Here is a 111,130-nt window from a genome sequence, read left to right on the forward strand (position 1 = left end):
TGTTACATTTCTCACAACTTAAAGTGAGATTTGTAATCGAATTACTACCTCCTTTGGCTCTAGGGTGAATGTGTTCTATCTGTAGGGGCACGTCTTTAGCACCACAATAAGCGCATTGTCTGCCCCACTTTTCGAGCAAGAATTCCCTCGTTTCATAACCCGCTAAAGTACCTTGTTGATACAATGCACCTTGTATTTCAGGGGTACGCATTAACTGCATATCAAATCTTACTAATTCTTGACTAATAGCTTCAATCGGTGCAAGTTTACGTAACTTTTCAACCCAGGTTTTTATATTCTCAACCCGACTTTGTAAACTCGGTGCTAACCGTCCTTCTGGGCGGGTTCTGTTTAAAAAACGTGGCGCTCTGTAACGAGTTTTTCTTGCTCGTCTCCCCCGTCTTAATTGTCTCCTAGATGTTAAAGCGTCTCTAATAGCAAAGCCGCGATGCTTTAATTCTGCTGCAAATACAACATATCCAGTTGAATCGTCAACTAATGCTATTCCTGTGAATTTTGCACCTGGGTCGATTTTTAATCGCAGTGGTTGAACTGTTGAATGTGGTTTGGTTTCTTTTAAGATAACTGTGAACGGAAAGCGGCGATAAATTGCTGCTTTTTTGTTCCTTAATAACTGTCTAGCTTGTGCAGAATGGATTGGGGTCAATGGTCTTTTTTCGGTGTCTAAAACAAATACTTTGGACATATTGTCCCTCCTTATGGCTTGCGCCACGCTCCGCGAACGGGTAATGTTAGCCTGGACAATGATTTAAAGGCTTTTTACGCTAACAACACTGACTCAAACCCAATGATTCTGTTTAATTGTTAACCTTAGAGCTACAAACTGGCTGCGTATTTGTAGGTAAGATGACCTAAAAATCGTAGTAATTTAACACTTAGTCGGGTAAACTCTGGGCTTTAAAAGCCCCCACCATATTGCTCTTAGCAATTGGTGGTGGGTAGTTTACGGTGTCTCCCAATTTTTTGGCAGTTCCCAAAGCCTATTACCACCCAATTATTCACATTTATCGGTTTAGATAGATTAAAGGAATCTAAAAATCTGATGATTTTCATTAAACAACTGCTATGATGCAGTGCAATAGTGGGCATATTGTAAGTTTTACCAGTGAAGACAACAAATCGTCGCCTGGATAACCATGCCGTACACCCAAACTAGATTACTCAATAACACAAAAGCTACTCAATCAAATTGAGTAGATTCGCCAAACATGCAAATGCCTATGGCTAGATTGTTAAAAATCTTTAAGCACATAGGCAATTATAGCATTGCTGCTTTACTAATCCATCATTATGCAGTTGTTTTAGTGGGCAACTTCTGTAAAAACACCAATTTTACGGAATTTTTCGTAACGTAGTTGTCGGCGTTCTGGAGCAGTTAGATGGTTAAGTTCGTCCAAATTTTCTAGCAGCACTTGCTTGAGGGTGGTAGCAGCTTTTAAAGGATCGGAATGAGCGCCACCAGTGGGTTCAGGCAGTATTTGGTCGATAATTCCTAACTTTTTTAGGTCGTGGGAAATAATTTTCAGCGCAACGGCGGCTTGAGGAGCTTTACCAGCATCTTTCCACAAAATGGCGGCGCAGGCTTCGGGAGTGGCGACGGTATAAACAGAGTGTTCAAACATAAGTAGGCGATCGCCTACACCAATACCGAGTGCGCCACCAGAACCACCTTCACCAATAACTGTGCAGATGATTGGCACATCTAAGCAGAACATTTCCCGCAAGTTGTAAGCGATCGCTTCTCCTTGACCTTGGTGTTCTGCTTCCACTCCAGACCAGGCTCCTGGTGTGTCGATAAAAGTTAGTATGGGCATACTAAACTTGTTAGCGTGTTCCATCAACCGCATGGCTTTGCGGTAGCCGCCAGGATAAGGCATTCCAAAGTTACGGGCAATATTGTCTTTGGTATCACGACCTTTCTGATGACCCAACATCACCACAGGTTGCCCACTTAGACGACCGACACCACCAACTAAAGCCGGATCGTCACCACCACAGCGATCGCCATGCAATTCCATCCATTCATCACTAATAGCCTGAATGTAATCGAGAGTGCTAGGACGACGCGGATGACGAGCGACTTGTAATCGCTGGGAAGGCGATAGACTAGTAAAAATTTCCTCACGTAGTTGCATGGCGCGTGCTTCTAGTTGACGAATTTGACCAGAAACATCGACACCATTTTCTTCTGCAAGTTGCCGAATTTGATCGATTCGGGTTGCAAGTTCTGCTAGGGGCTTTTCAAAATCTAACAGTAGCGGTTTACGCTCGGTAGTTGCCATCGTAGGGTTTATAAGTTACGAGTTATCTATTTTTTTGTCACTAGTCATTTGTCCTTTGTCATTTGCAAATAACGAATGACCAATGACTAATGACCAATGACTAAACCAACAGTGGTCTAAATCCATGTTTTACTGACACCCGGCCAATCTGCTCCATTTTATCTACGGTAATCTGATTCCGTCCCCACGAAAAGTTCGTGTATAACTTCTCAAATTCCAGCAGCATTGATTCGGCAAAACAGGCAAACAACTGACGGGCTGGCACGTCCATATTGACTATTTTCATAATTTTCCAGTCAATATCCAGGGAATGCTCTACAATTCCACCATTTAACACGTGTACGCCAGGATATTGAATTTTTGTCGCTAAGTTTTTAGGATAGCCACCATCAATCAACAAACAGGGTTGTTTCAAAGTGGTGGGGTCAATTTCCACGCCTCTGGGCATACTAGCAACCCAAACTACAACATCGGCTTCGGGTAGTGCTTCTGTCAAACCCATGATTTTCCCCCGCCCCAGTTCGCCTTGCAACTCTTTGAGACGTTCTTGATCGCGGGCGATTAGCAGGAGTTCTTTGACATCTGTTCTCGCATCTAGCCAGCGTGTAACGGCACTACCAATATCTCCAGTTGCTCCACATATCGCAACAGTCGCGTTTGATAGATTAATTCCTAGTTGTTTGGATGCTTCTTCCACCTGCTTACAAATAATGTAGGCAGTATGCGTGTTTCCTGTGGTGAAGCGTTCAAACTCTAGTTTGATATTGCGGACTTGGCTAAACTGCTCTAACTTAAAGTTTTCAAAAATAATCGAGGAAAATCCGCCTAAAGCTGTGATGTTAATGCCGTGCTTCTGTGCATGGGCCATAGCGTTGAGGATTTTTCGCGTTGCGGCTTTGATGCGGCGACTAGCTAGCATTTCCGGCAAAAAGCAAGATTCTACATACCGTCCTTCAATTTGTTGCCCAGTGACACTGGTGACAATAATGCTATCGACAATTTGCGGCGGGGCGCTGCACCAAAAGTCTAGCCCTTGATCGGCATATTCTGGGTATCCCAATTCTTGGGCTACCGATTGAGCGTGTTCTAAACTAGTCAGATGTCCAATTAGACCAAACATGTAGTGATTATTAGGCTTATGCTGTCTTGAGCGCGGGGAATATGTGGAATATTAAGTGATTCAGTAGTCCTGAGTCCTAAGTCCTGAGTTCTGAAGTTCTGATAAATTTGAACTACTCAGCACTCAGCACTCATTACTCAGCACTCTCTTAAGCGCCTATGAGTCCGTAGGCTGACAAGCGCATGATATCGCGAGTCGTGAAACCAATGTTACTCAGTGCTTCACCATACTGAATCATGAAGTCTTCTACCAAAGCATCTTTTTCCATTGCCATTGTGTGGGCATCACCTTCTACTTGGTTGAGCATTTTCCAGACGATGGGTAGGTTCTGGCGATTTGCAAGTTCAAGTTCAGCTTTGGATTCTGTAAAGTGTTCTTTTAACCAAACTTCTCCAAAATTGAGGTGACTGTATTCTTCTTTAACTACTCCTTCAGTAATTTTACGGGCAAAATCGTCGGCGACGGGGATGTAAATGTTGTATGCTGCGATCGCAAAACATTCAATAATTAAAGATTGAATCAACAGACAAGTAACGACTTTTCCCTCTGCGGCGGCTGTTTGAAAATTTTGGTGTAGTCCAGAGAAAAACTCCTTGGCAAATTGCAAATCTGGGGTTACTTGCAAATTCCGTCCACAAGCTTCAAATCCTTTCTTATGGCGGCTTTCCATCTTGGATAGGCGAATCAATTCATCATGAGATTCTGGCAGCAGTTGGGCTAGTGTGATGTAATTTTCATGGGCTTCTTGTTCCCCTTCAATCACGATCGCATTAATCCGGCTATAAGCATCTTTGTATGTTTCGCTCTTGAAATCTAATTCTTTAAATTGGTCTGTAAGCTGCTGCATGGTTATGTTTACTCCTGTAAAGGAAGAATTATTTGACACCAGGATTTAATTTACCCTATGAACTGAGGGTAACAATCACTGTGGTTTAATTTAACTTAACAAAGTAACTATGTTTATAGATTAACTGTTGCTGGGGACGATGCTGTAGTACTAGCGAAACAAATGCTTTACAGATAAATTTATGTCCAAACCAAACGCGAATCTGAAATCTGGCGATTTTTTGAGCTTAATAATCTTACTGATAGGGGCATTTATCGTTCTACTACCGCTATTTGTGGTTTTTCTCACCTCCTTTGCACCAACAGCCGCCAGCCCAGAAAATTTGTCCAAAAATAACTGGTCTTTAGCTAATTACCGCGTTGCATGGCAACAGGGAAAATTTTTGCTGGCGTTTGCTAATTCTACCTTGGTAGCGATCGCTGTGACGGCGTTTCAGATTGTCACTTCTGCTTTGGCTGGTTACGCCTTAGCACGGCTGAAGTTTCGGGGCCGGCAAGCACTGCTATTAGTTGTTTTAGCCACTTTGGTGATTCCCTTTCAGTTATTGGTGATTCCCATCTTTTTGGTTTTGAAGTGGGGACACCTGATAAATACATACTGGGCGCTCATTTTACCCACTGCTGTCAACGGCTTTGGAATTTTCTTATTACGTCAGTATTTCCAGACAATTCCGGTGGAGTTAGAGGAAGCCGCAGCCATAGATGGGGCAAACAGATTACAAATATTGTGGCGGGTAATGTTACCTTTAGCCCGTCCGGCCTTAGTGACGCTGTTTTTGTTCACCTTCATCGGCGAATGGAATGATTTGTTTAAGCCTCTGGTATTTACAACCCGTCCCGAATTAAGAACAGTGCAACTGGCGTTGGCTGAGTTTCAAGAACAATTTACAAATAATTGGCCCTTGATGATGGCGGCGGTAACAATAGCGACAGTTCCAGTGATGGTATTATTTTTCATCGGTCAGCGTCAATTTATTCAAGGTATTGCTGCAACGGGAATTAAGAATTAGCAAAGGAAGCTACCTGAATTTTAGATTTTAGTGAAGCGCGAGATAAGTAAATAGGACTAGCCCTTTCAAGGTGGGTAAAATTTTTGGACAATAATTCCTCTTTTCTCTGTGTTCTCTGCGCGGCAGTCGCTCATGGGGGAAACCACGCCAGATGCTCCACTATAGCGCTTCGCGCATCCTGCGGCGGGGGAGACCCCAAGACCGCACTGGCTCCCTAAGACCGCGCTGCCTTGCCTCTGTGGTTCAATAAATTACTTTTAGACCGCAGAGACACGGAGAACGCAGAGAGGAAAACAGAGATTTTATGAGTCACCTCGAAAGGGCTAGTCCTAGTAAATTCAGCAGTAAGATATTAATTTTTATAACACTATGCGTAATTGTTCTGAGCCAACCTGAAGCAGAATTATACACATTCTGTAGGAAATGGAAGCAATCATGAACCCTGAAACATTACAGCAGTTACAAGCCGAGATTGAACAAAAACTGCTTGAAAGTGTTAATAACGCTGATTTATACAGTGTGCTTGAGAAGTACGGTGTATTGGATGATAGAGCTTTAATCGTTCAGTGGCAGTGTAATCTTGACCCAAATAAAATCAAATCTGGTGATGCAGTTAATAAACAGCAAGTAAATGAATTATTGCCAGCAACCCCAAAACAAGAAATTGTACTAATGCAAAAATCATGGTGTATTCCTTGCCCTTCAACTGGCAGTCCTCTAGGCTGTAACTGCTAAATAATTTAGTTCTTGGACTGTAAAAAGTTTATTCTAGTGAGTATAAAAATACTGAACTTTGCATTTACTAGTTAGGTTACAGAGATACTTTCAAGTATCACCATAAGTTAGTAGGCAAGAATAAATAAAATTATCTTACGCAATGTAAGATTAACTAAATTGGCTCGTAGTAAGGGCTGAATGCCTGACTACAAACATTTAATTATTCACGCCCACTTAACTTACCTAATTAGCAAAGAGCAGTATTTTAATATACTCTTATTTTTTGGGTGCAAGTTTGTCATGTCTCGATACCGAAGCAGTTGGTACTGGGAGTTAGGGATAGTGAGTACATTAGCAATTGCTGGAGTACTCACTTTCAAAGAAAGTTTTGTCTTAGCCCAAATACAAAAAGATGGCACACTTGAATCTGAAAGTTCAATCATTACACCAAAGCTAATTGATGGTCAGCTTATAGACCAGATTGATGGTGGGGCAGTTCGTGGTACAAACTTGTTCCACAGCTTTGAACAGTTTTCTATCTCTGCGGGAAAGACAGCCTACTTTAACAATGCAATAGATATTCAGAACATTATCAGTCGGGTGACAGGTAATTCGATTTCTAAGATAGATGGCATTCTGAAAGCTAACGGCACGGCGAACCTGTTTCTGATTAATCCTAACGGCATTATTTTTGGGTCTAATGCTTCTTTAAATATCGGCGGTTCATTTGTGGCAAGTACGGCGAGTAGCTTGAACTTTGCTGATGGTATAAAGTTTAGTGCTACATCTCCTCAAACTACACCCCTACTGACATTAAGTGTTCCCATTGGCTTACAATTTGGAGCAACTGCGGCTCCCATCCACAATCAATCTCAAGCAAGTCCAGATGACGCAGTTAATATTTTAGGACAAGGCGTTGGTCTACAGGTGCAGCGAAGCAAAACCTTAGCACTTATAGGCGGTGATATCACGCTAGAGGGCGGAAATATAACGGCAAGGGGAGGAAGGGTTGAGTTAGGAAGCGTTGCTGGCAATAGTCTGGTCAGTTTAAGCCCAACGAACGAAGGCTGGGTTTTGGGATATGAAGGTGTTCAAAATTTCCAGAACATCGAACTAATCCAGTTAAATAAAATTCCATCTATTGTAGATACTCATGGAAACGGTAGCGGCAATATCCACCTGCAAGGGGGACTTGTGCGGGTAGCTGGCAGTTTACTAATTCTAGTTAATCCCTTGAGACTGCAATCAGGAGGGAATTTGACAGTGAACGCCTCAGATTCTGTAGTAATTGAACAAGATTCACAACTGTTTACTCAGAGTTTCTCTAACGCCAACTCTGGAAACATAAATGTCAATACTAAGAAGTTGGTGGTCAAAAGTGGAGCGCAATTGCAGGGGCAATTGACCATAAACGCTTCAGATTCCGTGGAACTAATTGGCGGTACTACCATACCTGTCTTGCGAGATGGTAGTGATTTAATATCAAGTGGATTATTCAGTGCAACTTATGGCAATCAAAACGCTGGCAACATCACAATTAATACTGGAAAGTTGCGTATCGAAGGAGGGGCAAGAATATCAACAAGCTCTGAGGGCATATATAGGTTTATTCCTAACCAACTTACACCAGCTATAGGAAATGCAGGAAAATTGACAGTGAACGCTTCGGAGTCGGTAGAACTAATTGGAACCTCACCAAATGGTTCTAAGCTCAGTAGCTTGTTTTCTGGGACGCAAGGGCCTGGAGATGGCGGAAACTTGACCCTAACTACAGGGCAATTGATTATCAAGGATGGGGCTGCAATAACTGTGAGCAGCCAAGCTCGAAAAAATGTAATCTATATCGGAGATCCAAATAATCTAGGAAAAGCAGGCGATTTAAATATAACCGCTCGCTCCATACTTCTCGACAACAAAGGAAAACTCATATCTAATAGTGAGTCAGGTAAAGGCGGGAATATTACGCTACAGGTGCAGAACTTATTATTGATGCGCCGCGAAAGTCAAATAACCACTAATGCAGGTACAACAGGGTTGGGTGGAGATGGCGGTAATATCATCATCAATGCACCTAATGGTTTCATCGTTGCTACTCCCTTGGGAAATAACGATATCACTGCCAATGCCTTCTCTGACTCTGGTGGTAAAATCACAATCACCGCTAAGAACATCTTTGGATTTGTGCCGCGCACTCGTGCAGATGTGGAGAAACTTGACCCAGAAGAAATAAACCCGAATCAGCTGCGAACAAGTGACATCACAGCGTTTTCTCAGCAAAACCCTTCATTAAATGGCACGGTACGAATCAACTCACCAGATGTTGACCCCAGTCAAGGATTAGTGGAATTGCCTGTAAATTTGGTTGATGCTTCCCAGCAAATTGTTGCTGGTTGTAATTCTGGTGTAAAAATAGCCAGAAGTTCATTTATTGCTACTGGGCGTGGTGGACTACTAGCCGATCCTACGCAGCCATTGATAGCCGATGATGCGGTGTTGGCAGATTGGATTACACTCTCTCCAGAGAGTCAGAATCGTGCTGAGGGTATCCAGAACAGAGTGGTTGTTCACAAGCAGAGAAACACAGAAGAAAAATCACAAAAAGTTAATTCTGTCAATGAACCTACTCAAATTGTGGAAGCTCAAGGATGGGTAGTGGATGCCGATGGAAACGTGGTTTTGGTTGCTCAAGTACCCACTGCGTCGCCTCATAATTCTTCACTCATCGCTACATCTTGCGCTGGTAATTAGAATTTGAGATTCTTGTAAATTTTGTTGGTGCGACGCCGTATGCCCGTCGTAGACATCGCTTTTTCGCAATGACCTTCATATAAGCGATCACCCTTTCTACTAAAATTGGCTGTGGGTGCGTTGGCGTAAGTATCCCTACGGTGAAGAAGGCCAAGCTATGCGTAGCGTCTTGCAGAAAAGTATCGCTTGTTTACTCAATACTCTTGAGCGATCAACGGTCAGTAGCCAGATTCATGAATACTTTAAGGAAATACAACAGAAATATATGAAGTTTTGTTACATAATGCGTAATTATTACTAGTCAAGTTGAAGTTATAATTATGGGAGTTCACAAGAGCTTTAGAAACCTAATGCTTTAGTGCCACTCTAGACTCTGTATTGTTGATTCCTTTGTTGCCAAACTGTACTAGTCGAAGCCAGATTAAATTTAGTACATCACAACACAAGTTTACACATTTATCAGTCTACAAAGAGGGTAAAAATTATGAATTCTCAAAAAATAGAGCAGTTAACAAACGATATTCAAAATGACTTTAGTGAAATACCAAAAAACTCTGAGGTGGATGCTGCACTTGTTGTAAGCGAAAATGAGGGTGTATTAGAAAACAATTTGACAGACTTGCACAGCAGTACCGACTCAAATGAAATTGAATTTAATGATGCTGTAGGTGATAATCAATCTCAAAAATCTTCACGAATAATTCCTGGTCAACATACTAAGCAAAAGGGTTGCTACTTGAACGATCGCGGCAAGATGATATGCCCTTGAAAATACTATCATTTTTTCGTTGTGGCAAAACATTAGTTTTGCCATTTATACAACGTCTTACAAGTACATAAGGCAACACCCCTCCCCAATCCCAATCGTCCCTATGAGTTCGGCTATCCATTAACCAGTCCTTTCTAAACAGTTGCTAGAGTATTCACTCACGTTTTTTATAATCCTGATTCATTCGTCGTTAATTTTCAATAAAAACCTACTTTTAGCGAGAAAATTAAGAGCTAAATTGTCAAGGATGCCTCACACCTCAGAGTTTAAGATGCCTACAAAACAAGCGTTTAAAGATTGTAAAGTAAAGATATGCCTAATGGATATGTGAGTTCGAGAAAGGTGCGCGATAGCACGGGTGAGGTATTTCTGCACCTCACTAAGTTGAAATCTGCTATATGTATGTATTATTTTGCAGAGGCAAAACTAATTGACACTCTCCTGAATCCAATTCGGAAGATTCTTGGTTAAACAAGTTCACTTGAATTTAAGCTACATAAATAACCTAATTATCCTAATTAGCAATGAGCAGTAATTCATTAAACTATCGTTTTTTTTGTGCGAATTCTGTAATAAATCAAAGTCGAAATCATTGGTGCCGGAAGTTAGGATTAGTAAGTGCCTTAGGAATTAGTGGAGCGCTCACCTTATCTGGGAACTCTGCTTTAGCCCAGATTATCAGAGATGACACCCTGGGATCTGAAAGTTCAGTTGTTACACACAAGATAATCAATGATCAGTCTACTGACCAAATTGATGGGGGAACAATTCGTGGCACAAATCTTTTCCACAGCTTTGAACAGTTTTCTGTACTTACTGGAAGCAAAGTTTATTTTAACAATGATGCAGCAAATATTCAAAATATTATAAGTCGAGTAACAGGTAAGTCTATTTCTAATATTGATGGCATTCTTGAAACTAACGGCACAGCCAACCTGTTTCTGATTAATCCCAATGGGATTGTTTTTGGTCCTAATGCATCTTTAAACATCGGGGGTTCATTTGTAGCCAGCACGGGGAGTAGTTTGAATTTTGCTGATGGTACAAAGTTTAGTGCTACAGATCCCAAAGCCGTAGCCCTGTTAACAGTAAGTGTTCCCATTGGTTTACAATTCGGAGCAATTGCGGCTCCCATCCGCAATCAATCCCAAGCGAATCCAGATGGCGTACCTGATCCTGTTGGTCTTCAAGTGCGGCCAGGTAAAACCCTGGCACTTGTAGGTGGTGATATAACACTGGAGGGCGGAAATTTAACAGCGCCAGGAGGACGGATTGAGCTAGGAAGTGTCACTGCCAATAGTTTGGTTAATTTGACCCCAACAAACCAAAGTTGGATTTTGGGATACGAAAATGTCCAGAATTTTCAGAACATTCAACTAATCCAGCGGCAAACTATTAACGGTACTGGAATTCCATCTCAGGTAGATGCCACTGGAGATGGTGGCGGTAATATCCAAGTGCAGGGTAATAAAGTGGAACTCATTGGCAATCTTGTGGGAATCACAACTCGGGCTACGGCTACGGGAAATGGTGGAGACTTAACAATTAACACAAGGAAATTAATTGTTCGGGATGGTGCACAAGTATACACTTCTTCTATAACCAAGGGTAACGGGGGAAATTTGACTGTGAACGCCTCTGAGTCTATAGAGCTAATAGGTGGTTTTTTTAGCCCAGATATTGGGAATCAACCTAGTTCATTGTTTAGTTCAACAGGCTTTGCTGGAAAGGCGGGTGACATAACTATCAACACGAGAAGGTTGTATATCCAAGATGGTGCCAATATATCAACACAGACTCTAGCAAACTCACAATTGATAGCAGCTACAGGGGCGGGAGGAAATTTGACTGTGAATGCCTCTGAGTCTATAGAGCTAGTTGGAACCTCAGTAAACGGTTATCCCAGTGGCTTATTTGCTGCAACTAATGGTTCTGGAGATGCCGGAAAAATGACAATTACCTCAGGGAAATTAATTATTCGGGATGGGGCTGAATTAAATGTAAGTAGTCAATTTGAACCGAATTATATTTACCCAGGAGATACATATTTACTAGGTAAAGCAGGCGATCTAAATGTAACTGCTCACTCCATCCTGCTGGATAACCAAGGAAAACTCATATCTAATAGTAAGTCAGGTCGGGGTGGTGATATTTCGCTACAGGTGCGGGACTTATTACTGATGCGCCGCAATAGCCAAATATCCACAAATGCAGGAGCTAATGGAGATGGCGGTAGAATCACTATCAATGCACCTAATGGCTTCCTTGTCGCTGCTCCCTTTGGAAATAGCGATATCACCGCCAACGCCAACTTCGGCTCTGGCGGTAAAATCACAATCACCGCTAAGAACATCTTCGGTTTTGTGCCCCGTACCCGTGCAGACCTAGAGAGGCTGTTAAACACTAAAGACCCAGACCAACTAAAGCCAAGTAAGCTTCTAACCAGCGATATCACAGCGTTTTCTCAGCAAAACCCTTCATTAAATGGCACTGTACAAATCAACTCACCAGATGCTGACCCCAGTAAAGGATTAGTGGAACTGCCTGTAAATCTGGTTGATGCTTCCCAGCAAATTGCTGCTGGTTGTAATTCTGGTGCAAAAATAGGAAGGAGTTCATTTATTGCTACTGGACGTGGAGGACTAGTAGCCGATCCCACGCAGCCATTGATAGCTGATGATGCAGTGCTGGCAGATTGGATCACACTAGAGCCAGAGAGTAAAAATCGTGCTGCTGGTATTCATAAAAGAGCAGTTCTTCAGGCGCAGCGAAACACAGAAGAAAAATCACAGAAAGTTAATTCTGTCAATGAACCTACTCAAATTGTAGAAGCCCAAGGATGGGTAATGGATGCCGATGGTAATGTGGTTTTGGTTGCTCAAGTACCCACTGCGTCGCCTCATAACTCGTCACTCACGGCCACATTTTGCGCTGCTCGTTAGACTTTGAGATATGGCGAGATTCTCTTTACGAATCAGCTCTTAGAAAAAATTAAGTTTTGTTTTGTAAGTAGAGTAGCCTCATATCAGGGCATGAATTTAGAATTCGAGTGGGATAACCAAAAAGCTAGTACCGCAGGGCGTAATTCGTAATTCGTAATTCGTAATTCGTAATTCGTAATTGCTGTACCGTAAGGGTTTCATTGATTTGGAATGGGTGGTTTATTTACGCCGCGCTGTACTAGTTTGAATCTCAACAAGCACCGCATCAGCTTTGAAGGGGCTAAGACAGTCTTCAACGACTCTTTAGCTTACATATTCAACGATGAATGGCACTCTGTTGATGAACGACGGGAAATCATCATCGGACGCTATCAAGACAATCGCTTGTTATTGGTCTGTTTTATAGAAAGAGCAAACGTTATCCGTATCATTAGCGCCCGTCTAGCAACCAAGAAAGAACGAAGAGATTATGAAGAATTCACAGGCTTCTGAATTCCACAACAACGCAGACGATGATTTGCTTCCAGAGTATAACTTTGACTATCGCAAAGCCTTGCCCAACCGTTTCGCCAGTCAGCAAGAAAAAGCTCCTTTGACAGTTATCCTAGATGCTGATGTCGCTGAGATATTCAAAACATCAGAAGCTGTTAACAACGCTCTCTGTGCCTTACTCTCAGCGATTCCAAAGACTGAAAGATAAACTGCGATCGCTTAAGCTCTGGCGAATATAATAGAGCCTCCGGCACGCTGACGCGTTAAGCGAAGCCTCTCGTAGAGAAGGCTTTACGCGGCTATACAAACAAAGTCCGTCTCCGCGGACTAAGACAAAAGTGAGTGTTTGAAACCTACGGAGGTGGGTTTTGTCTGTGTAGACAAGCCAGTGCGTTGGGCGGCTCTGCCGACTTGAAGCAACTGGCGTGCGGTTTCTAACCGCCCTTTTAACTCCTAACTCCCCACTCCCTAACTCGTCTCCTGAATTTGCAGACGTACAGTGTGTTCAGTTGCACCACTAAGTTGCAATTCCATGATTTCACCACCAAGAGGTTCCAAGCAAGTGAGGAGCGATCGCAAGTTGGGTGTACTTGCGCCAGTATCTACATATAATCTATCTGCCAAATTGCCGATTCGTTTCCACGTCATGTAGAGTTTAGCGATCGTTTGTTCAATCTGCGATGCTTGATTTACCAAATCAGCAGCTATGCTCAAACAGCCGACTCTTTGCGCTTCTTCTAAGGCTGTTTCAATATCAATATTTTCTTGCGTCAGCGCCTGGACTTGAGCCGCGCCTTTGAGATATTTTGCCAAGTTACGCGCTTCAGTAGTTACCTGTTTCAGGGTATCTACATCAGGATTGGCAGCAATTTCTTTCTGGATAAACTTTTGGTGCGATTCTGGCAGTTTTTCCATTTCCTTCACCAGAGGGGCAATGTAGCGCGGCGGAAGGGTGTTATCTGCGGCTTTTTCCTTGACTGCTGTGGGTAATAAATCTGAGGACATGGCTGTCCATTCATCGCTGAGTTGACGCACTTCCCGCCTGGTGATGCGATCGCCTTTTTGGGCAGCTTCACTCACCATCTGTTGCACTTCTGGCGATGCTTTGGAGGTTTCAACAAATGCCCGTTTACTGAAGTTATTCACAGAACCGGGGTCGAGTTTACCGTCTTCAATCAGAGTATCGGCACTATTCGCCAGTTGAATCCAGGCGTAAGCTTGACTTTTGCTGATTTCCCGCTCTTTTAACCATCGCAAAAAGCCAGTACCACGCCCATCACCACCGACTTTTTCTCTGTCGCGGATAGCCCGTAAAATTCGCCCCCGCCAGATTTCAGTTTGCAAATCAAAGCGATCGCATACCTGCCAAGCTATTTCTAGCTGCTGTTGAAAATCTGACTCTAGAATCTGTTCATCTTCTGGATCGGGCAGTTCAAAGCTGATATCGGCTGGCTGTAGTAGAGCAGCAGCAAGGTCGTTGATGGAGTCGGTGTCTTGCACGATTGATGACTAACTAGTGGATGCGATCGGCTTATTATGCCACAATCTGTGGACTATCACTTAAGGAGGAGTACGGGATTTTGAATTACTACACATATAGTAGGAAGGGGTAAACCACCTCAGCAAGGTCTTTAATTGATCAGAGAGAATAAAAACAAAACGATGAACCAGGTAGACTACCTCCGCATTAGTTTAATCGATCGCTGTAATTTTCGTTGTCAGTACTGTATGCCAGAGGGAGTAGAACTGGACTATATTCTCAAGCAACAGCTGTTAACTGATGAGGAGTTGCTCACCTTAATTAAAGAGGTCTTTATTCCAGTAGGCTTTAATCGGTTTCGTTTGACTGGGGGTGAACCCTTATTGCGTCCACGTGTGGTGGATTTGGTAAGTGCGATCGCATCTTTTCCCCAAACTCAAGACCTCTCAATGACCACCAACGGGTTTTTGCTGGCTCCGATGGCACAAAATCTCTACAATGCAGGTCTGCGACGAATTAATATTAGTCTAGATTCTCTTAATCCCGACACTTTTGATCAAATTATTGGTAATCAGGGGCGTTCTCGTTGGCAACAAGTTTGGCATGGCATTCAAGCTGCCCATCACGTCGGATTTGACCCCCTGAAGCTGAATGTAGTGGTGATTCCTGGCGTTAATGACCACGAAATTCTCGATTTAGCTGCCCTGACAATTGATAAACAGTGGCACGTTCGATTTATTGAATTTATGCCTATTGGTAATTTGCATTTGTTTGGCGATCGCGGTTGGGTATCTTCAGCCGAGTTACGACAACAAATCCGCGATCGCTGGGGCTTGACAGAATCGCAAGTTTGTGGTGCTGGCCCTGCTGATGTCTTTCAAATTCCTGGTGCGAAGGGGACACTAGGATTTATTAGTCAGATGTCAGAATGTTTTTGCGATCGTTGTAATCGGATGCGCCTGAGTGCTGATGGCTGGCTGCGTCCCTGTTTATTAAATGAAACTGGTCAAATAGATTTAAAAACTGCTTTGCGTTCTGGGACTAATACCACTCAATTACAAGAGCAGGTTAAACATTTACTCGGCATCAAGCCAGAAATTAACTTTAAAGGGCGTGATTCTGGTATTGTCGGTACATATACTCGCACAATGTCACAAATTGGTGGTTAGTCATTTGTCCTTCGTCCTTTGTCATTTGTCCTTCGTCATTTGCTTAAACTAGTAGATTGTGCGTAAGTCCTAAACTAATGACCAATGACCAATGACTAATGACTAATGACTAACGCTCTTTTATGACTCTCGTGGGATAAAAATCATCCACCCTTATTTTTAAGGACTTTGATGAACTTAGGCGTAGGTTGGGTTGAGGAACGAAACCCAACACCAACAATCTCTGATTTTGTTGGGGTTTCACTAAAGTTCAAACGCCACTTGCTTCAAGCCGGGAAACCCGGACAACGCAGTGGCTCCCCAACCTACGAATATTTTATTTTTTCGGAGTAATAAAAGAGCGCTAAGGACAAATGACTATTACGCTTGTCGTGAGTAGTATTCCACCACAAGTAGTTCATTAACTTGTAGTGCCACCCATTCGCGCTCAATAACGCTGTTGACTCTACCAACCAACTTATTTTTGTCAAACTCCAAATGACTGGGGAGGTTGGCCAAACCGGGATATTGCAAGTTAGCTTCCACCAACTTCCGTGATTGTGCCCGATCTCTGACTGCAATTACTTCACCAGGACGGCATTGATAGCTGGCAATATTCACCACACGGCCGTTAACAGTTACGTGACCGTGATTTACCAGTTGACGAGCGGCTGGGATAGTCGGGGCTATACCCAAGCGGAAAACGGTATTATCCAAGCGCATTTCTAGCAATTGCAGCAGCACTTGTCCGGTAGAACCAGTAACACGTCTGGCTTTCCGTACATAGCGGAGCAATTGTTTTTCAGTCAAACCGTAGTTGAAGCGGAGCTTTTGCTTTTCTTCTAGACGGATGGCATACTCAGAGCGTTTCTTACGGTTCTGACCATGCTGACCAGGCGGGTAAGCGCGTCTAGCGCTTTTACGAGTTAATCCTGGTAGGTCGCCTAAGCGACGGACAATTCTGAGGCGGGGCCCTCTATATCGGGACATGAGTTTCCTTAATCTAATCCTGTTTAAACTTTACCCAGACATTCAATTTTGACATTCCCCTAATAAAAAATCAGGGGATTCTTGGTTTTTCGAGGCTGCTTGCCTTGGTATGACGTATCCTACCAAAGTAGAGGCATCAACTCTTGCGCCAGTTGCTTTGAGTCGGTAGAGCCGACACACTAGCTTCCAAGCCTGAATTCCGACCTGTCACGCCGTACTCCTGCCAATAAGTTTTTTGTGTTTATTTAGTTTCGTAGACTACTCAATCATCAGATTGGTTTACGCAGTATTCTGACTCTGAAATACTTTTTACGTTGCCTACTTATCTTTCAAACAGTTATATTAACACAATTTCCGGCATAATTAATTATGTCTATACTTTGCTGACGCTGAAATTATTGAATTACAGAGGATTTTTAAAATATTTAAGTTAGCATAACTTTGGGTGTTTGGAGAATGGCAATGTCAATGAGCAATAAAGCGGTTAATAGAGGTAAGAACAAACAAGCCAGTTCCACCTCCAGAAGTTTAATAGTACCAGTTTTGGCTATAGCTGGATGGTTGACAACGATCTTACCCAATCCAGCGATCGCTGCTTCCTACAGCAATGATTATAGTGTCTGTGCAGGTCGTCTCCTAAAGGTGGGCGTAACGGCAGAAGCAGCATCACAAGGTTGTGCGGCTGCACTGCGTCCAAGGGATTTGGCTGCTTGCGTGGTTAAAATTGAGAAGGAAACCCAAATTGCCGCCACAGATGCGCTTTCTTCTTGTGGGAGGGCCCGGCGACCTGAAGAGTTAGCTACCTGTGTAGTCGGTGTCAGCTTAAGTACTAAGGAAGAAGCTAATCCGGCAGTTTTAAATTACTGTGGACGTAGTTTGTTACCCGTGCGCTTTGGGCAGTGTGTGGTTGGCTTGCGTAGTCAAATTGATGTTCCCCCAAATCAAGCGTTAGATACTTGTATTAGTGCTGATGATAGTGTTGTCGGTGCTTCATCTTCAACACCGCCGACCATCATTCCTACGGGATCAAGTCCAAGTAACGAGACTGTTCCATTTCCGACGCAACCGACTGTTCCAACACAACCGACTGTTCCAACACAACCGACTATTCCAACGCAACCCCGCACTAATTAAACTACAGTGCTTTGTGTAATTGATTGAAAATACAGGTTAAACATAGAGTTGGCTATTTGCCAACTCGATTCAGGGTCTACCACTTTTTCTAAGATACAAGGTTGGGTTGAGCTTAAGCGTTACCCAACCTTGTATCTTAGAATGCCTCAACTTGACTGGATAATTTACCTTTGCTGACTACACAGCTTGCATTAAGCAATTACAGTAATATTTGCACTAGTAAGCATTGCCTGATTCGAGAACTGGGCTATCTGAACTTGTGCAGCCTTACCAATCCCATCTGCGTCAAAGAATAAATTACCCGTAGTTTGATCGTAGATAAAGCGATCGCCTCCTGCTATCGCACTAGTCCCAAGTCGGAACAAGCTGGCATTGAGCGTAGTATTCTGAGATTGGCTTAGTGCGAATTCTGCCTTAGAAACAAAGATAGTATCATCTGCCAGAGTAAAATCAGCGATCGTATCATAGCCTCCAGTGCGGCTACCAGTCAGATCAAAGCTATCTCGCCCAGTTCCACCAGTCAATACATCTCGACCAACTGCACCAGTGAGTAAATCATCACCTACGCCACCGAACAAGGTATCATTGCCTGAGTTACCAAAGAGGGTATCGTTGCCATCTCCTCCTGTTAACGTGTTAGCAGCATTATTTCCCGTCAGGGTGTTATTAAGGCTGTTACCAGTACCGTTGATTGTCCCGGTTCCAGTCAGAGTCAAGTTTTCCAGGTTATTTCCCAATACCCAAGTTATCGAAGACTTAACTAAATCTGTGCCTGCATCTGAGCCTTCAGCGATCGCATCGTTCAGATTGTCTACAGTGTAAATATCATTGCCAACTCCACCATCAAGACTGTCAGTCCCTGCACCTCCATCCAAGGTGTCATCACCCGCACCGCCTAACAAGGTGTCATTGCCGGAACCACCAATCAGGCTATCATTGCCATCAACTCCATTCAAAGTGTTAGCGCCAGTATTTCCCGTCAGGATGTTATTAAGGTTGTTACCAGTACCATTGATGACCTTGCTTCCAGTCAAGGTCAAGTTTTCCAGGTTATCTCCCAACACCCAGCTTACCGAAGATTTAACTAAATCCTTGCCTGCATTTAAGCCTTCAATAATACTATCGCTAAGGTTGTCTACAGTGTAAGTATCATTGCCAGCTCCACCATTGAGACTATCAGCTGCCAAACCTCCATCTAAAGTGTCATTGCCTGCACCACCTAACAAGGTGTCATTGCCGGAATCACCAATCAGACTATCGTTACCATTTTCTCCGCTCAAGGTGTTAGCGGCAATATTTCCAATCAGGATGTTATTAAGGCTGTTACCAGTACCATCAATTGCCCCACTTCCAGTCAGAGTCAAGTTCTCCAGGTTATTTCCCAAAACCCAACTCACTGAAGACTTAACTAAATCAGTGCCTGCATTGGCGGATTCAGTAATAGTGTCGCTTATACTGTCCACAGTATAAGTGTCATTGCCTTTACCACCAATGAGACTGTCATCTCCTGCACCACCATCTAAGAAATCATTTCCATCGCCGCCATCAAGGGTGTCGTTATCACCTAGTCCTTTAAGCGTGTCATTGCTCTGCAAGCCGGAGATGATATCTTTGTTCGCTGTACCAGTCAGGTTGTCTGGTTTTGGAGTGCCATTAATCACATTGACTGTTTGATTATTGGGATTAGTCACTATCAGTACAAAAACATCGGTGACAGATGCTGTTCCATCACTTGCGATAACTTTGATGTTGAGGCTACCAACGTTGTTAGTTGTGGGAGTACCACTGAAGGTGGTGCCATTGAAGCTCAACCAACCAGGAAGTAAGTTACCGTCTTGCAGAGTAGCAGTGTAGGTGAGATTTCCAGTATCTACATCGGTGAAGGTGTTTGCTGGTAGGGCGAAGTTGAAGGCAGTGTCTATTGTCGCTGTTTGATCAGCAATGGCGTTGGCAACAACTGGGCTATCATTCACCGCCGTAATATTAATATTGCGGGTAACAACGGTACTATTAGCAGTCCCATCATTAACTAGAAAGCTGACGGTACGAGGTGTAGTACTGGGGTTATCACTGCTGTTGGTATAAGTAATGGTACGCAGTGCAGTTTGATAGTTAGCAACGGTGGCATTGCCAGTTAAGGTTAAAATGCCTGTGCTGCTGTTGTAGCTGCCCGTAATCCCATTTTGAGTGGTGAAGGCGAGGGTGTCTTGAGCAGAAATAAAGCCACTAGTAATGCTAACAGTGGCACTAACTAGGTTAGCGGAGTCTACATCGCTGACGGTGATGGCTGAGTCGATCGCTGTAGTGGCGTTCTCGGTGTATGCTAAAGCAGAGTTGGTAGCAGTCGCAACGGGCGCATCATTCACCGCCGTAATATTAATATTGCGGGTAACGACGGTACTATTAGCAGTCCCATCATTAACAACAAAGCTGACGGTACGAGGTGTAGTACTGGGGTTATCACTGCTATTTGTATAAGTAATAGAACGTAGTGCAGTTTGATAATTAGCAATGGTGGAACTGCCAGTTAAGGTTAAAACACCTGTGCTGCTGTTGTAGCTACCCGTAATCCCATTTTGGTTGGTGAAGGCGAGGATGTCTTGAGCAGAAATAAAGCCACTGGTGATGCTGACGGTGGCACTAGCTAAGTTGAGGGAGTCTACATCGCTGACGGTGATGCCTGAATCAATAGTTGTAGTGGCGTTCTCAATGTATGCCAGAGCAGAAGCAGAACCAGAGGTGATTGTCGGGGGAACCCCATTGTTCTTGTATAGTTGGGCATATATCCCATCGCTAGACCCGTCTTGCCCAAAGCTTTGCCAGGAAATGACAAAGTTCCCATCAGTTGCGATCGCAACTGATGGGTTACTTTGACTATCAATGGTAGTATTATTGACCAGAAATTCGTTCCCTTGAGGCGCCCCAGAACTGTTGTAGCGTCGGGCATATATCCCATAGTTATCCTCGTCCTGACCATAGCTAGTCCAAGAAATAACAAAATCCCCATTTGCATCCATCGCTACTGTGGGGTTCTTTTGGTTGGCTATGGTGGTGTTATTGACTTGAAATTCGCTCCCAACAGCTACCCCAGCACTGTTGTAACGTTGAGCATATATTCCATTGCCAGAAGCATCTTGACCAGTCCAGGAGATGACAAAATTCCCACCTGCATCCATCGCTATTGTGGGGGTAAGTTGATAGAGGCTGGTGATTTTGGTGCTATTAACTTTAAATTCGCTCCCTTGAGCTACCCCAGCACTGTTGTAGCGTTGGGCATATACCCCATAGTAATCGTCCCCATTCTGAGCATAGCTAGTCCAGGAAATAACAAAGTCCCCATCTGCATCTACCGCTACTGTGGAGCTATTTTGATTACCGTTGGTGGTGCTATTAACTCTGAATTCGTTCCCTTGAGCTACCCCAGCACTGTTGTAGCGTTGGGCATATATTCCATTGCCAGCCCCATCTAGACCAGTCCAGGAGATGACAAAATCCCCACCTGCATCTATGGCTATGGTGGAGTTATTTTGATTACCGTTGGTGGTGGTATTGACTCTGAATTCGTTCCCTTGAGCTACCCCAGCACTGTTGTAGCGTTGGGCATATATTCCATTGCCAGAAGCATCTAGACCAGTCCAGGAGATGACAAAATCCCCATCTGCATCTATAGCTATTGTGGGGTTATTTTGATCGCCGCTAGTGGTGGTATTGACTCTGAATTCGTTCCCTTGAGCTATCCCGGCGCTGTTGTAGCGTTGGGCATATATCCCATTGTTATCCGTATCCTGGCTAAAGCTTTGCCAGGAAATAACAAAATTCCCATTTGGATCTATCGCTACCGTAGAGTTAGATTGACTATTGTTGGTGTAAGTATTGACTTGAAATTCAGTCATGAAAAAACCTCTCTTAAAAACTAAAAATTTAATTTCAACAATTACGCACTAATTAAGCAGACTCTCTACTAATTAGGAATCACCGCACTCGGTCGCAGCCAGTAGTTCAACTCTGGTGCTGTAAATGCTTGGCGGATTTCTTTTCGTTCTTGATTCAAAACCATCGGACGCTGCACACCACCAAGAAACTGCACATCATAAAGTTCTTGACAGCCTGTGGTGAACTTCAGCATCCCCACCTGCTGGCCATTTCGCAAATCCACAACTGCCACGCCACAGAGCAACCGCTCAAACCTTTGGGTTATGGGCAACCCCCCGAAAATATGCCGTTCCCGAATCTGGCATAGTCCGACTACGGCGTAATACCCCACGCAGCACAACCCCCGCAGAAATCCAGGGAGTACACAGACTACTTGTTTGTCTCCTGATTCTGGATGAATACGCCAGACTTCCCCTGCACCAGAGTTGAGCAGCCACAAAAACCCGTCATGCCAAATTGGGGAATGGGGCATTGATAATCCATCTACAATAATTTCATTGCTTTCTACTTCCACTACTACCCCACCGTTGGCTTTACTTGGTCGCCATCCCCCGACGGTATCCGTTGCACCGAGGGCAGTTACATACTTTGGGTTGCCATCCACCATCGCTAACCCATTGAGGTGGCAGCGGTCTTCTGGCACTACTTGGGAAATAAATTTGGGATGCCAGCGCGGGACAAAACTAAAGTCTGGACTCAAAGTAGAAAGACACGAAAACCTGGTGTTGACAATCCACAGCCCTTCTCTGCCAAATTCCAGGTCGTGAATGTTGAGGTCGCCTGTGAAGTATGTCATCCGTGGCAGGTAAAGGGCATCGTAGCGTCCGGGCTGGTCTTCTAAATACTCATAAGCTAATGCAGGAGCATTGGCTAATAAATGGACTTCGTGATGGCTAGCCAGTGCCAAACGTGAACCATTCACTGCCAATCCCATTGGTTTGGAAAATTGGCGTAACAGCATGGTTATCTGTTCCCCATTCCAGCCCACTAGTGCTAGTTTCCCGGCTTGGTAGGTGGTGATGGCAATGGAGCCTCCGGCTTGACTCAGCCAGGAGATAAATCCGGGATCAGCATCACACTGAATTAAGTTATTCTCTTCTCGGACAGTAGTACTAGAGATGGCTAACATAAATCAAATTTTGTTGGGGAAATAATGTTATGGTTTAGACTTAGTTGAGTAAAAAAACGGTTATACAAAACTAAATCTATAAGTAGCTACACTGACTTTTTCATAAGTCAAATTGGTTGCCAATAAACAAACCTGTACCAGGAACAACACCGAAAGGAATCGCCCTCTGATAACAGGTCACGCAGCACTAACTGCACCGTATACAAACTTTGCAGACTTTTTGAGATTAGTTGTTTTTATACTCTTCTACTGGTAAGTCTTGCTGTGGTAACTACCGTTATAATAGTGACTCTTTATTTAAAATAAATCAGTATATATATTGAAGATAAATTTGGTCAAAACTTCAATTCGACGGCTCATATAGTGTCCGTCTAATTAGCCTAGTTAAAATACTTACAAGTATCATGTCCGGCTAATCACTTGTTACCATAACTTACGCGCAGGTAACAGAAAATTAAACCATAGAAGACGCTGAAATACCAGCGTGTTGGGCGGGTTCTCCGACTTGTACTCCTTCGGAGAACTCACTGGGTAGGAACTGGCGCGACACGGAGAAATAAGAGTTATTGCGTAAGTCAACTTAACGCGAAACGGGCGGTTAGAAACCGCATCTACACGAAACTTTACCCACCTCCGTGGGTTTCAAAGCCTTGATTTGACCTTAGTCCGCGCAGGCGGACTTTGCCTGTATGGCCGCGTAAAGCCAACTCTTAGAGACGCTGCGCGAACGGCATAGCTTCGTTTAGCGCGTCATGCAGGAGGCTCTATTCCATTCGCCAAGGCAAAAGTAGACACCAATGCACAGTTGTGCTGACCCACGGATGATTGGGATTCAAATAAATCAAAAACACTATAATTATCCTCTCCAACATAAAGAGGAGTTGGAGAGAGGAGAGAGGTTAGTTGAACTCACGTCAGTTGTTCAGCTTTGAGAATTGTGAGTTTTGCACAGTTTTACTAGTCTTCTTTTTCACCAAAAACTGTCTGTAAGACTACTGCAATACCACCGTCTTGATGATATTTATCTGCCCAAGCACGGATAACTTCATCCAATTCTTCCATAGCCTGCTCCATTTTTTCTGGAAGAATATCAAGTTCTTCCAACAAGCGCATGGCGTTTCGTCGCCGTTCTGCCCAATTTTTCATCATGCGGAAATACCGAGCGGTATCTTCTACCATGATGTAGGTACGTTCTTGATCGTCTGCTGGGGCATAAAAAGGACGAGTCAGTGCGTAGAAGGGCATTCCCCAAGGAGAATCTATGCGTGTTACTGTTCCTGAGTAGAGTAGACGGCGCTTGATATGCTCACCCAAAGCTTCACTCAAAGGCATTTGGTGTTCGGTTGGCAAGTCTTCTTGCGATCGCCTGTGCAAAAACTCAATCAAATCCAGAAACTCAAAGGAGCTAACTAACTGGGCATCTGGTAAGTTACTTGGCAGTTTCTGCTCAATTTGTCTTTTTTCTTCACTTGTCAGACTTGTACCAGGTACGCGCGATCGCCCCGGTTGCCAAGGATACTTTTCTAGCCAGACGTAAGGCAATTGAATCAAATAGCGAGGTTCTTGAGAACCCAACATTTTTAACAGTTTGCCTTCTGTTAGCGCCTGTCTGACTTCTTCTACAATAATTTTTACTCGTTTCGGCTCTAAGTGGTGCAGATGCCCTGTCATTCGCAGGTTTTGCCCCTGCTCTAGATAGGTCATGTAAATTGCACACTTTGCTGCTGTTGCGGCTGCATCTAAAAATGCCCCATGCCTGTGCCCACTCGTCCGCATGGCACTAAAAGCCAGATAAAGCATGATCTGATCCATCGCACTGGGGTCAAGACGTTTGATCAGATCTATGTCGTTACTCATATTACAGACAATTGAATAGCACGTTTACAGAGTTTTTAATCGATTGAGAATAAGGTAGTATACACCTGGCTGAAGGCAGTTTTTTCACTTCAGACTATATTAGTATGCGATAACCATGAAATTGGCGGTAGCCCAAACTACCGTTTTCGCATATTTTCTAGCACACAGGCAGATTTAGTCGTTGTTACCATAACTGTCTCTGCATCTGACTAGAAAATTACAGATATCACTAAGTCCAGCTTGACGGCGGTTTACTTCTCAAAAGTTAACTGTGTTGCAAATAATCTACAAAGCTTTTAACTTCTCTGGGATTATTCTCATCTTTCAAAAGCAACAACATCAAACTGCTTATACCTAATTATGGCACTATGCCGACTCAGAGTAAAAACTAGTTTGCGCGGTTCATCTGGGGTATTTGTTACTCGAAAAAGATGGTTTTTATTCAGCTTTGGTGAATTATTTGTAGTACACAGGTGGCTGGAGATTATTAGGAGTAATCTCAAAAGAAACCGCTCACTAGGTGTAGTAACATTCAGAGGTTGAGCCAAACAGTTTGTTGGGAACTATCATTTCGTTCACAACCTCCTGTGATGTCTCGGCAGTATCAGCCGTTGGCTTGAGGGAAGATGGTAGACATCAAGTAGAGCAATTAATTCCAATTTTAAAGTACCTATTGTTCTTTCAAATATCGCTTTTTATCATACCATTGTTTTTTACTTTTGGAATAAAATTATCTATTTTAAAGTTTACAAACCATGAGTATTTAAAATTTTATATTATGACTAAATCAAGGTTTGATGATATTCCTATTTCGACTCTTAAATATAAGTCTGATTTATCTTTTTGTGTTGATAATTTGACACAGAAAGCTGCGATTGATTCAGACTGAATCGCATAGCCATCATGCTTTTTTGCTCGTGCTAATTAACTAACAATTAGTTAATAGGCATATATATAATAAAACAAATTGGATTCCATCTGATGATTATTTAGAGATTGTTTTTCAATGAAATTATATTTTTTTCATGAAAGAATTTTAAAATTCCATGATTTAACTAATTCATCGGCTCCTTGAAAATATATTTTGACATCGCTGTTTTATATACTTGAGAGACTGTAATTGTGTAGGTAGCATATTACTAAAAAAAGACGAGAATCCGCAGCAGACTACGATATAAGCTTCTTTTTCTAAGCATCTAGGCGATCGCAGACTAAGTTGACTAAGTAAGTTGGCGCGAAAAAACCCAAGTATGTTACGAAACGTAAATAAGATTAAAACCCTTGCTAATGACTAATGACAGAGGACAAATGACATCATTAGGCAGTTAGCTTTAATTGCGCCGACCTACTTAATACACAAAGACATTAATAAAGATACCATCTCGCCAACCTCAAAAACATACAAACGAGGTATTTTGAATTTCGCGTTACTCGCAGGATTTTTCGTAGGATAAAGGGGCTAGCTGTTTTACTGGCGCGATCGCTCCATATATTCACGTACCTGAAAAAACGGGTTACTCTCAACCCTTCTACTACTTTTTCATCTCCCAGTTCCAAAATGTGCTGCAATGGTCTTAACTCCTTGCAAATTTCCTTTTTAAGCAAGTACTTGCGCTCAATTGCTTGAGTCAGTACTACTCATACTGCTTATATATACGTGTTTTCCCTATCTGTATCAGGCAAATCCCTAAAAATATATTACAAATCATCAACTATAGGGGTTCTCAATTGCATGGACAAAAATTTGTGTACACCGTAGCCGAGTCGCAGCGAGGTTAGAGTGTATTGCACATGAGTGTAGACGCGGAGCGGCTTGTTGTCAGACATCGCTATATTAAGTATTATCTGCACCTATCTGGCAGTCCTAAATTATCCGTGAAAACTAAAGATCCCCGACTTCTTTTAGAAGTCGGGGATCTTTGATGTAGAGAAATTCCAAGTGGGCGGATTAGCGTCAGGATTGATGCTGAGAGTGATAGAAGCTAAACTAGCACCCACTACACCCAAACTGATTAAACTCGCCATTAATTCGTGTTACTGGAGGGTTTAGCTTGATTTCGCATTGTTTCCAGACTGAAAGCAGCTGCACCAAAGGTTACTAATAACACTCCCAGAATTTGTACAATATCTAAATTTTCTTGAATGATTAACCCAGCAAAAATTACGGTTAAAACTGGGATGCTACCACCGATAATTGCCGATCGCGAAGCACCTAATTTACTGATACCAACATTGTTTAGCAAATAGCCGGCAAGAGTCAGTACACCCAGGATAAATGCGCTCAAAACCAGTTCTAGCATCTTAGAGGAGTCAAAAACTATCAAGTTCCAATTGCTTGGTAAAGGTAGCATCAAGCAGATAAAGCTCAAGAACAACATGGTAGCAAAGTTAATTAAGGTAAAAGTCACGGGATGCAGTTTGCTAGCACACACCCGTGTCAAAATTATGTAGGCAGCAAAAGCTACGCCCGAAAGAAGGGCGGTGCTGCTTCCCATTGAAGGATTACCCATGCTGGTGCTGGGAGAACCCCCTAAAACCAACAATTCGCCACAGCAAATAGCGGCGATCGCAGCGAAGCGGAATGTGGTAGGGCGATCGCGGAACAGAAACCACGACAATAACCCACTAACCATCGGATAGATAAAGAACAGTGCGATCGCCATTCCAGTTGTGACTTGAGCGATCGCAATGTAGATTAGCACCTGAGACAAAAACAAAAAGCACCCACTTACAACCGACAATAGTAAAATCCGCTTGGTAGCTGTATTGGCAGCTGTGGGATTTCCTCGCACTGAAGCCGCCAAGTTGTCTAAGTCTTGCCATAGTGTTGGATGCAAGATGGGAGATAGCAGTACCATCAGTGGTACTACTACCATAAAGCGTAGCGTCAAAATTAACAGAGTATTGCCCAAAGTTGGCGGCAGCAAGCGTTCTACATCTAATACTCCAAAAATCTGGGAACCTTCATGGAAAATTACCTTGATGGCTATGTTGTAAAGCGACGATATCACTGCGGATAAGACAATCAACAAGAAACCGACTTGCAACTGCGAAAAGCCGGAAGAATTAGGCGATCGCGATTCTGAAGGTTTTGCTGCCGGCTGCGGCTCTAGCGCAGTAGAAGGTGGTGATTTCGGTTTGCTCTGCGACACTCTGCGGATAACAGAAGTTGGTTCAGCAGCGTTTCTTCTTCGTAAAGGTTGAGGTTGTATTGCTTCCGGCTGTGGCACAGATACAATAGGAGGTTCTGATGTTGTTTCGCTTTCTGACAAATCCTTATTGAGGACAGAAATGGGTTCAGCAGCATTTTCCTGTGGTGGCGGAACTACGGCAGCAGTAGGCTCTGATGTCGTTTCTCTTTCCGACAAGTCTTTGATAGGAACAGAAATCGGGTTCGCGGCGTTTTCTTTAACAATGGGAGGCTCTGATGTTGTTTCCCTTTCCGACAAATCTTTGATAGGGACAGAAATCGGATTCGCGGCGTTTTCTTTAACAATGGGAGGCTCTGATGTTATTTCTCTTTCCAACAAGTCTTTGATGGAGACAGAAATTGAGTTCGCGGCGTTTTCTCTAACAACGGGAGGCTGTAATGTGGTTTCTTTTTCTTCTAAAAATTGATTCGGGATCGCGGAAATTGGCTCAGAGGAATTTCTTACTACTTCGCTAAAGGTTGGCGGGGATGTCTCAAAAGAATTGTTTTTTTCTGGCTCAGTAAACTGCAAAACAGTAGGTATACCTGCTGCTGGTTTGCGTGAAGTTTCTTCTATAGTTTTTTCTAGTTCTCCATGCAGGCGATTAACAAACTCCGCCAAAATCGTTTCCCCTTGCTGTTGCTGGCTATACATCCGTGACAACTGTTGGGAAAGATTACTTTGATAGTTTTTTAGCTCCTGTTGCAGCGAGTTAAAAGTAACAGTAACGGTGTCATCTAGGCTGTCAAACATGTGTTCGACTTTTTCATTGATTTCACCGACTACATTGCTGCTCACTTCAGCAGACTTCAGCGCAGCTTGTTCGTAAGACTTACCCTCTATGCTTTGGTTAGCTAAATTTGCCAGAGAAGATTGCAGTTGTGAAGATATATGTTTTGCCAGAACTTCTGCCAGTTGACGAATTAAGACTTGCTGCTCAGTGATTTGGCGCACTTGTTGTAAATGCTCTTTTTCCTCTACCAAGCTTTGAATCTCATCGGATAACCGATTTTTTTCTGACTGAAGTCGCTTTACATCTTCCTGCAACGCTCTGAGGACATTCTGCTGAAGATTTTCTAAGTCTTCAACTACAGCCCAAAGAGCATTTTCTGCTGCTCTAGATAGCTCGCCTCTGATTCTTGGGTTTTCTGGTTGCTTCTCGAATCGCCCCATTAGCTTCTAACCTCTAACACCTTGACGATAAAGCTGCTTCCGGTACGCTTTATTGGCGCTCATCCTAATTTCCTGTATTTTGTCAGATAAATTAAAAATTTTAACAGCACTTCCGCATTTCAACGTAATTCTGTCATACTGAACACAACTTAGCAAAGCATTAAATTTGCCCCACGGATTATTACACCGTGTTCTATTCAGCGTTGACAAGCATTTGGTCAGTTTAATTTATATCAACTATTTGTCAATGAGATTTTTACTTTTAAATAAATCTCACTCCAAATAAATATTTATTGTTTTGCTACCAATAGTAATTGTCCAAGACTTGTAGATGCGTGTGCTTAGGCGGAAAGTTATCTGACTTGCGAAACTAGTTGTAAATTTTTGTGGAATGTAACTTGTGTGACAGTTTATATCTCTAAATGGAGATTAAAGTATCTCTCTGTAGAAATTCAAAGTTACGCTATCCCCTGCACAACATTCTAATGAATGAGCAGCAATTCTGCAAAAACACGCTTTTTTGGCGTTATTGCAGTCTAGGTTCTACGTTGAGTAGATTTAGTAGACAAAAAAGTTAGAAAAATATTAATAATTCTTAGAGGATGTTTGAAAAGTATTTTTGGTAACATCTAAGTCTCGGAAACCTAACCCCCCTACCCCCCTTCCCTACAAGGGAATGGGGATTTAAAAGCCTCCGAAGCAATAGCTGGATTGGTTGAGAAGCTTACACTGTATCCAAGCATCAGTGTAGGAGTATGTCACAGAAATAAAATTCGGGCGATGCTAAAGATGGCAGCGCTAAGTAAAGCACTCACGGGGATTGTAATTAGCCATGCAGCAGCAATACCTTTTAGTGTTTGGAACTTAATCGACTTGATATTTTGCACTAGTCCAATACCAACTACACCCCCGACGAGAGCGTGGGATGTGGAGACTGGTAAACCTAGCCTAGAGGCGATAAGGATGGTAGTAGCAGTAGCAAGTTCAGCACAAAATCCACTACTAGGTTGCAAGGCAATAATGTTTTCGCCAATAGTGGCGATAACTTTTTTACCCCAGACAGCTAAACCACCAACAATACCAGCACCGCCAAGGATTAAAATCCAAAGGGGGATGGTGATACCATCTGTAGGTACGCTACCAGTGCGATTGATGTAGACGATCGCAGCTAAAGGAGCGATCGCATTTCCCACATCATTAGAACCATGAGCAAAGGCTACAAAGCAAGCACTTAGTAGTTGGAATCTTCCGAATAATCTTTCTACTGGATTGGGTATGAGGCATGTAAAAGAGGCAGAGGGGCGGGGGGCGGGGGGCAGGGGGAAAACTCTTCTCCCTTGCTCCCTGCTCCCTGCTTCCTGCTCCTCATCTCCCTCATCTCCCCCCATCTTCCCTAACTGTCGCCAACTAATGATTGTGAGTCCAACTGCTGCGATTGCACCGGTTAACAGGGGGATGTCGTAAGCAGGGATCGTAAAACCAACTTGCTCAATTACAAAATTGGTTAGCGGTTCAGTCAGCGATGGTAATACAATCACGCCGAATACACCTAGCAGCGCAGTACTCAACCAGGGAATCCATTCTTGTAACTGGACTACTTGATTAGGTTGATCCAAAATCCAGTGCTTGATTAAACTGTAAAATAAAGCAGCGATCGCACCACTAATTAATGGCGTTAAAACCCAGCCAATGGTAATTAAGCCAATTGATGTCCAATCAATTGCACCGACTCCCAAAGCTACCCAACTAAATCCAGCGATCGCACCAACAACGGCATGAGAAGATGAGACTGGTAAACCGCGTGATGTGGCAATTTGCAACCACACACCACAAGAAATTAGTACCGTTACCATCCCAATAACGAATATTTGGGGTGTAGCTGCGAATAAGGCGGGATTGGCAATTTTCGTGGCTAGAGTTTCCGTTACCTCATGTCCAAACAATACAGCACCCGTAAACTCTAATACCCCAGCAATAATTAGTGCCTGTTTGAGGGTAACAGCTTTGGAACCAACAGAGGTTCCCATCGCGTTAGCGACATCGTTTGCTCCAAGATTCCAAGCGACGTAGAAGGCTAGTAGAGCCACGAAAAGTAGGGTATAGGGCATATTATTGGGTAGTAGGGGAGGTAAGGGGGATGAGGGAGAACAATGAATGAACCTCTAAACTTCGTCGTTGAACTTCTAAGCTTTAAACTTCTAGTTTTAACAATACCTTCGCCATTTTTTGTAGTGGCATGGCAAGGTTAAAATAGTGCATTAGATGTCTGACTTTTCACGTTATGTGGAAAAGTCCACGAAAACCTAACCCCCTAACCCCCTTCCCGACACGGGAAGGGGGAAAATTCAAAGTCTCTCTCCTTTTAGGAGAGAGATTTAGAGAGAGGTTTTTCAGATACCGTGAAAAGTCAGATTAGACGTAGGTTGGGTGAAGCGGAGCGCAACCCAACAAACATATATCAGAATGTTGGCTTTGGCAAAGCCTCCACCCAACCTACAATTTTTTTGCAACTGAACTCCCTCATCCCCCTGATTACGGATAAATCAATATTTTATAAGTATCCGGTGTGGGTGCGATCGCTTGCTCAACAGCTGCTGATAAATCTTTTAATGGATAGCGATCGCTAATCAATGCTTGCACATCAATTCGCTGATTAAATACAATATCAGCTGATAGACTCTGAAGCCGATAAGATGAACTGTAACTGCCTATCAAGTCAATTTCTCGACGGTAGAGGATATTTGGATTAATGGGAATTTCCACCTCATCGGGGAATTCGGCGAAAAACAAGATTTTGCCACCTTTGCGGGTACTATTAAGTGCTTGAAAAAAGGCTTTCTCACTAGGAACAGCCAGCAAAGTGACATCAACACCTAGTCCACCAGTTAAGGCAGAGATTTTGGCGGGTAAATCGGCATCACGGGCATCAAAAGCCGCCTCTGCACCCACACTCAAGGCTTTATCAATTCTAGAAGGTAGTAAATCGGTAGCGATCGCTTTTGCTCCAAAATACTTCACCAACATGATAAACATTAACCCAATTGGCCCAGCACCAGTAACTAACACAGTTTGTCCTGGAGCAATTTGAGCTTTTTTCACCGCTTTCAAGCAACAGTTAGTCGGTTCGACAAAACTGGCTTCTTCAAAACTGATGTTATCCGGGATGGGAATCAACCCACCATTTTCCACAATATGTCCGGGAACTTTGACATAATCAGCAAAACCGCCGCCACTGGCGTTAAAGCCTGCGGTAGTAGAGATGTTTTTGTAAACATCACACATGGAGAAATTATCATTTAGGCAGTAGGCGCAACGCATACAAGGGATGTGGTGCATCACCGCTACCCGTTGTCCAACTTGCCAACCTTTGACATTATTGCCTATTGCTGCGATCGTGCCGGCAGTTTCATGTCCAAAAATGCGCGGCGGTTCATATAGCGGATAACGAATTTTTTTTATATCTGACTGACACAACCCCACAACCCTCACCTGTACCAGCACTTCATCTGGTTCTAAGGTGGGAACTGGGATATCTTCGTAAGAAAGTTGATTAACGCCTCTAAATACCTGTGCTTTCACGTTGGTTTTTCCCCGCTCAACGATACTAGATGTAACATTAGCAGTCAACGTTAGGCTATTAGGTTTGGGATTTAATATTGCTTGTAAATCTTGGTGCTTCTCTACTGAGTAATTCTAGAAGCTCAAAAAAACTCATGGGTGGCTTTTTGAGACTTTGAGACTGTAGCTGTAATACCTCAATCACTTGTTGCGGATAGAGATTATATAATTCAGTTAAAAACTCATCTGGAGATTTGGCTTTGATTTGCCAAGGTGCTAAATCCTGATATTGAAAATGCTTCAGGTTTGAGGTGACAATTATATCAGCCTTAGCTACCACAGCAGCCAGAACATGGCGATCGCTAGGGTGATTTGTCATTAATTGAACAATATTATCAGGAACTGCGATTATTGCTGTGGGAAAAGCTTCTTTAATTCTCCCTTCTAATCTCATAGCTTGAGTAGTTGTAAGTCTACCTGTATTTACTAGATTACGAGTTGCGCCATCAAGTATTTCTTGTGACCAACGTGGTACATATAACCCAGCCTCAGACATACACAATAGGGTATCTCGTAAGTACATAGGGAACAGTACACAAGAATCCAGCACAGCAAAATACATAATACTCAGTAAATAATAAGAAAACCCTACTCATAAAATCCTAACTCTTGGCTTTCGGCTATTAATTCATCTAGCAATTGTCTACGTTTAGTATCCCTTTGCTGTTTATATTTTCTTAAATTCTCAAATTTCACACGTCGATGAGTTCCTACCATAATGTAAGGAAGCTCACCCTGCTCTAATAATTTAATCAGATAGGGACGTGATACATTTAACAAATCAGCCGCTTGTTGTGTTGTCAGTTCGGGATTATATGTAACTATAGATACATTTTTACCTGATGCCATTGCCTGCACTACTTCGCGTAATACACGAAATACAGAATCAGTTATAGTTATTTCTTCGCCGTTTGCTGCGACTAATTTCAGTTGACTATTTTCCTGATTGAGTATGTGTTCAAGTTGCCTAATGGCTTCAACTTCGGCTTCTGTAGTAATACTGGAATCAGTAGACAGATTTTGGTCAGATAGAAAGGTATTCATAAAGAGGGTTAACTTAGTATTTTATTTTGATTGTATTACACAAACGCAATAAACGAAATAAAAATCAAGGTAACTGCGGCTGCTATCCAAGCGACAATACCACTTCTTCTAAGATACAAGGGTGTGTTACGGCTTCCGTAACGCTGTATTATTTTTGAATATTTTCTCAAGATTTTCTCCGAGACGGTAGCAATGACTATTCGCCATGCGACTGAAACTGACTTGCCTACAATTGTGGCAATTTATAATGCTGCAATTCCTAGCCGCATAGCAACTGCTGATTTAGAGCCAGTATCTGTGGAAAGTCGTCTTCCTTGGTTTCAGGCGCGATCGCCTTCACAACGTCCACTTTGGGTAATCGAAGTGGAGGGAGTAATTGCTGGATGGCTTAGTTTCCAATCCTTTTATGGGCGGCCCGCCTATAATAAGACTGCCGAAATTAGTATTTATATAGCCCCTCAATTTCATCGCTGTGGTTTAGGAAGACAACTATTAGCACAAGCAATTAGCGTAAGTCCTAGCTTGGGTTTAAATACCCTACTATGCTTCATTTTTGCCCACAATCAACCCAGCTTAAAACTTTTTAAAGCATTTGGTTTTCAACATTGGGGACATTTACCTAAAGTTGCCGAAATTGAAAGCATTGAATGCGATTTAGTAATTATGGGACTCCGAGTTAATCAACCTGTTGTTTAATTTGATGGCAATAATATTAACAACGCTGCAACTGTGTTAACAACACAACAATTTCATCAATAGCCTGCCGCACAATTGTTGCGGGTTGCTCCGATTGATTCACAATAATACTAAAAACTAACGGCTCATATTTAGGCACATTTATATATCCAGATAGAGAAACTACACCTGTTAGTGTACCTGTTTTTGCTTGCACAATGCCCTCAGCAGATGTGTTGTGAAAACGGTCTTTCAAGGTTCCAATTTTACCAGCGACGGGTAAAGATGCGCGATACACATATCCTGCTGGTGTTCTTGCCATTCCTCGCAAAGTTTGTACAAAAGCTTCTGGTGTCACTAAGTTCCGACGTGATAAACCCGAACCATCTACTAAAATATAATTTGCTGGATCAACTCCCAATTTAGTTAAACTCGCTTTGACAGCTTCTAAACCAACATCAGCGCTAGTCTTATTTTTCACTCTGGGTTTTTCCCCAGCTAATGCTCTCAATAGTGCCTCAGCATAAAGATTATTACTATTCTGAAGAGTTTCCATTAATAATTCGGATAAAGGTGGCGAATCTACAAATGCTATTTCCTCTTGATTAAGACTACCACTGACTACTAATGTTTGTCCCAAAGAAATTTTTTCTGTTGCCAAAGCAGCACGAAAGCGCCGCAAGAAGTAATAATTAGGGTCAACTACAGGCAAATCTATTAAAGACGGTTCAGAATTTGTTGTTAATTGTCCTTGAATTCGTAATACTGTTCCTGATAATTCGCGGGTAATGTTGACGTAGGTTGGTTGGTTTTGTGCAACCGTTATTGACTGATTAATTGTCCGCCACTGTTTCGCCTCGCCAGGATCAATCCATACCACTTGTAAGGATTTACCTACAGCCTGCGGTACAAGTTTTAAGCTAAAAATATTTTGATTTAGAATAAAGCTGCTGACTGGTGCGCCATAGTCTGACTGCACATCTTCCCATTGCCAGGTGGGGTTAACAATGTCTCCTTGAATATAACTATCATCAGCTATCAACCGTTGAATTTGAGTAATACCTTTCTGTTTTAGCTGCTGTGCTAATGTTTGCAGTTGAGTATCACTTAAGCTAGGATCTCCCCTACCGACAACACGTAAAACACCATTGCCATTCTGATAAATAGAGGTGCGAATCCGAAAATTAGCACCCAATTGCTGCAATGCAGCTGCTGTTGTCAACAATTTGAGATTAGACGCGGGAGTAAAATATTTCTGAGCATCTCGACTGTAAAGAGTTTGTCCAGTTGACAGAGGTTGTATCAAAATTCCCCAGCGCACTCGACTAAATAAGGGACGATTGATTACAGCATCTATAGCTGTTCCCAGTTGGGTAGAGCAAATTGATTTTGTGGTAGTTGTTGGCGCAACTGGGGTTTGTGCTTTAGCTGCTGGCTGGGTAACACCAATTTGAGTACCCAGAAACAGCAGCATCAAGCCAAGAGAAGTTTTCCTAGTCATCAGATAGTTCTTAAAACTACTTGATGATAATACCTTAGTTCGATGGGAGTAAATTAATACTCTTATTCCTCTTCCTCTTCTTCTTCGTCTTCCCCGAACACTCCGTCTATCAGTTCTTGTGCGCGTTCGTCTGAAATCTTTAAGGCTTCTTGAAGCTCGGAGATATAATCTTGTTCAGCTTCGGGTACTTCTTCATCAATCCCCACCACTAAAATAGCTGTGATGTATGCAGCTTCACGATAACCTCTATTGGGTAAGGATTCGATAGACTGAGCGATTAAATCTTCTGCTTCTTCTTCTTCAATCAAGCTGACGACTTTTTCGGTCAATTCTTCAAAGTCTTCTTCAGAGTAATCTTCAAATAAGTTAACCCGACTCAGAAATTCACTTAAAGCATATTCTTCTGTGGAAGAAATACCTTCACCATCAGCAGCTGCGGAAAATAGTCCAAGGATTGCGATCGCAACTTCTGGTTCTAGAGCTACTGAACTAATACTACGGCCTTTGGGCAATCTGCGTTTAGACATAATTATCCTCTAAAAGTTACGTGATATTTCAGGAAGTAATACGTTGTGGTCTGTAATCCTTCCTCGATTTATGATTCCCAAAAGAATGCGAAAATATACATTGGGATCAATCTTTTTTTCATAAAAAATACGCAGATAATATATTCGTCTACGTATAAAAACGGTTAATTGCCTTGAGCGATCGAGGTTTTTAGTACTTGTGTACACCACCGTAGCCTAAAGGGAGAGGTAAGAAGACTGTCAATACGGTTCGGTTAAGATCCCCCGTCTGCGGCGACCACCTTAAAAAGGGAGGAAAAGAGGGTTAAAAGCCCTTTTGAAGGGGGGGTGGGGGGATCTTCAGACATATTAGAACGTTAACCTAACCATATTGGGAAGACTGTATTGGACTCAACTCTCTGAAAGAGTAATATCAATAAATTTTAATAAACTCTTGTTTTTTAGCGCAATCTATGAAAGTCTAATAAATGCATACTACTTTAAATGGGTCGATTTACCGTAGTTTAGTCAGCAAATTATCTGAGTTATTTAGTGCCAAATAAACTTTTAGCCTCTATTACAAGAGTTATTGAAAGCTATGTCTGAGCCACACTACGGAATGTGCCTAAAGTCACAGCAAAACACGTTTCAAACAACCTCTAAGACTTTCAAGGAACTCACAATCAATTTAGTGGTATTAAATATAGTTTTATTAAGCACACTCGGTCTTTTCTGGAAAATCTTAAATCGGTGAAGGAGTCCAATTAGATCGAGAAAATAAACCCAAAACTCAGAAGCTAAACAAGCTACTTAACTATCCACAAGTGAGAGATTTTATTAACAGCCAATATTGAGGGCAAATAGTATATGTGTTTTAAGTGCAAACGAAGGATAAAAATTTATTACTTCGTCTTTCACAAATTAGGAGTTACTAAATTTAAACTGTGACATTATTGGAGAATAAACTTATGTTTTATGGACAAATTGAAAGAGAATGTTTATATGGAGAGAATTGGATAATTTCGCAAAAAAGTAAATTACCAGATCATCTACAGTTATTAGTGGATCAAGAAGAAGTAGAATGTGATATCTGGGAATTGCAGAGCCAAGAGCCTGATGATAAGCCGATTTATTCAAATATTAATCAGGCTTATACTGCGCCACGACGTAAATAAACCACCAATTCTACATGAATGAAACGCTTCTAATATAGTAATTCCGCCTTTTTTGCGCGTCTCATAGATTGTTACTAAACAAGTATTTAAGCTACTATTTAATATTTAGGTGCATCATAATGATTTCTAAAGACCATACTGCTCTCCAGCTATTTCATACAAAATCGAGTTCATGGTGTAAATCTCTCCCCAATTTGTTTTACCTAGCAAGAGAAGGAATCAATATTAATGGCACATCTGTTTGAACCATTCAAGATTCGTGAAGTTACCTTCCGCAACCGCATTGCCGTTTCACCCATGTGTCAATATTCCAGTACAAATGGATATGCTAATGATTGGCACGTTATTCATTTAGCTTCTCGCGCAGTAGGCGGTGCAGGTATAGTGTTCACAGAAGCAGCAGCTATAGAACCGCGTGGGCGCATTAGCCCGCAAGATTTGGGAATCTGGTCAGATGCACATATAGAAACTTTAGCCAAAACTGTGGCATTGATTCATAACTTTGGCGCTGTTGCAGGTATTCAACTTGCTCATGCAGGTAGAAAGGCCAGCACTGCCAAACCCAGTAAGGGAGGGAAAACGCTGGATGAATCTCAGGAAGGTTGGCGGCCCTTAGTTTCGAGTAGTGCGATCGCTTTTAGCCAAGATAGTCCAGTTCCAGAAGCCCTAAGTCTTGAAGGAATTCAGGAAGTTATTGATGCCTTTGTCCAAGGTGCTAAACGTTCTCTGCAAGCTGGTTTTAAGGTAGTGGAAATCCATGCTGCCCACGGTTATCTCCTCCACCAGTTTCTCTCACCCCTGACTAACCAACGGCAAGATGATTATGGTGGCAGCTTTGAAAACCGGACTCGTCTGCTCAGAGAAGTTGTTCAAGCAGTTCGAGAAGTTTGGCCCCAGACACATCCACTCTGGGTACGTATTTCTGCCACCGATTGGGTAGATCGGGGTTGGGACATCGAGCAAAGTATCGCTTTAAGTGACAAACTTAAGTCTCTAGGAGTTGATCTCATCGATACTTCATCAGGGGGAATTATACCGGGTGTCAAGATACCAATTAAACCTGGTTATCAGACTCAGTTTGCCGAACGCATCCGCCGCGAAGCCAATATCCATACAGGAGCCGTAGGCTTAATTACAACCCCTGAACACGCTGACGAGATTATTCGCACAGAAGTAGCCGATATGGTGCTGTTGGGACGTGAACTACTCCGCAATCCTTACTGGCCGCATCTAGCAGCTAAACAGTTAGGACACGATAAACTTTGGCCTGTTCAATACGATCGAGCTTGGTTGTGATGTCGCTTCGCTTTGGCGGTAGAGGAAATTCATGAATTGCCCCTACCTAAAAATCAGGGCTTCGGACATTGTTGGCTAAATCCTGGATAATTAGAAATTAGTTTATTGAGGAAAGCAGGAGGAAAACTGCACTCTCTCAAGTACCGCGACTAGTGATTTACTCCTTCTGCCCCCTGCCCCCTGCCCCCTGCCCCCTGCCTCCCTCAAGAGCCTTCTTTGGCAAGTTGGGCTTTTGCCTGTTGCCACAAATTTTCTAGCTCATCCAAACTGTAATCAGAAAGGGGGCGATCGACAACTCCCTCCATTTTTTCTAATCGCTGGACAAATCGCTGATTTGTACCTTGCAAACCGTCGCTAGGATCAAGATTATGCCAACGGGCTAGTTGAATAACTGCAAAGAGTAAATCGCCTAATTCTGCTTGTTGTCGTTCGGGTGTTTCCTCAGCTAAAGCCTGTTGAAACTCCCCCAATTCTTCATGAAACTTATCCCAAACACCCTGAATATTTTCCCATTCAAACCCAATGGCAGCAGCCTTTTGAGAAATCTTCATCGCTGCTGTCAACGGGGGAAGCGTGCGCCCATAACGACCGAGTTTAGCACTAAGTTTTTGCGCGTCTGGGGATGGTTCGCCTTTTTCCTTTGCTTTGATTTGTTCCCAATTTTGCCGCACCTCATCCACACTGGCTACCGACACATCACCAAACACATGAGGATGACGGCGAATCAACTTTTGGGAAATCCCCCGAGTTATTTCTTTGAGAGAAAATTGTCCAGATTCGCTGGCGATTTGGGCTTGCAATACCACTTGTAATAATAAATCGCCTAACTCCTCTGCGATCGCCCCTTTATCCCCACTTTTAATTGCATCCACCACCTCATAAGCTTCTTCAATCACATAAGGCGTAAGCGTTTCGGCAGTTTGCGCCAAATCCCACGGACAACCACCATCAGGCGATCGCAACTTCGCCACCACCTCAATCAACTCCTGCAAAGCCGCCAAACTCTCATTTTGATTTTCCATACCTCTGCGTACCTCAGCGCTTCCCTTTGCGTTCCTTTGCGTTAAAAAAATCATTTCTTTGTCTTCGGCCGACGACTACCACTCCTCATCACTTTCCGCTTCTTCATTTTGCCACCAGGAAGCAACCCCCGAACCCCCTGCTTTTGCACACGCTTGTATGCTGAACCACTCCAATCGCTGAGAGAATGGCTCATTGCACCAAGTTCCAACCCCAAAAACAGGGCAATATATTCAGCATTGTAATTTACGAGCGATCGCCCCACAGTTCCACCCAAATCTTGCCAAGTAAAACTCAGATTCCATAATCTTTCGGCAATTGCCAAAACCAAAATTGCCAAGATAGCTAGCAAACACCCCAGATAAAGTATCCGCAGAATCGTGCCAATAATCGGCCCGTGGGATAAAAAAGAACGATGCCGCAGACTTTTTTGATAAGGTAGCCAAATCCAACGCAAGAAACCCCAGCGTTGAAATTGCACAGAGTAAATATCCAAATCGGGGCCAAACATCAGCCCTCCAAATAGAAACCCGCCTGCAACCAACAAAGTCACATTGCTACTGCGAGTTTGCCAGAAAGTAATGCCCGCCACGAACGGCAGAGCATACATAGTAATGCGATCGTGCGTCCGACCAGAGGGCATCCTAAATCCTAAGTGCTGAGTAACTTAATACTGAGCCAGTATAAGAGAAAAAAAGATTTTCCCAAAACTACTAGCGCAATGCGAAATCTTCTGCTATATTAGTTAAGGATTAGTCAAAAGGGCGGTTAGCTCAGTTGGTAGAGCGCCTGCCTTACAAGCAGGATGTCATCAGTTCGAGTCTGGTACTGCCCATTAATTAAATTAAGGCTAGAGACAGCTTAGATGCAGTTTCTAGCCTTTTTTAAACGATTCACCTAGCTACTATTAACCCATCTTGCATATCTTCAGAATAGAGAGTACTTGCTCTTGCAGATAGGGTTAGGTCTGTATTGGATTCATGGGACTTCCAGAAAATTTATCCAGTAGTTACGGGGTTAAGCCTAATGCGCCGCCTACAGATAACAGGTGCGTTGCGCTAACACACCTTACCGGAATGTCCCTAATCCATAATTCCCAGTCAAAATGCCTAATGAAATTTGGTTATCACAATTGCAAAAACATCGGGCGATCGCAGTCATCCGCGCCCCTAAAATCGAAATAGGAAAGGAAATGGCAATGGCTGTAGCATCTGGGGGAATGCAGCTAATTGAGATTACCTGGAATAGCGATCGCGCTGGAGAATTAATCAGTCAACTACGCTCAGAATTACCAGCCTGTACTATTGGCACTGGTACGCTATTCAATGTGCAACAGCTACAAGAAGCGATCGCATCTGGGGCGCAATTCCTCTTCACACCCCATGTTGATTCAGCAATGATTCAAGCAGCACAAGAAAAAGATATACCTATCATCCCAGGAGCGTTGACTCCTACAGAAATTGTTACCGCTTGGAGTCAGGGCGCTAGTTGTGTAAAAGTGTTTCCCGTACAAGCGTTGGGAGGGGCTGATTATATCAAAAGTTTGCAAGGGCCACTAGGTCAGATTCCCTTAATTCCTACTGGCGGTGTCACTCTCGAAAATGCTAAAGAATTTTTGCAAGCCGGAGCGATCGCTGTCGGTTTGAGCGGTGAATTATTTCCCAAAAAGCTTGTCACAGAGGGAAATTGGCAAGCGATCGCATCTAGGGCAAAAAAACTCATCCAACAGTTAGGCTAAATTAGAATCAAATCATCAAAAATTCACGTCTATTAAAGTAATAGATAGGGAATAAAATTGAAACCTGATAAGTTTCTCAAGACTTCATAATTTGAGTGTGAGTGTATCTAAAATGAAAAAACTGATTTATCCTAACTGGGTGCATCGCTTAAAAATACTCCTAACTGGTACAGCACTGTCCTTAAGTGTTTTTACTACTACTGGAACGAGTGAAGTTTGGGCGAATTCCAAAAATCAAGTGATTGCCCAAACAATCCAGACATTACAACAGTCGAATCAGCGCTGGATTCAAATTGATCTTTCAAAACAACGATTAATAGCTTGGGAAGGTGACAGAGTGGTTTATGGAAGTGCTATTTCCTCCGGCAAAAAAGCTACTCCCACTCGTGTTGGTACTTTTAAAATTCAATCCAAGTTTAAAACTACGCGAATGCGGGGAGAAGACTACAATGTTCCCAACGTTCCTCATGCGATGTTTTACCAAGGTAGTTACGGTATTCACGGAGCTTACTGGCATAAAAAGTTTGGCACTCCAATGAGCCACGGCTGTGTAAATCTTGCACCTAAACATGCTAAATGGCTATTCCAGTGGGCATCGGTAGGGACACCAGTAGTCATCCAGAAATAGTAGATAAAGCAGCCAAAAGGCAATCTATGAAAAATCATTAATAACAACAAATCAAGACAATTGAGTGATTCCCAGCAATATTTTATGCTGGGAATCTTCGGAGTCGGAATTACTGAATTTGAAATAAAATATATAAGAGGGGATTCATACCAATTTGGGATTTTAGATTTGGTATTTAGGATTAAAAGTCTTTTCCTAATTTGGTATTATCCGGTTTGCCCCAAAGAAATAAGCGTAAATCCTGACAATTCTGACTTTTCACGTTATGTGGAAAAGCTAACGATTAACCTAACCCCCTAACCCCCTTGCCTCGTAGGGAAGGGGGAAAATTTAAAGTATCTCTCCTCAAAGGAAGAGAGAAATAGAAGAGAGGTTTTCCAGATACCGTGAAAAGTCAGCTGACAATTCCTGTGTGAAACTACAAATGCAAATATTAATTCGGGGAAAATTTGCATTGACGCATTTAAATTACAGATTTTTTTTGTAAAGGTTGTTCTTAGTCATTAATGAATGACAAATGACCAATAACTAATTAGATGCGGATTAGTTTAGGACTTGTATTGAAAACCATTAGCGGATGAATTGCGTAAATCCTTCACAGCAAATTAGTAATCACTCTGGAAATTTGTAGAGTTCCAGAAAATTACTTCACTTCATAATTTTTGCGTACTTTAGAAGGTAAGGCATAATGCAATCCTGGATTCGCAGTAGTGGGATTCGTTCTTCAAAAACTTTTTGTACAGCCGTGGCGCTGATGGTGGTGACTTTATTTTCTTGGTCAGCACCCTTAGCAGGCGATCGCCACTCTGCTACAGTAATAGCTGCATCAGTCGATGAAAATGGCATCACTGAATCTAATATCAGGCAAACATCCCAATCTCGCTGGATTGAAATTGACCTGTCAGAGCAACGGTTACGTGCATGGGAAGGTAAAAAACTTGTTTATTCATACCGCATTTCTGGAGGTAAGCGATCGACTCCCACACCCATAGGTAGATTTCGGATTAATTCTAAGTATCGCACTCACCGAATGCGAGGCAAGGGCTACAATATTCCTGATGTTCCTTACACAATGTATTTTTACGAAGGCTATGCCATCCACGGTGCTTACTGGCATAACCGTTTCGGGACTCCAGTCAGCCACGGTTGCGTGAATTTACCTGTTAAGCAAGCACGCAATGTTTACAATTGGGCTAGTTATGGGACTTTAGTAGTGGTGCATAAATAATTCGTAATTCGTAATAGAGCCTCCGGCACGCTACGCGAACGTAATTCGTAGTTAAGAGTTTTAATTAGGAATTATCGTGATGATGAATTAATCACTGGTGCAATTTTTTTCTGAATGTATGGATAGGTGATTTAACTCTGTGAATGCACCTGTCCATAGATACTGCTAGACTAAAAACACATCTTCGAGGGATTCAGGAGTTATGAGCTACTCAACTACTCAACTACTTACCCTGAAAGAGTTTCTGAAGCTTCCAGAAACAAAGCCTGCGAGCGAATATATTAACGGTAAGATTATTCCTAAGCTAATGCCGAAAGGGAGACACAGCCGCTTGCAAGGCAAACTCGGTGCTGTTGTGAATGAAGTTGCGGAAAATCAGAAGATTGCTTATGCTTTTCCAGAATTACGGTGTAGTTTTGGCGATCGCTCAATTGTACCTGATGTAGCTGTATTTCAGTGGGGACGCATACCGTTCACCGTTGATAATGAAGTACCTGATAATTTTGAACTTCCACCAGACTGGACGATTGAGATTCTTTCGCCAGAACAAAAACCCAACAAAGTAATTGGAAATATTCTCTACTGTCTAAAGTATGGTAGCCGCCTTGGATGGTTTCTTGATCCTGATGACCTCAGTATTTTAGTATTTCTACCAGAGCAACAGCCAGTGCTATTCCAGGGAGAAGATTTTTTGCCTGTATTACCAGAAATTCAACTTGCACTAACCGTCAATCAAGTTTTTGGATGGTTAAAGATGGGTGGTTAATAAATAACTCGACTGGAATCAGAAGGAGCGACGGCGAACAGCCCATCTTAGACATCGCTTTCTGGTGAATACCAAATTATAGACATAAAACATGTCTATAATAGACACGATCGTGAAGAAAAGAGGTAGCAGAATGAACTGGAGAATTGCAGAAGCGAAACAGAGGTTCTCCGAACTAATTCATGCTGTAGCTAAAGAACCGCAACTCATTTACAACCGAAATGAACTGGTGGCTGTTGTTGTTGAAGCTGAGGTGTTTGAGGAATTCTTGACGTGGCGCAAGCAACGCGAAAAGATTTCTCTAGCTGATGTTTTCAAAGAACTACGTCAGATAGCTGTTGAAGAAAATTATATCCTCGAAGTACCCTCGCGCCAAGACCGTCCCAACCCTTTCGCTGATGCCATCGATGACTTTTCTCTGTGACACTAATTAGTTAAACGCGCAATAGCTTAACTCAACTGTGCCACAAGTTGATTTTCCAAAAGCGTGTCATTCGTTAACAAGTCTTCAACGGTGATTCGCAAAAAGCGTTGCTCATCAACTTGAAAAAGAATTTTGATGCGATCGCTTCCAGGATATCCGGCTGGTGTCAGTTGGGCAATTGTCCTCGCGCCTTCTTGATCGTTGAGAGGTTTGACGCTGGTTTCACTATTTTCCAGACGGCGAGTAATTAAGCGATCGCCATCAAAATAAACTTCGGTATTACCTGTATCTGCTCCCAATTCTCCCATAATTAATTCAATGCTGGGCTGATTTTCCAAAGAAGCACCTAGAACTAATTCCACTGGCTGACTCATCGGGTATGCAAGTCCCGCTTTAATTAAAGAATGCCATTTGTGACGCTGATTGCGGCGATCCCAGTAGCGGATACCATAACTATGATACAGAAAGTCTTTGATTTGTATCCCTTGAGCTAACTGTAAGGCACCTTGAGCGATCGCTTCAAAGGGACGTTCGCAACGGATTTTTTCTGGCTCAAAATACTGTTTTATCCATGTCTGCACTGCCGGCAATTGTACTGTTCCACCAACTAACAAAACGGCATTAATATCAGGAAGTTCAATTCCTTGGCGTTTTGCTTGCTGCAACAGTGTCGTCATTGACTCATCCAATAACTCAAAAAATGCGTGTTCTTTGAGGATATTATCAAAAGTGTCGCGGTTTAATTCCAATTCATAACTTTCAAATGTTTCATCATCAAAATAAACTTCACTAGCTTGGTTTTGGGTTGATAACTGAATTTTCACCCGTTCTGCCAATCGGGTTGTCAAGGGACTTACCGCCAACTCTTGAGTTTTTGCAAAGTAATCTACCAACCAATTATCAATATCAGTACCGCCTAGATTTTGCCCAGCTTTCGCCAGGACACGGGCAGTTTTGACTTTTTGTTTTGAATCTTCAGCCAGAGACTTATTACCCCACTTGAGGATAAATCCCAACGCCTTGGTGGTTGCTTGCACGCCTCGATCTAACCGGACAAGAGACAAATCCAAAGTACCGCCGCCGAAGTCAATTACCAAGAGAATTTCTTGATCTGCCAAGCCATAACCCAAGGCTGCGGCTGTGGGTTCATCCAGCATCCGCACCTGTTCGACGGGAAGGGCTTGACAAACTTTTCCCAACCAGTGACGATAGGCTTCAAAACTGTCTACGGGTACGGTTAACACTAAAGAATCTAACCCCCCTTGCATAGGCGCTAGTTCTTCAATTACTTTGGTGAGGAACCATTGCCCTACTTGTTCAAAGGTGATAATTTGCCCATCTAGTTCGGGTAAATAACCTTGGATATCTGCACCAATACCCCGCTTGAAGCTGCGGAAAAATCTAGTTTCGCCCTTGAGGTCAAGACCGCGATCGCGTACTTGTTGTCCGACTAAGACTTTATTTTGGGTTGCGTCTTCAACATAAACCAAGCTGGGAATCAGTGGCGGATTGAGACTTTGTTTAATTGATAAACCTGGTAGAGTCAGGGTTTCTGGCTGCTGGGTTACTGGGTTCCAACGAGCAATGACTGTGTTGCTAGTACCAAAATCGATTGCGATCGCCATATTTTATATTTATTATCTCGCACGAAGAGGCTAAAGCTGCTTTATCTGTGATTATTCTCCATAAGCCATCAACAATGCAATTGATAATCCAACGGTCGTTTGAGAAAATCAAGAAAGCGATGCCTGCGGCGGCAAGCTACGCAAAAAATGATTTGGCATATAATAAATCATTTTTTGCGTAGCTACAACCACTTTCACGACCTAACTCTTGTCTCTACTCCTAACTCAATCTTCATGCCGTAACTGCCATGCTGCACCGCAAGCGGCCCCAGCCCCAGCTAACAATCCGGTACTCATTCCTTGGATAGTTTTTTGGATTGGATCTTGAGTTAGACAGTCGCTTGTAACCTTACTGTCTTCCAAGCAGAGATTACTTTCTGCCCAAGCAGCAGTACCTCCCAAAATTACACCAGTTATACTACAGAAAACAACTAGCAGCAAAAGGCGTTGAGTTTTTCTAACCATAGATAGATGTGCTAAAGATTAGAGATAGTGATTCACTTTCAATTACTTTACACATTCTTGCTAGCAAATGTCAGCTGGTTTCAAAATCGAAACAGGTCAAAGTTGATTTTGCCTGTATTAATGATACAAATTTGACTAAATAAATCGCTTGAAGAAGAATTCAGAAATCAGAATCAAGATGTTCTCTACGACACGCTACGTGTAAAGAAGGCTTTACGCTGCGCTATCCAGGAGTCATACAGAATTCATTCTGACTCCTGAATTCTGTTTCGATAAATTATATTTTTACCTATTCTGAGGCACTAATACTGGTATTTGATGAGCATCGGCTACGGATTTGGCATGTTGCCCAACAGTCACAACATTGAACTGACTGGATATAATTTCCAAACTTTTATTCACTATTGCCAGCTTTTTGTAGGTGGGAAGACTCATTCCAGGGAAGAAAGATAACTCTGGCACATCCTCTTGACTTACAAAGTCTGTAGGATGGAATAGCAAAGAAGGCTGGACACGTGTAAGTTTACACAGCCATAGAGCAATTCGGAGGTATAGTAACGCAGCTTCCGAAGAAAATGTACTTATATACATTATGTAACTGAAGTGAATTGGCACTTTGAAAATAGGCATTGTGGTGACAGGAATTTCAGTCAATTTATCCTTACCCATCTTCCACTGGTAAGGTTTTAGAGGCTGCAAACCGTCTTTTAAACCGCCAAACAAGGCTTCGCGTTTCTTGCGTTCTTCTTTGCTCAGTTTACAAGTCATTAAATAATAAGCTCGTGCTAGAGGCCCCAAAAATGTGGGAAAAGTTGAAGCATCATATTCGTATCCCCGTCGCGCTAAGACTTTCAATACCGCAGGAGAAAAACTGTATCCAGGCCCCCGAAAGCCAATAGGATGTTGATGGGTAACGCGCTTGATATGTTGTTCGGCCAACGCCACTTCTTGTTCAATTTCATCCTCTGAATATAGATGTAGCCAAGGATCGTGGTAAAATGAATGATTGCCTATTTCGTGGCCGGCGTTAGCGATCGCTTGTAATGCCTTGGTGTTCTTTTCCAGGGCTGCATCCTGACCCACAATGAAGACTGTGATTGTCAAATTCCATTGCTGAAAAATATCTAAGAAACGAGGGACTGCAATATCTAAGTAAGAGGGAAAAGTCTCCCAACCAGGAGCGCCCTGATTTTTTAGAAAAGACCAAACATTATCCAAGTCTAAAGAAAGACTGGCTATTGGTTTTTTTCCTGGTCGCTTCGTTTTCATTATGAATTTAAGTATTTGGATAATTTTAAGTGTAAATTAAGTCTTAGGAAGACAGATTTAATAACCTGCAACTTTATTCCTTAAAAATGACTACGACGCGCTATTAGGCATCGCACCAGCTACAGGAATTATAAATTACATCAGCATATTTTCTAGATTATAATGCTAAATTTATATCATCACTTCCAATAAAAAGCGATTATACAAAAATTTTTCAACATCCTAGATATTGATTTGCTGCTTCTGAGTCAAACACATTGCAATTCCTTTTTCGTAATAAGCTGCCTCATTAATAAAAATCGGCCAAACGGTAGATGTACCCTGATAAACAATTGTTTTATCATCAAATGTTAAAAATATTGGATCTCCTGGGTTCAATGCTTGATAATCCTTGTCCTGAAGCTCTGGATGAATCATCCCAAAGATTTGACCATTCTGTTGTTTTGGATAGTCCACAACTGATAAATGGTGATAGACAATCAACGTTTCATTAGTTGATGAAATTTTACCTTGATTAAACCGTTCTAGATAGTCGAGAACCGCATAAACAAGTCCCTCTGTTTGTTGAAACAGCGTTGCTTTTAAGATACCTTGGGCAATAGGGCCAACCTCAAACGCAAAGCCTAATTCGCACAGAGAATTTACAAATGGATTTTCTGCAATTGATTTAAAAGAACAGCGATAAATCCTCACCAAAGGGCTAATCTGACTGAGATAAGCAGCCAATTGCAAGTTTAAGGGATGACTGTTTACCAAAATAATTGTCAGACCCATATTAGCTGTACTGCTGTGCAAGTCTAAGATAAAATCTGCTTGTTGATCTCTGTTTGATCCTAGAGTGTCCTGAATTGACTTAGCTTGCAATTCTTCATAACTGTTAAGAGTTGGATTTTGTAAATCTTGCTGGAGAAAACAGCGATTTAAATCTTTCTCTACATATCGCCTCCCTGCTGCAAAAGCGTTAGGATTTGCTAACAAAGTAACTGTCTCAAAACTTTGTCTAGTAATCAAGTCGGGAAACTGGGCAAATTTTTGGATTAAATAGGCCCCAGTAAACTCATTCCCATGAGTTCCACCAACAATTGCAACTCGATTAATCTGGTTCACAATTACACCCACTCCAGAATGCAGCCATCGAGGTCAATCAAGAGGCAGGGGTCGGGGGGAGATGTGGTTCGACTTCGCTCACCAACCGGGAGATGAGGGAGCAAAGAGAAATATTTAGTAATTTTTACTACTAAAATAGCTCGAAATACACTTGTTTGTTTCTCTCCCCCTGCTCCCCTGCTCCCCTGCTCCCCTGCTCCCCTGCTCCCTGCTCCCTTGCCTCTTTCTCAATGTACATTATGAAGCATTCACTGTGCCGATGCGATCGCGCCCAGATGGTTGATAAAGATAAGACATATCAGGCCCATCGGGAATAATCCCACCGGGATTGAGTGGGAATAGGTTCCCGTAGTAGTCTCGCTTCACACTCTCGACATCGCAGGTGTCAGCTACACCGGGAAGCTGATATACATCGCGTAAGTAAGCTCCCAAGTTGTGATAGTCTCGAATTCGCTGCCTATTGCACTTAAACAAACCGTAGTAGGCACTATCAAACCTAAACAACGTCGTGAATAAACGGACATCTGCAAGCGTGAGATTGTCTCCACATAAATATCGACTAGTTTGCAATGCAATGTCAATCTCATCAAGAGTCGCAAACAGTTCATTACAAGCTTGATTGTATGCTTCTTGGGTTTGGGCAAAACCGCAGCGATACACACCGTTATTTACCGCGTGATAAATTTTCTCATTCCACCAGTCAATTTTCTCTTTGAGTGCTTCTGGGTAAAGATTCAGTGTGGGATTGTTGGCGAACTCGTTAAATTCCGAGTTCAGCATAACGATAATCTCTGAACTCTCATTATTAACGATCGCTTTTGTTTGGTTGTCCCATAAAATTGGAACTGTAGAGCGTCCACTGTAACCAGGTTCTGCCAGTTGATAAAATTCAGCTAGTGTACGACAACCTTCTTCTTCTTCGTTGAATATCCAACCGCCTTCAATGGGAGAGGGAGAGACGATACATACTGATATTACCGCTTCGAGTTTTTTGAGCGATCGCACAACTAGGGTTCGATGCGCCCAAGGACAACCCAACCCAACATATAATTTGTAGCGTCCTGCTGCTGGTGGGTGTGGATTTCCTTCTTCTGTGCCAATGAACTTGCGAAACTGGCTATTAGGACGAATATATGCTCCTGACTGATTGCTAGGAGCAAGCTTTGACATCATTATCTGCCACATAGTCGTCCAGACAAACTTTCCCAGCCAGATGATGAGCTTCGGAGGGAGTGTCCTCCCCTTTTTCTTTGGGAGATTTTTTTCGTCATCCATCGGAGTCGAGTTGCTCATGGTGACAATCTTGCTTTGGGAATTCTTACAAGCTAATGGTATCAAACTTGCGATCGCTTTGCTACATCTATAACCAAGTAACTATTGCTTTCCTAAAAAACTGCTTACTCTCCCGAATTTAACTTGTGTATCTGCTGTAATAAATTGTCAATTAATTTAGTAAAAGGCTTAATCAAGATGGAGAAATTTTTTGATTTTCTTACTTATGTACCCTGTATCACATCACACCATGAATTACAAGTTTAATGTCAATAAGCAATAGTATTTAAAACCTAGTCACAAATCTATTTTGGAAACACAATTTTTAAGCCAGCGATACCTCATGCCAAGCCCGGAAATGTCTATGTGTTATAGATTACAGTATTGCTCATCCTTGCTGCAAGAACCCAGTATAGGGATTAATTCAATACTAAACAGCAGGGATAATTTATAGCATAATTACTATTGACTAAACGAATTTTACTTGAACTTGTTAATAACGATATCATATCTTCATATCGTTAATAAGTATAAAGAAATCTTCCTATAGGTATAAGTTTAGGAATAAATTACTTAAAGAAGAAAAAATAAAATTTACGTAGAACTAATTGTAAATAAAGTGACTCAAACTAACAACAAAAATAACCTTCTAGAGGAAACAGATTTAGGGACTTTCATAGCTCAGGCTACTACTACAGACAAATGGCAAGTATTGTCGTACAAAGCCCCAATCCTACCCATACATGCCGCCCTCCTTCGTACTGGTAAGATATTCTTATTCTGTGGTTCAGGTAACGATCCCGCTCGGTTAAATACTCCCTATAACAGTGTGGTTTGGGATGTAAACAAGGGAACCTTTACCTATCAAGCACCTCCATTGGATAGTAATAATCAACCTATTGACCTTTTTTGCGCTGGTCACTCCTTCCGCTCTGAGGGTCTGTTAATGGTTGCGGGTGGAACTCTGCGCTATGATCCCTTTTATGGTTCACCCTCGGCTCTACTATTTGATCCCATTACCGAGAAATGGGTCAAGATCCCATCAATGAATAATGGCCGCTGGTATCCTACTGTGTTAACACTAGGTAGCGGTCGAATCTTTGCACTGTCTGGGCTGGATAAAGATGGCAACCTCAACAGACAACCAGAAATTTATTCTGTGACATTTGCAAATGGTTGGAATGCTTTTCCCACAACTAGTCCCTTTCCGGCATACGCACAGCTGTTTCTACTAAGTAGCGGGAAAATTTTTTACTCAGGTGCCCAGATGGGCGGTAATTCTGGAGTAGCGCCGACTATAATAACCCTGCCAGAGACATTTACCCAATCCATTACAGAAAAAGTGGTGCCAGGACTGCAAGACCCAGGTTTTGGTAATCAAGGTGCTAGTGTGCTTTTACCACCTGCACAAGACCAAAAAGTTATGATTATCGGTGGGGGTAGTAGTACTACAGCAACAAACAGGGTAAATATTGTAGATTTAAAAGCTACTAATCCAACTTACGTAGCAGCAAAGTCTCTAAATTATGCTCGGATGCATCATAGCGCTGTTTTGTTGCCCGATCGCACAGTGTTTGTTTGTAATGGTAGCAAAATGAGTGAGGACACAACACAATCAATGCTGCCAGCAGAAATCTACAATCCAGCCACAAACACCTGGACAGTAGTAGCTAAACAAACTGTCCCCCGCGTATATCACTCCGTGGCCTTGCTGCTGCCAGATGGTAGGGTAGTTGCAGCTGGGGGGAACCCTCAACGGACTGTCAATGAACTGCGATTAGAAATTTATAGTCCTGCATATATGTCGCGCTCACGACCAATTATTCAGAGCGCTCCTCAAACATTGAGCTACGGACTGCAATTTACGATTCAGACACCCCAGGCTGGGAATATTAAATGGGTTAGTCTGATTAGACCAATGGCAACCACTCATTCCTGCGATACAGAACAAAGGATAGTCGATGTGCCAATTAATTCCAGAAACTCTACTTCTCTAAATGTCACGGTAACAAACAATCGAAACATAGCGCCACCAGGTTGGTACATGCTTTTTATTAGTGACAACAATGGGACACCTTCAGTAGCAACCTGGACGCGAATATCTTAGCCTTACCCGTTTAACTTAATAAAAGTCATTAATTCTAGGGGTGGAAATATGAATCACAAGCTCTCACGTCGGCAGTTTGGTCAGTTGGTACTTGCTGGAACTGTAGTATCTGGGCTTAGTTATCTAACCAACAAAACCTTAGCCCAAACACCAAGTTTAAATTCAAGTTTAAATAATATTATCGGTATAGGTTCTAGCTCTATCATCACCACAGACAAAACGGTTATTCCAGAGGTAAACACCACTGAATTAGATAGCACTGCCCCAAACAATCTATCCACAGATATTAAGCCTGTAGGACTTGTTTTGCAATCCTTAACCACAGGAAATAATCAGTTACTTGCGGATAAAAGTACGCCTCTATTAGAGCCTAATGAGATATTAAGTGGCTTCACTTCTTTAAGCGATGGCACACTTGTTGTAGCCATTACTCCTGTTACGACTAGTAGGAGACGGGCAACACCGACTCGGATTACATTTTTGGGTACGCCTGTAAAAACTTTGATAGTCTCAGGACTTAAACAGAATCAACAGCTTGGGAGCTTGCTAGGTACTAATGATGGGCGACTCATCGGCTTAGTAGGTAAAAAGAACGGTACACCACCGATTGTATTAGTAGATATTAACCTTCAAACAGGAGAAATAAGTTCTATTAGTAAGGTTAGATTCCCGAACGATGAGCGAGTCAGCAATCTAGCTGAGTGTCCAGATGGAAAACTCTATACTTCTTTAGTTGGATTCAATGGTGATACAACTTTGGTGCAGCTAGATTCAAATCAAAAAAAGCCGATCAGACTGGCACAATTGAAAGTTGACGATAAAGAATGGAATAATGGCTTACAAAGCTTAGTTTGCTCTGCAACAGGTCAACTCCTTGCCTTTGGAGCTATGAGGTATGAAACACCTAATGCTGTGTATAGCGTAGATAAGAACACTGGAAACATGACTCGGCTACAAGACTTTAACGCTACTCAGATTACGGTTACTCGTGGGTAGAAGAGATTGAGCCGATATCTAGCAAAAAAGTACTAAGATTTCATTTTGTCTTGAGGGCTTTTTATTGGCATCGATTTGTAAGCTGTTGCGCCTTTAATTTTAAGTCGTGGGTCTGAATCCCCGACTGATTGATTCTGACCAGAGGCAGAGGTTCTCCGGCTCTGCTCCTGAATTCTTCTTCAATCTAATCTCCAACAGATGCCTTTTCCTTAAGAAACGCATCAAATGTAAACCTATCGGGTAGTGAAGTTTGTGCGCCTGGTTTTGTCGTTGCTAAAGCACCTGCTGCTGCACCCCAAACAACTGCTTGATGTAAAGAAAGTCCTGCAAAAAGTGCCGCCGTCAAGCCGCCATTAAAAGCATCGCCAGCAGCTACTGTGTCAACTGCATGAACCAGAAACGCAGGTACAAAAAACTTTTCCTCAGCAGTTGCACAAAAAACACCTTTAGCACCCAGTTTAACGATCGCACATTTCACACCCCGTTGTAATAAAACTTCGGCTGCCTTTGCCGCTTGTTCCTCTCCATGCACAGGAAAACCCACCAACTGCGCGGCTTCAACTTCATTCGGTGTAATAATGTCCACTAATGGGTAAAGTTCATCTGGAAAATCAGATTGTGCAGGTGCTGGATCGAGAATTACCCTGATTTTGGTTTTTTTTGCGGCTTTAGCGGCTGCAACCACCGCAGTAATCGGAATTTCTAATTGTAAAAGCAGTGTTGTAGCTTCTGGTAATAACTGGGACAATCGTTCTACATCTTCTTGATTAACACGCCCGTTTGCACCAGGAATTACAATAATTTGATTTTCACCAGCATGATTTACGGCGATAATGGCGACTCCAGAACTAACAGTCTTATCAACGAAAATATTGCCAATTTGCACACCAGATGCTTGCAAATTGTTGACAAGTTCCACACCAAAATCGTCTGCACCTACACGCCCCACCATTTGGGTAGGAATTCCCAGTTTTGCTAATGCTACGGCTTGATTTGCTCCTTTACCTCCAGAAACTTTAAAAAATTCTTCTCCTAGCAACGTTTCTCCGGCAACTGGCAACCGAGGTGTTGTTGCTACCAAATCTATATTTATGCTGCCGAAAACGATAATGCTCATTTTTGTTGATATTTAAAGTCAATCTGTTAAGCTAATCAGCATTCAAGTTGCATAATCAAGGCGCTCATGGGGAGCATCCACTTTTGGCGGATTGCCCTCAGACTAGAAGTCTGGGGCTATACAAACCAAACCCGCCTTCGCGGGTTTCAGAGAGTCCGCGAAGGCGGACTTCGTTTGTGTAGCCGCGATTTCCAATCGCCCGGTGTTTCTTCCAAAAGTGGATGCTCCCCGCTCATGTTGCCCACCCCACAAGATATTGAGAAAATTTTAATATGCAAATTAGATGTATTTTAGCTTATCTCATCTTAACTGTTACCTGATAACAATCCTGACTTTTCACGGTATCTGGAAAACCTCTCTCTAAATCTCTCTCCTAGAAGGAGAGAGACTTTGAATTTTCCCCCCTTCCCGCATCGGGAAGGGGGCTAGGGGGTTAGGTTTTCGTGGGCTTTTCCACATGACCTGAATTGTCAGATAACAATCACCCCAAAATACTTTGTAATAGCAACCAAACATTTAAACCTACGATAACAATAGCAACTAACCAGGCTAAAGATTTTAACCATAATGGATTTACAAACTCACCCATCAAGCGGCGATTACTCGTAAACATCACCAATGGAATCACTGCAAATGGTAATTGTAAGCTGAGGATAACTTGGCTGAAAACTATCAGGCTGCTTGTACTATTCTCACCAAAAATAATGATAGTAATTAACGCTGGAATGATGGCAATCAGACGGGTTATTAAACGGCGTAACCAAGATGGAAAGCGAAATTGCAAAAAGCCTTCCATAACAATTTGTCCTGCCAGAGTTGCAGTTAGCGTTGAACTTTGCCCAGAGGCAAGTAAGGCAATACCAAAAATAGCACTGGCAAAACTAACTCCTAATAATGGTGAGAGTAATTTATAAGCATCTTGAATTTCTGCCACCTGCTGATTACCAGAAAAATGAAATGTCGCGGCAGACACAATTAAAATTGCTGAATTTATAAATAGTGCTAAAGATAAAGCAAAAGTTGAATCTATTGTGCCAAACTTAATTGCTTCCCATCTTTTTTCAGTATTAGGCTGCCAATTACGGGTTTGTACAATTGAGGAGTGTAAATATAAGTTGTGAGGCATCACTGTTGCCCCTAAAATACCAATAGCAATGTAGAGCATTTCTGGATTTTGTAAAATCTCTTTCTTGGGCAGATATCCCAATAAAATCCCCCCCATATCAGGGCGAGAAAACAGAATTTCTGCTGTAAAACAGATACCTACTGTTGCTACTAGCATTATTATTAGGGCTTCTGTATAGCGAAAGCCTTTATTTTGCAGGAATAACAATACCAAAACATCCACTGCTGTGATGCAAACACCCCATACTAAGGGAATACCGAATAAAAGTTGTAGTGCGATCGCACTTCCTAGTAGTTCTGCTAAATCACAAGCTGCGATCGCAATTTCACACAGTACCCACAAACAAAAACTTACCTTTGGACTGAAATAATCTCGACAAGCCTGTGCTAAATCTCGCCCTGTAGCAACTCCCAAACGTACACATAGTGATTGCAGCAATATTGCCATTAGGTTCGACAATAGGATCACTGTTAATAGAGTATACCCAAACTTTGACCCCCCAGCAATGTCTGTTGCCCAATTTCCCGGATCAATGTACCCCACTGAAACCAGATACCCTGGCCCTGTATAAGCCATCATCTTGCGCCAAAAGCTGCTGCTGTTAGGAACTCGAATACTGCGGTGAACCTCTGGTAAGCTAGGTTTGTTTTCTGGTGGAGTCATTTACTTTGCCATGAAATCTTCTCATATTCTTTTCATAATCTCATGAAATATAGAATAAACATCAACCTTTAGGTGAGTATGGATAAATCACTTGGGTTGGTGATATTTTGCCTTGGAAAATACCCCCTAACTTCTGGTTTTAAAGGGTTATACCAATTCTGTATGAAGATGCAATACCTTCGCCAAATCAAAAAATGTCTCGATTCGTAGGTTGGGTTGAGGCACGAAACCCAACAAATACGTTGGGTTTTGCTTCGCTCAACCCAACCTACAAAAAATGGCGAAGGTATTGAAGATGCACAGAATATTAAACGAACCGCCCTCCGGGTTCACAGTCGCCTACGGCGGGAAACCCGCCTACAGCGCTGATTCACCAAGTACGCCAAGAATAGAGAGTTACTCATTTAGTGCAGCTTCACATTAAATTGGTATTAGGGGGTATCTAGCTTTCAGGTTTTCAGTGCGTAAATCCTGAAGTATTAGGTTTTACTTGTCATTGCAAATATCGATTTTGCTCTGTTAACAGCAAAATATTTTAGTCATTTAATTCCATCAATTCTTTTGTTTTCAAATCAGCCGCGACAGGTTGAGAACATCTTTGGATTTGAGGAGAGATAGAGCAAATTGCATCTGTCGTTGTTTCAAAACAATTTGATAATCCAATTGTTTTTAACAATCCTGTTCGTTCTAATAGCTGTTTGACTTCGGGTTGTAAACCTGTGAGAATTAAGCGGCAATTGTGCCGTTCCAAGTCGTGGTAAATATCCTCTAAAGCTACTAACCCAGTTGTGTCCATATTTGGCACAAAGCGCAACCGGAGAATTAAATACTTCACTTCCGGTTCATCGCGGAGGAAGGTAGCAAAGCGTTCAGCAGCACCAAAAAATACGGGGCCATCTACGCGATAAACGGCAATTTCCTTACCTAATTCCAGAGGAGTACCAGGGGGAAATACTTCGGTTTCAGGTATTTTAACTAGACTTAAATCGCTCATCCGTTTGATGAACAATGCTCCGGCTGCAATCAATCCTACTTCTACAGCGAGAACTAAATCAAACAAGATTGTTACTAGCCAGGTGAGAATCATCACCGCAAAGTCGGAGTAGGTAGCACGCATCAATAAACCAATGGCTTCCCACTCAATCATCCGCACGCTAACTACCATCAGAATGCCAGCAAGTGCTGCTAAAGGAATTTGTGCTGCTAGGGGTGCTAAAGTTAAAACAATAATAGCTAAAGCAACGCCGTGAATTACCCCAGATAGTCGGGTTTTGCCGCCCGAACGAACATTGACAGCAGTCCGAGCGATCGCACCTGTTGCCGGGATGCCGCCAAAAAATGGGATAATAATATTTGCCAATCCTTGACCAATTAATTCGCGATCGCTATTGTGTTTTTCACTCACTGTCATCCCATCAGCCACAACCGCCGACAGTAACGATTCAATACTTCCCAGTGCAGCCAAAGCCAAAGCCGGATTAATCAGTTCTCGAATCACACTAAAATCATTCCAGTGGGGAATACCTTGGGGCATTGGTAAAGATTGTGGAATGCTGCCAATTGTAGGTACATCCAGATGAAAATAAGTTGCTATCCCCGTTGCCAACACCAACCCCACTAAAGAACCCGGTATTGTCGTATTAATCCTGGGCCATAAAATATTGGCTGCCATTACCACTGTTGCCAACCCAACAGCAGCCCAATTTAGAGCTTCTACATGGGTTAAACTTTGCCAAAGTCCCGGCAAAAAGTGTTCACTACGTGGTATTTGTAAACCAAAGAAATTATTTAATTGACCACAAAATATAATCACGGCAATACCATTGGTAAAGCCTGCCGTCACTGGATAGGGAATAAACTTCACTAGCTGTCCAAGTTTGGCAACCCCCAAGGCAATCTGGATAATTCCAGCCATCACCCCAGCAATCCAAACTTTCTCAATGCCGTACTTGGCGACAATTCCCACCAGAACCACAGCCATTGCACCTGTCGGCCCTGTAATCTGTACTGGCGAACCACCAAAAATTGCCGCGACGATTCCTGCCACAATAGCGGTATAAAGTCCCGCCTTTGGTTCCACACCACTCGCTACTGCAAAGGCTAAAGCCAAAGGCAATGCTACCACTGCTGCTGTTAGTCCACCTGTCAAATCGCCACGCAGTCCACTAAACCAGCGATTCAGACGTAAAAGCTGTGGTTCTTCGAGGATATCAGAGATTGCCATATTCGGTTTTAACTCTTATAGACAATTTTTTGCTGCACACATAGATGTGATATAATATGTGCCAAATTCAGCATAATACCCAAAACCTTAAAGAGCCAGGGGTAGAAGCCCCTTTATTATAGATATCTCGGAAAAAAGTCAAAATTATATTGTCATTATCATTAGTAGTAGTCTGTCAATAAATAATTGATGGATAAATCCCCCGTAGAGACGGCGATTTATCGCGTCTTTGCGTCTTTAACCGTCAAAATGAATTTGACAGACTAGTACAGCGCGGCGTAAATAAACCACCCATTCCAAATCAATGAAACCCTTACGGTACAGCAATTACGAATTACGAATTACGAATTACGAATTACGCCCTGCGGTACTAGTAGTTTGTAGAGTGCAGTCTTCAAGAATTCACTCTCAGTTTGTCTGAATTAAGTCTTCAATCTTCAGATTCAGGACTCCAGACTTGGTTGTGTGGTAATATCAACTGCACGAAACCGCAAAAAGCTGTGGCTACTGAATTAAAATCTCATCACGTATCAAGAATGCGTAAACATTCAACGCATCCTCTCCAGCGTTTGCTTGAGTATGGACATCAGTATCGGAAACAAATTTGGCTAGCGACTACTTATTCTATCCTCAATAAATTTTTCGACTTGGCACCACCCGGCTTAATTGGTGTGGCGGTGGATGTAGTAGTCAAGCAACAGGATTCCATAATTGCCCAGTTAGGGGTACGCGATGTCTTTGAACAATTTTTGATTATTTCCTTCCTCACTGTCATCATTTGGATACTAGAATCTGTTTTTGAATACGCCTACGCTCGACTTTGGCGGAATTTAGCTCAGAATATTCAGCATGACTTGCGTTTGGATGCCTACAAACATTTGCAAGAGTTGGAATTGGCTTATTTTGAAGAACGCAGCACTGGTGGTTTAATGTCTATCCTCAGTGATGATATTAACCAATTAGAGCGTTTTTTGGATGGAGGAGCAAATGATATTATCCAAGTTTCCGCAACTGTTCTAATTATTGGCGCTGCTTTCTTTATTTTGGCTCCTAGTGTAGCGTGGATGGCTTTATCACCGATGCCATTTATTCTCTGGGGTTCCTTTGCTTACCAACGACTGCTTGCGCCTCGCTACGCCGAAGTACGAGAAAAGGTAGGTTTTCTAAATTCGCGTTTGTCAAACAATATTAGTGGAATAACTACCATTAAAAGTTTCACTGCCGAAACTTATGAAGCCTCTCGTTTGGAATTAGATAGTGAAGCTTATCGCCGTAGTAACTCTAAAGCAATTGCTCTTTCTGCTGCTTTTGTACCGTTAATTCGGATGCTAATTTTGGTGGGTTTCACGGCATTACTTTTATATGGTGGGATGGCAGCAGTTTCTGGAAAAATGTCTGTAGGTACTTACAGTGTATTAGTATTTTTAATCCAGCGCTTGCTGTGGCCTTTAACAAGATTAGGCGAAACTTTTGACCAATATCAACGTGCAATGGCTTCTACTAATCGAGTCATGAATTTGTTAGATACTCCTATCGCCATTCATACAGGTGATGTGACGTTACCTGTAGATGAAGTGCGAGGGGAAGTGCAATTTAAAAATGTTTATTTTGCCTATAAAGATAGATTTCCAGTAATTAAAAATCTGTCTTTGGATATTCCGGCGGGGAAAACCATTGCAATTGTGGGTTCAACGGGTTCTGGGAAAAGCACTTTAGTCAAACTTTTGTTGCGGTTATACGAAGTGCAAACAGGAAGCATTACTCTTGATGGTATTGATTTGCAAAGTTTGAATTTGCAAGATTTACGCCGTTGTATTGGCTTGGTGAGTCAAGATGTCTTTCTATTTCATGGTACTGTAGCAGAGAATATTGCTTATGGTAGCTTTGAGACTACAGAGCAAGAAATTATCACGGCGGCGAAGATAGCTGAGGCCCACGAATTTGTTATTAACTTGCCCGAAGGTTATGAGACAATTGTGGGGGAAAGAGGACAAAAGTTATCTGGTGGACAAAGACAACGGATTGCGATCGCTCGTGCAGTCTTAAAGAATCCCCCCATTCTGATTTTAGACGAAGCTACCTCAGCAGTGGATAATGAGACAGAAGCGGCAATCCAGCGATCGCTAGAACGGATTACAGTAGATAGAACTACAATTGCGATCGCTCATCGTCTTTCCACTATCCGCAATGCCGATTGCATTTATGTCATGGAACATGGGAAATTAGTAGAGTCGGGAACCCATGAGCAACTGCTAGAGAAAGATGGAATTTATTCTGGCCTCTGGCGTGTACAATCAGGTTTAAGATAACTTTCACCCCTTCTTTCTGTTTTAATTACGAATTACGAATTACGAATTACGAATTATTTATGTTTTTTGGCAATAATCAACCAGAATCAGGTGATAACAAGTGGCGTGGCCAGTTGGATAAGTTTGTCAAAGCAAATCAGCAAGAATTGGCGGCGCTGTTTTGGGGATTGTGGTTAGCAAATGGTGACAGTCAGGGTACTGTTGGTATTGATTTGCAACCAACGCCGCATTTTGTTTATTGTCCGAAAGAACAGATAGAGAATTTAAATATTAGAGTTGAGAATCGGCTTCAGGAAATTTTGGGAATTGTGGAGAATCACAAACCGGATGTGGAAGTTGTGATGATTGGGATTGGGAAGGGGGAAATTAAGTTAATTCAGTTTGCACCGGAACCAGCGCCACCGATTTGTTTTGAGCAAGCTGGGAAGGATGTGGATGGGTTATTGGATGTGCTGGAAGAGAGGATGAGGGAGGAGATTGTTTTTTAACGCAAAGGAACGCTAAGGGAAGCGCAGAGGTACGCGGAGGAAGATAAGAACTCTGCGCTTGTTGTTTAGTTCATTGCTTTGTGGAAATCTGGGTAAGTTAGATTTTCGGCACAATGCCAGATAATGTTAAATACGGCTTCGTAGCGATAAGAACTGTTTTTGTAGAACTTTTTACTGAGATAGTCTTTTAGGGTTATGACTATTTGTGGTAAATGTTCTTTTTGGATGATGCTTGTCAAATTATCAGCTATATCTAAAAGACAGGATTCATAGGATAGCCACTCCGAAGGAAATAAATCTTCATTTTCATATTCTTCAACCGCAAGATCCTGATAGGTTTGAATTAATCTAATAAAGACGGCGATTAGTTCATTTAGTTTTTTGGTTTCTATTTTTATACTTGGGTTAAGTTGTTGTAACGTATAAGCAGCACTTATCAAAATTGATTCATGCTTTGTAGTGTTCAATAGCCGAATTAGAGTATCAAACGCCTGTTGATTATTGGAGTCTATTTCCAGCAAGATAAAGAGCGCATCTAGAGATGTACGCTCATCTTTTAAATTAACCATTTTCCACATGGCTTTAATTATTTGCTGCTGGTAGTCATTAGTTCGCGCTAGTATATCTGCTGCATAAAAATACACCCATTCCTCCTCAGCAGTTTCAAGTATTTGGGATAAAGTGGTAATTGCTACCCTATTACCTGAATCGAATTTTCCTAGACATAAAGCAGCCTTACAATGGAAAAATTCATTCTCAGTGGTTTTAATTCTCTCAGTTAAAATAGTAATTGCAGCTTTGTTACCTGGATCAATTACCATCAGATATCTGACAGACATATCGAGCAAATATGTATTCTCGGTAGTTTCGAGAATCTGAACTAAAGTATTTAATGCTATTGGATTACCTGGATCAATATCCCACAAAGCCTTAGCTGCATGTGAACAAATCACATCATCTTTGTATCTTTGGATGAAATCAATCAGGGTAGCGATCGCAATTTGATTGCCATAAGCTATGTTGCCTAAAGCTATAATTGCACCTTGATATATGTCTTCTAACATCAAACACTCAGTTGCGATCTCATCAGGCTTCATTTGGATAAATTGGATTAAAGCAGCGATCGCAGTTTCGTTACCGTAGCCAATTTTCCCTAAGCTATGAATTACATTCCCAGGCGTTATTTTGATGAATTGGATTAAAGTAGTAATTACAGTTTCATTGCCATAGCCAATTTCCCCTAAGCTACGAATTGCAGTCCGAAGATGAGAGTTATTTTGCTGAATTAGTAGCATTAAAGCAGCGATCGCACTTTTATTACCCGGATCAAGTATTCCTAACTCTTCAGCTGCAAGTCTAAGAATTGTGCGACTTTCAGTAGTATGAACCAAATGCACAAAAGCAGCAATTACCCGTTTTCTATCGGTTAATTCCAGCGTTTTTCTAGCTGTCTTCACCAATGGTTTTGGTAGTATCTGCCAATCTCGCTTATCCTGCCGAAAATAGGCATAACTCCATTTCAGCAGTTTTTCTACAATTGCATCACCCAAACTACATTCTGGGAACTGCGATAAAGCCTCAGCCGCCAAAAAATAAGCGCGATACCGATAAAAATCGCCGCATCCGTCATCAAAATCTATTAAAGCTTGGATAAAATCTTCTTTTTGCTGCTTATCCACATCCTTTTGGCTGAACCAGTGGAGAATCTCTGCTTTCCACTCCGGCTCAAAGATGCGGTAAGTGCCTTGATTTAGATTGCTGCGATCGTGCTTAAAGAAATACTGCCAATCATGCATTGCCTCCTACCCACTTCGAGATGTGGGACGAAAGGGACTTAAACGAATCTTGCTACATAAGTTGGCTTTCTGTCAAGTCCACACGCAATGAGAATCTGTAAAGTTTTCCGTCTTATGACTCAAAAAAAGCAGCAGGTGAAATATGAAAAAACTCCGCGAGTTTACGAATATGGTTAACTGTCAGCTTGCGCTGTCCACTCAAGACTTCAGATACAATAGACTCGGTTTTAAAGATAGGAATTAAATCTTTTTGTCGCAAACCAAATTCGGCTATTAACGCTTGAAGTAATTCTACGCCATGAATATCAGGTATAGAATGATGTTTTTGCTCGTACTCGTAAACCAGAGTACCTAAAACATTAAGATAGTCTTGTTCATCTGGTATTAATTCACCTTTATCAATCAAGGAATCTATTACTTCTTGCGTAGCCAGAAATTCTTCCTCGGAAGTTATGGGACGAGGAGGAAAAGATTTGAGTAGTTTAATATACGTTTTAGTAATACGTGTTCCAGGGATCATTTTGCTAGATATCTTATAGTTTCAATCCCTAATAGGGATTTTGATTAATTGGAACTCAAACAATTTGGCTCATCTTATCATCCAGATATCTGAGAGTTTCAATCCCTCAAAGGGATTTTAATTAATTATAACTTAGGGATTATATTCATGCTGCTGTTAAAATATCTGAGGGTTTCAATTCCTAAAAATGATTTTTTAAATTGTTACTTTAAAAGAATGGTTAGCATCAAGCGAACCAATGATCATTTTTCCAGTCATCTTTGTCATATTCGGCATGTGTCAGTATATGGCGAATAAAAACTTTTTGATATTCGTAATCGACTAAAGTAATCAGTCGATAATTATTACCACCTATGTTAAAAACTGTGAAATTACCGACTTGATCGGCTGATGGAAAAGTTTGGCGTAACTCTACCAAGTTCTGCCACTCTGCTACAGATGTAAGTTTGTACCATAATCGAAGGCTAGTTTGTGCATTAGAGTGTTTTTCCCAGAACTCAGAAAGTCTTGCACGACTGATAATGTGCATAAATTTTTGGTGAAGGGTATTTTTTCATAGAGGTATTTTTTGGTCGGATACTAGATAATCTTAGCAAATTGCGAAGTTATTGTAGATATTGCCCAACTGACTTTTAGAAAAACGGTATTCACACGGGAGAAAATACTCTCATCGGGGAAACCTAATAAATGTGAAGGGTGCTAAAGTACCTGTGTTGTTTTTCCTCCCTGGTTAAAAGCCAGAAGATTCTTAAACTTCCGTGAGGTTTTATGAAAGAGATTAAAAATAAAATTACGAATAAATTAGAGCGACTATTGGAACAATGGTTAGTACCTCGTCTGGTATGGTGGGGAGAATACTTAGAAACCAAAATCAGACGATACAAGCATCAAGAACTGAAGAGTCAATTAAAATTTTGTGGCTCAGGTCTACGATTTAAGCGAGATATTAAAATTGACCATCCGCAAAATGTATCTCTGGGAAATAAAGTCTATATCGGCCCGGATGTCTTATTAGATGGTCGTGGCGGAATCACAATTGGCGACAATACTACACTTGGATTTAATGTTATTATCCTCTCCGCAAATCACGACTATCAAAGTAATGATTTGCCTTATGAACATAATGTTTACATTCATAAACCTGTTGTTATCGGTTGCAATGTTTGGATTGGCGGCAATGTTTTAATTATTCCCGGAGTTTCCATTGGAGATGGTGCAATTGTGGCGGCTGGTACAGTTGTAACTGCTAATGTTGAACCTTTAGCAATCGTTGGAAATCAACCTATGAGAACAATTAAATACCGTGACAAAGAACATTATGAACAACTCGCTAATAAGCAAGAGAATCAGCATATATCGTAATTATTACACGATAGTAGGGTGGGGATTAAATGCCACCCTACTTGCCTAAATTAGGGCTGGCGTATTTGCCCGCTTAACTTGAAGTGTTGCAATCATCCGCATTCCGGCTGGTGCGGCTATAGTTAAACCACGGCGCACAGGATGCACAGAACGTTTATTCACTAGCGAAACTTGAAATTCTGACAAAACAGTTGCCAAGACGATTTTCATTTCATACTGGGCAAATGCCATGCCAATACAGCGACGATTACCGCCACCAAAGGGTAAATATTCATAAGGTGAATATTGTCTTTCTAAAAAGCGTTCTGGTTTGAACTGCTTAGATTGTGGGTAAACTTCTTCCCGATGATGCGCTAAATAAATACTGGGGACTATTGCCGTTCCCTCTCGCAGTTTGTAGCCCATAATTTCAATCGGGATCTTCACAATCCGCACGAAAGCAGTCATGGCAATTGGGTAAATTCGCAATGTTTCTTGGCAAACTGCTGTCAAATAGGGCAATTTAGCCACACTACTCAAGTCGGGGTTAACTCCAATGGTGTTGAGTTCCCGTTGCAACTTCTCCCGCACCTCTGGTAAATGGTCAACCCAGTAAAAAGCCCATGTCAATGCAGAAGCGGTAGTTTCATGTCCCGCAACTAGCAGTGTCATTAACTCGTCGTGTAATTCTTCATCTGACATCCCTTGACCATCGTTGTAACGAGCAGCCATCATCAAACTTAGGATATCTTGGCGATTTTGATCGATTTGGGCCCGACGTTCCCGAAGCAAAGTATAAATCAGTCGATCAATTTTTTGCCGTTGTTGCAGAATTCTACCCCACGGACTCCACGCACCGAAATCTTTTTGCATAAACCGGAAAAAGAAGGCGCTGGACATTAAAGGCGAACTGATGAAGTCTAGTAAATCACTTAGCGATCGCCTCAGTTCTTCAAAAAGCTCTCCCTCATCTAAACCAAAGACAACCCGTAAGATAACACGCAAAGTAATTTCTTGCATCGACTCACGGATATTAAAAGGTTTGCCAATTTGCCATTCATGACTCACCTGTTGGGTTATTTTCCGAATATCCTCACCGTAAGCCCGCATCCTTTCGCCATGAAACGGGGGAGCTAATAGTTGCCGTTGGCGCTGGTGGCGATCGCCATCTGATAACATAAAGGAGCGATCGCCAAGCAAAAATTTTAACCCTATGTTCCCTCTACCAACCTCAAAATGACTGGAATCAGCAGTAAAAATCTGCTCAAACGCTTGGGGTTGACTAAAGTACACAAGATGGTTATCAGACTGACTACTCCTGATAGTGAAAGTGTCACCATAGATTTTGGCAAAATCATCGACATATTTCACTGGCTGACTAATAAACTTGACCATCCGCAGCCAGCGCGGTATTTGAGGCCCATCAGGCAGATTGTAAGTTGCTGTCATAGGAGTTTGTAGATTTGATGGCTTCTGAATTTTATTGTTACGAGTTTTCATGTTATTTAGGGACACACAAAGCGTTATATTCATCATGGGGGAGTAGAAAGTGGGGAGTGGAGAGTAGAAAGTGGAAGAAAAGGATAATAACTAATAACTTCTAATGACTAACTCAGTACTCAAAACTCTTTCAAGTCAGTCCATCATCAAAAAATCCCACAACCAAACATGAAAAAGATTTCTTCCCCTACTCCCCACTCCCCACTCCCTTTTCCTAGCTAAAGCAGTGCCAAAAATCATCGCTATTCTCAACGGTAAAGGAGGAGTCGGTAAAACGACTACCGCAGTCAATCTGGCTGCAAACTTTGCGAAGAAAAAAAAGGTGTTGCTGATTGATGCAGATATTCAAGGTTCTGCCAGCTGGTGGTTTGGGCGCAGTCAGCAGGGAATGGGATTTGATTTATCTCAAGAAACAGATCCCAAGCTTTTAAGTGATTTAGGAAAGATAACAGGTTACGATTTAGTAGTGGTGGATACGCCTCCCGCGCTGCGCTCTGAAGCATTAGTGGCGGTAGTTGCGATCGCAGATTATCTAGTTTTGCCTACACCCCCATCCGCAATGGATTTAGCTATCCTCGTGGAAACAGTCAAGGAAGCCGTCATCCCCGTGGGAACCCCCCATCGGGTACTGCTTACCAAAGTCGATACGCGCAGTATCGGGGAAGCACTAGAAGCAAAAAACACTCTCACTAGATTAGGTATCCCTGCTTTTAATACCTTTATCCGTGCTTATAAGGCTCATGAACGAGCGGCGCTTGAGGGTGTAGCGATCGCTCAATGGCGAGGAAGTAATGCACGAGAGGCGGAGTTAGACTACCGTCGTGCAGCTGATGAATTACAGCGTGATTGGAGAAAATAATAATGGCTAGGAAACAAAGTCTCTCTGACTTACTACAAGAAGAGGCACAAAAATTTACACCCCCAGAAGGTGAATCTGCGATCGAAGTTACAGCAGAAAAAATTGTCGAAGAAGACACTTCATTAGATGAAGAATCTTCAGAACAAACACCCGATTCAACTTCTACTACTAAACGCACAAGTCCCACTAAGGCTGATTTAGAAGCAACTGTTAAAGAGTTGACAACTAATCTAGAAACAAGCCACAAAAAAGAAGCATCTCTTGGACAAGAAATTGCTGATTTGCAATCAAAATTATCTAAACAAAAAACATTTGCATCAGAACAAAAATCATTACTAGAACATCTAACAAAAGAACTTGACGAAACCAAAAAAACAGCATTACAACTTGCAGAAGCAAATTCCCAGCTTATAGAAGAAATTAATGCTTTAAAACAAACAGCAGAAGATAATTCTAAAAAACTTGTTGTCAAAGAAACTAGTGCAATAAAACCAGTAAAAGATCACTACAATCCACTTAACTACAAAAAATCCCATCGTTCATCAGAAACATTAGCTCAAAATCAACCACAAAATCAACCAAATGAGTATCCTGATAGTTCTAATGAGATGTGGTTACTTGACTAGAGTCAGTTAATCAGTTAGATAATCTATGGCACTACTTGATTCAACCATCATTCCAGCAGTGCCATTTCTGCCTTAAATCTTGGAAGCATCCTAAATCTCTTAGTTACTTAACGCTCTTTTATTACTATCGTCAGATTAAATTTGAAACCCTATTTTGGCGTTAGTCCGCGCAGGCGGACGAGAGTTTGTGTAGCCGCGATTTCTAATCGCTTGGATTATTCTCTCTCCAGAGTCAAAGAAGAGCATTAATCTGGTTCACTACAAAAGTTTAAAATATGCTGCGCGGTGATTTGTGGTTGTTCCAAGTGAGGGAGATGACCACAATCTTGAATCCAGATGAGACTACTGTGGGGAATTGCACTTTTAAACTTTGTGGCATCCTTAGTACCCAAAATTTTATCAGAATCACCCCACAAAATTAGCGTTGGTTGCACAATTTGTGATAAGACATCAAGGTTGAAAGCACTGTAACCACCACTTTTAGTAAAAGCAATCAAAGCTTGATTCCAACTGGGCATTTGTAGATGTAATGCGCCACAACATAAAGCATCGACAGAAGCAAGACTTTGATTTTTATATCCAACGCGAGAAACGCGATCGCGCACCTTCAGACTACTCAAAAATTGAGTTGCTAAATAATCCAACGGTGGAAACATTAATTTACTTAATGGCGAACCACCTGTCAACCCAGCACTGTCAATTAACACCAGCTTTTTTACTACTTCCGGGTGAGTCAGCGTAAAATCAATCGCTGTCGCACCCCCCATCGAAGCGCCTACCAAAATTACAGGTTGGTTAATTAAGCTTTTCCAGAAATAATAAAGATGGGTTTTAATGGCAGTTGGACTATAAGCAATTCCTGAGAGTCTATCTGTAAATCCAAAACCTAACAAATCCACAGCCCAAGTTTCATTATCTCTAGAGAGTAGGGGCAAAAGCCGCCGAAACTCTAACACAGAACTGTCAAAACCGTGAATTAATAAAATAGGAGTTCCACCACTCCCTTGCTTGACATAAGTTGTGGTAACTGGTTGATTAATTAAAGGAGTAGCGATCGCAGCAGTTTGCATACTCTGAGCTAGTGCGATCGAGGCAGATTCTGTCAGCTGCCCAACAGATGTCGGAAGAAAATTCGGAAACATAAATTTCAGTTTATTGTACTAGCTTGCTTCCACATATCGCTAATTTTGTTAAACAGCAAAATTACACAAACTAATATCCTGAAGTATTACTTATGAGAAGGAGTCAGAAGACAGAATAATGCCTCCGGCACGCTCCGCGAACAGAATTTAGAATACCCCAGCAGTCAAGTCAGGGGTAACAGCCACGGAAATAATTTTTCTTCTCCACGATTAAAATCGGGGGCTTTAAACCTCCCTTGGACATCCAGTCGCACAGAATCCATTCTGGATTCAGGCGGATGTATTCTGAATTCTTCTTCGGTAATATATTAAACATAAACCAGCCGCTATCAAAATATTTTAACTCCCAACTCCTCTACATACACGATTAATCGCGTCTCTAGCCACTCCCTAAAAAATATGGCATCAAAGAAAGTTTTCCAAAACGTCAAAATTGGTACTAAAGCCACGTACAATTAAAGTCGCTTATCCTTTAATCCAGGAGCTAATGCCATGCCAATGGCGGTTGGCGTAATTGAAACTTTAGGTTTTCCTAGTGTATTAGCAGCAGCAGATGCAATGGTCAAAGCTGCGGCAGTCACAATTGTGTATTATGGTCAAGCGGAAAGCGCTCGTTTGTTAGTCGCCGTCCGGGGACACGTTTCTGAAGTAAATAGAGCTGTTGAAGCCGGAATCGTAGCTGGAGAGGAAGTCAAGGTTGGTACAGTAATTACCTACTACATTGTTCCTAATCCCCCGGAAAATGTGGAAACCATATTGCCAATCCATTTCACTGAAGAATCAGAACCTTTCCGTATGTTCTAAGAAATTTTGCTATCAAAATCTGTAGCGAAGCTTCGTACAATTAACTCGTAGTCCCCATATCGTTTATTCATACAGGAGATTAATAATGTCATTACAGGCAGTTGGAGCACTTGAAACGAAAGGTTTTCCTGCGGTGCTAGCAGCAGCAGATGCTATGGTAAAAGCTGGTCGAGTTACCCTTGTTGGTTATATCCGAGTAGGTAGCGCTCGCTTTACAGTTAATATTCGGGGCGATGTTTCTGAAGTAAAAGCTGCTATGGCTGCTGGTGTTGAAGCCGCAGAAAATGTTTTTGGCGGTACACTTGAATCCTGGGTAATTATTGCTCGTCCCCATGAAAACGTTGAAGCTGTTCTGCCAATTGGTTACACAGAACAAGTCCAAGGGTATCGAGAATCTGTAGAAAATCCAATTGTCAGATCAAACAGTCGATAGGTTCAACCTCCTACGATGGAATTAAAAATTTCAAACCAAGAATCTCCATAAATGAATTTAACGAGAAGTTTCTTGTAAGGCTTCTGACCATCAAAACTTTATAAGGTTACATTCTTTCTGTTTTTAGATTTTGCATAAGTTAAATTTTGAAGCAGAGTGAAAGCAACAGTTAGAGTCAATAGTCAAAAAAAATATTGACTGTTGACTATTCATTTTTACGAATTTAAAGGTTTTATATAACGGCTTACCAAACATCCTCTTAAACATTAATTTACATATATACATTTAGATAAAATAAAAATAAACCTCATCTAAGTTGAGAACCTTAGTTTTCGCCCTCACCCTAAATCCCTCTCCCAGATATGGGAGAGGGACTTTGAAATTCTAGCTCCCCGAATCCCAGATATGGGGGATAGGTTGGGGGATGAGGGCAAATCCTTATTCATTAGAGTTGAACTAAAGGTTTCAAGATAGACGTGGTTTATATTCAGAAATTTAACTTAATAGAATTCAGCTAAGGCTTGATCCTCCTCCCTGATTCCCCTTAGAAAGTAGGGAATTAAGCCCATTCTAAGAGGGTTAGGTAGGGGTATCTTAATAGGTCAAAATCTTATCCAAGCGTATTAAGATTTCAGGACTTACGCAAACAATAGCCGAAAAGAAAGATTTTCAGGTAGGGGCAATTCATGAATTGCCCCTACTGCGTATGCTTTTGCGTAAGTCCTAAGATTTAACTAAGTATTTTCCTCCGTAAGGGATTGTAGAGAGTTGAAACTTATACGGGTGAAATAACGTCTGACATTGAGTTAAATTAGATTCGTTCCTTGTATCTGTTACAAAATATCAGATTTCCCCGATTCATCTTGTGCAAAGGTGTATCCTCACCACTCTAAGCAGATTTCTGTTCTCAGTTAAAAAACATAACTTTACAAAAAGCTTAAATTAACAGACTTGCTCTAAATGCTTAATTTACAAGGGTTTTGGGCAATTTTGAATTGAAAGGAAAATATCAATGGAGAAATTTCTGCATAATTATAGTGAATTAAGACGTAATAAAAGTAGAAACACTGAGCTATTTTCATGAAACTCATGAAATCTGGTGCATCTGCCAGTTAACAATTAGGTGGGACAAATGGGGGTTGTGATGCAAACTTCAAAATTGAGTTTCGAGGAATGCAATCTCAGTATGACAATAGATATGGAAAAACTTGCTTTAGATTGGCAAAAACGCTTGGCTGCTGAATGTTCAGATCAAAACGAAGCTGCTAGGCAAAGTATTATTCTCTGGCTATTTGGATCTGACTCAAAACGGTTTGATCTGTTGAACCCAAAGGAACTTGAGATCGCTAAACAAGCGATGGAATATCGCTGGAGGATTTTACGTCAACGCTATTTGGGGTTTGGGCGAGAACGTGCTTATCGCAACTTGATAACGCGACTAGGGAGTTTAGTGACATTACGCAATAAGATTCAGACTTGGGTTTCCCTCAGCCGCGATCGCCAGCGCAGTGTTATGGATGTATTACAAGAAGTACTCCAAGAATTGCTGCAAACTGATGCCTATATGCAACAACAAATGGCTGATCTTGCCAAATATACAAGCGATAGACGATTGGCGGATGCTCTGCTATTTGCCAGTGTAGAAGAATATTGTCTGCGACCAGTACGCAATCAACCCCTACTAGCTTATCGGTTTGTAAATTACTTGCGTCGCACTCAGCGCGGTGGCTTAACCCAAGTGCCTGGCCGTGACATGATTAGACTGGTGTCAGAAGAAGTCCTCACCGACGACAGTGATAACCGAGTTAACTTAGTGGATAGTCAGGCGATCGCAGAATATCAAGAAGCACAACAGCTAGAAGAACAACAGGTACTACGTCAGTCAGTCCAAAAAGAATTTGAAAATTATTTACAAGAAAATCTCGGTATAGACGCAGTGGATTGGCTACGTCTATATTTGCAAGGCAAGTCCCAAGAAGAGATCGCCCAGAAACTGAATAAGCAGACTAAAGAAGTCTACCGTCTGCGAGAAAAAATTAGTTACCATGCTGTGCGTGTTTTTGCCCTCAAAGGTAAACCGGAGCTAGTAGACAGCTGGCTCTCAATTTCCTTACAAGAACATAACTTAGGGTTAACGCAAAACCAATGGCAACAACTTGATGAAAAATTGACTCCTCTAGGGCGGCAGATCCTAGATTTGCGGAGAGCAGGTAACTCAATAGAAGCAATAGCTCAACAGTTAAAACTCAAAACCCATCAAGTGTTAGGCGAATGGACAAAAATTTATCTAGCAGCCCAAGCTTTAAGAACCCAAGAGTAGCCACTTCTGGGGGTGGGAGATGCGGGAGTGGGGAAATTAGGGAGATGTGGTTCGACTTCGCTCACCAACCGGGAGATGAGGGAGAAGAATTAATAACTAATGCCCACTTGCCCTGAGCGAAGCCGAAGGGATGCCCAATGCCCAATCCTCAGTATTATCCCCAGTATCTTATCTAAAATTCATCTTCTACTTACGTCTACTTAAGTATATATAATTGAAATTTTAACAATCAAACAAAGTATCTTTATTAACTACCTACTAAATTAGAGGCAAAATATAAATAAACACCACGCAATCAAACCTATGTTGTCTTCAGAGGGCGAACTAAATGATACCGCAGCAAATCCACAGCAGATCCTAACTGCCGCTCAAACTAGATGGGAGGAAGGAAGAGAACGGGAGCAAATGTTCCAACTGATTGATAATCTTTTGTCCTTTGAAGCTTGCCTCTACCACCAGATTTTACCCTTGGGATTAGAAGACAAAAACCTCTTGCTAGGTATGGTTTATCCACAAGACAGTGAGGCACTAGATTATGTTGGTCGCATTTTGCCTTATATCAATTGCACAATGGTGATTGAGGCGATCGCAGCCGACTCTCACCGCAGAATATTATCAGCCTACCTCAACCATAAGAATACATCTCAGCTAGATGCAAAAGTGCATGAGTCAACAGAAGACTTTCCTCAACAAAATGCTGAGAAACCTATTCCCTCCCTAAATGCCGACTCAGAATCAAATCAGCACCCAATATTGATGTTTCAGACACAAAAACGTCAAAATTCTGGACAGCGTGTAGACTTGCCTCCTATCCCAGAGCTAGATCAATCATCTCAAACTCTAAGGAGTCAAGAGGGCGAGATATCCGTTGCAGCAGCAAACAATTTACCTATTTTGCCTACACAAGTTCCTGAACTACTTAGTTCTATTGAGTTGCTGCCAACACTACCACCCAAGAAATTATTAGAAGAATTACTAGGGCGAATTCTGGTTGGGGGAATTGGTCGGCTGTATTTAGAAAGACAAGCTTACGAAGGCAGGATACTGTGGAGTGATAATGGAATATTGCAGTCTGTATTAGACAAACTGCCGCTCTATGTTTTCCAAGGAGTACTGAATGAATTAAAACGATTTGCCTCCCTGCCTCTCACCACGCTTGCAGAACCAAAACAGGTAGAGAAGGAATATGTGTATCAAAAAAACCGCTTATTATTACGCTTGCGAGTCATGCCGGGAACCTACGGTGAAGAGGCAACACTCCAAGTCTTGCGGGGAGCAGCATTAAAATTCTATCAACAACAACAATTGATGCGTCTGGGACGTGATGCTTTAGGAATTTCTCAGCAACTAAGTTTCAAATTACATGAACTACAAGAACGGCTTTTGCTAAATCCCAGCCTTGACTCTCAGCAATCAGAAGCTTTAGCTACACTGAATCAATTAGTGAAAAATTTAGACCAACAGATCAAAATACTGGCACTACATAGCAATCCACCAACAGACAGCAAATTATAGGTCTGTCAGTGAAAGCGCTGATTTCGATCGCGGACATAATTGTTATGTTGTAATGGGACTTTAGACCGATCAACCCTAGAGGTTCATCTCAAATAAATACAAATTTTGCGATCGCACTCTGAGTAAGATTGCGATTTAAACAAACTTATAGTATCAAAATTAGTTTCCCGCTCTTGAATCCATTTGTTGCAAATATTTCATGCTAACTGAGGTTTTTAGTGAACTTTTCCCCTTGATGAGTACAGCCAACCCACAAACCTTAGAATGGCTGCTCAACGTTGCAATTGAACATGAATACCCATCTGGGCGAGCCGTTGTCATGGAAGATGCCTGGGGTAACGCCGTTTACTTCGTGGTTTCTGGTTGGGTTAAAGTCCGGCGTACCGTCGGGGATGATTCAGTAGCTTTGGCAATTTTTGGTCGTGGCGATTTTTTTGGAGAAATGGCAATTTTAGATGAATCTCCACGCTCAACCGATGTCATTGCCCTTTCACCCGTGAAGTTGCTTAGTATCTCCAGAGAGCGTTTTATTCAAATATTGTTTAAAGACCCGCAGTTACATCACCGAATGTTGCAACTTATGGTGCGGCGATTGCGGCAAATTAACCAGCGATTACAAATGCGGTCTTCACCACCAGCAGTCAAACTCGCTCATACTCTAGTAACTTTAGGTGAAAGCTATGGTCAGGAATCAGACTTAGGAAAAGAAATTTTTAACATTCCCTTTAAAGATTTAGCAGAGGTGACAGAAATCGGTGTTGAAGAAACCACTAAAATCATGGAAAAGCTGCATGAAAAAGGGTGGATCAAAATTGATAGCGCCAATAACATTACTTATCTTGTGAACTTCAAGCAGTTAATGAACTTGGCTGGCAAAGTGTGATTACTTTATCCGAGATCATCTATCACAGGTAGGGCTAGTACACAATCGCCCAAGCTACGTCCGTGATACTTAAAACTCTGGTTCAACACCGAGCGATCGCAATTGAGCAGTTAATCGATCGGCTCTTTGGCGCTCTAACTCTGCTCTTTGGCTTTCTAATTCTGCTCTTTGGCTTTCCTGTTCTGCTCTTTCCTCGCCACTCAGTAACAAATTACCTTGCAAATCCCACCAGCGCAGCCAGGGTAATTCCGCATTCTGATAAACTCCTTGCCAAATACCTAATTCAACTCCCAAAGGCGCGATGGGATAATGTCCCCGCTCATTTGCTGGTAACAGTTGATATTGCTCTTCAATAATGTGGTACATTTCCACACTGGCTTTATTCACTTCATAAATGCCGTAAAAAGCCGGATGAATTACCTGCTCATAAATCCAAAATTTCCCCTTCCAGGGAGTTTTGTCTCGCTCCTCACTACCATCTCCAGAGACAAATTCTAATACAATCAACGGAGCAATGTGTTCTTGCCAAAGCACATAAGAGCGGCGCATTTTCCCATTCAGCGTAGGCGGCACATTCGGGACATAGAACCAATCAGGAGCTTCTGCACCTCGTTCTGGTGGGTCAGTAATCCGCCAGTAGATACCACTATCTTGACCGATGCAATATTGCCCATCAGGATGACGTTTTTGCAGTACTGGTTTAATTGACTCTGTTATTAGAATGCTTTGAGGATGTTCTTGGAAGTTTTTCGCGCCAGTTCGCACAACGGGGGGAACCCCCGCAAGCGACTGGCTTACAAAAGTGCCATCAGACTCTGGAAGTTGAGTATGGTCTGGAAGTGTGATACTAGTAGCTGGATTAGTTGCAGTCATAGGGCTACCCTCGCGTTCAACGCGCCAGTTTGTTATTTAGTCTAGCTTCCGTAGGCGCAAAAAGAAATCTGAAAAAACTAAGTGTTCTAGCTTTGAGAACTCCTAATGGCGATCGCTAAACGATAATCTCAAAGTACACGCAATAAGCTAGGAATGCTTTCAATCGCTTCCAAATCCCGGATTTCTGCCAAAGCTTGCCGAAAGTTGCCTTCCCGCACATCATGGGTAACAACCACAATCTCTGCTAGTTCCCCTTGAAAGCCAGTTTGGACAATTGACTCTAAGCTAACGCCATAGTTACCAAAGCAAGTTCCCAATTTCCCGATAACTCCCGGTTGGTCATTGGTGAGGAAACGGGCGTAAAACCGAGTTATCAGTTCTGTCATTGGCGCAATTTGGCAGTATTCCTGATGTCCACAAGCTATTAATGGATTTGCAACTGCTGTATTAGTTTTAAGAACAGCTACTAAATTCAAAATATCTGATGTAACGGCACTAGCGGTTGCACCAGCACCAGCACCAGGGCCAAAAAACATGACTTGCCCGATAGGTTCTCCTTCGACGAGAATGGCGTTGTAAACGCCGTTGATGCTAGCCAAAGGGTGAGCTTGAGGCACTAAAGTCGGATGAACTCTGACTGAAAGCGGGGATGAGGGAGTATCACGTTTAGCGATCGCTAATAATTTAATCACAAATCCCAATTTTTCGGCGTAGGCAATATCTGTCTTGCTAACTTGCCGAATGCCTTCGGTATAAACATCTTGTAAGTTGATGCGTCCACCAAAGCTTAATGATGCGAGGATGGCAATTTTATCTGCTGCGTCCAAGCCATCAACATCGGCTGTGGGGTCAGCTTCAGCATAACCCAAGCGTTGGGCATCAGCTAAGACATCGCTGAAGTTGCTGCCTTCTGTTTGCATCCGTGTGAGGATGTAGTTAGTTGTACCGTTCACGATGCCTGTGACAGTGTGAATGCGGTTAACACTCAAAGACTGCTTTAGGGGTTGAATCACCGGAATGCCACCACCCACAGAAGCTTCTAGCATGACGTATACGCCAGCTTGATTGGCAGTTGTGAAAATTTCTGCCCCAAAGCGGGCGATCGCTGCTTTATTGGCGGTGACTACATGCTTACCATTACTCAAAGCTTTGAGAATTAGCGATCGCGCCGGCTCCAGTCCGCCCATCACCTCGACAACTATATCTACCGCCGGATCGTTGACAATAGATTCTAAATCTGTGGTTAGAACTTCTGTAGATAATTCTACTGCCCGGAGTTTATCGAGCGATCGTACTCCCACCCGATAGATTTCTATCTCTTGCAACAACGGATGCCGCCCAGCCTTATCTTCCAACAACTGCACTGTCCCTGTTCCCACAGTGCCTAATCCCAGTATTCCTAGTTTCACACCCACAATTTTTGTACCCAATTTATTTTTAAGTGCTGAGTGCTGTTAGCGGATAGCTAAGGTTTAGCCCGTGCTGAGTGCTGAGTAGTTATCAGTACTTAGTAATTGACTACTCAGAACTGAGAACTCTTTCCTCAGCTATTTACAATATTCATTCATAACAAAACAATTGTAGGGTGAGCATTGCCCACCCTACTAATTCATAACTTTGTCATTTGTCCTTCGTCCTTCGTCCTTTGTCTAAAACTAATACTTCTCTACGAGACGCTACGCGAACGACTTCGCTCAGTACAAGTGACCAATGACCAATGACTAATGACTAACTTAATAAGTTTCTACGTGCCAGCGACCGGCTTTCTTGAGTTCCTTCTGGTAAACACTCCAGGTTACGCCTTCTTTCGCAGCAGCAGCAGTTAAGGCTGCATCAATACCTTCTTCCATACCCCGCAAACCGCAGATGTAGGTGTGGGTTTTTTCATTTTTAATCAACTGCCACAATTCATCAGCATGTTCTGCTACGCGGTCTTGAATATACATTCTACCGCCTTGGGGATTTTTCTGTTCGCGGCTGATGGCAGCAGTTAGGCGGAAGTGATCAGGATATTTTTGTTGAATTTCTTCCAGTTCTTCCTTATATAAAAGGTTTGGAGTTGTTGGCACGCCAAATATCAGCCAAGAGAATCCTTTAAATTGGTATTCTGGGTTAGCGGCTTTTTCCGCATCTTTAAACTGCCGCCACAAATAAGCTCGCATGGGAGCAATACCTGTTCCAGTTGCCATCATGATGACATTAGCTTCAGGATCTTGGGGTAACAACATTTCCTTACCCACAGGCCCTGTAATTTTTACCTCTTCCCCTGGCTTGAGGAAACACAGGTGCGTAGAGCAAACACCGTAGACTGTTTCGCTAGTTTCTGGATGCTTATACTCCAACTGGCGGACGCACAGCGATACTGTCTTATCATCTACATCATCCCCATGACGAGTTGAGGCGATGGAATACAGTCTCAGTTTCTCCGGTTTACCGTTTTTGTCTAATCCTGGTGGAATAATCCCAATACTTTGACCTTCTATATACTTCAAATCACTGCCAGATAAGTCAAATTTAAGGTGTTGAACAATACCAATACCATCTTCTTTGACTAGCGGTTCATTAGATATTACCTTGCCAATAAACGGAGCATTGGGACGGTAAGTGTTAACAGGAACGTCACCGTGGTCTTTTTTGGCTTTCGCTTGAGTCATGGTGTTGCCTTTCTTGTCCTTCTTCTGTTCTTCAGCACTATGAGCATTTACAGGTGTGGCTTTACCATTCCCTTCACTGTTAGCAGTTTCCCCAGATTTAGCTAACTCGCTGACAACGCTTGTAGCATTCCCAAATGAGGCTTTACCATTAACTGGCTCTAGAGCAGTTACAGGCTGGATGCTAACAATTGTGCCGCCTAGACGAGTGATACGTCGCATTTCTTGATTCATGCGGTTGTAAGGCACTCTGATGAACATACTGCCACTTTTCCGAATTGGGTAGTTAGTTTGGTCAGTTTCTTCGCTCTGACGCAAACCCACTACTTCATAAACGAAGACGCGGCTACCTAATTCTGTGTTGGCAGCACTCTCAACAGCACCTTGATTGTACATTCGTTCTACCACTCCGATAATTTACTTAACCGTTTTTCAAAAAAAACTATTCCCCTACCTTGCCAGCTTTAGTTTACCGGATTTTTGTTTCACAAAACTGGCTCTGAAGGAAAAACGGCATCATTAAATTAATGCCTTGCTAAGTACACTCACCAAAGACATGCAGGCATAGCAAAAAACACACCTGTTCACCTTCTAAGGTAAATGATAAGTCTTGTGCAGAATGTTAATAATGAGTCAATTTAATCTTTTTTTCGTTAACTACCACCCCCATCAGGGAGATAGTTTTTTACTTTACTACCCAACGAGCAACTTATAAAGGGCAGATACTGTAGGAAGCCTGCTTTGATTGCTGGAAGCTACCACTCAGTTTACCTCCAAAAGTTGCAGTTATGCTTGCTTATTCCAAGGCTTTAAATTGGACAATGCCAATCCCGGAAGATGTTCTTCCGATTGGTTTTACTTCTTGGAATTTACTACTCTCTCGAAATATTGTTAGCTATATTTATGACCTATCTATGGATAATTACATAACTAGGACAATTCTAGCGATAAACATAACGACAGAGAGAACCGTGATTTAAGCAACTGTAATTAGTTTTACTTGATGTGAAAAATCTGTCAACCTCTATCAGTAATTTGCCATAACGCCGACGCTTTTATTTGAGCATATTCATAAATCTACAGCCAATAATTTCACTAATGCAAGTTGTTGGCTCATTCGTTGGATAGATTTTTGCTTTGAATATTCTAAGCATTGTGGAACCGTAATTACAATTTAGGAACGTCAAAAAAATCGCTAAGATAATAAATTATACCTTATAGCCTTGATTATATAGAGTCACAAGTAGCAGAATGACAGAGGTGCAACGCTCATAGGCGGTGCTGATCCCCATTTTTAAATTAACAACTAAATCAACAAAAAATGATTCATGAACCACGCTAATTCTTCTTGACGCAATCTTGTATGGGATACCCCCTTCTGTTAAAATCAAATATACCACTAGGATTAAATACTTACCGGCACCAAAATTCAGGCTAGTCCGACGAGTAGCAACTTATAAGAGAAGGCAGGAGGCAGAAGGCAGAAAGCAGGAGGAAAGAAGTATGAATGAAAACTTTAGTTCTGGATCAAAAACCCAGTTTAAAAAGAAGAATTGTATTGAGCGGAAAGTGCCGCGAGATACAAGGCATCTACAGCCTAAGTCCTACGCTTTCAAACGTGGGTTACTCCTGCCTTCAGCCTCCTGAATACTTTGTTGCCTACCCGCTTGGTGTCTTATAGATGTGCTAGGTAGCAAGAACGCAGGATAAACCAAAGGGGTAAACTCCTGGCTTCAGAATCTGCTGTGTGAAAAAATATTGACACAATCTTAGTATTTTAGAGGAGATTTATGACAAGTAAGCCGGAACGCGTGGTACTGATTGGAGTAGCCGGAGACTCTGGATGTGGGAAATCTACGTTTTTGCGTCGTTTGATAGATTTGTTTGGTGAAGATTTGATGACAGTCATCTGCTTAGATGATTATCACTCCTTGGATCGCAAACAGCGTAAAGAAACTGGGATAACGGCACTAGACCCCAGAGCTAATAATTTTGACCTGATGTATGAGCAAATTAGAGCGCTCAAAAGTGGTGAAGCGATTAATAAGCCGATTTACAACCACGAAACTGGCTTGATTGATCCGCCAGAGCGGATAGAGCCGAATCACATTATAGTTGTTGAAGGACTGCATCCTTTATATGATGAGCGGGTGCGATCGCTAATCGACTTCAGTGTTTATTTTGACATTAGCGATGAAGTCAAAATCGCCTGGAAAATCCAGCGAGATATGGCTGAACGCGGTCATCGCTACGAAGATGTATTAGCACAAATCAATTCCCGCAAACCTGACTTTGATAAGTTTATCGAACCACAAAGAGAATTTGCGGATGTGGTTCTCCAAGTATTACCCACGAACTTGATCAAAAACGACACCGAACGTAGAGTCCTACGGGTACGGATGCTCCAACGGGAAGGTAAGGAAGGCTTTGATCCGACCTATCTCTTTGATGAAGGGTCAACAATTAATTGGACTCCCTGTGGACGCAAGCTGACCTGTTCTTATCCTGGTATGCAACTATACTACGGTTCGGATGTTTACTACGGTCGCTATGTCTCAGTACTAGAGGTAGATGGTCAATTTGATAACTTGGAAGAAGTAATTTATATCGAAACCCATCTCAGCAATACATCCACCAAATACCAGGGTGAATTGACTCATTTATTACTCCAACACCGTGAGTATCCAGGTTCCAATAATGGTACTGGTTTCTTCCAAGTACTTACAGGTTTAAAAATGCGTGCTGCCTATGAGCGGTTGACAGCTACGGAAGCAAAGTTAGCAGCGGTTCAGGTTTAACAGCAGCGCTTGTGTCAAAGTTTGTGGGGGCGCTTCTGAGTGTCCCCCTTTTTTAGTGTTATTAAATACATTTTAGCCACAAAATAATTAGCATAAATTTATTTTTTTACAGATACTTACCTTATAGTTAGTGGTTTTTATCAATATCAACAAGATACTAACTACTGAAGTATAAATATTGTTATGATTTCATAAATTAATGTGAGTTCGACGGCTCCTAAGAAACTAGATTGTTTCTCTTAAGGCATAACGAATGCCGTTCGTTGGAAGCTCACGTTAAATTAGGTAGTTGAGCTAAATACCACATTTAGTCAGCAAAAAAACTCAAGTCAGGAGGAATTTGCTTTGTCTCGTCGATATTTATTTACCTCCGAGTCAGTCACCGAAGGTCATCCAGATAAAATCTGCGATCAGATTTCTGATACCATTCTGGATGCCCTACTTACACAAGACCCCAGCAGCCGTGTCGCTGCTGAAGTAGTAGTTAACACTGGTTTGGTGCTAATCACTGGTGAAATAACCACCAAAGCCAACGTGAATTTCGTCAATCTCGCCCGCAAAAAAATTGCCGAAATTGGCTATACAAATGCTGATAATGGCTTTTCTGCTAACAGCACCAGCGTTCTGCTGGCTTTAGATGAACAATCACCCGATATCGCCCAAGGCGTTAACACCGCCCAAGAAACCCGCCAACAAGATAGTGATGAGCTATTCGACAAAATTGGTGCAGGCGATCAAGGTATAATGTTTGGTTTTGCCAGCAACGAAACACCAGAACTGATGCCCTTACCCATCAGTCTCGCTCACCGCATTGCCCGCCGATTGGCAGCAGTTCGCAAAACAGGTGAATTGTCATACCTGCGTCCTGACGGTAAAACCCAAGTAACTGTAGTCTACGAAGATGGACGACCAGTAGGTATTGATACTATTCTAATTTCCACCCAGCATACAGCCAGTATTGGGGAAATTACGGATGAGGCGGCTGTACAAGCCAAGATTAAACAAGACCTTTGGTCAGCAGTGGTCGAACCTGTTTTTGGTGACATTGACATTAAGCCTAACGATCAGACACGTTTTTTAGTCAACCCCACTGGCAAATTTGTCGTTGGTGGTCCTCAAGGAGACTCTGGTCTGACAGGACGGAAAATAATTGTTGACACCTACGGTGGTTATTCACGGCATGGTGGCGGCGCTTTTTCTGGCAAAGACCCCACAAAGGTAGACCGTTCTGCTGCTTATGCGGCTCGTTATGTAGCGAAAAATATTGTCGCTGCTGGGTTAGCAGAAAAAGTTGAAATCCAGCTATCTTATGCTATCGGTGTAGCGCGACCAACAAGTATTTTGGTAGATACCTTTGGCACTGGCAAAGTTGATGAAGAAACCTTACTGGAATTAATCAACCAACACTTTGAACTGCGTCCAGCAGGGATTATCCATACCTTTAACTTACGCAACTTACCAAGTGAACGAGGCGGACGTTTTTATCAGGACGTCGCGGCTTACGGTCATTTTGGGCGGGCTGATTTAGACTTGCCTTGGGAACAGACCGATAAAGCCGAATTGTTGAAGCAAGCAGTAAATGAGTCACTTTCGGCAGTAGTTGCTCAAGCACTAACTTAGGCTTATAGGCGACTGCAAAAACTTAGTTTATATAAATAAGGGTATAGGCAACTTCACAAATTGCCTATACCCTTATTTATCTTTCAACTATCCCCTGCAAAGCGGAATCTAATTCAACGTGAGTTCGACAGACCTCTCCCTCCCAGCCTCCCTCTCCTAAAAGGCGAGGGAGGAGTAATGAAATTAGAGGGTTTTTGCTCCCCTCTCCTCGTAGGAGAGGGGCTGGGGGAGAGGTCAAAATAGCACTCGTCGAACTCACGTTAATTCAGTTGAGTTAAGGATTATCACGTAGACACGAAATTTCGCGTCTCTACTAGTGTCTCAATACTGCGTAGTATTGACCGAACAAGGCAAAAGTAAAAAGTAAAAAAGCACTCATAAAGAAAAAGAACAATGGTCACAAGCCCCTGAATTTATTTATGGAACAAAGTAAAAACATTTGTTTCTAGATACGTAGTACAAGAAACAATACGTTCTTATTAATAGGACTTACGCAAAATATCTCTCAAACTCTGATTTCTCCGTGTCCTCTGTGCCTCTGCGGTTCGTTATTCCATAACTCCAGGACTTACGCAAAAATTGCCAAAAAGCTTAATTTATCGTTCGCGTAGCGTGCCGGAGGCATACCGCCAAGACGCCAAGAACGCCAAGAATTCGTAGAGTGTGCGTAAGTCCTAAACTCAACTCGTGCGTAAGTCCTAATTAAATCCCCTAGATTTATTTATGGGGATTATCTTTTTACTTTTTACTTCTTAATAGTGTCCAGATGACCAAGCCTTTCCTCAGCGACCGATTTCCACATTTTCAAGAATGCCGAGTGCATCGGGGACAAGAACAGCTGCGGAGTAGTAGGCGGTGACAAGGTAGGACATAATAGCCTTTTCGCTGATGCCCATGAATCGGACGGACAAACTGGGTTGGTGTTCGTCGGGAATACCAGTTTGATGTAAACCGATAACGCCTTGATCTTCCTCTCCAGTGCGGAGTACAAGGATAGAGCTAGTCTGGGTATTTGTGATCGGAATTTTGTTACAGGGAAAAATAGGTACGCTTCGCCAAGCGGTCACTATGCTGCCGTCTAGGTCGATGCTTTCTGGATAGATGCCGAGGCGGTTGCACTCTCGGCCGAAGGCGGCGATGGTACGGGGGTGCGCCAGGAAGAATTTTGACTTCCTCCTACGGGTAAGGAGTTCGTCGAGGTCGTCGGGAGTGGGTGGGCCATTGCGGGTGTAGATGCGCTGTTTGAGGTCGGCGTTGTGTAGCAAGCCAAATTCGCGGTTGTTGATTAACTCGTGTTCTTGACGTTCCCGCAATGCTTCGATAGTTAACCGCAATTGTTGTTCGGTCTGATTCATCGGTTCGTTGTACAGATCGGCGACACGAGTATGCACCCGCAACACAGTTTGGGCAACGCTCAATTCATATTCGCGGGGTGAGAGTTCGTAATCTACAAAGGTTCCCGGTAACTCAGTCTCCCCAATATGTCCTGAACTCAATGCGATCGCAGCTTCCCCGTACTTGTTCTGTGGGACTTGTGGACGAGTTCTGATGCGATCGATGTGAGCCTGCAATGCCTGTGACTGGTTGAGCAGTTCCCGAAACGCCTGTTGTGGGAGCGCCAATACTGTGGTTTGAGTGATAGCTTGGATTGTGAACTGCCAATTGGTCTGGGAGTCTACCAAGGTGCGATCGCCAAAATAATCACCATCGGCTAATATACCCAACACAGGTTGCTCATCATACTTGCCAACACCAATCTTATTTACCTTGCCATGAGCAATCAAAAAAAGCTGATTGGCTGGCTGGCCTGACTGCACAATGATGTCACCAGGTGCAAACTCTTGCTGAACAAACCGACCCGCCAAGGCATTCAACACCTCAACGTCATCAAATTCTCGCAGCAATGGCAACTCACCAAGTTCTTGGGGAATCACCTGCACCTCGGCTCCAGTGTTGGTAAAAGTCACTCGCCCATCACCAAGGGCATAAGTTAACCGACGGTTCACCCGATAAGTGCCACCCTTAGTTTGCACCCACGGCAACATCTTTAACAACCACCGTGAGGTAATGCTCTGCATCTGCGGTGCAGATTTGGTTGTCTTCGCTAAGTTACGCGCAGCTGCGGTACTCAAACTCAGCCGGGGATGCTCATTTTCAACATCCAAATTCAACTCGATAGATTCTGTCATCACCTCATCCTCTAGTTACTAACGAAAGCGGTTAGAAAATACCTCTACACGCAGCTTTACCCACAGAGGTGGGTTTCAACACTCAATTTTTTTCTAGTCCGCATGGTGTCTATTCGCCCTGGCTCTAAATTGACTGCACGAACAGACATGTTTAAATTTTGAATTTTGAATCTTTCAATCCAAAATCCAAAATTTAAAATCTAAAATTCAGCAATAATGCTTAGAGTCCGATTTGCACGTCTTCGAGGATACCCAGTGCATCAGGAACAAGGACGGCTGCGGAGTAGTAGGCGGTGACAAGGTAGGAGAGGATGGCCTTTTCGCTGATGCCCATAAATCGAACGGACAGGCTGGGTTGGTATTCGTCGGGAATACCAGTTTGATGCAAACCAATCACTCCTTGTTTTTCCACACCGGTACGAAGCAAGAGGATGGAACTGGTGCGGGTATTGGTAATGGGGATCTTGTTGCAGGGAAAGATGGGTATACCCCGCCAAGCAGGTACCCGATGACCGCCCAAGTCGATGCTTTGTGGATAGATGCCGAGGCGGTTGCATTCCCGACCGAAAGCAGCGATGGTGCGGGGGTGCGCCAGGAAGAATCCCGGATCTTTCCATACCGTGGCCAGGAGTTCGTCAAGGTCATCGGGAGTAGGTGGCCCGTTGCGGGTGTAAATGCGCTGTTTAAAGTCGGCGTTGTGTAGCAAACCGAATCCCCGATTGTTGATTAATTCGTTTTCTTGACGTTCCCGCAATGCCTCGATAGTCAGCCGCAATTGTTGTTCGGTTTGATTCATCGGTTCATTGTACAGATCCGCGACACGAGTATGCACCCGCAACACGGTTTGAGCCACGCTCAACTCATATTCACGGGGGGAGAGTTCGTAATCTACGAAAGTTCCCGGCAACTCAAGCTCTCCGACATACCCTGATGTCACCTCAATGGCAGCTTCCCCGGACTCATTTTGCGGAACTTGTGGGAGGGTTCTGAAGCGATCAACGTGGGCTTGTAGCGCCTGTGACTGGTTGAGCAGTTCCCGAAACGCTTGTTGTGGTAACACCAATACCGTGGTTCGGGTGAGAGCCTGGATTGTGTATTCCCAATTGCTCTGAGGCTCTACTAATATGCGATCGCCAAAATAGTCACCGTCAGCTAACACACCCAATACAGTCTGCTCATCATACTTGCCAACACCAATCTTATTTACCTTGCCGTGAGCAATCAAAAAAAGCTGATTGGCTGGCTGTCCTGACTGTGCGATCGCATCACCGGGGGCAAACTCCTGCTGAACAAACCGACCTGCCAAGGCATTCAACACATCAACGTCGTCAAACCCTCGCAGCAATGGCAACTCACCAAGTTCTTGAGGAATCACCTGCACATCGGCTCCAGTGTTGGTAAAAGTCACGCGCCCATCGCCAATGGAATATGTTAACCGACGGTTTACCCGATAAGTACCACCCTTCGTCTGCACCCACGGCAACATCTTCAACAACCACCTCGATGTAATCTCCTGCATCTGCGGTGCAGATTTGGTCGTCGTCGCCAAATTACGCGCAGCTGCGGTACTCAAACTCAGTCGGGGATGCTCATTCTCAACATCCAAATTTGACTCGATAGATTCTGTCATAACCTAACCCTCTACTCTTTAGTTACTAAAAAAATTGATCTCACTCGATCAAATACTGATCTTGGACTCACACCGCCAAACTCTATTCACCAGCAAAATAACCCGACCCTACTTGACCGAGTACTGAAATTAAACCCCCTACACCGACCAACGATCTGATCCGTGCAGCCGAAGTACCTAGTCCAGTCGGCCCACTGGGCAACCGCCCTGCTGCCGAACTATTACGCAATTCAAATTCCTTATAGCGATCCACCGTTATATGCCATTTAAGAACGCCGCACATCCACTGCTGTAGTTTCTCGACATATCCGTATAGTTTCTCGCGGGTATTTGCGTCTAAGTCGAAATCGTCGAAAAGGGCTGGTAGTTCGGTGGCCACGATGTGTTCAAACTGGCGGGCCCGAGAAGTCATCAGATTGTTGACAACCTCGACGGCCTGCGGCAGATCACAGTTGAGGAATTGCTGAACGACCAACACGCCGTTATTGAGTTCGCCCTCGAATTCTATTTCTTTCTGGTAAGAGAAGATGTCGTTGGTCAAACAGGCGAAGTCGGCGGCGGAATTATCTAGCTGGCGCATCGATCGCGTCCGGTAAATATCCGCCGGGATTTCGTCACCCTGAGCTAGTCGAGACAGGCTCATGGTGAGATCCGAGCCAAAGGTATTACGGCGCATTTCCACATAATCTATCGGGTCTGGAATCCGATTTTGGATCTGGTTGGCGAGTTCCCATAACCAGCTTTCCGTCATGTCCTCGATCGCGCGGCGGAACTGACCCCGCGCCTTTGCTGACATGGGGTCAGCTGTGCGAGACCACAAATCAGCCAAGCCCCGTTCTACTGGATTGGTCGGGTCTGGGATGGGGCTAGAATCGAGAGGCATGAATGCCGATAGTCGGGCGTTGAACACTTTTGCACCCGCCATGTTGCGACTGTGCCCGTAGAGCGCTGGGAAGTAATCGTCGGCATAAGTTCCCCAAACCAGCCAACCCGCCGTCAGATTTAGTTCGTGGCCAGATGCATTGGGATGGATTAACGCACCGCATAAAGCCACGTCAGCAACATCGAACTTGTGGTCATCCCAAATCACGGCTTCAGGAATGCCAGGTAGTGAATCTAGCATCCCCATTTGGCGGGCCCATTCTTTAGAATGCCGCCGGGCAGCATCTAGATGGGAATTCAAACTTGTACTGAACGGCATATAAAACTTCGGCAGTGTCACCGGCCCCACAGGCTGGTATGGAACGTGAGTGAAGCTCTTGAATCTTCCTAAACCCAAGGCACTGTATAACGATCCAATCCGCGCAGCCGATGTGCCCAATCCAGTAGGCCCACCCAGAAGTAGCGTGGATGTCGAAGAATTGTCCCCTCCCTTGTTCATGTAGCGGCTAGACCTCAGATGCCACTCATGACCGCCCGATTGCCAATCCTGAAGTCCTTTGATATATAACAGAACATTCACGCGAGCCACCGGGTCTAGTCCGTGTTCATCAAAGAGAGGGTGTAGTTCGGTGATGGCGGTGTTGTCGAACTGCTGTAACCGCGAAGTCAGCAGTTGATTGGTGAAGTTAGCCGCTTCCTGCGGACTCACATTCAGAAATTGCTCTAAGACCAACACGCAGTTAGCGTTCTCACCTTCATCCTCTACTTCTCTCTGGTATGAGAATAGATCGTTGCGAAGATGCACCCCATCGGCAAAGGTGTCTTTCAGTACCCGCATCGGCCGAGTTTTGGCGATTTCAGCCGGAATCTCAACAAACACGGCGTGTTCGACAAGATCCGCCGACCACGGAGCGCCGCCAACCTTACGGCGCATCTCGATGTACTCTATCGGGTTAGCGACCCGATCCTGGTTGATATTGGCGAGTTCCCACAGAGACTCTTCGAGGAGGTTCTTGGTACTCTCAAAAAACCGGAGCCGCCAGTCCGCAGACTTGGTAAACGCGGTGCGAGACCACAGGTCGGCCAAGCCGCGCTCCACTGGGTTGGTCGGCACTGGGAGGGTGTTAACGGGGTAGATTGGCATAAACGCCGGCAGCCTGTCGAGGTACTCCTTAGCACCAGCCATATCTTGAGTGCGTTTATAGATTTCAAGGAAATGATCGTCGAAAAAGAACACCCAAACATACCAATCGGTCACTAGGTCAAGCTCCGTCCCTGGCGCATCTGGATGGGTATAGGAGCAAAGCAAGGCGTAGTCGTGGGCATCGAATGTGCGCTCGTCCCAGATAGGGGAACTTTCGGCTTCTTCTTGTGAGCCAAGTATCCCCATCTGGTAGGCCCAGGCTTTGGAATGCACTCGCGCCGTTTCCAGGTTTGGGTTCAGCCGTGCGGGCCAAGGCATATAAAATTCTGGCAGTTCAAAGGGTTGCATGATCTGCGCGTAACCTCCTCTGGAGTCTTCTTGCTGTCTTCATTTCGTGGCTGAGATGAACTGGAGGTTGACGAGCATCCTCACCAACCAGGCTATGTCACCACGTGTAGTTTACTCGTGGTGGCTTATGTCAAGGGAATAATATAAAATGCTCTTGGTCCAAATAAAGAGCTATGTAAGTTTTAGCTGAAGTTTTTTATGCCGAAAGATAGGGCATTTGAAAAATCTGTTTGAGTTATTACTCATTTCAGATGATGGCAGATAAATGTTTAGTAATTTATGGTGTTCTCATAATCTTTCATGGTTATAGAAAAAAAGCAATACGTAGACTCAAGCATTTAAATAGATAGTTAAATTAAAAATTTCACAATTAGAAGACAGTTAAGACAGTTAAGCAGATAATTAAATTAAAAATTTCACAATTAGAAGACAGTTAAGACAGTTAAGACAGTTAAGCAGATAATTAAACTATTTAAGACAGTTATTAAATAATAATTACTGATTGTAAATTTTTGTAAGTAAAGCAATCCGGCTCGGTTCATCCGCGGCCAATGATGATATTTTTGAAAAAATTGTGGTTTCGCTAGATGCTTTTGACGTGATGCCTTTCTATTAAATTTTGTTTTTGTTTCAGTACACAGAACTAAAAAAACTTTCAAAGCCACAACTGCGATCGCTGCTAAAATCATAATATTCCCAACTTATTCAAAAAGTTGGGAATATTAGCTTTTCCAGTTAGTCTGAAAAATCCTATTTGAACCAATACTCGACTGATTAGCGATCGCAATTAACTAATCAAGTGTCCTTCTACTTCGTTACTTCTGCTTCCGCTTTGTTTGACTCATTAGATGAAGAAGTAGATTCTGTCTTCTCTGATTGCGTCTCACTCGTTTGCTGCAATTGGTTGAGATGAATATTGTTCACTTGAACAATAAAGTACTCTAATGCTTGACTTGCCTTTTGTTGCTGTTGGCTTTCGTCAGACACATCATAGCAACGATAAGGCGGAGTCACACCCAATATAAATTTCTCTTGTTCCGCTTCTAACAATTCAACTGCTGTGTTAGCAGCAAGGGAATTCTTCTGAAAAGGAAAAGAGGTAACTATACTAGCAACGATAGAAGCAATAGCTGGGCAGAGTACAGGGAGCCACTTGAGCCAAGCTTGTCCTGCTTCTAATTTGTCTACTAGAACTAAAATTGGTGTGACTCCTGATAAAATCACTGTCGCAATTTGCAAACTATAGTAAAGGTTCCTTGATACACCTCTAATTTTTTTATAATCATCAATCAAGTCTTGGCTGTATTGTAAAGCCTTCCCTCTTGTCAGAGTCAGTGTATCTTTATCCCAAGAATTAGGGTTGGTCAATAGATAACTATATAGTTCAGCTTTTTTGGTGAGTTCTGACTGATAAGCTGCCTTCTTGTAGTTCTGGAATACTTGTCTATTGATGAGCAACAAAAAAAATAAGAAAGTTAGAGCTACTGCCCCAGAAATGACAACTGTTTTATCTTCTGAAAGAAAAACAATAAAAAGTGCAGAAGAAACAAAAGCTGCAAGTAATAAATACTCAATTACTTTCAAGTTAAATAACTTTTTTTCATCTGATGTAGAAGATAAATTTTCAATTCTATCGGAAATATTCTTTTGGTTTCTTTGATTAAGATTAGGTAATTCAGAAGTAGTCATTGCCTCTTACTCAATTCGTTATCGGGTGAAATGTAACATTGAAGAAGAATTCAGAATTCAGGGGCGTAGCCGGAGACGTTTCCGTTACTCCGGTCAGAATCAATACTTCGGCTTACCTCGACTCCGCCCTTCGGCTACGCTCAGGACAGGCTCGGCACGAGTCGCTCAGTAACCATCAGTCGGGGATTCAGACCGGCGACTGTTTTGTTGACCACCAAATTTTCAATTTGGCAGGGGTCTTAAACCCAATTATTCATCCGCTTTTTCGTTCAGAATATTCAACTGAATTCTGGCTCCTGACTTCTGAATTCTGTTCGATAAAATGAATAGCAATAAATAGAATTAATTGTGCTGAGGGGGTAGAAGTTAGGATAACTTTGCAAATATATAGAATTCTAACTTTTGCTTAGACATCCCTTGTATAACTGATCTTAAATTAAGTAGTTTCTCCCATACCAAAACCTTCTAGCATCTACTATTAGCTCCCATTTTACGATTGACTATTTGGCTGAGATGTTTTACAAAAGCCAGAAATGTTTCTTTCTATTGACGTAAAATTATCTCATACCAATTTTTTACGAAGCTGCATAGAATTCGATCCCCCCTAGCCCACGCCAGTCGCTCCACTACAGCGCTTCGCGCATTTAGGGGGATCAAGATATGTGCAACTTCACATTAAATTGGTATCAGTCCAGCAAGTCTAATTAATCTTAACCATACATACATTTGATTGATAATGCAAGACTTTTTTGATAGTAGTTTTACGTAGGCGTGAAAATATTTTTGATATAAGTAGCGCGTTGTCCACAAAAAATATATGATTTGGACTTTGCAATAGTTGAATTGTTTTTTTTGGAAAATTTTAACCCTATCCAAGGTGCTAATCTGTCGCGTAGGGAGCATCCCAAATGTGCAAGTTTATTTTTATAGGGTATTTGGAATTAGACTAGGAATGAAATAACGAACCGCCAAGGACGCAAAGAACGCAAAGGAAAGATGTTTGTACAGAGTTTTTGTGCCAGTTCTGTGCCTTTTAGCAAAATTGGGATGCTCCCGTCGCGTAGAGATTGGCTGACAACTATTTCGACAGGAAATTATGCAAGATTCTGCGATTTATCAAAACAGAATTCAGGATTCAGAATTGAGAATGAATTCTGTACAATTGACCAGAGACGGAGCGTTTCTGTCTTTGCTCCTGTATTCTGACTTCTGAATTCTTCTTCAACAAGATATCCTTCAAAGAGGAAGATAGCAGGAAGCGCTAGCACTGATAAGATGCGAACAATTGCCGAAATTAACGAGAAAATCATCCGCCAACGTGCGGTGGTGTTGACAACTGAAGAGTTAAAAGCACGAGTTGTAGAAATCGGTGTTACTAAAGCGGCTAAAGAAGTTGATGTAATTACCACTGGTACGTTTGAGCCGATGGAATCAAGCGGTGCAATTATCAATCTTGGACACACTGACCCTCCGATCAAAATTCGTCGTTGCTGGTTAGATGGTGTACCAGCATACTCTGGTTTTGGGGCAGTAGATTTATATTTGGGTGCGAGTTGTGCTGTGGAGACGACGGACGGAGAAGAAATCAGAGAACGTGGCGGCGGTCATGTCATCGAAGATTTGATCGCTGGTAAAGCTATACACGTAAAAGCGCAAGGACAAGTAACAGATTGTTACCCCAGAGCAAGTTTTGAAACTACAGTTACCCGTGAAACAATTAATCAGTTTTATTTATTCAATCCGCGCAATCTTTATCAAAATTTTATTGTTGGTGTAAATGGTGGCGATCGCCCCCTCTTCACCTATCTGGGCCCTTTACAACCGCGTTTGGGGAATGCCGTTTACTCTAATCCCGGTGCTATTTCCCCCTTACTCAACGATCCCGACTTGCAACTCGTTGGTATAGGGACTCGAATTTTTTTAGGCGGCGGTATTGGTTATGTTGCCTGGGAAGGCACTCAGCACTTCCCCTTACAAAAACGTTTAGCTAATCGGACACCGATTGGGCCTTCTGCTACTTTAGCTTTAATTGGTGATGCCAAGCAAATGGATGCTCACTGGGTGCGGGGTTGTTACTTTAAAAGCTATGGCCCCTCATTAATGTTAGGCGTTGGTGTCCCACTCCCTGTATTAAATGAACAAGTAGTTGAACACTGCGCTGTACAGGATAAAGATTTAGTAGCCCCAATAGTGGATTTTTCCATTCCCCGGCGCGTTCGTCCCACCTTTGGTTTAGTGAGTTATGCCCAACTCAAATCTGGGAGGATCACTATTGAGGGCAAAGCTGTACGCTCTGCCCCCTTAGCGAGTTTGTTTTTTTCTAGGCAAGTTGCCCTAGAGTTGAAAAAGTGGATCGAAGCAGGGACGTTTACCCTCACAGAACCAGTTTCACCAATTCCGATGGAGCGATCGTTTCTACCCCAAGATCGGCGGACGGATTTTTGATCTTGGGGAATGGGGAATGGGGGGATGAGGGAGCAGGGAGCAGGGGAGCAAGGGGGACAAGGAGGACAAGGGGGAATTATTAAAATTAAGTCTCTCCCTTGTCTCCCCCCTCTTCCTTGTCTCCCTTGTCTCCCTTGTCTCTTTTCCATGCCCTGTTTGGCCAATGCCCAATGCCCCATACCCTACTCTTGAGTCGGTTTCGGTCGCTTGATGGGTTTAGGAGCAGGCGTTTTTGGTATAGGTTTTGACACCACAGAGGTGTCGCCGCCTGCGCCTGTTTTCTTGATGGGACGCGGGGTTTCGCCACTGCGTCTGGGGGGGAATGGTTTTCTACTACCAGCACCAGCACCACCGCCACCGCCAGCACGAGGGCCACCTCTGAATGGTGGTTTGCGTTTTTTGGGCAAGTCAGCGATCGCTTCAGCTTTTTCTACTATCAAAACATCAGCTTCTCGTTTGGCTTGGAAGTCCCAGAACTTTCCTACCGCTTTGGTGGTGAGGACACCCCTTAATTTCAACTTGAAATACTTGGGTTTGTCAGTTGGTTTACGTGCAGCCTGCCTAATTTTGACTACCAAACTCTTAGCGTCAAAAGATTGGTATACTACTTCACCACGAACAGAAAAACCACCATCTGCTACTTCTGATGAGGGAATCGCGGGAATTGTGCTTAATTCAGAATTTTCGGATAAGCCATCATCCGGTGTCTGTGACTCTTGCAACTCTAAATCTGACTCGTCCTCATCTGTTGAGTTTTTAGCCAGATTTTCTGGCTCCCAAACTCCGACGATTTGGATGTGCAAGGTGTCATTTTCTTGTCTTGTCCGTGGATATACTACCCACAAATGTTCTTTTTCTAAGTCTAGATGATTCTTGACTAAGCTCATAATCCGGCCTAGGAGGACGGCATTGAGTTCTACACCATCTGTGGTTAGCAGTGTACCTTGAGTGAATTGTTCGCTGCTGGCATGATAGCGACCCCGAACTAATCCGATCGCTCGGTACTGCATCGGTTCGCTAGGAGGCGGAATCGGTTGCTGTCGATTGACTAAGTTCCCATTTGAGTCAGTCTCGCTGGGGTTGACAGGCGAATTTTCAAATTTAGAGGGCTTGGCTACTATTTGAACATTAGAGGATGCCTCTATGTTATTTAGGCCCTGGTTAGAGGCAGAAGAATTGGAAGATTCAGGCAACGGCATCAGGTCGGAATTCATAAAAACTCCTTGCGGCGGAGACACATCCCATTGTGGGATTTTACAAAGGCAGCTGGAAAGAGCATTTGTGCGACTGATGAAAGTATATTTGCTTTTCACAAAGTCACACTAGGGTACTCTATACAATACTAAAGGCGCTAAATTGAGTGTATAAACACTAAATGTGTAATTTAGCGCCTTTACACTAGTTTCGGAAGCATATCATAGCTACAATTCTGACGGCTCCTCCTAAAGTCATCACTTACTTTAGCAGTGTAAATAGTTAATTGTTATAAAATTCACAGGCAATTGGCGGTATTCCGCAAAGTTTTGGAAATTTTTAACTTTACGATTTGTGTAAATGATAATGTCATTAAAATTTAGGAGAAAGACAAAACTGTGTCTCAACCGCGCAATCGTTGGATAGTTCAAGTCGTCTTGGCGCTGGCAATTCTTGCTTTTGTGGGTGTTTCGGTGATTCCCATAATTGGAGCATTTAAGAATACGCCACCCTCAAACCAGAATACCGCTAGCACCAGAGGCACTTTGCCCTCCTCTGACCAAAAATCAAAATTGGAAGATGAAGTCCGGGGTTATGAACTGGTTTTGCAAAGGGAACCAGAAAATCAGACTGCGCTTAAGAGCTTATTGCAGGCGCGTCTACAACTACTAAGTCAAAAAGAAAAAAGTGAGGTTAAGCCAGCTGATATTCAAGTCGTCATTGAACCCCTTGAAAAGCTAGCCAAGCTGAATCCCGAACAGTCAGAATATTCAGTGCTACTAGCTCAAGCTAAACAGCAAATAGGCGATCGCGAAGGAGCCGCTCAAGCTTATCGCGCAATTTTATCCACCAAACCAGGCGATTTGAAGGCTTTACAAGGAATGGTGGCTTTGTTAATCAGTCAGCAACGCCCTGAAGCAGCTATTGGTTTGCTGCAAGAAACCCTCTCGAAAGCAGCCCAAGCAAATACAATTCAGCCTGGAAGTGTAGATACAGTAGCCGTGCAGGTGCTGTTAGGTTCTGTTCATGCTTCCCAGAAACGCTACGCTCAAGCTAGTTCTGTATATGACCAAGCAATTAAGAAAGATCCTAAAGATTTTCGCCCCGTTGTGGCAAAAGCTATGCTCTTGAAACAACAGGGCAAAGACGCAGATGCAAAACCTTTATTTGATAGTGCCGCAGCTTTAGCACCTGCTCAGTATAAAGACGAAATTAAAAAGGCAGCAACAGTTTCTCCTATTCCTAATCCGGCTGCATCTTCCGCGCCTCCATTGGAAAGTAAGCCTAAATGATAGGGATTGGGCATTGGGTATTGGGACATTGGGCATTGGGTACAAAGAGAAGTCTCTTTCTTGTCTCCTCTGCCCCCTGCCCCCTTGCCCCTTGCTCCCTGCTTGCCCCCCTGCTTCCTCCCCTCACGCTCCCTCAATGGCAGCTATGGCACCAAAGACTAAAAACAGGCATCCGCCAACAAAGGTGAGTTGACGCTCAGAAATTCGACCGGCAATCATTTTGCCGCCGATAACTGCGATCGCAGCACAAATGGCGTGTCCTAAAATTGCACCTATTGTCACTCCAATTGGATTATTACCGGCGGCTAGAGCAATGGTGGCAATTTGGGTGCGATCGCCCCACTCTGCCATAAATGTCAATATAAAGGCTTCTATGACAATTGCTAAGGAAGTCTTTTTCTTTGGTAACTCCAAATCTGCTTTTTTCACCGCAGCTTCGGCTTCTTCTACAACTTCCATATCACAAGCAGCCGAGGACATCTTACTTGCGTCATATAACAGCTTGATACCAAAGGCAATAAACAAAACTATTTCGGCGTAATGAATATAAGCTTTTGGCAACAAAGATACCGCTTGTCCAAATAGCACCGAAAGGATTGTCATCGCGGCTAAAGCAGCTGTAACACCTATAAATACCAGCCGTCGTGGGTGGTGCATTGCCAAAATCACAGCAATAAAAAATGTTTTATCGCCTAGTTCTGAAACTGTTATTAATAATAAACCTGCGGTAAAAGCTGTTAACACTCTCTCAAGCTCCTGAAGAATCCTTTACCGATGTGAAGCTTGATGAGAACCAAAAGACCTCACCAAGTTTACACTTTTCGGTGTGAACTTAGTGAAGGTCTCGCTTTCAAATATTGATTATTCGCCATCTGAACCAGGCTCATCGCCAGTATGTTGATTCAGATGTACTGGCTTTCATTTTTTGCCAGCAGCTACTCCCCTTCAATGCGAGTCTGATTGTACATCTGTTATAGGTAAAAGTCAAGAGTGGAGAATGGAGAGGTATAACTTTAGAAAAGCGGCACATACAGCCCGATTCAGAACTTACTTGGGTAAAAACTCATCATCCGTAACTTCTACCAGCTGGTATGGACAGTTCAGAGGAAAGGATTCCATTGACAAGCCAGTTTCAGCTTTTGCTTGCTTAAGCGCTTGTGCATAACACTCAGCAAAAACTATCTCAAGATAGGATTTGAGACTAGGTGAATCATCTAGAGCTTCTTTGACACGTCTACGATGTTCAATGATGCTTCCTTCCCAGCTACCGCTTCTTTTTTCCGGTTGGAATTGCCATTTGAGCAAATGCACTAGAATTACAATCAGATTACTCTTGAGACTCCGGCGCTCACTCCTTCCCATATCGGCAATTTCTTCAATTAGATTCTCCCACTCAACGTTTGCATAATCCTGATTTTGCAATTTTTCTACAGTCGTTTCTAGCCATTGCAAGTAATCAGTCTCATATAGGCTTTGAGAATGTGCCTTTAGGGAAGACATGGCAGTTTCCATAAGAAATGTTTAGTTGAAGAAGAATTCAGGAGCGGAGCCGGAGACGTTTCCGTTACTCCGGTCAGAATCAAGACGCCACAGACATTGCGCGAACAAATACTCGCGATCGCGGATTCGCTAACGCTTATCAAGTAATAATCAAATTATTGCATCCTGTCTCATCATGCAAGTCCAACCAACTTAGCACTTAATTGCCATAAGCGATCGCCTTTGTCGTCATCGCGGGCTTGAGGAGAAACCTTTTGAACAAAGGATTTACCATCTTCCTTCTGGCGATTTCCCCAACTCCAATACACACCGGATTGATTGTACTCACGATCGGCAACCACCGCCGCCACCCGTTCTCCCGCCAACTCCTGAGACACATATCCCTTAGTGATGTACTTCTGGAATAATGGGAAGATTTTCTGAAATAGGGGATAGTGGTTTCTAAATAGTGGCGTTTCTGCAACACATCCCGGATAGAGAGAGTTGAAGACAATACCAGTTGACTCGTGATAGCGCTGATGCAGTTCCCGCATAGTCAGCACGTTACAAACTTTGCTGTCTTTGTAAGCTTTAACTGGTTCAAATTTCTTGCCATCAATCATTGAAATCGGCTCTTTAAACCCTTCTGCAAAGCCTTGCAAATCACCCAAGTCTGGACGTGGCGGAATCTTCCCACCCAGTTCGTCTGGATTGTGGGTGACAGTTCCCAAAATTACAAGCCTTGGCTCTGAAGATGACTTCTTTAGATCCTCTAGCATCAGGTTGCACAAAAGGAAATGTCCGAGGTGATTTGTGGTGACAGTTAACTCATAACCTTCTGGACTACGTAAAGGCTCCTTTATTAAGGGCATATAAATTGCGGCGTTGCACACCAAAGCGTCTAAGGAGTTGCCGCTTGCTCGAAAGTTATTCACAAATTGTCGAACGCTATCCAAAGAGCCAAGATCGATATGCATGATAGTGTAGCTGCCCTGATGCGGGATTCCCACAGATTGGGCTGCAAGTTGAGCCTTCGCTACATCTCTACAGGCCATCACTACATACCATCCCCTTTCAGCAAGAGCTTTGGCAGCGTACAAACCAACCCCTGAAGAGGCACCTGTGATTACAACCGTTGACTTCCTATCCTGTGCCATTGTATTCAGACTCTGTGAATCACCTTTTTCTCTCTTCAGGATTTTACATCACTGAGTCACCACCTCTGTTATGGTTGGCGATCGCTTCTCACTCAGTTCGATTGAGTTTCTCTAAGAGGAGAGCTTCTACCTCGCTCTCAGGATTATCAAGATCGAAAGGATAAGGGTGTTGTGTAGAGAAGTCAGAACGACTCATCAAAACTTGTAATGCAGCCCGAAACGCTTCTTCGTCATTTCTATGTTCTGAAATATATCGTTTTATTTCAGTATTGGTCATCTGGTTGAGGTTCTGCATCATAGAACAAATTTCCAATTCCCATCTTGATCAATTATGACTGCAATCTCATCGTTCAAACCTCCTTAAAAGTATCTGAGAGTCTCAATTATGAGAACATAACTAGATTACTTTATATGAGATTATATAAATATATAAATATATGACAAAAAAACTCACAGATGACGACCTACAACCAACAGTAAAACAGCTAAAATGCTTATATAGGGTTTGCCATCAACTTACAAATGTGATGTTCCAGCCGATTCATATCATGCGATTAGATGAGCGATCGCTCAATATATTTATATTAGCTGGGCAAAATGAAGGAATAGAGCTAGAAATTACACTAGATGGTAGTATAGAACCATAAATGTAGTATAGAACTATGAATAAGGTAAACTATGCAGCAATGAGTGACCAAGAGCTAAAGAGTTACCTTGTCACCCACAAGGATGATAAGGAAGCCTTTTATGCTTACATGGATAGACGAAAATCTCGTCATCGTGATGCTGCAATAAAATTAAACGATCCAGCTTGGGAAGAAAAAATAATAGCTGTGATTGAAAAACAATTAGGTTCTGATTGTTGAAGAAGAAGTCAGAATTCAGGAGTCAGAATCAAGACGCTTGATTTTTGTTTTAGAGCTTAACCTAATTGAGAGCTAGTTAAAGGTGGGTGATACCCACCTTATGCTTACCAAATCCAATGTCTCTCTTACTGCAAATATTCTCGTGTTAACTTGTTATTACCAAAAATTTCCATGTCGTATTCAATATTATCTAGAAGAATTGAGAAATTTGTTCTGTCATAGTCTCCTTCACAGAAAGTTTCGATGCACAGATCATTATCTTCATCAATATATACTTTCATAAATATGAACTCCGAATTCAATTCGTTCATATATTCCAAGAGGTGTATTCTCTTAACATTTGGCTCAAGAGAATAAAGAGTTCTAATTAATACTCCTCTACCTGAAATAAATTTAACAATCAAATTTTGCTTTCTAGGATGACGGCATACAAGTAAATCATCCCCTTCTTCAACATGATATCCATTGAACTCCAAATGATTACGGTATCTTGCTAAGGAATGGGACACAGAATCACTAATACTCATTTCTGGCATGGTTTGAAGCCTCACAAATTTTTAGAATAACAGGTAACTAAACTTATTATTCCCACCCAATCTATAATTTGATCAGCACTAACACCAAAACTCATATTTTCCTGTATCTTTGTATCTCAGGGATTAAGAAAAGCATTTTTTAACCCCTAATTCCCACCAATAACTAATACTTCCGCTCTTTTGGCTCAAACATATTAATCACCACCGGCCGATATTGAATATCAATGCCGGCTGGTGAATAGTAAGCCATTGTGTGTTTGAGGAAGTTAGCATCATCTCGCTGGGAATAATCTTCGCGGAAATGAGCGCCACGACTTTCTTGACGATTCAGGGCTGATGCTAAAATTGTTTGTCCCACTATCATCAAACTTCGCAATTCTAAGGCTTCCACAAGTTCTGTATTCCAGCAACTACCTTTATCGTCTAAATAAATTTCAGGATATTGCTGTTGGATTGCTGCTAATTTGTGTAACCCTTCACTCATTAACGCCTCAGTGCGGAAAACGCCACAGTACTCAGTCATACAATCCTGGAAGGCTTGACGAATTTGGTTAATCCGATACTGACCTGGTTGTTCTAGCAAAGCTTGGATTTCTTCCTGGGCCTGCGTTACATAGCGTTGCTCATCTACAGAGGGCAACTTACGTTTTTGGACAAATTTAGCGATCGCAGCCCCAGTTCTCTTGCCATAAACGACACATTCCAACAAAGAGTTACTACCAAGGCGATTTGCACCATGTACAGAAACACAAGATGTTTCCCCAGCCGCAAAGAAAGCATCAACTAAACCATCACCACTACTGCGGACTTGCCCATCGGTATTAACTGGGATACCACCCATACAATAGTGAATTGTCGGGCGGACTGGCATCGGTTGAGTTACCGCGTCAACGCCTACTAAGCGGTGCGCTTCTTCCCAACAAAAGGGAACGCGACTCATAATTTTTTCTTTCCCCAAATGGCGTAAATCTAGATAGACAAAAGGGCCACCAGCACTACCGTCGAGATGAATACCACGACCGGCGCGAATTTCATAAGCGATCGCTCGTGAGGTAATATCACGAGGAGCCAGTTCCATGCGACTGGGTGCATAATTCGCCATAAAGCGATCGCCTTCACTATTAATCAGATACGCCCCTTCACCCCGTACCGCTTCCGAAATCAGCACCCCTACAGGATATAAACCAGTGGGATGAAATTGGACAAATTCCATGTCTTCGAGGGGTAAACCTGCGATCGCAGTCATTGCCAAACCATCACCCGAAGAAGCGTAATCATTAGAGGTAGTATTATAAACGCGACCATAGCCCCCAGTGGCAAACATCACCGCCTTCGCCCGCACCACCTCTATATGTCCATCCAAAAGATGGAACATCACCACACCCTTCGCCTCATTTTCTTCCAAAATGAGCCGCATCACATACCATTCTTCATAAACTTGCACCCCATAACGCCGCAAATTGTTAACCAATTCGTGCAAAATCGCGTGACCGGTTTTATCAGCAGCGTAGCAAGTGCGGTTGTGGGAATGTCCGCCAAAAGCTCGTTGAGCAATGCGACCATCGGGTAAGCGAGAGAACAAAACGCCTAGATGTTCCAAATCAATTACCACATCTGGCGCTTCTTGGGTGAGAATTGCCACAGCATCTTGGTCTGCCAAATAATCAGAACCCTTGACAGTATCAAAAGCATGTGCTTCCCAACTATCTTGTGAATCAACATTTTTTAGCGACGCAGCCATACCACCTTGAGCCGCCACCGAATGGGAACGGATTGGGTGGGTTTTAGCAACCACAGCAATATTTAAACTAGGGTCAATGCGAGCAATTTCCAGCGCTGCACGACATCCCGCCAATCCACCCCCAACAATAATTACATCGTGTTCCAGCATAATTAGCCCCCTGATTGCAAACCACTGCTGTTCTATTGTAGAGATGTGATTAATCAGGCAGTGCATTGCTGCGGTTGCCGTGGCATCTCTACAAAAAAATTCCCTGCCTATAGACAGGGATGTTATTACAAATTTTTAAATTAAAAGTGAAAAGTTAAAAATGAAGAGTTAGGTCTTCACTCCTAACTGTACAGACGCGATTAATCGCGTCTGTACTCCTAACTCTTTAGCTAGTTGCTTGTACAGGTTGTTGCTGAGACACATTACCTGGTATGGGTTCCATTTTGGTTCCCGGTCCCACAGGACTGACTTCAATATGATTTAACAAGGTAGTGACAAACGCAAACAACAAGAAAGGTAGCGATAGCAGAACGACCAAACCCGCAGTTGCTAAAGCGTACACAGGACGCTTGGCACCCATTAGCGCCAAGGCAGATGCCAAACTTAGGGTAATTGTAATTAACCAAACAATTATTTGGCCGTAGATATCACCAAAAGTCAGCGTACAGACAAACCGATACTTTTGAATATTATTTCCGCTCATCACATTTGCCTCAAGTCTCTCCTATATAGGTTCTACGTTAGAACCATGTTTGCTTTGTAGACAATTTCTAAATATTTTTGCAAGCTTCGTAATATTGCTTCACAATTAACTTTTTTTGTTACAAAGTGCAATTCATAGTCCTGCATGGCGTAAATAGACCAAGCATACTCGATGGGAAGCCCTTTTCCTGTAGTCATCGCTGCCTAGAATTCTTCCCTTCTACGGTCTACAACTTTTCTAAGATACAAGGGTGTGTTATGCCGTAGGTTAACGCACCATCACACGTTTTCGGTGCGTTATGACTATAGATAAATCCAGCAAAGTAAGGATGTGAAATCCGATTTTTTGGTGTTAAATTTTGAGTATTGTCCGAATTTGTTGAGTTAAATCAACAAAACCCTTTATTTTTCGTGGCAATGTTGTTTTAGGAGTGAACGTGAGTGAATACTATTTTTCTTCGTAAAGGTGTTTTTTGGTTGCCAGGTATAGCTGCTCTTACAGTCCTGAGTAGTGGCTTATCTGCAAGTGCCCAGACAGTAGACAATGTAAGCAGTCAGGCATTAACTGACTCTTCCGCAACCGTAACGTCTCCCAATGAGTTTAGTACAGAACTAGACACTGTAAGCCAAAACCTCTCTACAGAAACAACCGAAACATTTACAGCCACTAATTTAGCCGAGGTACAGCAGCCCCAAAACCCTGTAATACAGGAAAATGCCAGTGTAACGTCTACACCAGTTCCAGGCACAGTGGCAACCTCATCTGCGACCCTCACGTCTGAGTTTGTACAACCGACTGCTCAAACGACTCCTCAACCATCTGCTACCAAAGTGGCGCAATCGGATATTGATTTAGGCAGAAGAACCCTTGGTGGCAGTAGCTATCTTGGCGTTGCTGCTAACATTGGTTTGAGTGGTGATGGTAGCTCGTCTTTGGGCGATGGCAACTTCGCGGTAGTCAGCAAAATCGGACTGACAAATGCTATATCGGTGCGACCTTCTGCCGTGTTTGGTGACAACACCACAATTTTGCTTCCGATCACCTACGATTTTACCTTCAAATCAGCAGATGCTTTTAGCGAACCGTTAGCGATCGCACCTTACGTTGGAGTTGGTGCAGCTTACAAAACTGGTAATGATTCGCAATTTGCCTTTTTAGTATCTGGTGGTATTGATGTGCCTCTAACTCCTCAATTCACAGCAACAGCCTCTGTCAATGCAGGATTTTTCGATCAAACTGATGTTGGCTTATTGTTAGGAGTTGGTTATAACTTCAGTGGATTATAAGAATTAGGAGTAGAGACGCGATTAATCGCGTCTCTACAGGAGTAATATTTTATTCATAACTCGCGCCGTGTGCAACTTTCTTTCAAACCTAACCCCCAGCCCCTTCCCTGCGTTCGCGTAGCGGCACGAAGTGCGGGAAGGAGAGCAAGAATCAAAGCCTCTCCCCGAAACGGAGAGAGGTTTGGAGAGGGGTTACAAGAATATGTTGCACATCGCGTTAACTCCTAACTCCTAATTCATAACTCCTAATTCCTAACTTTCTACTTAGGGTTAACTTTGTCAATTACCTTGATTTTGCCATCATCTCCTACTGTCCAAACGTCGTATACACCAACGACATCACCGTTAGCATCAACATCTACGTTGCCGCTAGCTCCTTGATAGTTAATCTTTTTACCATCTTTAAGTAACTTCAGCCCCTCGCAGACATCGCTAACTTCTGTGCCAGGCCCATCAGCGACTTCACGAATTTTGCCAGCTATTCCAACGCCTGTATTTTCTTTAGCAGCTTGTGCTGCCAATGTCAATAACGCAGCTGCATCCCAAGCTTGAGGAGCATATTCCCCTGGTTCACCACCCTTTTTATCCTTCCACAGTTTGTTGAAAGCTTCTAATGCTTTACCATCAGAACCGGGTACTGTACCGATCGCTCCAGTTAAAATATATTTACCATCACTGCCTTTGCCAACTTGTTCTGGGAAAGTAGGTGATTTCACTCCATCTGTAAGCAGAATCTGCACTCCCTTAGATACACCTTGCTGATATGCAGCTTTCAAAAACAGACTGCCAGTTTCAGCGTACAGTACAGCCAGAACTGCATCTGGCTTACCAGCAAAAGCAGCCGCCGCTTCTGTATCAAATGTCTGCGCTTTTGGGTCGTAGCGGACAGGCTTATCTTTATTAACGATGGTTCCACCCAATTTTTCAAAAGTTTGCACAAATGCTTTTTCAAAGCCAACGCCATAGTCGTTATTAATCACGACTGTAGAAACTCGCTTGAAACCTTTTTTTCTGGCAAGTTGAGCCAATGCTAGTGCTTGGTAGGTATCAGGGGGAGCGGTACGCGCCCAAAAGCCTTTAAAGTCGCCTTTTTGTGCCTTTTCGGTAAACACGGGACTGGTACTACCAGGGGAAACCAGCATGACTTTATTCGGCGTGGCAATGGAGACTGCGGCACTAGAAACGCTACTGGCAAAGGAACCAACTACACCTGCTACTTTATCTAAAGTTGCTAGTTTGGTCATACCAGCAGCACCAGCTTTCGGGTCGGTTTGATCGTCTACTTGCACCAAATTCACTGGTTCGCCATTCACTCCACCGCAAGCGTTGACCGTATCGACAAGTAAAGGGACAGAACCTAGCATCTGCTGGCCGACAGAAGCCAAGTCGCCTGTTGTCGGTAGCAGGGAACCAATTTTTAGCCCTTTAGCATTGCTTGTCGTAGTTGAGTTTGCTGCTGGGGTCGCGCTACTTCCGGTGGTAGCTGCACCATTGGGGGTACTACTATCACCACAAGCCCCAACTAGGAATCCAGTTGCTATGGTAGCTATACTGAAGGTTAAGGCGGCACTAATTTTTCTCATAAATCACTTTCACTCCTCAAATATTTAGGAGCCTAAAATTAAGATTCAAACTAAGTTTGTAAGTTAGTTGGATCTTATCAAGACTCCAAAGGATAAATCATATCATCCATCTTTGGGAGTAGAATTGTTTACGCCTATATTATTTGTTACTTTTGAACACAGAAAATATCCCGTGTATTAAAAGCTGGAAAACGGAGAGGGAGGGATTCGAACCCTCGGTACGGAGTTGCCTGCCGTACAACAGATTAGCAATCTGCCGCTTTCGACCACTCAGCCACCTCTCCATGACTCACGAATATTAATTTTACCAGACTTGTTGGGAACAGTCAATAGTTATTTGTAATTGGGAATTTAGTCATTGGTCGTTAGTTATTTACAAAATACAAATGACTAATGACAAATGACTAATGACAAATTCAAAGAACTTGCGATCGCATCCAAGCTAAGGGCAAGGTGCGTAACTTTTTCCACTGGGGAACGTAAGCCCGCCGACTGAACACATCGTAATCGTTGCGTTCAATCACCTCCAAAATCTGGCCGTACAGCATTGATGCTGCCCATACAGGCCAACGGGCATCGGATGCTAAATAAGTAATTCCCTGGTTTGACGTGGTATAGAATTGACGGGCCCGTTCAATTTGAAAGCGCATCAGCGCCCGCCAACGATCGTCTACCACACCTTTGAAGAAGTCTTGCTCGGTGTAGTTGAATTTTTCCAAGTCCTCAAGGGGAATGTAGATTCGCCCCCGTTTGGCATCTTCTCCCACATCCCGCAGGATGTTGGTGAGTTGATTGGCAATTCCCAGAGCGATCGCTTCTTCTGTGGGAAGATATGGTTGTTTGTTCTGATGCCACGGAGCGGTGTATAGGGTGCTATCCACACCCATCACTTCTGTTGACATTAAGCCAACAGTGCCAGCAACGCGGTAACAGTAGAGGTATAAATCCTCAAAGGTTTCATAACGACTGCGATATAAGTCCATGCGCTGACCGGCAATCATATCCCGAAAGGGCTGAATGTCCATCGGAAAGCGCTGGAGGGTATCAGCTAAAGCGACATCGTAATTTTCTAATGGTCGTCCCGCAAAAATGGATTCCAGCTGCTGTTCCCATAGGTCTAGGGTTTCTGGCGTGGTAATAGCAGATGCGGGCCCATCCACTAATTCATCTGTACGGCGACACCAAGCGTAAATTGACCAAATAGATTGACGTTTTACCGGACTCATGAGCAAAGTACCCAGGTAAAAAGTCTTGGCATACTTTGCTGTGAGATGTCGGCAAAGTTTGTATGACTCGTCTACAGAGACCAGCGTTTTCATGCGCGGGGGGGAATCAGGCAGTTGCAGCATTCGTTGCGGGCGGTCGGGTGAGCGTTTGCAGGTTTGAGGAATTTGCTACCGGGAGAGCCTCAGAAATTGCCTGCGCTGTCAGCTTACCAGAAAGTACGGCACCTTCCATACTGCCTAAGTAGCGTTGCATGGTATAACTTCCGGCGAGATAGAAGTTGGCAATGGGCGTAACTTGTGCGGGACGGTACTGTTGACGACCAGGGGTCGCTTTGTAAACTGAACGCGGCGTTTTCACCACATGAGATTTTAGCAATGTCGCTGGATTGTCTCCCCCAAAGTGGTTTGGGAAAAGTTTTTCCAATTCAGCAAGCGTTGCAGCCACAATCTCCTCATCGGATTTGGCAATCCAATCTTTTGCCGGAGCTAGAACTAGTTCCAGCATTGAGCGATTGGGGTTGGCGTATTCACGGCAGGTATTGCTCATATCAGCATAAACGCTTAGGAGGGGCGATCGCGAAAAAAGTAAGTGATCAATTTCTGTAAGTTTCCGGTCAAACCACAGATGCAGGTTAATCACTGGTACTCCTTCTAAACCTTCTAGCTTTTGAAAAAACTCCATCAGCTTCCAAGGTTTAGGCAACATCACCTTTAAAGGGTCAACTGACATGGCCGATACATACACATCAGCCGTGATAACTTCATCTTCTGCCCCATTTAAGCCTCGAATCAAGTATCCCTTCACCGTGCCATCGGTGTTGAGCAAAATCTCTTTCAAGGGGGCATTTAGCCGCACTTCTCCACCGCGTTCTGTGATGTAATCTACAATCGGGCTGCATAGACGTTCTGTGGGAGAACCATCTAAAAATGCAATCTTGGAGCCATATCGTTCTTGCAGAAAACGATTCAGTGCAGTTAAGAGAATCGTTGCTGAAACTTCATCAGGATTGATAAAGGTGAGGGCTTTACACGCGGCGATAAAAACGTCACTAGTTACCCGCTCGTCAACACCTTGCCTTTTCAACCACTCTAAGAAGCTGTATTTGTCCATGTCTTCAACATACTTCTGACCCCGAACTACTGCGGGAAGTAGGCCAACTGCAAATCGAATCTTCTGCTCCCAAGTCAACATATCTTTGTTGCGAAGAATCGATGCAATGACGTTGAAGGGTGATGGAATATCTGGAACATCAAAACGTGAGAGTGTCCCAGGCTTGTCTGGTTGATTGAAAATCAGTGTATGCTCTTTCCACTGGAGTCTATCTTCAATGCCCAACTCCTTGAGCAATTGGAGCATATTCGGATATGCCCCAAAGAAGGCGTGTAACCCGGTTTCGTACCAGTCGCCGTCAGAGTCTTTCCACGCCGCAACTAGACCACCCAGTACGTCCCGGCTTTCCAAGACAATGGGTGTGTGACCTGCGTCCGTGAGATATTTCGCGCAGGAAAGTCCTGCTAGTCCCGCTCCCGCGATCGCTACTCGCATTTAACCCTAATGCCCTTCAATATTTCTTAATGGTTTTATCGTTCTCATTATACGTTGCAATCTGTTACATTTGGCAGTTATTGTGCGATCGCTTCCCCAAAAAACTTTTACTACAGGGAATTTTACCTACGCACAACTGCCCAACAAAATTACTAATACCATTGTTGGCAATAGGTTTTGGCAAGTATTTTATCTAGATTTAGGTGCAGAAAATTTAGCGAAACAAAAGTAATTCCTTTGACTGAAAATAGGTAGTCACAAACTGTCGTCTTAAAGTAGTTGATTTCTTTGGTAATCCGTGTATTGCTCTGAGCAAATATCTGGGGCATTGCTTAAACCAGGTTACTTTCCTTCGACTAAAACCGGATTAATGTAAAATTTAAGACACTTTATATTTTTAATTAAGTATTTTAACTGTTGTAACAGTATTAAACTCGTGGCAAAACTCATTACCACAGAAGTTATTAAATATATTTCAATAGAGAAGCTGCTCGGAAGTCTTGCTGCATTCCATAATCAGTTCTGGCAAATTCTATTTGTAATATTAAACGGTCTTTATGACTAGGAGTGATTCCTTTATGAAAACAAAGTGTATCTTCCGCAAATCCAAAACCAGCTTTACCGCAAATTTTTACTAAAGATTCAGAACCATAATAATCGGTGATATCTTGATCTGTCTCTCGTTTACGTAGCCAAAGATGTGACAGTTTCTTTTTATTGTGACTACCACGAATACAAACATGAGGGCCACTATTATCATCTACATCAGTTAAATAAAAGAAAAATTTTAGGAACCTGTAATCATCTAGATCGTAGTGAAATATTTGAGCAGATTGACTTTGTTGACGATATGTTCTTTCTCCCGAAAAAGTCCACCACATAAGGCTTCCTTGATGTACTGGTTGAGCTTCTAAATATCTAGCAGCTATTGCCAATAATTTTGGATCATTTTGAAGCTTTTTTATAGCACCACATAACAAAGACGTATTAAAATAATGACCTATGATAAAGTCTTTACCTGACTTTGTTTGCGCTTGTTGCTTTTGATGATAAAAGAAACCCATATTTGTTTTTCCATTGCCATAACAAGCTGTTGAATGAGCAAATTCGACTATTTCTTTAACTATATCTTGGGGCAGATTAATTCCTAAATATAACCCTTCGGTTTTCAAGTTATTAACAACATCGTCTACATTTATATCTTGAAAACACGAATTGCTCTCATTCAGAGGTAGTGAATATAATTTAGTTGAGCGGTTTAATAAAAATATTACTATATTTCGCCCAGTTTTAAATCGAGCAATTTTACGCATTAAAAGCCATCTAGGATTTTTAGTCAATCCTTTGTAATTTTCATAACAAATATCATAAATTTTTGAAAAAATTCTATCTAGATAATTATTGAATAAACTTATAGACATAAGTCTCCTGAGATTTAAACAACAGGATGTGTTCACGAAATGACTCCAAAGGAGTATTGCAAAAATTCTTTTACGGAAAAACTAATTTCCACTTGCGTAAGTAATACCATGTAATCTGTAACTGAATTGTTAAAAATCAATAAAATATTTGCTGATAGTATATTTATTGTGTGTTTTTAACCAATTACTAAGAGGGTTAAGGGAATTGGGCATTAGTAAAGAGGCAGACGAGAGGGACGGGGTGCTGCTTTTGCAGAAGAGATGAATTTTCCTCCTGCTCCCCATAAGCATAACGGTGTAGGATCAAAGTCTATGTCTTTTAAGTTGAACACCACAGTTGTTTGCTATACAACCATAGGTAAAGAATTATGGCAGTATCACAGGAGCTAAAACATTTTGGACATCACCTGATTTTAGGGATTTCCGGCACTACACTAAGCGATGACGATAAACGCGCACTCAATGAATTAAAGCCGATTGGGGCGATCTTTTTCGCTAAAAACTTTTTGGATGGCACCCCATATCAAGTTTGGCTGGAAAGCTTCAAGGATTTGAACAGCCAGATACGAGAATATACTGAACGTGATTCGATGTTTATGACTCTGGATCATGAAGGAGGTCGTGTGATTCGCACACCAATGCCGATTACGCGATTTCCTTATGGATTGTTGCTGCGATCGCACGCCCGCGAAGTAGCAAAAGCCACAGCAATAGAACTAAAATCACTGGGAATAAATTTATCCTGGGCACCTGTGGCAGATGTTTTTTCCCATCCCCACAACCCCGTCATTGGGCCTCGTGCCTTTGGTAACACTCCCGAAATCGCTGCAAAAGATGCCCGTGACTACTACCTTGGACTTCAAGAATCAGGAATTTTGGGATGTGCCAAACACTTCCCCGGACATGGAGACACCAGTCAAGACTCTCACATTGAGCTACCAGTACTGAATTTAACTGTAGAAGACCTGCGACTTCGAGAACTCGTACCTTTCAGAGCTTTAATCGAAGTCCAGATTCCTTTAATCATGACTGCCCATATCTTATTTCCCAGAATAGATGCTGATGTGCCAGCAACCCTTTCCCAGCCTATCCTCAAAACCATACTTAGAGAGGAACTTGGCTTTAAGGGAGTAGTTGTATCTGACGACTTGGATATGAGAGCGATTTCAGATATGTTTATGAAAGCTGGTACTGTGGCACGGTCATTTCATGCAGGCTGTGACCTGTTTATTGTCTCGCGCAATATCAATTCATCATCTATTGAAAGAACTTATCAGATTGCTGAAGATTTCGTGGATTCCCTCAGCAAGGGTAGTTTAGACGAATCAGTAGTGGAAGCAGCCAGAGAAAGAATCGATAAACTACTGGCAGTAACACCGCAATATCCTATAGAAATTTTGGATAAAGATGTATTATTGCAACATGCTCAACTAGCGATCGCTAGTTCGTATTAACAAGCTGACGTGCATTAAAATTACATATTAGCAATTGTCAAAAGTCTGGCTAGGATTGCATTTCTTAATTTTGAATTTTAAATTTTTAATTGTCTAATGGGTGGTATAGGGGTCGAACCTATTTCTGCGAGTTAAAAGCTCGCTGCACAGCCGGTATGCCAACCACCCTAGTTAATTTAACTATTACACCGTAAGTCCCCCACTGAATTTTGTACTCAAAATCAGTGGCGGGATATAAGGTGGCGATTGACGAATTGACTGACGACCGAGATTGAACT

General features: G+C 42.7%; 91 protein-coding genes and 2 tRNA genes. 41 read left to right on the forward strand and 52 right to left on the reverse strand.

Annotation, left to right across the window (positions count from 1 at the left end; all coding sequences use genetic code 11):
• From iscB to HWQ36_RS04415, 4 genes are all read right to left on the reverse strand, one after another.
• A partial coding sequence (gene iscB, locus HWQ36_RS04400; protein ID WP_292698481.1) for an RNA-guided endonuclease IscB occupies positions 1-706 on the reverse strand: 706 nt, incomplete at its 3' end.
• Between the two features lie 616 nt (positions 707-1,322).
• The gene (locus tag HWQ36_RS04405; protein ID WP_292698483.1) at positions 1,323-2,303 is read right to left on the reverse strand and encodes an acetyl-CoA carboxylase carboxyltransferase subunit alpha; all 981 of its coding nucleotides are present in this window, start codon (positions 2,301-2,303) and stop codon (positions 1,323-1,325) included.
• A 100-nt stretch (positions 2,304-2,403) separates the two neighbouring features.
• The gene (locus HWQ36_RS04410; RefSeq protein WP_292698484.1) at positions 2,404-3,423 is read right to left on the reverse strand and encodes a long-chain acyl-[acyl-carrier-protein] reductase; all 1,020 of its coding nucleotides are present in this window, start codon (positions 3,421-3,423) and stop codon (positions 2,404-2,406) included.
• Positions 3,424-3,571: 148 nt separating this feature from the next.
• Complete coding sequence (locus HWQ36_RS04415; protein WP_292698486.1) at positions 3,572-4,270, reverse strand: aldehyde oxygenase (deformylating); 699 nt, start codon at positions 4,268-4,270, stop codon at positions 3,572-3,574.
• A gap of 181 nt (positions 4,271-4,451) precedes the next feature.
• Between HWQ36_RS04415 and HWQ36_RS04420 the strand changes: the two genes are divergently transcribed.
• From HWQ36_RS04420 to HWQ36_RS04450, 7 genes are all read left to right on the forward strand, one after another.
• On the forward strand, positions 4,452-5,279 hold the full coding sequence (locus HWQ36_RS04420) for a carbohydrate ABC transporter permease (protein WP_292698488.1): 828 nt from the start codon (positions 4,452-4,454) through the stop codon (positions 5,277-5,279).
• A 435-nt stretch (positions 5,280-5,714) separates the two neighbouring features.
• Positions 5,715-6,014, forward strand: a complete 300-nt coding sequence (locus tag HWQ36_RS04425; protein WP_292698490.1) for a hypothetical protein — start codon at positions 5,715-5,717, stop codon at positions 6,012-6,014.
• Positions 6,015-6,296: 282 nt separating this feature from the next.
• Positions 6,297-8,744 (forward strand): filamentous hemagglutinin N-terminal domain-containing protein, encoded by a 2,448-nt coding sequence (locus HWQ36_RS04430; protein ID WP_292698492.1) that lies wholly within the window; start codon positions 6,297-6,299, stop codon positions 8,742-8,744.
• Positions 8,745-9,228: 484 nt separating this feature from the next.
• Positions 9,229-9,513 carry a hypothetical protein gene (locus HWQ36_RS04435; RefSeq protein ID WP_292698494.1) on the forward strand — a complete coding sequence of 95 codons (285 nt, stop codon included), beginning with the start codon at positions 9,229-9,231 and terminating at the stop codon, positions 9,511-9,513.
• 524 nt (positions 9,514-10,037) lie between these two features.
• On the forward strand, positions 10,038-12,455 hold the full coding sequence (locus HWQ36_RS04440; protein ID WP_292698496.1) for a filamentous hemagglutinin N-terminal domain-containing protein: 2,418 nt from the start codon (positions 10,038-10,040) through the stop codon (positions 12,453-12,455).
• Positions 12,456-12,665: 210 nt separating this feature from the next.
• Positions 12,666-12,947 carry a BrnT family toxin gene (locus tag HWQ36_RS04445; protein ID WP_292698498.1) on the forward strand — a complete coding sequence of 94 codons (282 nt, stop codon included), beginning with the start codon at positions 12,666-12,668 and terminating at the stop codon, positions 12,945-12,947.
• Complete coding sequence (locus HWQ36_RS04450; protein ID WP_292698500.1) at positions 12,925-13,155, forward strand: hypothetical protein; 231 nt, start codon at positions 12,925-12,927, stop codon at positions 13,153-13,155. The genes HWQ36_RS04445 and HWQ36_RS04450 overlap by 23 nt, the downstream gene beginning before the upstream one ends.
• A gap of 260 nt (positions 13,156-13,415) precedes the next feature.
• Here the strand turns inward: HWQ36_RS04450 and HWQ36_RS04455 are convergent, their stop codons facing one another.
• Positions 13,416-14,447 (reverse strand): hypothetical protein, encoded by a 1,032-nt coding sequence (locus HWQ36_RS04455; protein ID WP_292698502.1) that lies wholly within the window; start codon positions 14,445-14,447, stop codon positions 13,416-13,418.
• A gap of 162 nt (positions 14,448-14,609) precedes the next feature.
• Between HWQ36_RS04455 and moaA the strand changes: the two genes are divergently transcribed.
• Positions 14,610-15,596, forward strand: a complete 987-nt coding sequence (gene moaA, locus HWQ36_RS04460) for a GTP 3',8-cyclase MoaA (protein ID WP_292698504.1) — start codon at positions 14,610-14,612, stop codon at positions 15,594-15,596.
• 171 nt (positions 15,597-15,767) lie between these two features.
• The gene (locus HWQ36_RS04465) at positions 15,768-15,929 is read left to right on the forward strand and encodes a hypothetical protein (protein WP_292698506.1); all 162 of its coding nucleotides are present in this window, start codon (positions 15,768-15,770) and stop codon (positions 15,927-15,929) included.
• Between the two features lie 27 nt (positions 15,930-15,956).
• Here HWQ36_RS04465 and rpsD read toward each other — a convergent pair whose 3' ends face one another.
• The gene (gene rpsD, locus HWQ36_RS04470) at positions 15,957-16,565 is read right to left on the reverse strand and encodes a 30S ribosomal protein S4 (RefSeq protein WP_190942045.1); all 609 of its coding nucleotides are present in this window, start codon (positions 16,563-16,565) and stop codon (positions 15,957-15,959) included.
• A 456-nt stretch (positions 16,566-17,021) separates the two neighbouring features.
• On the opposite strand from rpsD, the gene HWQ36_RS04475 reads away from it, so the two are divergent.
• Positions 17,022-17,699: a hypothetical protein gene (locus HWQ36_RS04475; RefSeq protein WP_292698511.1), complete on the forward strand. Its 678-nt coding sequence runs from the start codon at positions 17,022-17,024 to the stop codon at positions 17,697-17,699.
• Between the two features lie 191 nt (positions 17,700-17,890).
• Here HWQ36_RS04475 and HWQ36_RS04480 read toward each other — a convergent pair whose 3' ends face one another.
• The 9 genes from HWQ36_RS04480 to HWQ36_RS04520 form a co-directional block, all read right to left on the reverse strand.
• Positions 17,891-21,592, reverse strand: coding sequence for a putative Ig domain-containing protein (locus HWQ36_RS04480; protein ID WP_292698513.1), 3,702 nt, complete (start codon positions 21,590-21,592; stop codon positions 17,891-17,893).
• A 68-nt stretch (positions 21,593-21,660) separates the two neighbouring features.
• Positions 21,661-22,761: a TIGR03032 family protein gene (locus HWQ36_RS04485; RefSeq protein ID WP_292698515.1), complete on the reverse strand. Its 1,101-nt coding sequence runs from the start codon at positions 22,759-22,761 to the stop codon at positions 21,661-21,663.
• A 957-nt stretch (positions 22,762-23,718) separates the two neighbouring features.
• Positions 23,719-24,618, reverse strand: coding sequence for a heterocyst differentiation master regulator HetR (gene hetR, locus HWQ36_RS04490; RefSeq protein WP_163930386.1), 900 nt, complete (start codon positions 24,616-24,618; stop codon positions 23,719-23,721).
• Positions 24,619-26,520: 1,902 nt separating this feature from the next.
• A complete protein-coding gene (locus HWQ36_RS04495; RefSeq protein WP_292698520.1) occupies positions 26,521-26,643 on the reverse strand; it encodes a hypothetical protein in 123 nt (40 codons plus the stop codon).
• Positions 26,643-28,982, reverse strand: a complete 2,340-nt coding sequence (locus HWQ36_RS04500; RefSeq protein ID WP_292698521.1) for an EamA family transporter — start codon at positions 28,980-28,982, stop codon at positions 26,643-26,645. The genes HWQ36_RS04495 and HWQ36_RS04500 overlap by 1 nt, the downstream gene beginning before the upstream one ends.
• Positions 28,983-29,740: 758 nt before the next feature.
• Positions 29,741-31,090 carry an inorganic phosphate transporter gene (locus HWQ36_RS04505; RefSeq protein ID WP_292698523.1) on the reverse strand — a complete coding sequence of 450 codons (1,350 nt, stop codon included), beginning with the start codon at positions 31,088-31,090 and terminating at the stop codon, positions 29,741-29,743.
• A 424-nt stretch (positions 31,091-31,514) separates the two neighbouring features.
• On the reverse strand, positions 31,515-32,561 hold the full coding sequence (locus tag HWQ36_RS04510; protein WP_292698672.1) for a zinc-dependent dehydrogenase: 1,047 nt from the start codon (positions 32,559-32,561) through the stop codon (positions 31,515-31,517).
• Positions 32,562-32,619: 58 nt separating this feature from the next.
• Positions 32,620-33,123, reverse strand: coding sequence for a PIN domain-containing protein (locus HWQ36_RS04515; RefSeq protein WP_366828388.1), 504 nt, complete (start codon positions 33,121-33,123; stop codon positions 32,620-32,622).
• Between the two features lie 65 nt (positions 33,124-33,188).
• Positions 33,189-33,644, reverse strand: a complete 456-nt coding sequence (locus HWQ36_RS04520; RefSeq protein ID WP_292698527.1) for a helix-turn-helix domain-containing protein — start codon at positions 33,642-33,644, stop codon at positions 33,189-33,191.
• A 192-nt stretch (positions 33,645-33,836) separates the two neighbouring features.
• Here HWQ36_RS04520 and HWQ36_RS04525 point away from each other — a divergent pair, with 192 nt between their 5' ends.
• Positions 33,837-34,340, forward strand: a complete 504-nt coding sequence (locus HWQ36_RS04525; RefSeq protein ID WP_292698529.1) for a GNAT family N-acetyltransferase — start codon at positions 33,837-33,839, stop codon at positions 34,338-34,340.
• A gap of 16 nt (positions 34,341-34,356) precedes the next feature.
• Here the strand turns inward: HWQ36_RS04525 and dacB are convergent, their stop codons facing one another.
• Positions 34,357-35,820, reverse strand: coding sequence for a D-alanyl-D-alanine carboxypeptidase/D-alanyl-D-alanine-endopeptidase (dacB, locus tag HWQ36_RS04530; RefSeq protein WP_292698531.1), 1,464 nt, complete (start codon positions 35,818-35,820; stop codon positions 34,357-34,359).
• Positions 35,821-35,882: 62 nt separating this feature from the next.
• A complete protein-coding gene (locus HWQ36_RS04535; protein ID WP_292698533.1) occupies positions 35,883-36,347 on the reverse strand; it encodes a tellurite resistance TerB family protein in 465 nt (154 codons plus the stop codon).
• 947 nt (positions 36,348-37,294) lie between these two features.
• On the opposite strand from HWQ36_RS04535, the gene HWQ36_RS04540 reads away from it, so the two are divergent.
• Positions 37,295-37,501: a hypothetical protein gene (locus HWQ36_RS04540; RefSeq protein WP_292698535.1), complete on the forward strand. Its 207-nt coding sequence runs from the start codon at positions 37,295-37,297 to the stop codon at positions 37,499-37,501.
• Between the two features lie 228 nt (positions 37,502-37,729).
• Entirely contained in the window at positions 37,730-38,797 is a 1,068-nt protein-coding gene (gene namA / locus HWQ36_RS04545) for an NADPH dehydrogenase NamA (protein ID WP_292698537.1), read from the forward strand.
• Between the two features lie 203 nt (positions 38,798-39,000).
• On the opposite strand, the gene mazG is transcribed toward namA, so the two are convergent.
• On the reverse strand, positions 39,001-39,819 hold the full coding sequence (gene mazG, locus HWQ36_RS04550; protein WP_292698539.1) for a nucleoside triphosphate pyrophosphohydrolase: 819 nt from the start codon (positions 39,817-39,819) through the stop codon (positions 39,001-39,003).
• A gap of 50 nt (positions 39,820-39,869) precedes the next feature.
• Positions 39,870-40,460, reverse strand: a complete 591-nt coding sequence (locus HWQ36_RS04555; RefSeq protein WP_292698542.1) for a metal-binding protein — start codon at positions 40,458-40,460, stop codon at positions 39,870-39,872.
• Between the two features lie 119 nt (positions 40,461-40,579).
• On the opposite strand from HWQ36_RS04555, the gene HWQ36_RS04560 reads away from it, so the two are divergent.
• The 6 genes from HWQ36_RS04560 (at position 40,580) to HWQ36_RS04585 (ending at position 44,601) form a co-directional block, all read left to right on the forward strand.
• Positions 40,580-40,652, forward strand: a tRNA-Val gene (locus tag HWQ36_RS04560).
• A 270-nt stretch (positions 40,653-40,922) separates the two neighbouring features.
• Complete coding sequence (locus HWQ36_RS04565) at positions 40,923-41,555, forward strand: bifunctional 4-hydroxy-2-oxoglutarate aldolase/2-dehydro-3-deoxy-phosphogluconate aldolase (protein ID WP_292698544.1); 633 nt, start codon at positions 40,923-40,925, stop codon at positions 41,553-41,555.
• Positions 41,556-41,667: 112 nt separating this feature from the next.
• Positions 41,668-42,183: a L,D-transpeptidase gene (locus HWQ36_RS04570; protein ID WP_292698558.1), complete on the forward strand. Its 516-nt coding sequence runs from the start codon at positions 41,668-41,670 to the stop codon at positions 42,181-42,183.
• Positions 42,184-42,871: 688 nt separating this feature from the next.
• On the forward strand, positions 42,872-43,411 hold the full coding sequence (locus tag HWQ36_RS04575) for a L,D-transpeptidase (RefSeq protein WP_292698561.1): 540 nt from the start codon (positions 42,872-42,874) through the stop codon (positions 43,409-43,411).
• A 202-nt stretch (positions 43,412-43,613) separates the two neighbouring features.
• On the forward strand, positions 43,614-44,177 hold the full coding sequence (locus HWQ36_RS04580; RefSeq protein ID WP_292698562.1) for a Uma2 family endonuclease: 564 nt from the start codon (positions 43,614-43,616) through the stop codon (positions 44,175-44,177).
• Positions 44,178-44,310: 133 nt separating this feature from the next.
• Positions 44,311-44,601: a type II toxin-antitoxin system prevent-host-death family antitoxin gene (locus HWQ36_RS04585; protein ID WP_292698564.1), complete on the forward strand. Its 291-nt coding sequence runs from the start codon at positions 44,311-44,313 to the stop codon at positions 44,599-44,601.
• A 26-nt stretch (positions 44,602-44,627) separates the two neighbouring features.
• On the opposite strand, the gene HWQ36_RS04590 is transcribed toward HWQ36_RS04585, so the two are convergent.
• From HWQ36_RS04590 to HWQ36_RS04610, 5 genes are all read right to left on the reverse strand, one after another.
• Positions 44,628-46,226, reverse strand: a complete 1,599-nt coding sequence (locus HWQ36_RS04590) for an Hsp70 family protein (protein WP_292698566.1) — start codon at positions 46,224-46,226, stop codon at positions 44,628-44,630.
• A 225-nt stretch (positions 46,227-46,451) separates the two neighbouring features.
• Positions 46,452-46,691, reverse strand: a complete 240-nt coding sequence (locus tag HWQ36_RS04595) for a hypothetical protein (protein WP_292698568.1) — start codon at positions 46,689-46,691, stop codon at positions 46,452-46,454.
• A 285-nt stretch (positions 46,692-46,976) separates the two neighbouring features.
• A complete protein-coding gene (locus HWQ36_RS04600; protein WP_292698570.1) occupies positions 46,977-47,960 on the reverse strand; it encodes a polysaccharide deacetylase family protein in 984 nt (327 codons plus the stop codon).
• 222 nt (positions 47,961-48,182) lie between these two features.
• Positions 48,183-49,067, reverse strand: coding sequence for an aspartoacylase (locus HWQ36_RS04605; RefSeq protein ID WP_292698572.1), 885 nt, complete (start codon positions 49,065-49,067; stop codon positions 48,183-48,185).
• 237 nt (positions 49,068-49,304) lie between these two features.
• A complete protein-coding gene (locus tag HWQ36_RS04610) occupies positions 49,305-50,360 on the reverse strand; it encodes a glutathione S-transferase family protein (RefSeq protein WP_292698573.1) in 1,056 nt (351 codons plus the stop codon).
• Between the two features lie 598 nt (positions 50,361-50,958).
• Here HWQ36_RS04610 and HWQ36_RS04615 point away from each other — a divergent pair.
• Together HWQ36_RS04615 and HWQ36_RS04620 are read left to right on the forward strand one after the other, a co-directional pair.
• The gene (locus tag HWQ36_RS04615) at positions 50,959-52,446 is read left to right on the forward strand and encodes a galactose oxidase-like domain-containing protein (protein WP_292698575.1); all 1,488 of its coding nucleotides are present in this window, start codon (positions 50,959-50,961) and stop codon (positions 52,444-52,446) included.
• A 48-nt stretch (positions 52,447-52,494) separates the two neighbouring features.
• On the forward strand, positions 52,495-53,442 hold the full coding sequence (locus HWQ36_RS04620; protein ID WP_292698577.1) for a hypothetical protein: 948 nt from the start codon (positions 52,495-52,497) through the stop codon (positions 53,440-53,442).
• 184 nt (positions 53,443-53,626) lie between these two features.
• Here the strand turns inward: HWQ36_RS04620 and rbsK are convergent, their stop codons facing one another.
• The gene (gene rbsK, locus HWQ36_RS04625; protein WP_292698579.1) at positions 53,627-54,559 is read right to left on the reverse strand and encodes a ribokinase; all 933 of its coding nucleotides are present in this window, start codon (positions 54,557-54,559) and stop codon (positions 53,627-53,629) included.
• Positions 54,560-55,040: 481 nt separating this feature from the next.
• Entirely contained in the window at positions 55,041-56,348 is a 1,308-nt protein-coding gene (locus HWQ36_RS04630) for an Nramp family divalent metal transporter (RefSeq protein WP_292698581.1), read from the reverse strand.
• A gap of 216 nt (positions 56,349-56,564) precedes the next feature.
• On the opposite strand from HWQ36_RS04630, the gene HWQ36_RS04635 reads away from it, so the two are divergent.
• Complete coding sequence (locus tag HWQ36_RS04635; RefSeq protein ID WP_292698583.1) at positions 56,565-56,717, forward strand: hypothetical protein; 153 nt, start codon at positions 56,565-56,567, stop codon at positions 56,715-56,717.
• Between the two features lie 166 nt (positions 56,718-56,883).
• Here HWQ36_RS04635 and HWQ36_RS04640 read toward each other — a convergent pair whose 3' ends face one another.
• Complete coding sequence (locus HWQ36_RS04640) at positions 56,884-58,572, reverse strand: SulP family inorganic anion transporter (protein ID WP_292698585.1); 1,689 nt, start codon at positions 58,570-58,572, stop codon at positions 56,884-56,886.
• Between the two features lie 500 nt (positions 58,573-59,072).
• Here HWQ36_RS04640 and HWQ36_RS04645 point away from each other — a divergent pair, with 500 nt between their 5' ends.
• Both HWQ36_RS04645 and HWQ36_RS04650 read left to right on the forward strand, forming a co-directional pair.
• Positions 59,073-60,881: an ABC transporter ATP-binding protein gene (locus tag HWQ36_RS04645; protein WP_292698587.1), complete on the forward strand. Its 1,809-nt coding sequence runs from the start codon at positions 59,073-59,075 to the stop codon at positions 60,879-60,881.
• Positions 60,882-60,940: 59 nt separating this feature from the next.
• The gene (locus tag HWQ36_RS04650; RefSeq protein WP_292698589.1) at positions 60,941-61,369 is read left to right on the forward strand and encodes a hypothetical protein; all 429 of its coding nucleotides are present in this window, start codon (positions 60,941-60,943) and stop codon (positions 61,367-61,369) included.
• Between the two features lie 65 nt (positions 61,370-61,434).
• On the opposite strand, the gene HWQ36_RS04655 is transcribed toward HWQ36_RS04650, so the two are convergent.
• The 3 genes from HWQ36_RS04655 to HWQ36_RS04665 all read right to left on the reverse strand — a co-directional run bounded on the left by HWQ36_RS04655 (position 61,435) and on the right by HWQ36_RS04665 (position 64,214).
• A complete protein-coding gene (locus HWQ36_RS04655) occupies positions 61,435-63,165 on the reverse strand; it encodes a hypothetical protein (protein ID WP_292698591.1) in 1,731 nt (576 codons plus the stop codon).
• A 112-nt stretch (positions 63,166-63,277) separates the two neighbouring features.
• A complete protein-coding gene (locus HWQ36_RS04660; protein ID WP_292698593.1) occupies positions 63,278-63,685 on the reverse strand; it encodes a transcriptional regulator in 408 nt (135 codons plus the stop codon).
• Positions 63,686-63,911: 226 nt separating this feature from the next.
• Complete coding sequence (locus HWQ36_RS04665) at positions 63,912-64,214, reverse strand: type II toxin-antitoxin system HigB family toxin (RefSeq protein ID WP_292698595.1); 303 nt, start codon at positions 64,212-64,214, stop codon at positions 63,912-63,914.
• 284 nt (positions 64,215-64,498) lie between these two features.
• Here HWQ36_RS04665 and HWQ36_RS04670 point away from each other — a divergent pair, with 284 nt between their 5' ends.
• Positions 64,499-65,047 carry an acyltransferase gene (locus tag HWQ36_RS04670; RefSeq protein WP_292698597.1) on the forward strand — a complete coding sequence of 183 codons (549 nt, stop codon included), beginning with the start codon at positions 64,499-64,501 and terminating at the stop codon, positions 65,045-65,047.
• Positions 65,048-65,092: 45 nt separating this feature from the next.
• Here the strand turns inward: HWQ36_RS04670 and HWQ36_RS04675 are convergent, their stop codons facing one another.
• The gene (locus HWQ36_RS04675) at positions 65,093-66,475 is read right to left on the reverse strand and encodes a cytochrome P450 (RefSeq protein ID WP_292698599.1); all 1,383 of its coding nucleotides are present in this window, start codon (positions 66,473-66,475) and stop codon (positions 65,093-65,095) included.
• A 277-nt stretch (positions 66,476-66,752) separates the two neighbouring features.
• Here HWQ36_RS04675 and HWQ36_RS04680 point away from each other — a divergent pair, with 277 nt between their 5' ends.
• Together HWQ36_RS04680 and HWQ36_RS04685 are read left to right on the forward strand one after the other, a co-directional pair.
• Positions 66,753-67,385 carry a ParA family protein gene (locus HWQ36_RS04680; RefSeq protein WP_012409272.1) on the forward strand — a complete coding sequence of 211 codons (633 nt, stop codon included), beginning with the start codon at positions 66,753-66,755 and terminating at the stop codon, positions 67,383-67,385.
• Between the two features lie 2 nt (positions 67,386-67,387).
• On the forward strand, positions 67,388-68,011 hold the full coding sequence (locus tag HWQ36_RS04685; RefSeq protein ID WP_292698608.1) for a hypothetical protein: 624 nt from the start codon (positions 67,388-67,390) through the stop codon (positions 68,009-68,011).
• A 245-nt stretch (positions 68,012-68,256) separates the two neighbouring features.
• Here the strand turns inward: HWQ36_RS04685 and HWQ36_RS04690 are convergent, their stop codons facing one another.
• A complete protein-coding gene (locus HWQ36_RS04690) occupies positions 68,257-69,153 on the reverse strand; it encodes an alpha/beta hydrolase (RefSeq protein WP_292698610.1) in 897 nt (298 codons plus the stop codon).
• Positions 69,154-69,645: 492 nt separating this feature from the next.
• On the opposite strand from HWQ36_RS04690, the gene HWQ36_RS04695 reads away from it, so the two are divergent.
• From HWQ36_RS04695 to HWQ36_RS04715, 5 genes are all read left to right on the forward strand, one after another.
• On the forward strand, positions 69,646-69,957 hold the full coding sequence (locus HWQ36_RS04695; protein WP_094352432.1) for a BMC domain-containing protein: 312 nt from the start codon (positions 69,646-69,648) through the stop codon (positions 69,955-69,957).
• An 85-nt stretch (positions 69,958-70,042) separates the two neighbouring features.
• Positions 70,043-70,390, forward strand: coding sequence for a carbon dioxide-concentrating mechanism protein CcmK (locus tag HWQ36_RS04700; RefSeq protein ID WP_292698613.1), 348 nt, complete (start codon positions 70,043-70,045; stop codon positions 70,388-70,390).
• 1,132 nt (positions 70,391-71,522) lie between these two features.
• Positions 71,523-72,710, forward strand: a complete 1,188-nt coding sequence (locus HWQ36_RS04705; RefSeq protein ID WP_292698615.1) for a HetZ-related protein 2 — start codon at positions 71,523-71,525, stop codon at positions 72,708-72,710.
• Between the two features lie 303 nt (positions 72,711-73,013).
• Positions 73,014-74,225, forward strand: a complete 1,212-nt coding sequence (locus tag HWQ36_RS04710; RefSeq protein WP_292698617.1) for a pilus assembly protein PilB — start codon at positions 73,014-73,016, stop codon at positions 74,223-74,225.
• Positions 74,226-74,424: 199 nt separating this feature from the next.
• Positions 74,425-75,108, forward strand: a complete 684-nt coding sequence (locus tag HWQ36_RS04715) for a Crp/Fnr family transcriptional regulator (RefSeq protein ID WP_292698619.1) — start codon at positions 74,425-74,427, stop codon at positions 75,106-75,108.
• Positions 75,109-75,177: 69 nt separating this feature from the next.
• On the opposite strand, the gene HWQ36_RS04720 is transcribed toward HWQ36_RS04715, so the two are convergent.
• The 3 genes from HWQ36_RS04720 to petH form a co-directional block, all read right to left on the reverse strand.
• A complete protein-coding gene (locus HWQ36_RS04720) occupies positions 75,178-75,981 on the reverse strand; it encodes a Uma2 family endonuclease (protein ID WP_292698621.1) in 804 nt (267 codons plus the stop codon).
• A 128-nt stretch (positions 75,982-76,109) separates the two neighbouring features.
• Entirely contained in the window at positions 76,110-77,396 is a 1,287-nt protein-coding gene (locus tag HWQ36_RS04725) for a homoserine dehydrogenase (RefSeq protein WP_292698623.1), read from the reverse strand.
• A 318-nt stretch (positions 77,397-77,714) separates the two neighbouring features.
• Positions 77,715-79,028: a ferredoxin--NADP reductase gene (petH, locus tag HWQ36_RS04730; protein WP_292698625.1), complete on the reverse strand. Its 1,314-nt coding sequence runs from the start codon at positions 79,026-79,028 to the stop codon at positions 77,715-77,717.
• A gap of 1,394 nt (positions 79,029-80,422) precedes the next feature.
• On the opposite strand from petH, the gene HWQ36_RS04735 reads away from it, so the two are divergent.
• Both HWQ36_RS04735 and metK read left to right on the forward strand, forming a co-directional pair.
• Positions 80,423-81,430 carry a phosphoribulokinase gene (locus tag HWQ36_RS04735; RefSeq protein ID WP_292698627.1) on the forward strand — a complete coding sequence of 336 codons (1,008 nt, stop codon included), beginning with the start codon at positions 80,423-80,425 and terminating at the stop codon, positions 81,428-81,430.
• Positions 81,431-81,775: 345 nt separating this feature from the next.
• Positions 81,776-83,050, forward strand: coding sequence for a methionine adenosyltransferase (gene metK / locus HWQ36_RS04740; RefSeq protein ID WP_292698629.1), 1,275 nt, complete (start codon positions 81,776-81,778; stop codon positions 83,048-83,050).
• A gap of 782 nt (positions 83,051-83,832) precedes the next feature.
• On the opposite strand, the gene HWQ36_RS04745 is transcribed toward metK, so the two are convergent.
• The 4 genes from HWQ36_RS04745 to HWQ36_RS04760 all read right to left on the reverse strand — a co-directional run bounded on the left by HWQ36_RS04745 (position 83,833) and on the right by HWQ36_RS04760 (position 90,932).
• Positions 83,833-85,239, reverse strand: coding sequence for a family 2B encapsulin nanocompartment shell protein (locus HWQ36_RS04745; RefSeq protein WP_292698631.1), 1,407 nt, complete (start codon positions 85,237-85,239; stop codon positions 83,833-83,835).
• 220 nt (positions 85,240-85,459) lie between these two features.
• On the reverse strand, positions 85,460-86,869 hold the full coding sequence (locus tag HWQ36_RS04750; protein WP_292698633.1) for a family 2B encapsulin nanocompartment shell protein: 1,410 nt from the start codon (positions 86,867-86,869) through the stop codon (positions 85,460-85,462).
• Positions 86,870-86,951: 82 nt separating this feature from the next.
• The gene (locus HWQ36_RS04755) at positions 86,952-89,243 is read right to left on the reverse strand and encodes a family 2 encapsulin nanocompartment cargo protein terpene cyclase (RefSeq protein ID WP_292698635.1); all 2,292 of its coding nucleotides are present in this window, start codon (positions 89,241-89,243) and stop codon (positions 86,952-86,954) included.
• An 807-nt stretch (positions 89,244-90,050) separates the two neighbouring features.
• Positions 90,051-90,932, reverse strand: a complete 882-nt coding sequence (locus tag HWQ36_RS04760; RefSeq protein WP_292698637.1) for a DUF4231 domain-containing protein — start codon at positions 90,930-90,932, stop codon at positions 90,051-90,053.
• Positions 90,933-92,207: 1,275 nt separating this feature from the next.
• On the opposite strand from HWQ36_RS04760, the gene HWQ36_RS04765 reads away from it, so the two are divergent.
• Positions 92,208-93,377: a homocysteine biosynthesis protein gene (locus HWQ36_RS04765; protein ID WP_292698639.1), complete on the forward strand. Its 1,170-nt coding sequence runs from the start codon at positions 92,208-92,210 to the stop codon at positions 93,375-93,377.
• Between the two features lie 182 nt (positions 93,378-93,559).
• Here HWQ36_RS04765 and HWQ36_RS04770 read toward each other — a convergent pair whose 3' ends face one another.
• On the reverse strand, positions 93,560-94,591 hold the full coding sequence (locus HWQ36_RS04770) for a hypothetical protein (protein WP_292698641.1): 1,032 nt from the start codon (positions 94,589-94,591) through the stop codon (positions 93,560-93,562).
• 378 nt (positions 94,592-94,969) lie between these two features.
• Between HWQ36_RS04770 and HWQ36_RS04775 the strand changes: the two genes are divergently transcribed.
• Complete coding sequence (locus tag HWQ36_RS04775; protein WP_292698643.1) at positions 94,970-95,863, forward strand: tetratricopeptide repeat protein; 894 nt, start codon at positions 94,970-94,972, stop codon at positions 95,861-95,863.
• 123 nt (positions 95,864-95,986) lie between these two features.
• Here the strand turns inward: HWQ36_RS04775 and HWQ36_RS04780 are convergent, their stop codons facing one another.
• The 4 genes from HWQ36_RS04780 to HWQ36_RS04795 form a co-directional block, all read right to left on the reverse strand.
• Entirely contained in the window at positions 95,987-96,607 is a 621-nt protein-coding gene (locus HWQ36_RS04780) for a TMEM165/GDT1 family protein (RefSeq protein ID WP_292698645.1), read from the reverse strand.
• A gap of 303 nt (positions 96,608-96,910) precedes the next feature.
• Positions 96,911-97,363 (reverse strand): DUF29 domain-containing protein, encoded by a 453-nt coding sequence (locus HWQ36_RS04785; protein ID WP_292698646.1) that lies wholly within the window; start codon positions 97,361-97,363, stop codon positions 96,911-96,913.
• 173 nt (positions 97,364-97,536) lie between these two features.
• Positions 97,537-98,499: a protochlorophyllide reductase gene (locus HWQ36_RS04790; protein ID WP_292698649.1), complete on the reverse strand. Its 963-nt coding sequence runs from the start codon at positions 98,497-98,499 to the stop codon at positions 97,537-97,539.
• Between the two features lie 88 nt (positions 98,500-98,587).
• Positions 98,588-98,797: a hypothetical protein gene (locus HWQ36_RS04795; RefSeq protein WP_292698651.1), complete on the reverse strand. Its 210-nt coding sequence runs from the start codon at positions 98,795-98,797 to the stop codon at positions 98,588-98,590.
• 139 nt (positions 98,798-98,936) lie between these two features.
• Here HWQ36_RS04795 and HWQ36_RS04800 point away from each other — a divergent pair, with 139 nt between their 5' ends.
• Together HWQ36_RS04800 and HWQ36_RS04805 are read left to right on the forward strand one after the other, a co-directional pair.
• Positions 98,937-99,146 carry a hypothetical protein gene (locus HWQ36_RS04800; RefSeq protein ID WP_292698653.1) on the forward strand — a complete coding sequence of 70 codons (210 nt, stop codon included), beginning with the start codon at positions 98,937-98,939 and terminating at the stop codon, positions 99,144-99,146.
• Between the two features lie 15 nt (positions 99,147-99,161).
• Positions 99,162-99,365 (forward strand): hypothetical protein, encoded by a 204-nt coding sequence (locus tag HWQ36_RS04805; RefSeq protein ID WP_292698655.1) that lies wholly within the window; start codon positions 99,162-99,164, stop codon positions 99,363-99,365.
• 125 nt (positions 99,366-99,490) lie between these two features.
• On the opposite strand, the gene HWQ36_RS04810 is transcribed toward HWQ36_RS04805, so the two are convergent.
• The 3 genes from HWQ36_RS04810 to HWQ36_RS04820 all read right to left on the reverse strand — a co-directional run bounded on the left by HWQ36_RS04810 (position 99,491) and on the right by HWQ36_RS04820 (position 102,336).
• Positions 99,491-99,646: a hypothetical protein gene (locus tag HWQ36_RS04810; RefSeq protein ID WP_292698656.1), complete on the reverse strand. Its 156-nt coding sequence runs from the start codon at positions 99,644-99,646 to the stop codon at positions 99,491-99,493.
• A 418-nt stretch (positions 99,647-100,064) separates the two neighbouring features.
• Positions 100,065-101,792, reverse strand: coding sequence for a succinate dehydrogenase/fumarate reductase flavoprotein subunit (locus tag HWQ36_RS04815; RefSeq protein ID WP_292698674.1), 1,728 nt, complete (start codon positions 101,790-101,792; stop codon positions 100,065-100,067).
• A 226-nt stretch (positions 101,793-102,018) separates the two neighbouring features.
• A complete protein-coding gene (locus tag HWQ36_RS04820; protein ID WP_265276097.1) occupies positions 102,019-102,336 on the reverse strand; it encodes a hypothetical protein in 318 nt (105 codons plus the stop codon).
• A gap of 440 nt (positions 102,337-102,776) precedes the next feature.
• Between HWQ36_RS04820 and HWQ36_RS04825 the strand changes: the two genes are divergently transcribed.
• Positions 102,777-103,622, forward strand: a complete 846-nt coding sequence (locus HWQ36_RS04825; protein ID WP_292698659.1) for a hypothetical protein — start codon at positions 102,777-102,779, stop codon at positions 103,620-103,622.
• A gap of 260 nt (positions 103,623-103,882) precedes the next feature.
• Here the strand turns inward: HWQ36_RS04825 and HWQ36_RS04830 are convergent, their stop codons facing one another.
• From HWQ36_RS04830 to pds, 4 genes are all read right to left on the reverse strand, one after another.
• The gene (locus tag HWQ36_RS04830; protein ID WP_292698661.1) at positions 103,883-105,205 is read right to left on the reverse strand and encodes an ABC transporter substrate-binding protein; all 1,323 of its coding nucleotides are present in this window, start codon (positions 105,203-105,205) and stop codon (positions 103,883-103,885) included.
• Positions 105,206-105,397: 192 nt separating this feature from the next.
• Positions 105,398-105,489 (reverse strand) — tRNA-Ser (locus HWQ36_RS04835).
• A 132-nt stretch (positions 105,490-105,621) separates the two neighbouring features.
• Positions 105,622-106,554 (reverse strand): 15-cis-phytoene synthase CrtB, encoded by a 933-nt coding sequence (gene crtB / locus HWQ36_RS04840; RefSeq protein WP_292698663.1) that lies wholly within the window; start codon positions 106,552-106,554, stop codon positions 105,622-105,624.
• Complete coding sequence (pds, locus tag HWQ36_RS04845; protein ID WP_292698665.1) at positions 106,538-107,977, reverse strand: 15-cis-phytoene desaturase; 1,440 nt, start codon at positions 107,975-107,977, stop codon at positions 106,538-106,540. The genes crtB and pds overlap by 17 nt, the downstream gene beginning before the upstream one ends.
• A gap of 70 nt (positions 107,978-108,047) precedes the next feature.
• On the opposite strand from pds, the gene HWQ36_RS04850 reads away from it, so the two are divergent.
• Complete coding sequence (locus HWQ36_RS04850; protein ID WP_292698666.1) at positions 108,048-108,209, forward strand: hypothetical protein; 162 nt, start codon at positions 108,048-108,050, stop codon at positions 108,207-108,209.
• 232 nt (positions 108,210-108,441) lie between these two features.
• Here HWQ36_RS04850 and HWQ36_RS04855 read toward each other — a convergent pair whose 3' ends face one another.
• Positions 108,442-109,398: a phytanoyl-CoA dioxygenase family protein gene (locus HWQ36_RS04855; RefSeq protein ID WP_292698668.1), complete on the reverse strand. Its 957-nt coding sequence runs from the start codon at positions 109,396-109,398 to the stop codon at positions 108,442-108,444.
• 368 nt (positions 109,399-109,766) lie between these two features.
• Between HWQ36_RS04855 and HWQ36_RS04860 the strand changes: the two genes are divergently transcribed.
• Positions 109,767-110,852 carry a glycoside hydrolase family 3 protein gene (locus HWQ36_RS04860; protein ID WP_292698670.1) on the forward strand — a complete coding sequence of 362 codons (1,086 nt, stop codon included), beginning with the start codon at positions 109,767-109,769 and terminating at the stop codon, positions 110,850-110,852.
• Positions 110,853-111,130: the final 278 nt, after the last annotated feature.

It is taken from the genome of Nostoc sp. NMS2, from assembly GCF_017115105.1.
GTDB lineage: Bacteria > Cyanobacteriota > Cyanobacteriia > Cyanobacteriales > Nostocaceae > Nostoc.

Coding starts and splice junctions, on each gene's coding strand:
- HWQ36_RS04515 (WP_366828388.1), bottom strand. CDS start 33,123: ATGTACTTACGAGATACCCTATTGTGTATGTCTGAGGCTGGGTTATAT.
- HWQ36_RS04660 (WP_292698593.1), bottom strand. CDS start 63,685: ATGATCCCTGGAACACGTATTACTAAAACGTATATTAAACTACTCAAA.
- HWQ36_RS04760 (WP_292698637.1), bottom strand. CDS start 90,932: ATGACTACTTCTGAATTACCTAATCTTAATCAAAGAAACCAAAAGAAT.
- namA (WP_292698537.1), top strand. CDS start 37,730: ATGGCACATCTGTTTGAACCATTCAAGATTCGTGAAGTTACCTTCCGC.
- HWQ36_RS04750 (WP_292698633.1), bottom strand. CDS start 86,869: ATGACAGAATCTATCGAGTCAAATTTGGATGTTGAGAATGAGCATCCC.
- HWQ36_RS04425 (WP_292698490.1), top strand. CDS start 5,715: ATGAACCCTGAAACATTACAGCAGTTACAAGCCGAGATTGAACAAAAA.
- HWQ36_RS04630 (WP_292698581.1), bottom strand. CDS start 56,348: ATGACTCCACCAGAAAACAAACCTAGCTTACCAGAGGTTCACCGCAGT.
- HWQ36_RS04720 (WP_292698621.1), bottom strand. CDS start 75,981: ATGACTGCAACTAATCCAGCTACTAGTATCACACTTCCAGACCATACT.
- HWQ36_RS04500 (WP_292698521.1), bottom strand. CDS start 28,982: ATGGGGCGATTCGAGAAGCAACCAGAAAACCCAAGAATCAGAGGCGAG.
- HWQ36_RS04710 (WP_292698617.1), top strand. CDS start 73,014: ATGTTGTCTTCAGAGGGCGAACTAAATGATACCGCAGCAAATCCACAG.
- HWQ36_RS04695 (WP_094352432.1), top strand. CDS start 69,646: ATGCCAATGGCGGTTGGCGTAATTGAAACTTTAGGTTTTCCTAGTGTA.
- HWQ36_RS04620 (WP_292698577.1), top strand. CDS start 52,495: ATGAATCACAAGCTCTCACGTCGGCAGTTTGGTCAGTTGGTACTTGCT.
- HWQ36_RS04555 (WP_292698542.1), bottom strand. CDS start 40,460: ATGCCCTCTGGTCGGACGCACGATCGCATTACTATGTATGCTCTGCCG.
- HWQ36_RS04810 (WP_292698656.1), bottom strand. CDS start 99,646: ATGAAAGTATATATTGATGAAGATAATGATCTGTGCATCGAAACTTTC.
- HWQ36_RS04435 (WP_292698494.1), top strand. CDS start 9,229: ATGAATTCTCAAAAAATAGAGCAGTTAACAAACGATATTCAAAATGAC.
- HWQ36_RS04585 (WP_292698564.1), top strand. CDS start 44,311: ATGAACTGGAGAATTGCAGAAGCGAAACAGAGGTTCTCCGAACTAATT.
- HWQ36_RS04570 (WP_292698558.1), top strand. CDS start 41,668: ATGAAAAAACTGATTTATCCTAACTGGGTGCATCGCTTAAAAATACTC.
- HWQ36_RS04805 (WP_292698655.1), top strand. CDS start 99,162: ATGAATAAGGTAAACTATGCAGCAATGAGTGACCAAGAGCTAAAGAGT.
- mazG (WP_292698539.1), bottom strand. CDS start 39,819: ATGGAAAATCAAAATGAGAGTTTGGCGGCTTTGCAGGAGTTGATTGAG.
- HWQ36_RS04520 (WP_292698527.1), bottom strand. CDS start 33,644: ATGAATACCTTTCTATCTGACCAAAATCTGTCTACTGATTCCAGTATT.
- HWQ36_RS04685 (WP_292698608.1), top strand. CDS start 67,388: ATGGCTAGGAAACAAAGTCTCTCTGACTTACTACAAGAAGAGGCACAA.
- HWQ36_RS04480 (WP_292698513.1), bottom strand. CDS start 21,592: ATGACTGAATTTCAAGTCAATACTTACACCAACAATAGTCAATCTAAC.
- pds (WP_292698665.1), bottom strand. CDS start 107,977: ATGCGAGTAGCGATCGCGGGAGCGGGACTAGCAGGACTTTCCTGCGCG.
- HWQ36_RS04450 (WP_292698500.1), top strand. CDS start 12,925: ATGAAGAATTCACAGGCTTCTGAATTCCACAACAACGCAGACGATGAT.
- HWQ36_RS04595 (WP_292698568.1), bottom strand. CDS start 46,691: ATGGTTAGAAAAACTCAACGCCTTTTGCTGCTAGTTGTTTTCTGTAGT.
- HWQ36_RS04690 (WP_292698610.1), bottom strand. CDS start 69,153: ATGTTTCCGAATTTTCTTCCGACATCTGTTGGGCAGCTGACAGAATCT.
- HWQ36_RS04755 (WP_292698635.1), bottom strand. CDS start 89,243: ATGCAACCCTTTGAACTGCCAGAATTTTATATGCCTTGGCCCGCACGG.
- hetR (WP_163930386.1), bottom strand. CDS start 24,618: ATGAGTAACGACATAGATCTGATCAAACGTCTTGACCCCAGTGCGATG.
- HWQ36_RS04715 (WP_292698619.1), top strand. CDS start 74,425: ATGCTAACTGAGGTTTTTAGTGAACTTTTCCCCTTGATGAGTACAGCC.
- HWQ36_RS04745 (WP_292698631.1), bottom strand. CDS start 85,239: ATGACAGAATCTATCGAGTTGAATTTGGATGTTGAAAATGAGCATCCC.
- HWQ36_RS04590 (WP_292698566.1), bottom strand. CDS start 46,226: ATGGCGATCGCAATCGATTTTGGTACTAGCAACACAGTCATTGCTCGT.
- HWQ36_RS04600 (WP_292698570.1), bottom strand. CDS start 47,960: ATGAAAACGAAGCGACCAGGAAAAAAACCAATAGCCAGTCTTTCTTTA.
- HWQ36_RS04535 (WP_292698533.1), bottom strand. CDS start 36,347: ATGTCTAAACGCAGATTGCCCAAAGGCCGTAGTATTAGTTCAGTAGCT.
- rpsD (WP_190942045.1), bottom strand. CDS start 16,565: ATGTCCCGATATAGAGGGCCCCGCCTCAGAATTGTCCGTCGCTTAGGC.
- HWQ36_RS04800 (WP_292698653.1), top strand. CDS start 98,937: ATGACAAAAAAACTCACAGATGACGACCTACAACCAACAGTAAAACAG.
- HWQ36_RS04830 (WP_292698661.1), bottom strand. CDS start 105,205: ATGAGAAAAATTAGTGCCGCCTTAACCTTCAGTATAGCTACCATAGCA.
- HWQ36_RS04700 (WP_292698613.1), top strand. CDS start 70,043: ATGTCATTACAGGCAGTTGGAGCACTTGAAACGAAAGGTTTTCCTGCG.
- HWQ36_RS04705 (WP_292698615.1), top strand. CDS start 71,523: ATGGGGGTTGTGATGCAAACTTCAAAATTGAGTTTCGAGGAATGCAAT.
- HWQ36_RS04665 (WP_292698595.1), bottom strand. CDS start 64,214: ATGCACATTATCAGTCGTGCAAGACTTTCTGAGTTCTGGGAAAAACAC.
- HWQ36_RS04580 (WP_292698562.1), top strand. CDS start 43,614: ATGAGCTACTCAACTACTCAACTACTTACCCTGAAAGAGTTTCTGAAG.
- HWQ36_RS04420 (WP_292698488.1), top strand. CDS start 4,452: ATGTCCAAACCAAACGCGAATCTGAAATCTGGCGATTTTTTGAGCTTA.
- HWQ36_RS04525 (WP_292698529.1), top strand. CDS start 33,837: ATGACTATTCGCCATGCGACTGAAACTGACTTGCCTACAATTGTGGCA.
- HWQ36_RS04445 (WP_292698498.1), top strand. CDS start 12,666: ATGGGTGGTTTATTTACGCCGCGCTGTACTAGTTTGAATCTCAACAAG.
- petH (WP_292698625.1), bottom strand. CDS start 79,028: ATGTACAATCAAGGTGCTGTTGAGAGTGCTGCCAACACAGAATTAGGT.
- HWQ36_RS04540 (WP_292698535.1), top strand. CDS start 37,295: ATGTTTTATGGACAAATTGAAAGAGAATGTTTATATGGAGAGAATTGG.
- HWQ36_RS04495 (WP_292698520.1), bottom strand. CDS start 26,643: ATGGCGAGTTTAATCAGTTTGGGTGTAGTGGGTGCTAGTTTAGCTTCT.
- HWQ36_RS04415 (WP_292698486.1), bottom strand. CDS start 4,270: ATGCAGCAGCTTACAGACCAATTTAAAGAATTAGATTTCAAGAGCGAA.
- dacB (WP_292698531.1), bottom strand. CDS start 35,820: ATGACTAGGAAAACTTCTCTTGGCTTGATGCTGCTGTTTCTGGGTACT.
- HWQ36_RS04465 (WP_292698506.1), top strand. CDS start 15,768: ATGAACTTAGGCGTAGGTTGGGTTGAGGAACGAAACCCAACACCAACA.
- HWQ36_RS04855 (WP_292698668.1), bottom strand. CDS start 109,398: ATGTCTATAAGTTTATTCAATAATTATCTAGATAGAATTTTTTCAAAA.
- HWQ36_RS04790 (WP_292698649.1), bottom strand. CDS start 98,499: ATGGCACAGGATAGGAAGTCAACGGTTGTAATCACAGGTGCCTCTTCA.
- HWQ36_RS04650 (WP_292698589.1), top strand. CDS start 60,941: ATGTTTTTTGGCAATAATCAACCAGAATCAGGTGATAACAAGTGGCGT.
- HWQ36_RS04860 (WP_292698670.1), top strand. CDS start 109,767: ATGGCAGTATCACAGGAGCTAAAACATTTTGGACATCACCTGATTTTA.
- HWQ36_RS04655 (WP_292698591.1), bottom strand. CDS start 63,165: ATGCATGATTGGCAGTATTTCTTTAAGCACGATCGCAGCAATCTAAAT.
- HWQ36_RS04820 (WP_265276097.1), bottom strand. CDS start 102,336: ATGAGCGGAAATAATATTCAAAAGTATCGGTTTGTCTGTACGCTGACT.
- HWQ36_RS04770 (WP_292698641.1), bottom strand. CDS start 94,591: ATGAATTCCGACCTGATGCCGTTGCCTGAATCTTCCAATTCTTCTGCC.
- HWQ36_RS04765 (WP_292698639.1), top strand. CDS start 92,208: ATGCGAACAATTGCCGAAATTAACGAGAAAATCATCCGCCAACGTGCG.
- HWQ36_RS04735 (WP_292698627.1), top strand. CDS start 80,423: ATGACAAGTAAGCCGGAACGCGTGGTACTGATTGGAGTAGCCGGAGAC.
- crtB (WP_292698663.1), bottom strand. CDS start 106,554: ATGCTGCAACTGCCTGATTCCCCCCCGCGCATGAAAACGCTGGTCTCT.
- HWQ36_RS04430 (WP_292698492.1), top strand. CDS start 6,297: ATGTCTCGATACCGAAGCAGTTGGTACTGGGAGTTAGGGATAGTGAGT.
- HWQ36_RS04610 (WP_292698573.1), bottom strand. CDS start 50,360: ATGAGCAACTCGACTCCGATGGATGACGAAAAAAATCTCCCAAAGAAA.
- HWQ36_RS04815 (WP_292698674.1), bottom strand. CDS start 101,792: ATGCTGGAACACGATGTAATTATTGTTGGGGGTGGATTGGCGGGATGT.
- HWQ36_RS04505 (WP_292698523.1), bottom strand. CDS start 31,090: ATGCCCTATACCCTACTTTTCGTGGCTCTACTAGCCTTCTACGTCGCT.
- HWQ36_RS04785 (WP_292698646.1), bottom strand. CDS start 97,363: ATGTCTTCCCTAAAGGCACATTCTCAAAGCCTATATGAGACTGATTAC.
- HWQ36_RS04440 (WP_292698496.1), top strand. CDS start 10,038: ATGAGCAGTAATTCATTAAACTATCGTTTTTTTTGTGCGAATTCTGTA.
- HWQ36_RS04405 (WP_292698483.1), bottom strand. CDS start 2,303: ATGGCAACTACCGAGCGTAAACCGCTACTGTTAGATTTTGAAAAGCCC.
- HWQ36_RS04485 (WP_292698515.1), bottom strand. CDS start 22,761: ATGTTAGCCATCTCTAGTACTACTGTCCGAGAAGAGAATAACTTAATT.
- HWQ36_RS04565 (WP_292698544.1), top strand. CDS start 40,923: ATGCCTAATGAAATTTGGTTATCACAATTGCAAAAACATCGGGCGATC.
- HWQ36_RS04675 (WP_292698599.1), bottom strand. CDS start 66,475: ATGACAGCAACTTACAATCTGCCTGATGGGCCTCAAATACCGCGCTGG.
- HWQ36_RS04640 (WP_292698585.1), bottom strand. CDS start 58,572: ATGGCAATCTCTGATATCCTCGAAGAACCACAGCTTTTACGTCTGAAT.
- moaA (WP_292698504.1), top strand. CDS start 14,610: ATGAACCAGGTAGACTACCTCCGCATTAGTTTAATCGATCGCTGTAAT.
- rbsK (WP_292698579.1), bottom strand. CDS start 54,559: ATGAGCATTATCGTTTTCGGCAGCATAAATATAGATTTGGTAGCAACA.
- HWQ36_RS04475 (WP_292698511.1), top strand. CDS start 17,022: ATGGCAATGTCAATGAGCAATAAAGCGGTTAATAGAGGTAAGAACAAA.
- HWQ36_RS04575 (WP_292698561.1), top strand. CDS start 42,872: ATGCAATCCTGGATTCGCAGTAGTGGGATTCGTTCTTCAAAAACTTTT.
- HWQ36_RS04795 (WP_292698651.1), bottom strand. CDS start 98,797: ATGATGCAGAACCTCAACCAGATGACCAATACTGAAATAAAACGATAT.
- HWQ36_RS04410 (WP_292698484.1), bottom strand. CDS start 3,423: ATGTTTGGTCTAATTGGACATCTGACTAGTTTAGAACACGCTCAATCG.